Origin of the sequence: Desulfoluna sp. (assembly GCF_030145185.1) — a bacterium.
GTDB lineage: Bacteria > Desulfobacterota > Desulfobacteria > Desulfobacterales > Desulfolunaceae > Desulfoluna.
Genome location: NZ_JAQYWB010000001.1, coordinates 57,672 through 160,675, shown reverse-complemented (window position 1 = coordinate 160,675; position 103,004 = coordinate 57,672). Strand labels below are relative to the sequence as shown.

The 103,004-nt window shown below is 56.1% G+C and carries 55 protein-coding genes (1 of these 55 only partly in view); 29 read left to right on the top strand and 26 right to left on the bottom strand.

From position 1 onward, the window contains the following. Window positions 1–148: 148 nt before the first annotated feature. The 6 genes from Q1Q75_RS00470 to Q1Q75_RS00445 all read left to right on the top strand — a co-directional run bounded on the left by Q1Q75_RS00470 (window position 149) and on the right by Q1Q75_RS00445 (window position 44,613). Entirely contained in the window at window positions 149–36,391 is a 36,243-nt protein-coding gene (locus tag Q1Q75_RS00470; protein ID WP_300666920.1) for a hypothetical protein, read from the top strand. 78 nt (window positions 36,392–36,469) lie between these two features. Then, window positions 36,470–36,799 carry a DUF3467 domain-containing protein gene (locus tag Q1Q75_RS00465; RefSeq protein WP_300666917.1) on the top strand — a complete coding sequence of 110 codons (330 nt, stop codon included), beginning with the start codon at window positions 36,470–36,472 and terminating at the stop codon, window positions 36,797–36,799. 227 nt (window positions 36,800–37,026) lie between these two features. Continuing rightward, complete coding sequence (locus Q1Q75_RS00460; RefSeq protein ID WP_300666915.1) at window positions 37,027–38,877, top strand: HlyD family efflux transporter periplasmic adaptor subunit; 1,851 nt, start codon at window positions 37,027–37,029, stop codon at window positions 38,875–38,877. Between the two features lie 381 nt (window positions 38,878–39,258). Further along, a complete protein-coding gene (locus tag Q1Q75_RS00455; protein WP_300666912.1) occupies window positions 39,259–41,403 on the top strand; it encodes an HlyD family efflux transporter periplasmic adaptor subunit in 2,145 nt (714 codons plus the stop codon). A gap of 7 nt (window positions 41,404–41,410) precedes the next feature. After that, the gene (locus Q1Q75_RS00450; RefSeq protein WP_300666909.1) at window positions 41,411–43,438 is read left to right on the top strand and encodes a preprotein translocase subunit SecA; all 2,028 of its coding nucleotides are present in this window, start codon (window positions 41,411–41,413) and stop codon (window positions 43,436–43,438) included. 416 nt (window positions 43,439–43,854) lie between these two features. After that, window positions 43,855–44,613, top strand: a complete 759-nt coding sequence (locus Q1Q75_RS00445; RefSeq protein ID WP_300666905.1) for an efflux RND transporter periplasmic adaptor subunit — start codon at window positions 43,855–43,857, stop codon at window positions 44,611–44,613. A gap of 147 nt (window positions 44,614–44,760) precedes the next feature. On the opposite strand, the gene codB is transcribed toward Q1Q75_RS00445, so the two are convergent. Then, entirely contained in the window at window positions 44,761–46,026 is a 1,266-nt protein-coding gene (gene codB / locus Q1Q75_RS00440) for a cytosine permease (protein ID WP_300666903.1), read from the bottom strand. 132 nt (window positions 46,027–46,158) lie between these two features. Further along, on the bottom strand, window positions 46,159–47,145 hold the full coding sequence (locus Q1Q75_RS00435; protein WP_300666899.1) for a hypothetical protein: 987 nt from the start codon (window positions 47,143–47,145) through the stop codon (window positions 46,159–46,161). Window positions 47,146–47,626: 481 nt separating this feature from the next. Between Q1Q75_RS00435 and Q1Q75_RS00430 the strand changes: the two genes are divergently transcribed. The 7 genes from Q1Q75_RS00430 to Q1Q75_RS00400 all read left to right on the top strand — a co-directional run bounded on the left by Q1Q75_RS00430 (window position 47,627) and on the right by Q1Q75_RS00400 (window position 55,774). After that, window positions 47,627–48,433, top strand: coding sequence for a crotonase/enoyl-CoA hydratase family protein (locus Q1Q75_RS00430; protein WP_300666896.1), 807 nt, complete (start codon window positions 47,627–47,629; stop codon window positions 48,431–48,433). A 299-nt stretch (window positions 48,434–48,732) separates the two neighbouring features. Further along, complete coding sequence (locus tag Q1Q75_RS00425) at window positions 48,733–50,307, top strand: zinc finger protein (protein WP_300666893.1); 1,575 nt, start codon at window positions 48,733–48,735, stop codon at window positions 50,305–50,307. 112 nt (window positions 50,308–50,419) lie between these two features. Next, window positions 50,420–51,331, top strand: coding sequence for a lysophospholipid acyltransferase family protein (locus Q1Q75_RS00420; RefSeq protein WP_300666891.1), 912 nt, complete (start codon window positions 50,420–50,422; stop codon window positions 51,329–51,331). A 304-nt stretch (window positions 51,332–51,635) separates the two neighbouring features. Further along, window positions 51,636–53,237: a hypothetical protein gene (locus Q1Q75_RS00415; protein WP_300666888.1), complete on the top strand. Its 1,602-nt coding sequence runs from the start codon at window positions 51,636–51,638 to the stop codon at window positions 53,235–53,237. Between the two features lie 132 nt (window positions 53,238–53,369). Further along, window positions 53,370–53,936 (top strand): LPP20 family lipoprotein, encoded by a 567-nt coding sequence (locus Q1Q75_RS00410; RefSeq protein WP_300666885.1) that lies wholly within the window; start codon window positions 53,370–53,372, stop codon window positions 53,934–53,936. Between the two features lie 273 nt (window positions 53,937–54,209). Then, window positions 54,210–54,545 carry a hypothetical protein gene (locus Q1Q75_RS00405; protein WP_300666882.1) on the top strand — a complete coding sequence of 112 codons (336 nt, stop codon included), beginning with the start codon at window positions 54,210–54,212 and terminating at the stop codon, window positions 54,543–54,545. After that, window positions 54,527–55,774 carry a murein transglycosylase domain-containing protein gene (locus Q1Q75_RS00400; RefSeq protein ID WP_300666879.1) on the top strand — a complete coding sequence of 416 codons (1,248 nt, stop codon included), beginning with the start codon at window positions 54,527–54,529 and terminating at the stop codon, window positions 55,772–55,774. The genes Q1Q75_RS00405 and Q1Q75_RS00400 overlap by 19 nt, the downstream gene beginning before the upstream one ends. A gap of 130 nt (window positions 55,775–55,904) precedes the next feature. Here the strand turns inward: Q1Q75_RS00400 and Q1Q75_RS00395 are convergent, their stop codons facing one another. Further along, window positions 55,905–56,372, bottom strand: a complete 468-nt coding sequence (locus tag Q1Q75_RS00395) for a hypothetical protein (protein ID WP_300666876.1) — start codon at window positions 56,370–56,372, stop codon at window positions 55,905–55,907. A 417-nt stretch (window positions 56,373–56,789) separates the two neighbouring features. Between Q1Q75_RS00395 and Q1Q75_RS22545 the strand changes: the two genes are divergently transcribed. Together Q1Q75_RS22545 and Q1Q75_RS00390 are read left to right on the top strand one after the other, a co-directional pair. Next, window positions 56,790–57,434, top strand: a complete 645-nt coding sequence (locus tag Q1Q75_RS22545; protein WP_366945121.1) for a YkgJ family cysteine cluster protein — start codon at window positions 56,790–56,792, stop codon at window positions 57,432–57,434. A 318-nt stretch (window positions 57,435–57,752) separates the two neighbouring features. After that, window positions 57,753–59,465: a DEAD/DEAH box helicase gene (locus Q1Q75_RS00390; RefSeq protein WP_300666873.1), complete on the top strand. Its 1,713-nt coding sequence runs from the start codon at window positions 57,753–57,755 to the stop codon at window positions 59,463–59,465. Window positions 59,466–59,576: 111 nt separating this feature from the next. On the opposite strand, the gene Q1Q75_RS00385 is transcribed toward Q1Q75_RS00390, so the two are convergent. The 8 genes from Q1Q75_RS00385 to Q1Q75_RS00350 all read right to left on the bottom strand — a co-directional run bounded on the left by Q1Q75_RS00385 (window position 59,577) and on the right by Q1Q75_RS00350 (window position 66,281). Continuing rightward, window positions 59,577–59,990, bottom strand: coding sequence for a hypothetical protein (locus Q1Q75_RS00385; RefSeq protein ID WP_300666870.1), 414 nt, complete (start codon window positions 59,988–59,990; stop codon window positions 59,577–59,579). Between the two features lie 203 nt (window positions 59,991–60,193). Further along, on the bottom strand, window positions 60,194–60,583 hold the full coding sequence (locus tag Q1Q75_RS00380) for a hypothetical protein (RefSeq protein WP_300666868.1): 390 nt from the start codon (window positions 60,581–60,583) through the stop codon (window positions 60,194–60,196). Window positions 60,584–61,087: 504 nt separating this feature from the next. Next, window positions 61,088–62,281, bottom strand: coding sequence for a metallophosphoesterase (locus Q1Q75_RS00375; RefSeq protein WP_300666865.1), 1,194 nt, complete (start codon window positions 62,279–62,281; stop codon window positions 61,088–61,090). A 171-nt stretch (window positions 62,282–62,452) separates the two neighbouring features. Then, the gene (locus Q1Q75_RS00370) at window positions 62,453–63,184 is read right to left on the bottom strand and encodes an amino acid ABC transporter ATP-binding protein (protein WP_300666862.1); all 732 of its coding nucleotides are present in this window, start codon (window positions 63,182–63,184) and stop codon (window positions 62,453–62,455) included. 2 nt (window positions 63,185–63,186) lie between these two features. Continuing rightward, window positions 63,187–64,191 carry an ABC transporter permease subunit gene (locus Q1Q75_RS00365; protein WP_300666859.1) on the bottom strand — a complete coding sequence of 335 codons (1,005 nt, stop codon included), beginning with the start codon at window positions 64,189–64,191 and terminating at the stop codon, window positions 63,187–63,189. 241 nt (window positions 64,192–64,432) lie between these two features. Further along, window positions 64,433–65,248 (bottom strand): transporter substrate-binding domain-containing protein, encoded by an 816-nt coding sequence (locus tag Q1Q75_RS00360; RefSeq protein WP_300666857.1) that lies wholly within the window; start codon window positions 65,246–65,248, stop codon window positions 64,433–64,435. Window positions 65,249–65,327: 79 nt separating this feature from the next. Continuing rightward, the gene (locus Q1Q75_RS00355) at window positions 65,328–65,492 is read right to left on the bottom strand and encodes a hypothetical protein (protein ID WP_300666854.1); all 165 of its coding nucleotides are present in this window, start codon (window positions 65,490–65,492) and stop codon (window positions 65,328–65,330) included. Window positions 65,493–65,522: 30 nt separating this feature from the next. Further along, a complete protein-coding gene (locus tag Q1Q75_RS00350; protein WP_300666851.1) occupies window positions 65,523–66,281 on the bottom strand; it encodes a N(G),N(G)-dimethylarginine dimethylaminohydrolase in 759 nt (252 codons plus the stop codon). 490 nt (window positions 66,282–66,771) lie between these two features. Here Q1Q75_RS00350 and Q1Q75_RS00345 point away from each other — a divergent pair, with 490 nt between their 5' ends. Then, complete coding sequence (locus Q1Q75_RS00345; RefSeq protein WP_300666848.1) at window positions 66,772–67,383, top strand: MarC family protein; 612 nt, start codon at window positions 66,772–66,774, stop codon at window positions 67,381–67,383. Window positions 67,384–67,402: 19 nt separating this feature from the next. Here the strand turns inward: Q1Q75_RS00345 and Q1Q75_RS00340 are convergent, their stop codons facing one another. The 4 genes from Q1Q75_RS00340 to guaA all read right to left on the bottom strand — a co-directional run bounded on the left by Q1Q75_RS00340 (window position 67,403) and on the right by guaA (window position 71,832). Next, on the bottom strand, window positions 67,403–67,690 hold the full coding sequence (locus Q1Q75_RS00340; RefSeq protein ID WP_300666845.1) for a hypothetical protein: 288 nt from the start codon (window positions 67,688–67,690) through the stop codon (window positions 67,403–67,405). A 208-nt stretch (window positions 67,691–67,898) separates the two neighbouring features. Further along, on the bottom strand, window positions 67,899–69,434 hold the full coding sequence (locus tag Q1Q75_RS00335; protein ID WP_300666843.1) for a SidJ-related pseudokinase: 1,536 nt from the start codon (window positions 69,432–69,434) through the stop codon (window positions 67,899–67,901). Window positions 69,435–69,483: 49 nt separating this feature from the next. Then, window positions 69,484–70,293 carry a hypothetical protein gene (locus tag Q1Q75_RS00330; RefSeq protein ID WP_300666840.1) on the bottom strand — a complete coding sequence of 270 codons (810 nt, stop codon included), beginning with the start codon at window positions 70,291–70,293 and terminating at the stop codon, window positions 69,484–69,486. A 6-nt stretch (window positions 70,294–70,299) separates the two neighbouring features. Further along, window positions 70,300–71,832, bottom strand: coding sequence for a glutamine-hydrolyzing GMP synthase (gene guaA, locus Q1Q75_RS00325; RefSeq protein ID WP_300666838.1), 1,533 nt, complete (start codon window positions 71,830–71,832; stop codon window positions 70,300–70,302). An 83-nt stretch (window positions 71,833–71,915) separates the two neighbouring features. Here guaA and Q1Q75_RS00320 point away from each other — a divergent pair, with 83 nt between their 5' ends. Both Q1Q75_RS00320 and efp read left to right on the top strand, forming a co-directional pair. After that, the gene (locus Q1Q75_RS00320) at window positions 71,916–72,194 is read left to right on the top strand and encodes a hypothetical protein (protein ID WP_300666836.1); all 279 of its coding nucleotides are present in this window, start codon (window positions 71,916–71,918) and stop codon (window positions 72,192–72,194) included. Between the two features lie 122 nt (window positions 72,195–72,316). Next, window positions 72,317–72,880, top strand: a complete 564-nt coding sequence (gene efp / locus Q1Q75_RS00315) for an elongation factor P (protein ID WP_300666834.1) — start codon at window positions 72,317–72,319, stop codon at window positions 72,878–72,880. A 168-nt stretch (window positions 72,881–73,048) separates the two neighbouring features. On the opposite strand, the gene topA is transcribed toward efp, so the two are convergent. From topA to Q1Q75_RS00280, 7 genes are all read right to left on the bottom strand, one after another. After that, entirely contained in the window at window positions 73,049–75,349 is a 2,301-nt protein-coding gene (topA, locus tag Q1Q75_RS00310; RefSeq protein WP_300666831.1) for a type I DNA topoisomerase, read from the bottom strand. Beyond that, window positions 75,346–76,491: a DNA-processing protein DprA gene (dprA, locus tag Q1Q75_RS00305; RefSeq protein WP_300666828.1), complete on the bottom strand. Its 1,146-nt coding sequence runs from the start codon at window positions 76,489–76,491 to the stop codon at window positions 75,346–75,348. The genes topA and dprA overlap by 4 nt, the downstream gene beginning before the upstream one ends. 25 nt (window positions 76,492–76,516) lie before the next feature. Further along, window positions 76,517–77,287 carry a tol-pal system protein YbgF gene (ybgF, locus tag Q1Q75_RS00300; RefSeq protein ID WP_300666826.1) on the bottom strand — a complete coding sequence of 257 codons (771 nt, stop codon included), beginning with the start codon at window positions 77,285–77,287 and terminating at the stop codon, window positions 76,517–76,519. 249 nt (window positions 77,288–77,536) lie between these two features. After that, entirely contained in the window at window positions 77,537–78,586 is a 1,050-nt protein-coding gene (secF, locus tag Q1Q75_RS00295; protein WP_300666823.1) for a protein translocase subunit SecF, read from the bottom strand. Window positions 78,587–78,608: 22 nt separating this feature from the next. Beyond that, complete coding sequence (gene secD, locus Q1Q75_RS00290) at window positions 78,609–80,213, bottom strand: protein translocase subunit SecD (protein WP_300666820.1); 1,605 nt, start codon at window positions 80,211–80,213, stop codon at window positions 78,609–78,611. A 230-nt stretch (window positions 80,214–80,443) separates the two neighbouring features. After that, on the bottom strand, window positions 80,444–80,752 hold the full coding sequence (gene yajC / locus Q1Q75_RS00285) for a preprotein translocase subunit YajC (protein WP_300666817.1): 309 nt from the start codon (window positions 80,750–80,752) through the stop codon (window positions 80,444–80,446). Window positions 80,753–81,032: 280 nt separating this feature from the next. Further along, a complete protein-coding gene (locus Q1Q75_RS00280; protein WP_300666815.1) occupies window positions 81,033–82,493 on the bottom strand; it encodes an Rne/Rng family ribonuclease in 1,461 nt (486 codons plus the stop codon). 881 nt (window positions 82,494–83,374) lie between these two features. Between Q1Q75_RS00280 and leuS the strand changes: the two genes are divergently transcribed. Both leuS and lptE read left to right on the top strand, forming a co-directional pair. Next, window positions 83,375–85,963, top strand: a complete 2,589-nt coding sequence (gene leuS / locus Q1Q75_RS00275; protein ID WP_300666812.1) for a leucine--tRNA ligase — start codon at window positions 83,375–83,377, stop codon at window positions 85,961–85,963. 57 nt (window positions 85,964–86,020) lie between these two features. Next, a complete protein-coding gene (gene lptE, locus Q1Q75_RS00270; protein ID WP_300666809.1) occupies window positions 86,021–86,539 on the top strand; it encodes an LPS assembly lipoprotein LptE in 519 nt (172 codons plus the stop codon). A 191-nt stretch (window positions 86,540–86,730) separates the two neighbouring features. On the opposite strand, the gene rpsT is transcribed toward lptE, so the two are convergent. Further along, entirely contained in the window at window positions 86,731–86,994 is a 264-nt protein-coding gene (gene rpsT / locus Q1Q75_RS00265; protein WP_300666807.1) for a 30S ribosomal protein S20, read from the bottom strand. 562 nt (window positions 86,995–87,556) lie between these two features. On the opposite strand from rpsT, the gene murJ reads away from it, so the two are divergent. The 4 genes from murJ (at window position 87,557) to Q1Q75_RS00245 (ending at window position 90,634) form a co-directional block, all read left to right on the top strand. Next, the gene (murJ, locus tag Q1Q75_RS00260; RefSeq protein WP_300666804.1) at window positions 87,557–89,149 is read left to right on the top strand and encodes a murein biosynthesis integral membrane protein MurJ; all 1,593 of its coding nucleotides are present in this window, start codon (window positions 87,557–87,559) and stop codon (window positions 89,147–89,149) included. Next, on the top strand, window positions 89,133–89,429 hold the full coding sequence (locus Q1Q75_RS00255) for a septum formation initiator family protein (RefSeq protein ID WP_300666801.1): 297 nt from the start codon (window positions 89,133–89,135) through the stop codon (window positions 89,427–89,429). The genes murJ and Q1Q75_RS00255 overlap by 17 nt, the downstream gene beginning before the upstream one ends. A 232-nt stretch (window positions 89,430–89,661) precedes the next feature. Continuing rightward, window positions 89,662–90,168: a rhodanese-like domain-containing protein gene (locus tag Q1Q75_RS00250; RefSeq protein ID WP_300666798.1), complete on the top strand. Its 507-nt coding sequence runs from the start codon at window positions 89,662–89,664 to the stop codon at window positions 90,166–90,168. After that, window positions 90,158–90,634, top strand: coding sequence for a MauE/DoxX family redox-associated membrane protein (locus Q1Q75_RS00245; protein WP_300666795.1), 477 nt, complete (start codon window positions 90,158–90,160; stop codon window positions 90,632–90,634). Before Q1Q75_RS00250 ends, Q1Q75_RS00245 begins: the two co-directional genes overlap by 11 nt. Window positions 90,635–90,751: 117 nt before the next feature. On the opposite strand, the gene Q1Q75_RS00240 is transcribed toward Q1Q75_RS00245, so the two are convergent. Together Q1Q75_RS00240 and yjgA are read right to left on the bottom strand one after the other, a co-directional pair. Next, complete coding sequence (locus Q1Q75_RS00240; protein WP_300666793.1) at window positions 90,752–90,952, bottom strand: cold-shock protein; 201 nt, start codon at window positions 90,950–90,952, stop codon at window positions 90,752–90,754. A 318-nt stretch (window positions 90,953–91,270) separates the two neighbouring features. Further along, entirely contained in the window at window positions 91,271–91,780 is a 510-nt protein-coding gene (yjgA, locus tag Q1Q75_RS00235; protein WP_300666790.1) for a ribosome biogenesis factor YjgA, read from the bottom strand. Window positions 91,781–92,141: 361 nt separating this feature from the next. Here yjgA and Q1Q75_RS00230 point away from each other — a divergent pair, with 361 nt between their 5' ends. From Q1Q75_RS00230 to Q1Q75_RS00210, 5 genes are all read left to right on the top strand, one after another. Continuing rightward, window positions 92,142–92,924 carry a protein phosphatase 2C domain-containing protein gene (locus Q1Q75_RS00230; protein WP_300666788.1) on the top strand — a complete coding sequence of 261 codons (783 nt, stop codon included), beginning with the start codon at window positions 92,142–92,144 and terminating at the stop codon, window positions 92,922–92,924. A gap of 39 nt (window positions 92,925–92,963) precedes the next feature. Then, the gene (locus Q1Q75_RS00225) at window positions 92,964–94,565 is read left to right on the top strand and encodes an SUMF1/EgtB/PvdO family nonheme iron enzyme (protein WP_300666785.1); all 1,602 of its coding nucleotides are present in this window, start codon (window positions 92,964–92,966) and stop codon (window positions 94,563–94,565) included. Window positions 94,566–95,020: 455 nt separating this feature from the next. Then, window positions 95,021–97,879 (top strand): response regulator, encoded by a 2,859-nt coding sequence (locus tag Q1Q75_RS00220; RefSeq protein ID WP_300666782.1) that lies wholly within the window; start codon window positions 95,021–95,023, stop codon window positions 97,877–97,879. After that, the gene (locus Q1Q75_RS00215; protein WP_300666779.1) at window positions 97,879–98,964 is read left to right on the top strand and encodes an HD domain-containing phosphohydrolase; all 1,086 of its coding nucleotides are present in this window, start codon (window positions 97,879–97,881) and stop codon (window positions 98,962–98,964) included. The genes Q1Q75_RS00220 and Q1Q75_RS00215 overlap by 1 nt, the downstream gene beginning before the upstream one ends. A gap of 292 nt (window positions 98,965–99,256) precedes the next feature. Continuing rightward, window positions 99,257–100,675: an exodeoxyribonuclease I gene (locus Q1Q75_RS00210; RefSeq protein WP_300666776.1), complete on the top strand. Its 1,419-nt coding sequence runs from the start codon at window positions 99,257–99,259 to the stop codon at window positions 100,673–100,675. A 136-nt stretch (window positions 100,676–100,811) separates the two neighbouring features. Here Q1Q75_RS00210 and Q1Q75_RS00205 read toward each other — a convergent pair whose 3' ends face one another. Beyond that, window positions 100,812–103,004, bottom strand: partial view of an efflux RND transporter permease subunit gene (locus Q1Q75_RS00205; RefSeq protein ID WP_300666773.1) — the 3' portion only. 1,038 nt of this gene lie beyond the right edge of the window; only the last 2,193 of its 3,231 coding nucleotides appear in the window; its start codon lies off the right edge, out of view — the gene reads right to left on this strand; the stop codon is at window positions 100,812–100,814.

The following is a 103,004-nucleotide window of genomic DNA, read 5'->3' as shown; positions in this document are numbered from 1 at the left end:
GGGCGAGCATGGTCTTGACACCACAGCCGACGCGGGAGCGGCGGGTGATCTGGCCCTGACTCCGGCGGTGGCGCTCTCGGTGGGCATCCATGAGACGAAGGCGCTGCTGCCGGCGAGTGACAAGGCCTTGATATTGGCCGGTGGCATGATGTTGCGTTCCACTCACAGCAGCACCTCGACCACCCGCGCCAATGCCAATGCCGCCGGTAAGAATGCCGGCTTTGGTGTCGGCATCGCGCTTAACGTGGCCGTGGACGAGGCTCTGGCTGAAATGGATCGGGATGTCACCTCTGAAAGCGGGGATATCGTTATCGAAGCCCATAGCCTATCCAATGCCACCAGCAGTGCCGTTGCCAGTGCCTTGGGGGGACAGGCACCGACACCTGATGAAGGGGACGCTGCTCCCACCGCAGATGATCAAATTACCAGCAACATGGACCTTGCCACCAGCCGCAGTGAACTTGGCAATCCCGACTTGCCTGAGACTCCCAAGGCCGAGACGGACGACAGCGGCACGGGCGGCATCAGTTTTGGCGCTGCCCTGGGCGTTAATGTGGCGGTTTCGGACAGCACGGCCCGCATCCATGAGGGCAGGACGCTGAATGCCCGGGGTGGCTCGGTGACCGTCAGGAGCACCAACGACACTGATGCCGGTGCCGAGGCCAACGCCAGCGCCGTGGGGTCCGGCAGCCAGGTGCTGGGCCCGGTCATCTTGCCTCCCGGTACCCCCGCACCGCTGATCAAGGGCGGTCAGACGCTGACCTTTACCGATCACGGGACCCTTGGTTTGACCGAGGGCTTTACGGGCGACACCATCACGCGTTCCTCCGGCAGCTGGGTCAGTGATGGGTTCAAGGTGGGTGACCGGCTGAACGTCACCAACGCAGGGGGTAACGACACCTCGGGTGGAAACAAATACACCATCGCCGCCATTGCAGCAGACGGCCTGACCCTCACATTGGACACGGCCGATACCGTGGACACTCATGTTTATGGGTCCTCATCGCTTATTACCGTCACGAAGGATGTGGTCCCCGCCGTGATGACTGGGGCGGCCGGCGTCACCCTGACCTTTACGGACAACGCCGGGGCGGTGGGGGGCGACAAGCGCGATACCCTCACCCGTTCCACCGGCAGCTGGGTGGCCGATAAATTCGCGGTGGGTGACACCGTGACGGTTACCGGCACCGGTGCCGGACAAAATGATACCGCAGCGGGCATGAGGTATACCATCGGGGCGATCTCTGCCGATGGACTGACCCTGACCCTGGATGCAGCAGATGCTTTGGTTGCACAGGTTCTCACCGATTCGTCCGGGGTGGAGATCAAAAAGATCATCCCTCCGGTCACCCTGGTCAGCCCATCCTTTGTCTTTAAGGACAACGCGTTGGCCTCCGGTGACACGCGCGACACCATCACCTTGACCTCGGGCAGTTGGGTAACCAGCGGCTTTGCCGTGGGCGATACCCTTTGCGTCACTGGTACCGGCGGCGTGAACGATGGCCGCTTTAAGGTCGCCGCCATTTCCACCGACGGGTTGACCCTCACCCTTGCCACGGGCCAGACGCTGACGAACCAGACCCTGGGCGCTGGCGCCCAGGTCGAGTGCTTTGTGCCGGGTCGTCTGAACGGCAGCCCGACCCTGACTTTTGACGACAATGGCGTGAATGGGGACACCATCGAGCGTTCCACCGGCAACTGGGTAGACGACGGCTTCACCGTCGGTGATGCCATCACGGTGAGTGGGACCACCCGGAACAACAATATCTATACCATCGAATCGATCTCCTTTGACGGCGCCCGGCTGACACTGGCAGACGGTAATTTTCTCACCAGCGAGACCACCTCATCGGCCCAGGCCATTGAGGTCACCTTTACCTCGCGGCCCCAAAACGCCGAGATGTACGGCATGCCATCCCTTAACTTCCATGATAACGAAGCAGCCACAGGCGATACCCGGGACACCATCAGCCGCGGTGCCGGAAACTTTATCGATGAAGGCTTTGCCGTTGGGGATACCATTACGGTGACCGGAACCCGCAGCAACAATGGCAGCTACACCATTGCCGGGATACGGGCCGACGGCAAGGTGCTGACCCTTGCGCAGATCAACAAGCTCAAGACGGAGAGCGTGGACTGGCTTGGCGTCAGCCCCGATGCAGCGATCAAACGTGGAGAAGACACCAGGGGCCAGGGCAAACCGGGGGTTGGTATCGGTGTTGCCGTGGCCATCAATGTGGCGACGGTCAACAACATCGCAGCCGTCAGCGGTGATGTGATTGAAGGCGTTGCGATGAGTGGTCATACAGGCCTGACCGTCGAAGCGCTGATGGATGATCGTGATCCGGAAGATTCCGAGACGGAGTCACACAAACAGCACACCTTTGGCGCCACCGCCATCTCCGGTGCCGGGGCGGGTAGCTTCGGGCTGGCCGGTTCCTTTGCCCTGAATGTGGGTGTCACGAAAAGTGAGGCCTTCATTGACCGGGGCACCACCATCGATGTGGGACGCGATGATAACCGGGGCGATGTGTTGCTGAAGGCGGAAAATATCAGCGACAGCACTGTCCTTGCCACGGCCGATCAGGAGAGTGTGGCCAAGACCGCACCGGTTGCTGCGGGGACAACAGGAGGCAGCACAGGAGGAACGACCGGCAAAACCGGAGCCGGTTCAAGCGTTGGCATCGGTGGCTCTGTGGCCCTGAACGTGGGGGTCAACTCCGCCACGGCAGAGATCCGGGGTGATGACCTGACAACCGATGGAATCGACGAAAGCGCCAAACTGACCCATGCCGGGGCGCTGAACCTGACCGCCGTCGGCGAGCATGCCATGACCACGACGGCCGATGCGGGCGCCGGGGGCAGCGTGGCCATCAGCCCCGCCATTGCCCTGGCAGCCGGTGTCAATCAGACCAAGGCCCTGTTGCCGAAAGGGGAGGCCCTGAATATCGGCGGTGATTTGACCTTGAGCGCCACGCACAAAGGGTCCACCCTCACCCGCGCCAAGGGGGATGCCGCAGGTTCGAAGGCCGGGTTCGGGGTTGGTTTTGGTCTCACCGTCGCAGTCGATGAGGCCATCGCAAGACTCGATCGCGATGTCAGCTCGTCTTCTGGAAAGGCCGTTATCGAGGCTCACACCCTGTCTGATTCTGTCGCTTCGGCCTCGGCCAGTGCCCTGGGGGCCAAGCCACCGGAAGATGCTGCGGCTGAACCCACCCAGGACCAGAAAAACGAAGCACAGCACAGTTTTATCACCGGCATGCTTCCGGCGGACAGTCGATCCAATGCGCCCGGACTGCCTGAAAAGGGGACCCAGACCAGTGGGGGCAGCGGTGTCAGCATCGGTGCGGCCCTGGGGATCAACGTGGCGGTCTCCACCTCCGAGGCCATGATTACCCGTGGCACCACCTTGGATATGTCCGATATGTCTGCTGACAGCAGCACCGTTTTGGCGACCAACGATACCGACGCCGCCGCTGTCGCCAATGCCAGCGCCGTGGGCAAGGGCACACTGGCCCCGGTGGTCGGTTCGGTTGTGGCAACTACCGTGCCGCCTGTCATGGGCGGTGTGGCCCTCACCTTTACCCACAACGCGGCCACGGCCGATACCATCGCCCGCTCCCACGGGAGCTGGGCGGCCGACGGGTTTGCCGCAGGCGATACCATCACGGTTGCCGGGGCAGGGACGAACAGCACAACCGGGGCAGCGGTTTATACCATCGCGGGGATCTCGGCCGATGGTAAGACCCTGACTCTGAAACAGGACGCGGCCAATACCCTGACGGCCGGGACCGCTTCCGGCGCCAGCCTGGCGGTCAAAAAAGCAGCCGACCCCACTGTTATGCTCCTCGGCGGGCAGACCCTCTCCTTTGCCGACAACGCGAAAGGCACAGGGGACACCCGGGACACCATCACCCGCAAGAATGGAAGCTGGGTCACCGATGGCTATAAGGTGGGTGATACCGTCAAGGTGACCGGGGCTGCCGACGCAAGTAACAATGGCCGCTATCGCATCGCCGATATCTCCCAGGATGGCCGCGTCCTGATTCTTTCTGTCTCGGATACCCTCACGGGTGAGGCGCACAACACCGGTGCCGTCAAGGTGGAGCTTGTCCGGTTCGGGGTGATGAACGACAAGCCCTCCCTTAATTTTTTTGATGCCGGCGGCACCAACGCCGACACCCTCTCACGCGCCACGGGCAGTTGGATAGACGACGGCTTTACCGCAGGGGATGTCATCACGGTGGGTGGAACCGTCTCCAACAACAACACCTACACCATTGCCAAGGTGACCCGGGGTGTCCTCTTCCTTGCCGACGGGTACTACCTGACGCCCGAAAGCGGTGTGACCACGGCGACGGTCAGCGTCACCCATCGCGTCCCGGCGGCAACCGTTACGGGCAGCCCGACGATGACCCTGACGCATTCGGAAACACAGGCTGACAGCATTAACCGCTCCAGCGGCAGCTTTCTGGCCGATGGGTTTGCCGTTGGCGATACCCTCCATGTCAGCACCAGCCCGGAAAAAATCTTTACGATTGCCGGTATTTCAACGGATGGCCGCACCCTGACCCTTGATGATCGGGACGCTCTGGTCGCTGGATCCTCGCCCGTCGTCGAGCGCAAAGCGCCCGCAGCGGCTTCGACGGGGGGAGGAGAAGCCGGCGTTGGGGTGGGGGTTGCCGCAGCCATCAACACGGCCGTGGTGACCAACAAGGCCGCCATTGAAGGCTCAGTCACCTCCCACGGGTTGACCGTCGAGGCCTTGATGGACGATCGGGATCCGGAAGATTCTGAAACAGAGTCACACAAAAGGCACAGCTTGGGGGCTGAGGCTATTTCTGGTGCCAGTGGCGGTGATTTCGGCCTGGCAGGGGCCTTTGCCTTAAATGTCGGTGTCACAACCAGTGAGGCCTACATTGCCCGTGGTGCAGCGATTACCGCCGGTGATGAGACGCATCGTGGCGATGTCAGCCTCAGTGCCGAGAATATCAGCGCCAGCAGCGTGATTGCATCGGCTCTGGAGAGTGATGCCGTTAAGACGAGCTCGGCAGGGACGACGGAGACATCCGGCACCAGCGTAGGCATGGGCGGCGCCTTTGCCTTGAATGTCGGTGTCAATACCGCCCGTGCAGAGATCGAGGGGACAAAAGGTGCCGTTTCCGGTGCCACGCTTCTTAACGCCGGTGCCTTAAGCTTGAGTGCCTCCGGTGACCATGCCCTGGCGACCACCTCCAAGGCCGGTGCGGGCGGTGATTTTGCCATCAGCCCCACCATTGGCCTGACAGTGGGGGTCAACCAGGTCAAGGCCGAGCTGCCCTATGGCTCGGCTCTTGATATCGATGGGGGCCTGACCCTCAGCGCCAGGCAGAAGGTCTCCACCGGGACCTACGCCAAGGCCGATGCGGCGGGCGATAAAGCGGCCTTTGGAGCCGCGATCGGGATCAATGTCGCGGTGGACCGTGCCATCGCCACCCTGGATCGGGATGTGACCTCCCGTTCGGGGGATGTGGTGATCGAGGCCAATAATACCTCCGATTCCCAGGCGATCGTAAAGGCCAGCGCCAAGGGCGCACAACCAAAGACCGAACCAGCAGCAGAGGGCACCAGCACCGAGTCCACGGAGCCGGAGACCGCCGATGAGCAGGCAGAGCAGCAGATGGCCTTTGCCACAGACAGGGAAGAGGTCAAGGGGTCAGGCGTTACCCTTCCCACCTTGCCCTCGGCCTCGGATGCCGACAACGGGGGGGCTGATGTCGCCATCAGCGGGGCGCTGGGGGTCAATGTTGGTGTCTCAGAATCCCACGCCACCATCACCAAAAATACCCAACTCAAGGCCTTTGGCGGGTCGGTTAAGGTGGCCACCGCAAATGACACCGATGCCCACGCACTGGCCGATGCCGCTGCCGTTGGCAAGGCCTCCAGCGCCAAGCCCTGGGAGACCTCGACTGATGTTACCGGAGGCATCACCCTCACCTTTACAGATAACGGCACCCAAGGCCTGGATGAAGGGTTTACCGGAGACACCATCACCCGCTCCTCCGGCAGCTGGGCTGCCGACGGGTTTGTGGCGGGGGACGTCCTCACCGTTGCCGGGACATATGAGAACAACACATCGGCCGGAAATACCTACACGATCACGGCGATCTCCACCGATGGCCTGACAATCACCCTCAGCACAGCCGATACCCTGAGCGCTGAAGAGGCCTCGGGTACCCGGCTGGTGGTGGCAAAGAAGGTGTCGACAGCGCCCACCACCCCCGCGCCGGCTCCGGTGGTTACCCGGGGCGGACCGGATATTGTTTTTGCCGACAACGGCACCCGGTCTGGCACCATCACCCTGGGCAGCGGCAGCTGGCTTGCCAACGGCTACAAGAAGGGCGACACCATCACCGTGGTGGGAACCGGCAGCGCCAATGACGGCACCTATCAGGTGGCGGATATCACAAACGATGGACGGGTCCTGATTCTGGAAAGGGATGCGAGCCTCGCCTCCGGTGTCACGAGATTCAGCGGTGCCGCGGTCAAGGTGGAGCGCCATCACCTCGGGCTGCTTAACGGTCATCCCCAGCTGACCTTTGCCGACAGGGCGACCACCGAGGCTCCGGATACCCCCGATACCATCATCCGGGCTTCAGGCAGCTGGATCGTGGACGGTTTCACCGTGGGCCAGACCCTCAGCGTCACCGGCACAGAGCACAACAACAAGACCTTTACCATCGGGGCCATCTCTGCCGACGGCACCGAGTTGACCCTGGTCGCCGGCGACACCTTGACCGACGAGACCCCGGCTCCCAAGACCACCCAGGTGGAACGCAGCAGCAAGGCCAAGGACACCAAGCTGGTCTTGGCCTCGGGAGAGACTTTAACCTTTTCCCATAACCCCGATGCCGCAGGAGGGGACAAACTCACCCGCAGCCAGGGAAGCTGGCTGGACGATCATTTTGCCGTGGGCGACAAGATCATCGTCGCCGGCACAAAAAGCGGCACGACGTCCAACGACGGCACCTACACCATTGACCGCATCGAGGCCAACGGTTCCACCCTGGTGCTGGTGAAAACCGATACATTGTCTAATCAGACGGGCGTTAATGACGCCACCAATACGGATACATCCCTTTCGGTGAGGCGCTCGGATGTCAGCGATTCAAGCGAAACCCGTTTTGGTATCGGCGTCGGTGTCGCCATCAATGTCGCGGTTGCCGACAACAGGGCGGTCATCGAGGGCGACGTCATCGAGACTGCCATGCTTCAGCCCCAGGACAAAGTGGTCATGCACGGTACCCCGGAGCTGACCCTGACCCACCATGATGCAGCCGATGATACCCTCCAGCGTTCCAGCGGCAGCTGGAGCGAAGATGGGTTTAACGTCGGAGATGTCTTCACCTTTGGGGGGGACCTTGACAACACGGGGGTTTACCAGATCACCGCCATCAGCGCCGATGGCCTGACCCTTTCAACCAGCGGCGTGCTGACCCCCCATGCCTCCATGGGCGGCACCCCGGAGCTGACCCTGGCCGACAACAAGGGAAAGGCCGATGAGCGTGATACCCTCACCCGATCGGAAGGCGACTGGAGCGCCGATGGGTTCAAGGCTGGCGATACGATCCGTCTGGAGGGCGATGTCAGGAACGGGGAGGTCTACACCATCGATCATATCGACGGTGCCATCCTGTACCTGGATGCCGGCGATGTGCTGAACGGTGACGATAAGGCTCAAGCCGGGCTTCGCGTTGTTCGAGATCTTAATCTTTCGGTGCAGCGCAGGGATCACGTCATCCTGCATGATACGGACGGCCTCGTGTATGCGCACCATGATTCCGATCTGGACGCCAACACCCAGGCAGACCACGACACCATCACCCGAACCGATGGCGTGGATTGGGATACGGTGGGGTATGGCGGCCAGCGTCTTACGGTTGGTGACGTCATCCAACTCCATGGGGATGAAAACAACCAGGGATTCTATACCATCGACGCCATCAATGGCGCGACGCTGACGTTGTCTGAACACGATGCCCTAGTGGTTCGTGCCGACACCTCCCTTACCGTCAACCGCCGGGCACCGATTGTGATGGTGGGCAGCCCCGAGTTGACGCTGATTCACAGTGACAGTGAGCGCGACACCATCACGCGCAGCGGCGGCGACTGGGCGGCCGACGGCTTTCTGGTGGGCCAGAAGATTACCCTTGTTGGCGACGGCAGCAACACAGGGACCTACACCATTGATGAGAGCAGTGACGATGGGCTGACCCTGTTTCTGGCTGCGGGCGATGTCCTTGCCCCCCATGCTCCGGTTATGAGCGGGGCTCCTGGGCTGACCCTGACCGATAACGCCGGGAAAAATGATGCGCGTGACACCCTCACCCGCGCTTCCGGCAGCTGGGTCAGTGATGGCTTTGAGGTGGGGCATCGCTTCACCCTCAGTGGGGACAGCAGCAACACGGGCATCTATACGATTAATGATATCAGCAGCGATGGCCTGACCCTTTACCTGGAGGCTTCAGACAGTTTGACAGGGTACGCTGCGTCACAGAACGGGCTGGGAGTCAAAGGCCACGGCATTGCCCAGTCGGGCCTCGGCGTGGAGCACGAACGCTGGGTCGAAATGGAAAACCCCCTTGAGGTGACCCTGGTCGACAATGGCAATCAGCGGGACCTCATCAGCCGCAGCGATGTTGACGGAAGCTGGGTCGATGATGGCTTCTCCCAGGGGGACACCATCGAACTGTTCGATGGGGGCAGCAGCCTGGGCGAGTTCACCATCGATGAGATCAGCGAAGATGAGCAGACCCTGATCCTGAAAGCGGGCAATGAACTGGCGGTGGTCGGCGATGCCGTCAACGGGCTGATGGTCGAGCGCGTTCAGAATACCTCTGTTTCGCTGATAGAAAACGGGGCCAGCGACACCCTTGAACGATCCGCCGGCAGCTGGATCGAGGATGGTTTTCAGGCCGGCGATGTCATTACCATCACAGGCAGCAGCAACGACGGGGACTACACCATCGCCTCTGTCACTGACGCGGTGATCACACTGACCGGCGATAAAGGCTTCGCGACCGCCGAAGCCGGGCAGCGCAACCTGTCCATTTACAGGGCAGACACGGCTCCCAAGGGGCTCACCGTCGAGGCCCTCATGGGTGAGTCAAAAGCAGACTTCAACCCGGCCGAGGCCATGACCGATACCGGCATCTATCTTGGGCTCAACCATGGCTTTGCCACCGGTGATAAGGTGATCTACACCAAGGGCATGGCGCCGAACGTGGCGATTGGCGGGCTCACGGCGGGTGGGACCTATTTTGTCATCGCCGAAGAGGGTTCTGCCTCCATTCGCCTGGCGGCCTCGGCCGCGGATGCTACGGTCGGCAAGTCTATGGTGCTGGACCGCTCTGCAGCAACCGGCACCGGTCACAAGCTCACCAAGGTGGGCGGTGGGGTGGAGAAGGCCTTTGATGCAGCCACCGCCGTCAGTGTGCTTCCGGGCATTACCTTTGAAGACGGGCACGACTATAAAAATGGCGACGCCGTGGTCTACACGACAACGGGGACGGCCATCGGCGGCTTGACCTCCGGCACGACCTATTACGTGATCATCAACCATGGGGGCCTGGACACCATTGGCCTGGCGAAGACAGCGGCCGATGCCCAGGCGGGTAAGGCCATCGTTCTTGACAGGCACGCGGTGGCCTCCGGTGAGGCGCACAGCCTCACGGATGGCTCGCACTCCTTTGGTGCGACAGCGGTTTCAGGGGCCAGTGGCGGCAGTTTTGGCCTCTCCGGTTCCTTTGCCATCAATGTCAGCGTCACCCACAGTGAGGCGTCTGTGGCCAGTGGGTCCACCCTCAATGTGGGACATGCCGGAAACCATGGCGATGTTCTGCTCAACGCGGAAAACCGCAGCAGCAGCCTGGTCTCCGCAACGGCCCAGGCCGATGCCAGGACGGCGGCACCCGCGGCGACGGGCGGCACCACAGGCTCGACGGGTACAACGGGCTCTACGGGGACCACGGGGACGACCGGCACGGGCAGCGCCAAGAAGAGCACCAACGTCGGTATGGGGGGCTCCGTGGCCGTTAATGTCGGGGTCAACACAGCCAAGGCGGAGATTGCAGGCGATGCTTCTTTGACCGGCGCCAACAATCTGGGGCTGCTGGCCACCGGGCATCATGCCTTAACGACTCTGGCCAAGGCCGGTGCCGGGGGCAGCATTGCCATCACGCCTTCAGCGGCCATTACCGTGGGCGTCAATGTGACCGAGGCGAAGCTGCCCCATGGGGAGGCGCTGGATATACAGGGCGGCCTGACCCTTACAGCGGATCATGTGGGCTCTGCGTCCAGTACGGCAGACTCCGATGCCGTGGGCAAGGATGCCGGTGTCGGCCTGAGCCTTGCCGTCACCACCGGGGTGGACCTGGCAAGGGCCGAGCTGGCCCGCAGCCTCACCTCACGGTCGGGGGATTCGGTCATCGAGGCAAATACGGTCTCCGACACCCAGGCCTTTGCCAAGGCGGGGGCCCGCGGCTCCTCGGCACCGCCAGCCGGGGAAACACCACAGACCGCGGATCAGAAGGCCGACAAGACCTTAGGTTTCGGCCAGAAAAAAACCGGTTCCTCCGGCAGCAAGGTGCCGTCAGAAAAGAAACGGACGAAGGCCAAGGGCAGTGGTGACGGCACCTCGTTCAGCGTGGGCGGTGCCCTGGCGGTTAATGTTGCTGTCTCCGACTCCACGGCGATCATCACCAGTGGCACCACGCTGATATCAGAAGGTGGGTCTGTAACCTTACGCACCAGCAACGATACCGACTCAACCGTCAGCGCCGATGGCAGCGCGGCCTCCACCGATGTGGGGGTTGCCGCAGGCATCGCCGTGAATACGGTGATCGTCGGCAACAAGGCGGTGATCGACGGGAATGTCACGGCCGAGGGGGTTTCCCTCAAGGCCATGATGGCCGATGACGGTGAAACGGTGATGGCCCATCAATCGTCTGTGACGGCGACCTCCGGTGCCGGTGGTACGAGCGTCGGTGTTGCAGGGGCCGGTGCCGTCAATGTGGCCGTCATCGAGAGCCGTGCCTCCATCGGGAGTGCTTCCAGGGTGGATGCCGGTGATGGGGATGTGGAGATCTGGGCAGAAAACCGGACCCACAGCCGCGTTTTGGCCTCATCCAAGGCCATCGTTCCCAGCTCGGGGTCCGATTCCGACAGCACCAGCGTCGGGGTTGGGGCCTCCTTTGCCCTGAATGTGGGGGTTCATACCGCCAGGGCCGAGATTAACGACACAGCCATCCTGCTCAACCCTGCCAGCCTCTCGGTTAAGGCAACCGGTGACCATGACATGGCGGCCTCGGTGATTGCGGGTTCGGCGGGTGATGTGGCGGTGAGCCCTGCGGTGGCCATCAACACGGGCGTGAACATTACCCGCGCCCGGATCGGCACCGAAGAGATGGGCAACATGATGCTCCTCGACTCAGGCTCCGGCACGGTGGAGGTGATTGCCAGCCACACGAGTCAATCCCTGGCCAAGGGCAACGCCGCCGCAGCCGGTGACAAGGCGGCCGTGGGGGCCACCCTGGCCGCCGATGTGGCCATTGACCTGGTCGATGCCGGGATCTATCGGAGCCTTGATACCATCGGTGGGGTCACGGTCAGCGCCCACTCCAATATTGATAACCGAACGGAAACCGTTGCCAGCGCCCGGGGCGCAGCAAGCAACGGGAAGAGCTCCGATCAGGAATCCCAGTCACAGGTCAAGGGCAACGAAGCCGTTGGCGGTAAAACGCAAGGCTCGGGCAAAACCTTTGCGCTGCCTTCGGCTAAAGACAGTGTGGATAAGGCCGATTCCACGGCCAGCGATCAGACCTCCCAGGCGGGAGATGAGAACAAATCCGGCTCCAACAGCGCTGGCGTTGCCGCGGCCATCGGCCTGACGGTCAGTGTCGTCAGCACCGGGGCCACCCTTGGTAACGGCATCGTTATCTCGGCAGCCGGACCGGTGCGGGTCCGGTCACTGAACGAAACGGACGCCAGCGCCAAGGCCCTGGGCACCGCGATCTCGAAAAAGCACAAGACCGGTGTCGGGGCCGCTGTGGGCCTGAACGTCGGCGTGGTTGTTACCCATGCCGGAATTGGCGATGGGGCCACCGTTATCGGTGACGGCATTACCGTGGAGGCCCTGACCGCGGACTTGGATAAAGAGGGAAATGTCACGGATGCGTCCAGTGATTTCGTGGTCTGGGGCATGGCCGCAGGCGGGGGCAGTGACTACGGGATCGCCGGTTCCATCGGCGTCAATACGGTGGTCATGGATACGGCCGCCCGTGTGGGTGAAAAGGTGGACCTGCAGTCCACCGCAGGGATCACCGTTCAGGCTCGCAGCGATATCGGCCTGCAGAACCTGACCGGTGGATTTGCCAAAGGCGGCAAGGCCGGTGTGGGTGTGGCCGCCAATATCAATGTCGTGACCGGATTCACAACCGCTTCCATCGGCAAAGAGAGCCGGATTGATTCCAGTGAAGGCATTCTCGTCGATGCCACCTCGCTGGTTGCCCCCAGCACCGAGGTCTCCCTGTTCGGCAAAGACCTCGATGTCAGCATCATTGAAAAGATCCTGCCTGAGCAGGATGCCACGGACCCATACTTCAAGGCCTACATGCTGCTGCCCACCAGTATCGCTGCCGGTGGCGGTGTCAGTGGGAAAGATGGCAACGCGGCCGTGGGGGGCGGCGTCGTCGCCAACGTCTTCGTGCTGGGGACCCGGGCCTTTATGGATGACGGGGTTCAGGTCAACACCCGGCCCGGTTTGATTGCGGCTGGCACGGATCAGTCCGTGACCGTCAACGCCGGGAGCACGACCTGGATCTCAGGGGGCGCCATTGGATTGGCGGTGGCCACCGGTGAGCAGGCAAAGGCGGCCTTTGGTGTGGGGATTGGGGCCAATGTCGTGGTCAAGGAGACCCGTGCCTGGATCGGTTCCGGTTCCACCCTCCATGCCGCCGGTGATTTCACCGTGAACGCCGTGTCAGACGATACCCTGATCTTCCTGGGGGGCTCGCTGGCCGTGACCAAGGGCAAGGCCGGTATTGGTGGTACGGTGTCGGTGTATTCACTCACCGCGATCACCCGGGCCTCTATTAACGGGTCGACAATCACAGTCGGTGGTGACATGGGCGTCAAGGCCGTTGAGGAGATCTCGGTCTTTAACCTTGGCGGCAATGTCTCCTATGGCGGGAACGCCGGCATCGGTGCGTCGGTCAATTGCAATGTCATCGTCAACGACACCACCGCGACTATCTCTGGCTCCACGGTCACGGTGGGCGGTAACCTGGATATCTCAGCCCGTTCCGATCAGACGGTTCGGGCCATTGCCGCCGGTGCGGCCATTTCAAAAGACAAGGTCGGCGTTCAGGTCACCCTCACCTCCAACACCATCGTGAACCGGACCCTGGCATTTATCGATGAGGGATCCGATGTCACCGCAGGTGGTAATATCTCCCTCTCTGCTGATGTCGGATCCTGGGTTGAGTCCCTGGCCTTTACCGTGGCCGGTGGCGGGAAAACAGCCGTGGGCGCGGCTGGGGCGGTGAATGTTATCGTGAACAAAGCGGGAGCCTATATCAGTGGCTCAACCGTTGAATCAACCGGTTTGCTCCCGGGTGCAGACGGGGATGTCACCTTGTCCACAGCCGTTGGATCGAGCATCCGCTCGCTTTCCATCGGTGTCTCCGGTTCCGGAAAAGTTGGGGTTTCGGGAAATCTGTCGCCCAACGTCATCGTCCAGGGGGTGGAGTCCCTCACCCTCGGCTCAACGGTCACCGCGGCAGGCGATGTGACGCTGACCTCGGTGGAGAGAGCGCCCCTTCTCCCGCCGGGAGATCTGTTCGATCTTGTCCCCGAAAGTATCAGAAATGCGATCCAGGGGGCGGTGGATGATACGCCCCTTGACCTGAACTCCAATATTTTGACCGCTGCCATCACGGTCTCCGGTGCCGGGAATGTCGCTGCCGGTGCGACCTTTTCGATTAATGTCATCACCAAAACAGTCCGCTCTCAGATTGAAAATTCCACGGTGATCACAAGCGGCGATGTGATCCTGGATGCGGATTCAGAATCACGAATGACGGCATTTACAGCCGGTGTCGCAGCCTCCGGTAAATTTTCCCTTGATGCCGCAGGGATCGCCAACACCATCGTAAGCCGTGTCGAAGCCTTGATGACAGGAGATTCCCATGTCACCGCAGGCGGCCTGGTCTCCCTGGATGCGACAGATACCTCGGCGGCGGCCGCCCTGGTCTTTAATGTGGCGGCTTCCGGCAAAGTCGGGGTCGGCATCAATGGCGCGGTGAACACCCTCGTCAATACAGTCAGGGCCCAGATCTCCGGTTCAACGGTGGTTGCGGGAACCGGTGATTTTGATGTGCTCAACGATGCCGGGGGCGTGGATGAAACCCTTGCAGGCGTCGGCGTCCGCCTCAACGCCGAGTCGAAAAATAATATTTTCTCGTTTTCCGGTGGCGTCGCCGCAGGCGGCACGGGCTCTGCGCTGGTGTCTATCACGGCCAATACCATCGTCAACACCATCGATGCGTCCGTTGTCAATGAGGGGACCCGTAAATCAAATATCAAGGCCGTCGGGGATGTTTCGCTTATCGCCCGTGACAGCTCCATCATCGATGCCCTCTCTTTCGGGGTTTCGGCTTCCGGCAAGGCGGCTGGCGGCATGGCTGTGGCCTCCAATGTCGTCACGAACAGAACCCGGGCCGTGATTGCCGGCTCGACCGTTCAGACGAATAACGACCTTGCGCTTACGGCGCTGTCCTCCCCGGGGATCCACGCCCTGGCCGTCGGCGTCTCGGCGGCAGGGACGGCGGCCGTTCAGGCCACGGTCATGGGCAATGTGATCGCCAACACGATTGATGCAGAGATCAACAGTTCAAACGTCACAGCCGGGGACAGCATCACTCTGCATGCATCGGATACCGCCCCGGGGCCCGCCTGGCTGTTGCCTCCCAAGCTGCAGACAAAGATTGATGCCGTCTTTGACTCGGCACAGCTCGACTTAAGCGCCAATATTTTTGCCGTGATGGTGAGCGTTGCCGGATCTGGCAATACCGCGGTGAATGTGGCCGCCATGGGCAACGTGATTGCCAATACCGTTCAGGCACGCATCGTGGGTGAAAATGTGGCTGAATTCGATGCCGCGGCAGACGGTGTCATTGATGCCGACAGGGACACCATCACCTTAAATGACCACGGCTTTGTTAACGGTCAGATCATCAACTACAGTGCAGGCGATAATACACGCATCGGCGGCCTGGACGATCCTCAGTATCGGGTCGTCTGGATCGATGCCGATACCTTCGGGTTAAAGACACTCGGCGGTGGTGATGTGGACATCAAACTTTTGGCACCAGAAGGGACACACAGCTTTATCCGCCCCGAGGACCCCAAGACCTTTAATCCTACGGCACCGGGTCCCATCGACTACAGCCAGGAGATGGAGAGCATCACCCTCATTGATCATGGCTTTCGTGACGGGGATGTCATCACGTACGCTGCCCATGGCAACACCCCCATAGGGGGCCTGACCGATGGCGCGAGCTATCGGGTCGAGGTCCTGGATGCACACAATTTTAGATTAAAAGACCTTTCCGGTAATCCGGTGGACCTGACCCTTCAGACTCCCCGCGGTACACACGGCATCGTTTACAACGGCAGCACGCAGGCCTTTACGCCATCAGCCGGTGGCGCAGATCTTGTTCTTGATACCATCACCCTTGCCGGGCACGGGTATACGGGCGGGGAGGTGATTACCTACACGGCAAACGGGAACGATGCCGTTGGGGGCCTGGTGGATGGCGGTCAGTACGAGGTCGTGGTCTTAGACGACGACACCATCGGCTTGAAGTTCATCGTCACTTCAACAGTAAATATGGAAAAGAATGGTGAGGGACAGGCGCAAGCCGGCACCCATGGGCTGGATTGCGGCGGCGAGATAAAAACATTCGAGCCTTCCCGTGGCGACTTGGATTACGACACGGACATCATCACCCTTGCGGATCACCAATTGCTTGATGGCAGCCTTGTCATCTACCGCGCCAACGGCAATGACCCCATCGTCGGCCTTGACGAAGGCCGGCAGTATCAGGTGGTGCTCATTGACGGAAATTCATTCCGGCTGAAAAGCCTGGGTGAGGGGATCGATCTGCGTACCGCCCCTTCGGGAGGCAGGCACAGCTTTACGGCTCCGGGCGGAGAGGCTCAGTCCCTTACCCCGTCAGCCTGTGGGCCGCTCGATTACGTCAACGATGTGGTGACCATCGCCTCCCATGGTTTCAGCGATGGGGACCTCGTCACCTACTTAGCCGACAAATCCAGCACCATGGATGCGGATGAATTCCGCAATGTCGGTGGCTTGGTAGACGGACGGCAGTACACGGTTGTCCGAATCGATGCCGACTCCTTCCGCCTGACCGAACAGGACGGCAGCGTGGTTGATCTGAGCGATTCAGGTGCCTGGGGCAGCCACTCCTTTGTTGAGAAGCAGACCCCCGCGACCTTTACGCCCGCCGATGTCGGCGTGGTGGATTTTGAAAACCACATCTTCACCGTTACCAGTCACGGGTTCACAGACGGCGAGATCATTCTTTATGAAGCCAACGGTAACGATCTCATCGGGGGTCTTGGGGAAAACCGGGAGTACCGGGTCGAGCGCATTGATGCCGATCATTTCAAGCTGGCCAATCCGCTCACCGTGGCTGAACTCAGCTTGGATCCAGCAGGCTCTGAGTCCATGGATGCTTCTGCCGACACCCTCACCCTGATCGATCATGGCTTTTCCGGGGGTGAGATCGTTACCTACAGCGCCGACGGCCATCCTCCGGTCACGGGGCTGACAGAGGGCGGTGCGTATGAGGTGGTGGTGGTCGATGCCGATACCCTTCAGTTACGAAGTACCACGACCCATGAGATTGCAGACCTCGAGTTGTCCGCCACCGGCGGCGTCCATAAATTGACCTGGTCTGTTCCTTCTGTTATCGCGTCGGTGGATGCAACGGCCGATACCTTTTTCGTCTCCGGTCATGCCTTCGATGGAGGCGAGATCATTACCTACGATGCCCATGGAAAGGATGCCATCAGCGGGCTGGTGGATGGGCGTGATTATGAAGTTCTCATCGTTAAAGATGGCGCTGGCGAAAAGACGCCGGACATCTTTAAGCTCAGAGACATTGCCAGCGGCGAAGTCATTGATATTGGCGCTTCCGCTTCCGCAGGCACTCACAGCTTCCGTTATTGGACAAAGGAGGCGTCCTTTGTGCCTGCTCCGGTGGACTACGTCAACGACACCTTCTGCGTCAGCAGTCATGGTTTCCGTGACGGCCAGAAGATTACCTATCATGCGGATGGCAACGGCCCGCTCACCGGTCTGGTAGACGGAAACGAATACACCGTCGCGTTTGTGGACGCCGACAATTTTAGGCTTAAAGATAGCAGTGGCCATATCGTGGACCTTGTGGCATCGGAGACATCCGGCAGCCATCGTTTCGTCTACGAGGGCGATGGGGTGGAGGTGGCCCTGGCACCGGTCACCGGGACCCAGAGATTTTCGCCCCGTGCCGAAGATGTGGGGTCAACCAAGGTCATTGCCGGTTCCACGCTGGACCTGAAGGCAGAGTCCAAGGCCAGGATCAAGGCCCTGGTGGTTGGGGTGGCAGGTAGTGGAACTGTAGCTATCAACACGAACATCACCGGCAACGTCATCGCCAACACCACCCTTGCCTCCATCTCCGGCCTGGATAATGTGACGGTTTATGCAAAGGGCGATGTTAATCTATCGGCGGTGGACAGCTCCATCATCGATTCCATCTCGGTGGGTGTCTCCGCGGGCGGAACCGGTGGCGGTGGTGCGGCCCTGGCCGGCAATGTCATTACCAATCGGGTTTCAAGTGTCATCAGCGGCTCCACCGTGAAGGCGGGCGCGGACCGTGACGGCAACCTTCTCACCCCGTCGGTGGGTAATCTTTCACTTACGGCAAGCCAGGAAGCCGCGATCCGCACCGTGGCTGTGGGCGTTGCCGCAGGGGGGAGCGCGGCCGTTCAGTTCTCAGCCATGGGCAATGTCATTGCCAATACCGTGGCAGCAGAGATCCGGGACGGATCCACCGTCGTTGCCGGGGGCGATGTCACCGTCACCGCCACCGACCTGGCCCCGGACAACGATCCCATCAAGTTGCCCAATGACCCCGATAACGACCAGGAGCTGGTGGACTTTCTCGATTTCAAGGTCGAGGGCAACATTCTGGCCCTGATGGTCAGCGTCGCGGGTTCCGGTGCCGTTGCCGGTAACGCAGCCCTCATGGCCAACGTGATCGATAACCGCATCGGCGCACGCATCATCGGCTCCAACGTGAGCGCCGGTGGCGATCTCAACCTTGAGGCCCTGTCACAGGCCGGCATCATGGCGTTGATGGTGGGTGTGGCAGGCTCCGGTACGGCCGCGGGCAACGTCAATATCTCCGGCAACACCATCACCAATCACATCGAGGCCATGGTGGACGGCTCGATCGTCGATGCCAATAAGGACGGCCTTTCCGACGACAACACCTATGCCATCCACAGTGGCGGTTCCACCACCCTGACGGCGAAAGACACATCCAGTGTCGATTCCCTCTCCGTCGGCGTTGCGGCCTCCGGTGGCGGTGCTGCCGGGGCCATGGCCGCCGGCAATGTCATCGCCAACAGTGTAAAGGCTAATATCAAGGGCTCCACGGTGGATGTCGGTGCCAATTTAACCCAGCGTGCCGTCTCCTCGGCCATCATTCGAACCCTCTCCGTGGGGGTCGCCGCCTCAGGTGGGGGTGCCGGTCAGTTCTCCGGCATGGGCAATGTCGTGGCCAACACCGTGGCCTCTGAAATCAGTGGGGGCTCCACTGTTACGGCCGGCGGTGATGTCGCCCTCATTGCCTCGGATCTCGCCCCGTCTTCCATTCCTGCCTGGGCCATGCCACCGGGTATCGGTGATGCGGTAACCGAGGCCCTTGATTTTCTCTCGGTGGACCTGGACAGCAACATCCTCTCCCTGATGGTGAGTGTGGCTGGGACCGGAGGTGTGGCGGTGAACGCCGCCCTGGTGGGCAACGTGATCTCCAACACCATCGGTTCACGGATCATCGGCTCCGAGGTGACTTCGGGCACGACCGTTCACCCCACCATGGAACAGAGCTTTACCAACGCCGACATCCAGTACGGTGGGGCGCTTTCCGGTGATGAGAGCATCACCCTCACCGGGCACGGTTTCACCGATGGCCAGATCGTCACCTACAGGACCGACGGGGACCGAGCCTTTATGGGCCTGACCGATGGGGACCATTATGCCGTCGAGGTGGTGAATGCGAACACCATCAAGCTGGTCAGCCTTGCCACCGGCGAATATGCCAGGATCCTGGAGAATGCGGTTGCACCGCCTGCCGGCACCCACCGGCTGGTCGATAACGCCGATTTGATTCTTTCAGCCGATTCCAAGGCACGCATTATCTCCGCCATTGTCGGCGTGGCCGGCTCCGGTGGTGGTGCCGCCAATGCCATCATCGCCGGTAATGTGATCGCCAATACCGTCGAAACCCAGATCCTTGATTCCGGGGGAACTGAATCCAGGATAACAGCCGGTCAGGGGGTGTCACTCTCCTCTATTGACAGCTCCGTCATTGATTCGCTGGCCATCGGCGTGGCCGGCACCGGTGGTGTGGCCGGAGGCGCAGCCCTTGCGGGTAATGTGATTGCCAACACGGTCAGCGCGGATATCGCCGGTTCGACCCTGACGGCAACGGGCGATCTCTCACTGACAGCGACCCAGGCAGCGGCTATCCGCACCCTGGCTGTCGGCGTGGCCGCCTCGGGCGCCGGGGCAGGGCAGTTCTCCGCCATGGGGAACGTCATCAGCAACCGCGTCGCAGCAGAAATCAGAGAGGGCTCCACCATTTATACGGGAGGCGATGTCCGTCTGTTTGCCTCGGATGTTGCGCCCGGCAATATGCCCATCAAACTTTTTCCCGATGGGTTCTCCGATGCCACCGATTCCCTGAACAGTCTTGTTCCCGATATCGACAGCAACATCCTGGCCCTGATGGTGAGCGTGGCCGGGACCGGCGGCGTGGCGGCCAATGCCGCGGCCATGACCAATGTCATCAGCAACACGGTCGGCTCGCGTATCATAGATTCCACGGTCAAGGCGGGGGTGAATGCCCTTGGCGTTGACATCAACAGCGGCGGCAGTCTCTCTGCTGAGGCACTGTCCCGGTCCGGCATCATGGCCATGATGATCGGTGTGGCCGGTTCCGGTGCGGCGGCGTTTAACGTCAATATTTCGTCCAATACGATCAGCAACACAACAGAGTCGGTGATTGATAAAACCTCTGTCGGCTCGCATGTCTTTGCTGATGGATCCATTACCTTGAAAGCCAATGATTATTCCAGCGTCGATGCGCTGTCCGTGGGGGTGGCCGGTTCCGGTGGAGGCGCCGGGGGAGCCATGCTGGCGGGGAATGTGATTGCCAACAAGGTGAAGACGCTTATTAACGGGTCCACCGTCGATGCCGATGGCGATATCATCCTCGATTCAAAATCGTCTCCGGTCATTCGGACCCTGGCGGTGGGTGTCGCAGCGGCAGGGGGTGGCTCTGCCCAGCTCTCTGTCATGGGCAACGTGGTCAGCAACATCGTTGCAGCAGAGATCAGCGGGGGCTCAACCGTCACGGCCGCGGGTGATATCTCCCTGAAGGCGTCGGATACCGCGCCGGACAGCAACCCAATCCAACTTCCAAAGGGCCTTTCAGATATCCCCAACGATCCCAATGACGGTATTCTGACCACTGACGAGATGCTGGAGTACATCGACATCGATATCAAGGCCAACATCCTGGCCCTGATGGTTAGCGTGGCCGGCAGCGGCGGGGGTTCCGGCAACGCCGTGGCCATGTCCAATGTCATTTCAAACAATGTCGGTGCCCGCATCAGTGGCTCAACAGTCAAGGCCGGCGTGGATGCGTCAGGACATGTGACGCTGGCAGATGGCGATCTCTCACTTAAAGCCATGTCTGATGCGCGCATCATGGCGATGATGGTGGGGGTGGCCGGCTCCGGTGCCGTGGCGGTGAACCTGAATGTTGCCTCGAATACCATTGCCAATAGAGTCGAGTCGACCCTTGGTGATCAACATCGCGGAGAGGGAAGAACCGTTGAAGCAGGTGGCAGCATTCGTCTGTCAGCAGAAGATGCCTCTATTGTGGATGCGCTTTCTGTAGGCGTCGCAGGCAGTGGAGCCGCTGCTGGTGGTGCCATGGTCGCCGCCAACACCATCGGCAATACGGTGAAAACACACATCGCCGGGGCCACGGTGAAGGCCGGTACCCATGTCGAGCTGGACACGGACTCAGCGGCCATGATTCGCAGTCTGGCCGTGGGCGTGGCGGCCTCGGGCGTCGGTGCTGGACAATTCTCCGGCATGGGCAATGTCATCACCAATACCGTGGATGCGGAGATTCATGATTCTGAGGTGACCGCAGGCGGTTATGTTGCACTCTCTGCCTCTGAAGATGCGCCTTCTACCTTAACCGGATTGCCCCTGCCCAAAGGGTTGATGGGTGAGGTGAATGCCATCCTCAGTGATGCCGAGCTTGACTTGAGTCTGAATGTTCTGGCGCTGATGGTCAGCGTTGGGGGCTCCGGTGGCGTGGCGGCCAATGCCGCTATGATGGGCAACGTGGTGAGCAACAGGGTCCGTTCGCGGATCATCGGTTCAACGGTGGTTGCCGGTTCGGGTGCCTACACCCCCTTCGGGGATTCGCTTGCGATCCCACAGACCGGGGTGCGGCTTGAAACACAGACAGATTCAAAGATACTTGCCCTGCTGGTTGGCGTGGCAGGCTCCGGCGGCGCGGCCGTTAATCTGAACATAGCCGGCAACGTCATTGGCAACACGGTCGAAGCGCTGATCTCAGACCATGATGATGAGGGGTATGTGGGAGCCTCCCTGGTGGATGCCGCAGGTGATGTGAGCCTGATCGCCACGGACAGCTCAACCATTGACGGCTTGTCTTTTGGCGTCGCCGCCTCCGGGGGTGCCGCAGCCGGTGCGGCCATGTCCGCCAATGTCATCACCCATTCCATCCACTCCAAAATTGAAGGCTCGACGGTGGAGACGGATGGCAGCCTGACCCTTGATGCCCGTTCCTCCTCCGTGATTCGGTCCCTTGGGGTGGGTGTTTCAGGGTCCGGTGGAGCTGCCTTTCAGTTCACGGCCATGGGCAATACGATTCACAACACCGTCGAGGCGATCATTGATGGTTCCCTGGTCGCTGCAGGGGGCGAGATCAGCCTGTCCGCTTCAGATGTTGCCCCGAGTGGAGCCCTTCCGGCATATATGGTGCCCAAACCATGGGCCAAGGCCTTGGAAGATGCCCTGGCTGAGTCCCCCATGAGCCCGAACGGGAACATCTTTGCCCTGATGGTGAGTGTGGCCGGTTCAGGGGGTGTGGCGGTCAACGCCGCGGTGATGGGCAATGCCATTGCCAATACAGTCCGGTCGCAGGTCATCGGGTCGACCGTCTTGGCCGGGGCGTTGCATGATGCGGATTATGATCAGGCAGATGGCCTGACCCGTGATGACTATGTTCTGGCACCCTCCGTTGGAAAGGTCTCACTGACCTCTTTATCCGCGGCCCGTATTGTCTCCATGACCATAGGGGTTGCCGCCTCCGGTGGCCCGGCCCTGGATGCCACCACCTTCGGTGCCGTCATCAGCAACCGGGTGGATGCCTCCATTTCCGGTCTCTCCACGGTTGAATCCGGTGGGGCCGTGGCTCTGTCTGCAAAAGACGACTCTGACATCAACTCCTTTGGCCTGAGTGTTGCCGCATCAGGCGCCGGTGCCGGCTCTTTTGTTGTGGCAGTCAATGCCATCACCAATCTGATCACAGCCCAGATTGCCGGATCCACGGTCACGGCAGGTACCCATGTATCCCTTGACGCCATCTCAGAGGCCAGGGTCCTCTCCTTTGCCGGAGGCGTGGCCGTAACCGGCGTCAGTGGTGCCTCGACATCGATGGTCTCCAACACGATAACCAATACGGTGAAGGCATCCATCGGTGATCGTTCGAGCATGAACCTGGTGGATAAGGAGGGGTCTCTCGTCCCCGAGGCCGTGGTGCATACCGCCGATCCTGCCACTGTGAATGCGGGGGGCTCCGTCAGCCTGACCGCCAAAGATACCTCAGTCATTGATTCCCTCGGCTTCGGTGTCTCTGCGTCCGCGACTGGCGGTTCTGCGGGCATGGCCCTTGCCGCCAATGTGATCAGCAATGATATTCACGCGCTCATCGCTGGTTCCAGTGTGAATGCGGGGATGAATGATTCAGGCAAGGTCATCCATAACACCTCGCATGTGAGCCTGGATGCAATCTCTGCATCCACCATCCGCATGCTGGCCCTGGGGGTCTCTGCTTCCGGTGATGTTGCGGCCCAGTTCACGGTTATCGGCAACCGTGTCAAAAATAAGGTCACCTCCGTTATCAAAGGGTCCACCGTCACAGCCGGGGGCGATGTCACCCTGTCGGCGTCCGATAAGGCGCCGGAGGTCATCGATCTGGATTGGCTTGTGGGCGATAAACAAAGCGATATCGATGATGCCACTAAGGATTCTCCGCTTACGGACTTGAGGTCAAATATCCTTGCCCTGAGCATTAATATCGCCGGCTCCGGTACCGCAGCCGCTGGGATCACGGTGATGGGCAACAAGATCGAGAACACCGTCCGGTCTCAGATCAGCGGGTCCACGGTTCAGGCAGGCGTGGAGCAGTCCGGAACCTATGATGCGACGGATGGAATTACTGCGTCTGATTATGTGATTCAACCCGATTCCGACGTTTCTCTCACAGCCCTGTCAGATGCTCGGATTATCTCCGTATCTGCCGGTATGGCCGCTTCCGGTCTGGGTGCCGTCAATGCGCTGGTTTCCGGTAACCAGATTAAAAACACCGTGGAGGCCCGCGTTGAAAACGGTGCCACGATCCATGCCGGTCATGCCGTGGCCTTGAACGCTAAAGATCAATCAGAGATTACCGCCCTGGGCCTCAGCTTTGCCGCATCCGGTGGGCTTGCCGGCGCGGTCCTTTATACTGAAAACGTCATCCATAACACCCTCAACGCTAAAATTATCGGGTCAACCGTCCTAAGCGGTGGGGACGTTTCCCTGAACGCTCTGTCACAGGGGAGTATCCTCTCTTTTGTTGGGGGCGTGGCGGTCTCTGGGGGCGCGTCCGGGGTCTTGTCCACGACCACCAACACCATTGGCAACACGATAACCGCGGCCATTGAAAGCGATCATTCCGTGGCGGCATGGGTTCATGCCGGGGTGCTGGATGCCGATGGCGTCGGTAACGTCTCCCTGAAGGCAACAGATCGCTCAAGGGTGGATTCGATAGCCATCGGGCTTTCTGCTTCCGCTGGCTATGCGGCCGGAGCGGCTGTCTCCAAAAACCTGATCGGCAACACGACCTTAACGGCCATTTCCGGAATGGTGATTCCCGGAGCGGCCGGCACCGCAGCGACTGTTATTGGCGCGACGGTCCTTGCAGATGGGGGAATCTCTCTTGAGTCCGTCTCCTCAGCCCGTATTCGAACCCTGGCCGCAGGTATCTCTGGAGGAGGGTATGCCGCAGGCCAGGCTTCGGTCACCCTCAACGACCTTAAGAACACCACCAGCGCCCTGGTCTCCAATGCAACGGTGACGGCTGACGGGCGCGTCCTTGTTTCGGCCATAGAGAAGGCTCCCGACAGCATCTCCGAGGACCTTCTGAATGCCTTCCTGCCGAGTGATGAGGCGGATCGTTTGCGTGATTCTCTCGCTGATTCATCCATTGATCTGGCGGTCAACATCCTCTCCTTTGCCGGAAGTATCGGGGGGGCCGGACTTGCTGCCGGCAGCGCCGCGGGTTCGGGAAGTAAAATCAAGAATAAGGTCCTGGCGTCCCTGGTCGACGCGGATGTGACCTCGCGTCACGACGCTGTATCGGTTCAGGCCACGTCAGACGCCCGGATCGCGTCCCTGGCCTTGGGAATCGGGGCGGCCGGTGGCGTGGCCGTGAGCGCCTCGGAAACCGACAGCCGGATAGACAACGAGATCAGCGCCTTCATTCAGGGGGTGTCTACGGTTTCTGCAGCCGGAACGGTGGATCTCGATGCGCAGGATAACAGTCGAATCAACGCTCTTGCCTTGAGTCTGTCAGGTGCCATTGGCGCGGCCCTCGGTGGGGCTGAGGTTCACAGCGATGTCAGCAATGACACCTCGGCTTATATCACCGGCACCGCATCGGATCAGGTTGCCGCCATTGTAAAAGCAAGCCAGCTCAAGATCACGGCGCACTCAACGGCTGACATCAGCGCCATGAGCCTTGGCGCCAGTTTCGGCCTGGTTGCGGCGGGTGCCACATTGGCCGACTCCTCCGTGGGTGGGTCCACCACCGCCTATGTCGGCCCGTTTGCTGAAATTGGCCTGGGGCTTGATTCTGTCACTGGCCTTGCCATCACGGCGACCTATGATGGAGAGGTTGAATCCTCGGTTAAAGCGGTCTCCGCCGGGGTCGGTGCCGGTTCGAGCAACTGGGCCAAGGCTCAGATTGATCCGACCGTTCAGGCGTATACCGGAGATTCAACGATTATTGTCGACGGTGATGTGACGATCGCAGCAGAGTCAACCGTGCGGGCAGTGGCTGATGCGGCCGGGGTCAATGCCGGTCTGGCAGCGGTGGGCGTCTCGCAAGCGCAGACCCTCCTCGGATCGGATGTGGGGGCATTTGTTGGTGGACACCTGACGGCAGACAATCTGACGGTTCGGGCCAGGCATGGCCAGGGGGTGGGGACAACTGCCGCCAAGGCCACCGCGACCGGTTCAGCCGGGGGGCTGGTGGGTGTGGATGGGACGAGCAGTACGGTCGTTAATACGGGACATGTGAGCAGCACGGTGGCTGATCAGGCGACCCTTGTGATTTCGGGAACCACGGTGATTCGCGGAGAAAGTGAGATCACCCAGAGCGCTGAGGCGAAAAGCACGGCAGCCGGCTTGGTGGCCGCCGGATTGGCCGGGACCTTCGCGTCATCTGAAACAACCCTTGCGGCGGGTCTGGGGCGTGGCGTGTCGTTCAGCGGTGGTGAGTTGAAGATTGAAGCGAGCGGTGTGGATACGAATCTTGCGTCCACCATCGCAGGCAGCGGCGGGGTGGTCGCCGGCAGTGCCGCCGTGGCAGGTACGACCAGCAACAGCACCACCACGGCGTTTATAAACGACGGGGTGGAAAACCGTCGTATCCAGGTGGATTCACTCCATATGGATACGGACCATACCGCAAAATTCGATGCGGTGGTCAACGGCACCAACGCCTCCTTGGTGGGTGCCAGTGGGGCCGTGATTGCAAACAAGGTTGACAGCAAGGTCCTGACCGCCATGGGCAAAAACGTCGATGTTACGGCAAAGAAGATCGATTTAACGGCAAACAATCGCATTGTCAAAGACGGGATAGCCGGGGAATACAATATCGTGTCCGGCTCCGGCGGCGCCTTGAACCTTCCGGCGGCCGCCAGCGTGACGGATATCGCCAACACCAGTCTTATCTCCGTGGCTGACGGGTCCACCCTGTCGGTGATTGGAGACACCTTGGCGCCGGGGCATCTGCGTATGACGGCAGTCAACGATGTGTTCGCCAAAGATAAGGTCAAGCTGGACTCCGGGGGTGCCATTGCCGCTGCCCTGGCCAAATCCACCGTGACCAATAAGACCAACGAGGCGGCGGTAACGGTGGGGAATGCCCGGTTGGAGAGTGTGGGCGATATTGCCTTAAGCACCCGGACGAAAACAGACATTCAGGCGGTGGCCAACAGCAAGGTTTACGGCCTGGCCGGGTTTGCCCAAGGGGACTCGCTGGCTATCGTGAATGCTGTGAATCGGGTTGATATTGGTTCGGGCGCCGTCATTGAGGCCCAAGGCGATGTAATCCTCGAGGCCGGGGAAGACACGGCAGGCACCGGCACGGACATTAAGGTGAAGGCGCGAACGGACCTGTGGAACAAAACAGCCTTTGCCATCTCCTCCGATCCTTCCGCCCGGGCCGATGCCTCCCTGAATAGCAGTGTGAACATTGCCGAAGGCGCTTACGTGGGCAGTGCCCAGGATGTGGTGTTGAACGCCTGCGCCGGTGATATAACGGCGCAGGGCAATTGGGCCTACCAGGATATGTACGCAGGGCTTGCCGAGGATCTCATCAACGGGGTGGGCAATCTCTTCGGCGCGGGGGATGTGGTCTCTCTTAAAATCACGGGGGGTACGTCCAATGAAGTCCTGGAGACGCTTGTTACGGTGAACGGGACCGCAGAGGCTGGGTCCAACAACAAGCAATTTTTGATCATCGGCAAAGACCTGGAATCCACCTCGGATGTGACCATGGTCGGTAATCCGGATTTGTCCTTTGTTCATGTCGAGAGCCGCGATACCGTCACCCGTCCTTCTGGAAGTTGGCTTGATGAGGGTTTTGCCACGGGGCAATTGATTACGGTGACGGACGCCGATGGAAATGACGGCCGCTATCTGATTGATGAAATCTCCGCCGACGGCCAGACCCTCTATCTGGATTCCGGGTATCATCTCACCGACAGCGCCACAAACGATGATGCCACCTTCAGTTATGAGGTGAGCCTTAAAGGGCTGACCCCGCTCACGCTGGAGGATAATCTGGTGACGCGCGAGATCGGGAGTTGGGCCAATGACGGCTTTGCCATCGGTCAGATGATCGCCGTGAAAGGCTCGAAAGAAAATGATGGATTCTACGAAATAGCGGGTATTTCAGACGATGGCCTGGTCCTCACCCTGAAATCAGGCGGGCTCACGGAAGAGTCGATTCACAGCAGTGAACTGTCTATTACGAGGATGAACTCGTCGGTGATAACGCTGGATGAGCTGAGCGTGACATTCACCGCGGTTGAAGGCGGCCCCGATACCATTGATCGCTCCATGGGCAGCTGGACGGAGGATGGCTTTGCCGAGGGCCAGACCCTGACCGTGGTGGGCTCTGACACCAACAAGGGGCGTTTTGTCATTGAATCGATCTCAGGTGATGGCCAGACTCTTTTTCTGGTTGATGGCAGCGTGACCACCGAGGACGCCTGCACCACGGCCACAGTCATGGCTTCCAGTGCCACGATGAGTGTCCTGACCCTGGATTTTGTCCAGGTGGACGATGCGGACGATACCCTCACCCGCACCATGGGGAGTTGGGTGAAGGACAAGTTTAAAATCGGCGATACGATCACTGTGGAAGGGTCCGATTCGAATAATGACACTTTAACCATTGCATCCATTTCATCAGACGGCTTGACTCTCTATTTTGATGGCGACGTGTTGACCACCGAGATGGAAACCCTCAACGCCACCATAACGAATGCCGACGGGGATCAGTTGGCGGCCTTTTCCCTGGCGTTTGCCCCGGTGACCGGTGCGGCCGATACGATGACCCGGAATATGGGAAGCTGGGGAGATGATGGGTTCAAGGCAGGCGATACCATCACGGTGGCCGGTTCCGACCACAACGATAATACCTATATCATTGAGTCCATCACCGATGAAGGTCGCGTGCTTCACCTGGCCGATGGAAGCCTGGTCGACGAAGCGGGCAGCACCTCGGCCCGTCTGTCGGCGCCGGGCGCGGCCCTGACCTCACTCTCCTTTGAATGTGATCACCACATCATCGGTGCCGATACGATCACCCGGAATATGGGGAACTGGAGTGATGATGGGTTCGAGGTCGGTCAGTGCATTCAGTTGTCCGCCGGGACGAGCTTGAACCAGGGGCTCTATACCATCGCCGGGATTTCGGACAATGGCCGCGTCTTGACCTTGTCGGCGGATGACAGCCTGGTGGACGAATCCGATGTGACGGGTCTGGATGCTCGGGGCAGGGAATCCTGGGAGGTGACGGCCAACGTCACCGTCTCCTTTGAACACCTTGACAGCCGAGATTACATTGAGCGATCCGCGGGGAATTTCCACACCGACGGGTTCGTGGTTGGCCAGGTGATGGAGGTTACAGGGGCCTCTGAAAACGAGGGCCGTTATGAGATCGCCGAGATTTCAGCCGACGGGAGCATGATTTATCTGGATCCGGTGATTTCCCTGACGGCAGAAACCGACAGGTCCGGCCTTCAGCTCGGCGTCAAGGCCCCGCAAACCGTGTCGGTTCAGGATTCTGTGATGACAGGCTCCCCGGCTTTGACCTTTGCCCACCACGCCAACGCGTCCGATACCATCACGCGTGAGAGCGGGAGCTGGGTGGCTGATGGGTTCCGGGATGGCCAGACCATTACGGTGAGAGGAGCGGATGGCAATGACGGTACATACCGGGTCGCCTCCCTTTCAGCGGACGGTCGGGTGCTGATCCTGCACGCCGCGGAGTCGGTTCAGGACCGCGCGAGTCTGACTGGGGTGACCCTGACAGGCTCCGGGATCAGTGACGGGATCGGGCAGATCACCTACTCCGTGGAAGACCTCGCTTTAAGCCTCACCCGGGAAGTGACTCGGTTACAGGGCCTGAAGGTGGAACACCATGGCAACACGGCAGCTGTTCAGGGGTATGAAAACCAGATCCAGCAGATTCTCCGGCAGCTTGAAGATCTGAAGCTGGCGTATGTGGATGCGCAAGGGATCCTTGTCCCCATTGAGGGGCACAAGGTGACCTACATTGATGTGCCGGATATTAAGGCCGGTTCGGGGAACATCCGGGTCACCGGGGCCACCCTGGCCGGGACGGGGCGTTTGCTCAGCGCCGGGGATGCCCGGATCGATCTGATCAACCACAGTTCGTATTACCTTCGGACCGGGGACCTGGCCATCTCCGGGGCACGGGGGGGGCAGGTCCTCCACAATGGCGTCCAGGTGCACGATAACGACGAGATCGCGCAGCGTAATTCAGGATTGGGGACGGCAGGTTTCAGCACGGTGATCACCTCGGAGTCCAGCGCCGACCCGACCATTTACGTGGAGAATACCTTTAATCCCACTGAAAGTGGTATGGACGTGACGGCCCCTGATATTATCGTGGGCGGTGAGGTGCAAAATATCCTCGGGACGGTCAGCCTGCATAACGATAAGGGCAGCGTGCTGGTGAAAGACTCCATCACGGCGAAAACCATCGATATTGATGCGGGCCGGGATTTTGTCCTGACCAGTGATCATTTTCAGCACATCGGCGGGTTCCCCCATGGGATCCCCTCTGTTGCCTCAGCCGACATCAACCCGGCGTCTGCCGTTGGCAGCCGGTTGGTTGCCATCGCAGGGAACTGGGCATACCATGAGGTCTCCATGGGGGCTTTCTCCTTCACCTTTAAAGTCCCGGCGCTTGTGGAGCGGACCGACACGATCTCCCTGACTGTGGATCATGGCTACCATTCAGGGGATTCCGTGGTCTATCAAAGTAACGGGGGCAACGCCATCGGGGGCTTGGAGGATGGGAAAACCTATTATGTGATTACCGTTGATGCACGGTCGTTCCGGCTGGCCGCCAGCCGGGAGGATGCCCTGGCTGTTTCCGGGGGCATCGGCCATGACCCCGGGGGACTCTATCCATCTGAGGTACTGAAGAAGATCATCTCCCTGGATTCCAGCTTAGCCAGTGGGGCGATCCATACCTTCAAGACCGGGTCGATCCTTGCTGGTAACAATGTCTTTATCAGTGCTCGCTTCCTGAATATCAACGGCACCATTCAAAGCGGCAAGCCGGTACGCTCCGTGACCCTGAATAAGAGCCTGAACCAAACCATTGCCGATGCCATAGCGGCCCATAAAGAAGGGGACCCGGACACCCTCACCCTTTCCAGCAACGCGGGGGAAGGGATCCGGACCTGGTACAATTTCAAGACGAAGCGCATTGAGGTGGATGCGGTGGTGGTGGAAGGCGGGTATATGCGCCTGGCAGGCCACATCATGAGCACGGGCAATGGGGTGCTCAAGGTGATGGATGGGTTTGGGGAGATTACCATCAAGAACAACACCGACTTTGATCTTGAGATCAACCGGCTGGACACCGGCGGGGAGGGCGTGCACGGCAAAATTGACATCTTCGATACGGCCAACCGAAATCCCAATATTGATGAAGGCGTCAGCACCACCATCACCCGTGAGTCCCTGGGCGGAGCACGCCTCGGTGCGTATCAGCCTGAGCTTGGGCAGCGGTATGTCTATGTGACGGGGACCGACAGCTCCGTGACCACCACCAAGGAGTGGATCAGCGAAGACTTCTGGGGAATAGACTGGCTGGTGGCTGATCCGGGTCAGCAAGCGGATAAGGAGTCTTCCGTGACAGGCGTCGCCACGCCCATGGCCGGTGGGGATTATGTGGCCTGGGAGGGGGACGGGACGTCATCGTCAGGAAGCGCAGACGTCATCACCAATTTCAAAACCGACCCTGGAAAAAAGACCCTGATCTCAACGCGAAAATGGGACACCCACCATGGGTGGTCGATTTTTTCCACCACCAAGCACCATGTCGAGAAGGTCTACCAGTCGACGGACAAGGTCTTTCATAATGTCAGCGTCAAGGCCGATTATCCCATCGTCATTGAATTTGTGGGGCGGGACTCCGGGACCATCGACGTGTCGACCTCGGGAGATCTGTTGGTCGACGGCTCCATTGTCAACACGAAGGGGGAGACAAGCCTTACGGCCAGTGGGGCCATTGTGCAGACCGATGCCTCGGCCATTTTGCAAGGGGACACCGTGACCCTTGCCGCACAAAATGGGATCGGCGGCGAGGATGGAACCGCTCTGCTCCTGGATCTGTCCGAGGCGGGCCATCTCGTGGCCCGGGGGGGCGTTGGTGATGTCATCATCACGGAGCTTGCAGGCGACCTGGTGCTGGGAGAGGCAAGCACCGCCGGGAAGCTTTCCCTTAAGGCGGACGGTGCCATTCGAAATCTGGATGCAGGCGGGGTGGTGACGGCAAAGCGCATAGAGCTCCAGGCCGGGACAACCATCGGTACTGCGGCGGAGGCCTTTGGCCTTGCGTGCGGAGCCGACGGGTTGAAGGCCACGGCGTACGGAGATATCCATATCAGCCAGAGACATGGGGATCTTTCCCTTGAGTCCTTGACCTCGGTCAGTGGGGATGTCTCTCTGGACGTCGCCGAGGGCGATCTTCTTGACGGCAACGCCAATGATACCCGGGATGAGCGGGCCATCACCGAACTGCGGGGCCTGTGGAGTGATATGATGCTCACCGGCACGGCTGCCGATGGGGCCAGAAATGAGATGGTTCATGCCTATGAAGGCATGAGGAACCGGGAGTATCAGAGTTACTGGAGTTTCCGTAACGGTCAGGCAGACCCCGGCCACTACGACGCGGGCTTTCAGGTGTCCCTGTCTGAGGGCGAGCGGTCTTATTACCACGATGATTACCAGCAGCAGGGGATGAGTGAAGCTGAGATTGACAAGGCCATCATCGCCCTGGAGCTGAAGAGAACCGATGAATATCACAGCCTGCATCTCGTCTGGGGCGGTTATGGGGACAGTTATGACCGCGACTTCGAGTTCCTCCTGGATGTGAACGGTGAGGTGTATGCCGAGCTGACGGCGGGGTATGCCTGGACCGACGCTGAGCTCACCACCGCCTTTAACCCAGGGGTCCTGCGGGATAAAAGTGATACAGAGACGCGCCTGGAAGAGGCCAATATCACCGGGGTCAATGTGAGCGTGACGACCCTTCATGGCGGCGTGGGTGCCATCACGGATCGACTGGATATCGATCTGAGCAAAGGGTATCACAACCTGACGCCGGAGGAGCAGGTGGCCCTGGCCGCGGCTGAACGGGATGACATGACAGGTTTGGACAGTGCCGGACATATCGTCGACATGTATGATCCGGAGCAGACCGTCGCCACCCTGCGGGTGACCCTGCATGATGATATTGATATCAGCGCCAGCGGTGCTATCAGCATTACGGCCCGGGATCACCTCTACCTGGGTGCGGAGCAGGATATCAATATCGACAGGGTCGAGGCCGGTGGCGATCTTCGCATCAAGGGGTCGGATAATATTTTCAGCTCTGACGATGACGGGCAACTTAATGTCAGCGGCAACGGGACCCTGATCATTGAGGCCGCCCACGGGGCCATCGGCTCTGCCGACAACGCCCTGCAGATTCAAGCAGGACCGGCGGCCGTTTTTACCGCCCGTGCCCATGGGGATATCTTCCTTCGGGCTGTGGGGAATCTGGCCCTCGATACCCTCTACTCCGGTCAGGGGCGGGTAGCCCTTGAAGTGACGGGGAACCTGACGGACGCCATCCACCGAGACGAGTGGAATATAAAAGCCAATTCTTTAGACCTGACGGTTGGGGGCTCTGTGGGGGTCGCTGGGAATTTGCTGGATGTGGACCTTGTGGAGGGCGGCCTGATTCATGTCACCGCCGGAGGGGATATTTTCTTTGCCGAGACCTTAGGGAACATGAATATCTCCCAGGTCATGTCCACGGCTGGCGACGTAACGCTTCGGGCCGAGGGGTCCATTTTAGACGCAGCCGATGATGGGACAGGGCTTGCCAGTCGGCCTGTGGTGGACATCACCGGAAATTCCATCACGCTGATTTCAGAGCACGGGTCCCTTGGCGCTGCCTTGAACGATCTTGACATCAACACCTCTTCTTCCGCTCCAGGGGTGTTGACCGCTCAAAGCGCCGGTAACGCTCACCTGATCGAGACCACGGGAGATCTAAGGATAGATCAGGTGGCCACGGGGATTGGGAATACGGCCTTTATTGCGAGCTCTGCCCGTATTTTAAATGGTCGGTCTGATGAAGAGGATAATGTTATTTCAGGCGCCACCCGGCTTTATGCTCGGACGGATATCGGCGAAGAGGACCACCCCCTGCGGACGGCCATTGGTTTTCTGGAAGGAAACTCCGTGGCCGGAGGGGTATGGATACATAACACCGGTCATCTGACCGTGGGTGGCCTGGGCGGGGATGAGGGGATTAAGGCGGCCGGGGCTATTTTTCTGAAGGCAGAGAGTCCGGTGACCGTTGCGAAATCCATTGAGGCAGCGGCGATTACCATTTTATCCACGGATGATGCGACGGATGGTACGCCTGCTGAGGTGGATGATCTCATCGTCAAAGCCGGGGTCACTCTCCATGCGACGGCAGGGGATCTTGTCTTGCAGGCTGGCGATGATTTAATCTTAGAAGAAGGCTCCACCCTCAAGGCGGCCGGCGCGGTGCAGCTCTTCGGAGATTTTGGCAACGCCGATGACGGCATCGGCAGCATCATGGACCTTCAGGGCATCATCGAGGGCGACTCTTTAACCGTGACCGGTGGGGCTGATAATGACACGGTTGTGCTTCCCCGTCTTACCGGGGGCATGCCAACCACCGTGTGGCTGGGGGCTGGTGACGACTCTTTGTCAGTGGGAAGCCAGGTCACCCTGATCTCTAACAGCGGCGGTGTCATGGATGGCTTTGCCAGCCTGCTGACCGTCCATGGCGGCGAAGGAATCGACACCCTCAGTGTTGACAACTCGGGTAACACCGATGACAACACAGGGACCCTGACCGACTGCCGTCTCACCGGCCTGGGGATGTCTGAAGGCATCCGGTATGATTTTATCGAGGAGATGGACATCTCTCTGGGCAGCGGCAGCGATGCCTTTAATATCCAGAGCATATCGGCAGGCTCTGTCAGCCGGATTTTGGGGGGGGGCGGGGATGATGCCTTTGTTGTCTCCTCAGACGCACCGGACATCGAAGGCACCCTCGACGGCATTCGCGGTGATCTGCACATCGACGCCGGTGATGGGAATAACAGCCTCACCCTTAGTGACAGGGGGAACCGCTCCGGTCGCTCCGGTCTGGTGATCAGCCAATCCGGTATCTCCGGCACAGGAGATGCCAGCGGTCGCGGCGCCGTCAGTTATGAAACCAGCGGGACCTTTGGAGGTGGGGTGAATCTCTGGCTCGGCAGCGGGGCAGATGATGTGACGGTTGACGGGGCCATGGCGGGTGCCGTCACCACGCTGCGCACGGGCGACGGCGACGATCGGGTCCGGTTTATAGACGAGAGCCCCGGTGCCGATGGGCTGGTGGTGTGTCTGGGCGAAGGGGGCGCGGACACGATGGATGCCTCGGGTTGGCACTCTGACCTCGTGCTTTTGGGGGATGACGGTCTGGTCTCCTATGACGGAGCGAAGCGTCCTGATACGCTGAGCTCTGTGCAAACCTTCCAGAGCCCGGGGGACTCCGCAGACAGGCTCCAGGGGGGCACTGGTAACGATCTCCTGTTCGGCGGCCAGGGCGCGGATCAATTGAGTGGCGGTACCGGCAATGACATTTTGATGGGCGATGGCGGCAGGGTCACGTTCAGGGAAGGGCAATCCCGCTCCATTGAAACCATCGACCCTTTTACGGGTGGCAACGATGTCCTCTCCGGAGGCGCTGGCAACGATATCATGATGGGCGGAGCGGGCGGTGATACCTTTCACGGCACTCTGTCAGAAGACATCATCATAGGCGAATACGCCCGCATTACGATGGATCCAGACGGGACGGTTCAGTCGATGGTGCGCCTGGCCCAGGGTGATCACGATCTTTTGGCGAGTACCCAGTTTAACCTCTATCAACATGAAAAGAGAGAGCGCCAGCAAACAGAATTTTTGCCTTCCTCCCGCTTGCGGGAAGAGCTGCCACCGCAGTCTCACGCTTCCGCTGTGGTGCCTGTCCGCCTGTCTGCGACTCATTCAGAGCGCAGGACCCATGTCGGACCCACGGCCCCTCAAGAGGCCGTTTCTTTAAGTCCAGACGCGGTGAAAAACGATGTCAACGAGTCTTCCAGGATGACCTTTCAAGAGGCCTTTTCAGCGGCCCGGGCCGAAGGCCTGAAGGCGGGAGATCAGTTCGTCTGGAATGGCCGCGCCTATGATGCAGGCCTGGCGGTCGAAACGGCCGAAACGGTTCTGGAACCCGGATCCTTTGCCGAGGCGTTTGCTCGCGCCCGAGAAAACTGTGACGGCGAGCAGTGCACCTTCATCTGGAAGGGAAAGGAGTATCGCACGATCCTTGAGGTGGAACCCGAACATCTTGAAGGGGATATGGATACGCAGAAATCAGGTGAGGGCGATCTGAAGGAGCCGGAGATCAATCTGGAGGATCTTGATGCCATGCGCCTGGACGAAAAAGCCGGGATCATCGCTGCCGGCAGCATGGGATGGGGGTTTCTCTCCTCCGTTGCCACACGAAAAGATCGGGTCGTGCAGGATGAGGCGCTCCAGTCGCTGGATCGCAAGATGAAGTCGCGTCGCTACAATAAATGGTAGTGATTTTATCATAAGCAGACGGTTTTTTGTTGAGAGCCGTTTGATCTCATGAAACATAGGATTAAAGAGGAGTTGAAGATGACAAAACAGAAAGAAACAGCCGTGGAACATGATGCTGAAGTGACCGAAGAAAAGAGCGCAGGCACCAAGGTCCTCTGGGACACCTCGAAGCTTTCGAGTGCCTACGCCAATGTCTGCAATGTGAGCAGCACACGGGAAGAGATGACCCTTCTCTTTGGCACCAACAAGTCATGGAACCCGGCGGAAAAAGAGCTCACCGTGGAGCTCACCAACCGGATGATCATGAACCCTTATGCGGCCAAACGGTTTTCCGTTTTGTTAGATAAAATCGTCAAGGAGTATGAGGAGCGGTTCGGGGAGTTGAAGCTGGACGCTCAAGCAGAGTAGCGAAGATTTTTTTAAAGGCCGGAGAAAATGTGATATTTTTTCTCCGGTTTTTTTATTTTGAAGCCGGATGGGGTGTGCGTGTTTGTGAAAAATATTGTACAACGGGTTCTGATCTTTATGCTTTGTGTGAATGCGGACACAAGCTCCCTTAAAGGATGACAACCCAAGCGCATTCACAAATCAGTTTTTTTGGTTTTTTTTGATGATTTATTTTACAGGGACGGTGAATGCAGCTGGCGATTGACGATAAGAAGGAACAAGAGGGTCTGGATGAGCGGTCCGCGTTGTGGGAGGCGCTGCGTCACGCCCCGGACGATGAATCGTGCTACCATGTCTGGTTGAGGCTTCAATGCCTGATGGTTCCCCATTGCGTGTCCGGGCTGCTCGTGGTCGCCGATGCCGCCGGGGCGTATGCGCCGGTCTCCAGATGGCCGGAGACGGGAGGGAATATCCCCGGTCTTGCCGAGATCCTTGAGCAGGTGATGGAAGATAAATGCCCGCTTTTGACCCGACTCGCGGGGGAGGGGCCTGCAGGAACCTATGCCCTGGCGTACCCGGTGCTGATTGATGGGGCGCTCCATGGGGCGGTGGCTGTTGAGGTCTCCCCGGAAACTGAGGAGGAGCTCAAGCAGGTGATGGAGCAGCTCCAGTGGGGTATCTCCTGGATTGAGCTTCGATTCTACAAAGGGGCCGTCGTCACCCACGAAGCCGAGAGTCTTCGCATGAAGGCCGCCGTCACCCTGCTCTCTGAGGTTCTTTCGGTGGAGCGGTTTGAAGGGGCGGCTATGGCCTTTGTCACCCGGCTTGCCACACGCCTTCACTGCGATCGGGTGAGCATCGGGTTTAAAAAGAAGAAAAAAATTCGTGTCCAGGCCGTCTCCCACAGCGCAAAATTTGCAGATCGCATGAACCTGATCCGCTCCATCGAAAAAGCGATGGAAGAAGCCGTGGTCCAGAGACGGGAGATTCGCTACCCGGAGGATCAGCATGAGGTGGTCATTCTACGGGACCATCGGGAGCTTTCTTCACGCTTCGGCGACGGGCATATTCTCACGGTGCCGCTTTACGATGGGGGCCGGTATCTGGGGGCTGTCATGCTGGAGCGCCCGGTGGAAATGGGATTTTCTGAGGAAGAGGTGGAATACTGTCGGAGTGTGGCGGCCTTGTCTGCCCCTGTGCTGGAGCAGAAACGGGCACTGGATCGGCCCCTTTTTTTCAAACTGACGGACGCCTTTCGTTTGCAACTTGAAAGGGTGGTGGGGCCGGGCTTTCTGGGACGGAAAGCCTTCCTTTTTCTGGCTGTTCTTTTGTGCTTGTTTTTTGCCAATAAACAGGGGGATTACCGCATCTCCTCTCATGTGGTTCTTGAAGGGGAGATCATGCGGGCCGTGTCTGCGCCCTTTAACGGTTACGTGAAGGCCTCAACGCTGCGGGCCGGTGATGTGGTGGCGAAAGGCGATGTGCTCTGCCTCCTCGATGATCGGGACCTGCGCCTCGAACGGTTCAATTGGCTGAACCGGCGAACCCAGCTGAAAAGAGAGCGCCAGGAAGCCATGGCAGAACACAACCGTTCTGAAGTGAACGTCATAAACGCCCGGATCAAACAGGCCGATGCCCAGCTTGAACTGGCCGAACACAAGTTGGAACGCTCCGCCATCAAAGCCCCCTTCGACGGCCTGCTGGTAAGCGGGGACCTGGCTCGCTCCCTGGGCAGCATGGTCCAGCAGGGGGAGGTGCTTTTTGAGGTGACCCCCCTTGATGCCTACCGGGTCATCATTAACGTGGATGAGAGCCGTATCGCCGATGTCTCCATGGGGCAACAGGGGACCCTCGTCCTCTCCTCCCTGCCGGATTCCCCCTTTGATTTCACCGTGACCAAGATCACCCCCATCGCCATCGCAGAAGAGGGCAAAAATGCCTTTCGGGTGGAGGCCACCCTCTCTCACGTTACCGGTCAGCTGCGCCCGGGGATGGAAGGGGTGGGCAAAATTTTCGTGGACCGGCGCAACCTCTTCTCCATTTGGACCCGATCCCTGAGGGAAAAAGTCACCCTCTGGCTTTGGGCCTGGTGGCCGTGATTTGAAAATGCCTCCGGCGGCCCTGCCGGGGGCTAAACTTTTGAAAAGTTAAATAAACAGGTCTTTAAAATTGTTCTTGGTTAAATTTCATCTTTAAGTCGGATGTGATTTGGCCCGACAAGTCCGCCTACGCAAAAGCCTCCGGCGTGACAAGCGATCCGTCTTTGCCTCCGGCTATGCCGAGACATGGGGGCAAAACGCATCCGCCGGAGGCTTTTTTTGGAGCTGAATAGTTACAACAGGCTTTGGAGAGTGGAAGTGGGCTCAGCCCGTCAGCGAATGTGACAACCCGAGGTACGAGGGCTGGAGCATTCGCAACCCGCTTTCGAGGTGGCACACCTCGCCGCCGGAGGCATCTTTTTTTGATGAGATAAACGGTTTATGGAAACAGCTTTTTTCAGTCAGTCCTGGTATCGGGTGGCGGCCATGCGGCCGCAGCTGCGGAGCCACGTCCGGATTCACCGCCATTATTATCGGGGGCAGGAGTGGTATGTGATGCAGGACGACTCCACCGGGAAATTTCACCGGTTTTCATCGGAGGCGTATTATCTCATTGGGTTGATGGATGGTCGGCACAGCCTGGAGAGCCTTTGGGAAAATGCCTGTGAGGCGTTGGGTGATGAGATGCCGACCCAGGACGAGGTGCTCTCGCTGTTGTCCCAGCTTTACCGGGCGGACGCTCTGCAATCGGATCTGGCCACGGATGTCGGGGATTTGTTTAAGCGGTTTGCCGACGAAAAAAAACAGCGCCGTCTGAATATCTTACGTTCTCCCACCAGCATTAAGATCCCTGTTTTTGATCCCGATAAATTGTTGAATGCCCTGTCTCCTGTCGTTCTTCCTTTGCTGGGCAGATGGGGGGCCGTTCTTTGGCTTGGGGTTGTGCTTCCGGCGTTGTGTCTTGTCTTTGTCCATTGGCAGGAGTTGACCTCGGGCATGGCGGACCGCCTCTTTGCCATGGAAAATTTAGTGCTTATCGGACTCGCCTATCCCGTTTTAAAGCTGTTCCATGAGTTTGGTCATGCCTTTGCCGTGAAGAAATGGGGGGCACAGGTGCATGAAATGGGCGTGATGTTTCTTGTGTTTGTCCCCATGCCCTATGTGGACGCCTCGGCCTCCACGGCTTTTTCTGACAAGAAAAAACGGATGCTTGTCGGTGGGGCCGGGATTCTCGTTGAGATCTTCGCAGCGGCCCTGGCGGTGCTGATCTGGGTGAATGTGGAGCCGGGCGGGGTGAGGGCGGTGGCCTACAACGTGATGGTGATCGCCGGGGTCTCCACCCTGTTTTTCAATGGCAACCCACTTTTAAAGTTTGACGCGTATTATGTGCTCTCGGACTGGCTTGAGATTCCGAATCTGGCGATGCGGGGTAACCAGCATCTCGGGTATTTGACGAGGCGCTGGCTGCTTGGGATCAGGGATGCCGTCTCTCCTGCTGCGGCACCCGGGGAGAGCGGGTGGCTGGGAACGTATGCGGTCCTGGCCTTTATCTATCGAATTTTTATTTCCATACGGATTGTGCTGCTGGTGGCGGGAAAGTTTTTTTTTATGGGTGTCTTGCTTGCTGTCTGGTCGGGGTTCAGCATGCTTGTGATGCCACTGGTTGGGAGCGTGAAACGGATGGTCTCGGATCGGGCAATATCTGAAAAAAAAGGACGTATCGGGATCCTTGCCCTCGGGATCTCCGGGGCGATTATACTCGGTCTGTTCCTGATTCCGGCACCCCGCATGACGGTGGCGCAAGGGGTGGTCTGGCCCCCGGAACAGTCTGACATTCATGCGAGGTCTGATGGATTTATCAGGGCAATCAAAGGGGCCGAGGGACAGGTTGTTGAGGCGGGGGAGACGCTTTTTATCTGCGAAGACCTTGAGCTGGATGCAGAAATGGCAGTTCTGAGAGCGCAGATTGAGGAGCTTGACGCCCGGTACCGGCTGAGTGCGACCAAAGACAGAACCGAGACCCGAATTTTGAAAGATGAGCTTGCGCATTTGAACGTCGAGCTGGGTCGGTATCGGGAACGTAAAAAAGAGCTCACCATTGTCAGTCCCCAGGGGGGGACCCTGTTTTTGCCCCAGGTCCGGGATCGGATCGGTCGCTTTGTGCGGCGTGGAGAAAATCTGGGTTATGTGGTCGATTTTTCGGTTTCTACGGTGCGGGTTGTGGTCTCCCAGGAGGATGTCGATCGGGTTCGAAACGATGTGTCGAAGATCACGGCACGGTTTTCAGGCGGGTTGGATCGGGTGGTGTCGGCACGGGTTCTGCGTATTGTGCCGGCGGCTTCCCGGGCTCTTCCCAGTATGGCGCTAAGCCTTGAGGGGGGAGGGGAGATCGTGATGGATCCCCGGGGCGGTCAGGAACCCCAAGCTTTTCAAAAATGGTTCCACGTGGAGATTGCGCTTTCAGAGGTGTTGGCTGAGCGTATCGGGGAACGGGTGTATGTCCGCTTTGAGCATGCCCCGGAACCTCTTTTCTTTAGATTGTACAGAAAAGGGCGGCGCTTGCTGCTCAATCGGTTTGGGGTGTGATCTGCCTATGATGGAAAAACTGAACATTCCGACTTTTTTCCGTGGGGAGCTTCTGGTGGATTTTCCCCCGGCCAGGGGCGAGTATCGGCCCGAACGCGAGGTGACGCCCCCGGGACTCCTTGACCGATGGAGCGATTTTCTTTTGGGCGGGATCATCGCCACGGCAAAGGCGGCTCGAAACAGACGATCAAACATGGCTTCAGAGGTAGGACGCCACGGCCCTGAGATGGCCGCATTGGATGAGGACGGCGTGCGGCAACGGGTCATGGAGTTGCGCATGGCGTTGTGCCGACAGGGCTTTGATGGCGAGATTGTGGCCCGAGCCTTTGCTTTGATTCGTGAAGTGTCCGAGAGAACCCTTGGCATGCGCCCCTTTGATGTTCAGATCATGGGCGCATGGGCCATGATTTCCGGTATGATTGCCGAGATGGAGACCGGAGAGGGCAAGACCCTCACCGCGACCCTGGCGGCTGGAACGGCGGCTATGGCGGGATTGCCTGTGCATGTCATCAGCGTCAATGATTATTTGACCGAACGGGACGCCGAGTTGATGCGGCCCCTCTATGAAGCTTTGGGGCTCTCCGTGGGATTTGTGACCCAGGATGTAAAACCCGGTGAACGCCAACTCGCCTATGCCTGTGATATCACCTATTGCACCAACAAAGATGTGGTGTTCGATTACCTGCGGGATACCATGCGTCTGAAGGGCAGGGATCATCCCCTCCTGCGCCAGGCAGACCGCCTCTGCGATCCGGGTTCGGAAGGGGCCTCTCTGCATCAGAGGGGGCTCTGTTTTGCCATCATCGATGAAGCCGACAGCGTGCTGATTGATGAGGCCAGAACCCCTTTGATTATCTCGGGAGAATCCGGTGGGGAGGCCGAGGAACGGTTTTTAAGGCAGGGGCTGGCGCTGGCCCGTACCCTTGTGGTGGATCAGAATTATCTGTTGGATGTGGCCCGTCGTACCGTGAGCCTGACGGATTCGGGTAAGGAGGCCGTTAAGCTCGCATCGCGGACCCTTGGGCCTTTATGGCAAGGCCAGGTGCGTCGGGAAGAGGTGGTCAGCAAAGCGCTCTCCGCCGAGCTTTTGTTCCATCGGGATCTGCATTATCTGGTGGATGAAGGAAAGGTCCAGATTATTGATGAATTCTCCGGCCGGGTGATGCCCGATCGTTCCTGGGAAAAGGGGTTGCACCAGCTGATTGAAATCAAAGAGGAGTGCGAACTCACCCGCCAGAGGGAGACCCTGGCGAGGATCAGCTATCAGCGTTTTTTCAGGCGGTACTTAAGGCTCTCCGGCATGACCGGGACCGCCCGCGAGGTGACCCGGGAGCTCTGGTCTGTTTACCGTCTCCCGGTGGTCAAGATCCCGCCCAACAGACCGGTCCGGCGGGAGATTGCCAAAGACCGTCTGGTTCGGACCCAGGAGCAGAAGTGGGATGGGGTGGTGGATCGTATCCTTTCGCTGCATGAACAGGGTCATCCGGTTCTGGTCGGCACCGGATCCGTGGGCGCCTCCGAGCAGGTGAGCGCTTTGTTGACCCAAAGAAGCCGAGTCAGCCAGTGTGTGCTCAATGCACGGCAGAACAGGGACGAGGCGGAGATTGTGGCCCGGGCGGGCGAGGTCGGTGCTGTTACCATCGCGACGAACATGGCGGGTCGGGGAACCGATATTAAATTGTCAGAGGAGGCCAGAGAAGGTGGCGGCCTTCATGTCCTCTTAACGGAACGCTATGAAGCGGGCCGTATCGACCGGCAGCTGGCAGGGCGATGCGCCCGGCAGGGAGACCCCGGACGCTGTGAAGCGATTCTCTCCATGGAGGATCCGTTGATGGCTGAGGGGAGAGGCGTGGGGAAAACCATGGCTTTTTGGATGATGACGCTCGGAATTCCAGGCTGGCAGGCCCTGGGAGCCCGGGTCATTTTACGGGCCCAGCGGAAAATAGAACGCCGCCATGCGCGCACGCGCCGGGCGATGTTAAAATATGATGAAAAAACAGGCACCCAGCTCTCTTTTTCGGGTCGGTCAGAGTGAAAATAACCACAGATTCGCGAATGCTTCCAGGCTTCGCCTAATACAAATGCTGCCGGTTAAGTTGGCACCCTGTAGGATGGGCAAAGGTAGTGCCGTGCCCATCTGGCGGGGGTGCAACCGATCACTCCGGGGAGAGATGAGGCGTCGTCAAATTTATATAATTTTCAGCGTTGTGGGTTTCCCGACTGCCAGATGGGCACGCTTCGCCCTTTGAAATTAAATGGGTGCCCATCCTACGACGCCGCCGTAATCTCACCGGTGTGGGTAACATTGGAGCCTGAAATGGACAGAGAACCCATGGCTGTGAATAAGAGGTAATCAAAAATAATTTTTGAAATCTGTTTGTTAAACTTTTCAAAAGTTTAGCCCCCGGCAGGGCCGCCGGAGGCGCGTTTTAATTTTATTGGAGGGGTGTGATGTTGAAAGGGTGGCTGTTCCCGGTTTCAAGGGGGATGATTGTTGTTGCGATGGTGCTGGTGGCAGGGGGCCTGGGGCATGCCGAAGGCATCCTTGAGCTGGAGGGGATCCTGGAGCCGAGTGAGGTGGTGGAGCTGAGCAGCCAGGTGCCGGGGATCATCGATGAGATTACCGTGGATCGGGGGGATCGTGTCAAAAAAGGGGAGGTCCTGGCCCGGTTGAAAGCGGGGGTGGAGCAGGCCTCCGTGAATTTAGCCCGGGCCAAGGTCGACTTTGTAAAGCGCAAGCTGGTGCGCAATGAGGAGCTTTTTCGGAAGAAGCTGATCTCCCTGCATGAAAAGGATGAGCTTGAGACCGAAATCATGCTCTCAGAGCTTGCCGAGAAGGAGGCTATAGAGCGCCTTGGGCTTCGGACCATCCAGAGTCCGGTGGACGGAATCGTGGTGAAACGGACCGGTGCCCCGGGGGAATACATTGGGGAGGGCTCGATCATGACCCTTGCCCGCATCCACCCCATTTATGTCGAGGTGATCGCCCCGGTGGAGTATTTGGGGCTTATTCGAAAGGGGATGAAGGCCGAGGTGATCTCTGAATCTCCCGCTGGAGGGCGTTACCAGGTGACGGTGAGCATCGCAGACCATGTGGTGGATGCGGGCAGCGGGACCTTTGGTGTCCGCCTTGATTTGCCCAATCCGACCTATAAGATCCCGGCTGGGTTGAAATGCCGGGTGCGATTCGCTGAGGTTCCGGCGCTGTAACTATTCAGCTTATGCCTCCGGAGGCTAAACTTTTGCCTGATTTTATAAAGACGGGTTTAACAAACAGAGAGCTTTTTCTTTTGGCTGTAAAGCCCTGTGCCTGATGCACAGGGCTTTTTTTGTCTGTCCCAAGGGGGCTTTGATGTTTTAAACCGTTTCGCGCTCAGGGGGCTTGCCAGCTTTTATGCTGGCTAATACCTGCTCTGCCACGAGGTAGACGCCGATGGCCGCCAGGACGCTGTTGACCGGGGCGATGCCGGGGATCACCTTGGCGGCGACGACCCCCGCGGCCCAGGCGAGGATGGCCGTGGGGCGGATGGTTTCGAACCGGGTCTCATCGAGGTGACCGTAGAGACGTTTTCTGACCATGAAGTAGTCGGCGATGAGGATGCCGCCGATGGAGGGGAGCATGGTGTTGAGGAGGCTGAGCCAGCCCACGAAGTTATTGTAAAGATAGAGGGCGGCCAGGGTTCCGATGATGCCGTTGACGATCACGATGAGTTTCTTGGGCAACCCGGTGATGTTGGAGAAGCCAAGGCCTGAGGCGTAGAGGGCGTTGTCATTGGTGGTCCAGATGTTAAGCCCCAGGATCACCATGGCCCAGACGATCATCCCCTGGTTCATGAGTACGTCGGAGATGTCGGCCTGCTTGTAGAAGGCCGCGCCCACGGCACCGAAGAGAAACATCAGGCTGTTGCCAAGGAAGAAGGCGATGACGGTGGTGGAGACGGCCGTTTTTTCATTTTTGGCGAAGCGGGTGAAGTCCGGGGTGAGGGTTCCGCCGCTGATAAAGGAGGCGACGCAGATGCCAATGGCGGTAAAAAGGCTCATGGGCTCGGAAGGGACCATGGCAAACCAGGCGTCAACGCCTCCGAACTCGGTGAAGGCTTTGCCCACGGAGAGGCTCCCCAGGACGGCGATGGAGGGGACGGCGACAAAGCTTAAAAGGGTGAGGGCGCGGAAACCGAACCAGGCGGTGCCGGTCATTAAAAGACCGGATCCGATGATCAGGGCGTGGATGTTCCAGCCGGTGACCTTCTGAACGGGCAGGGCGAACATGGCAACCCCGACGCCAAACCAGCCGACCTGGGTGATGGAGAGAAGAAAAGAGGGGAGATAGGACCCCTTCTCGCCGAAGGAAAAACGCGCCAGCAGGTGGGTGGAGAGACCTGTCCTGGCGGCGATGGATGCCAGAAGGCCGGTGTAGCAGCCCAAAAGCAGGTTGCCGGTCATGACGGTGGCGATGAGCTGCCAGGCGGTGAGGCCCGTGCCGAGTTTGCCGCCGGACCACATGCTGGCAGAGAAAAAGGTAAACCCGAGCATCACCACCAGCATGGGCCAGAACCCCTTGCGGTGGCCGTCAGCAACATGGGTGAGGGCAAAATCGGTATCCGTGGGTTGGTCGTTCTTCATCGGTGTCTCCTGTAAAGGCTGAAAGAGAGCCCGGATAACGTGGGTGGCGAGGGAGCCACCTCGAAAGCGGGGTGCTGTGTGTCAAACCTGTGAAACGAAGGGCCACGGCTGGGTTGCCGAAGGCCCCACTTTTTACTTTGGCTCCAGCTGGGCGATTTGCTTACGACAGATCGCGGTCAGGTCTACCTTGCCGAAACGGGTCGCATCGAGTTGGGGGAAGCGTTCTGAGAGCAGAGTCTCATAGCTCATTCCGTTTTCAGCCAGGGTGAGGGTCTCGCTCCAGTATTCGGTGAGATCCGCGATGTATTCGGGCGTCCAGAAGGCTCGGGATCCGGCATCATAGATGGTGCAGCGCTGGATGGGGTACGAGGGGTCTTCGTAGCTGGACTCAATGAATTCAGGGGCCATGAGGGCATCCCTTCGCAACAGATCGGTGCCGGTGATTTTGATGGTGAGGGGGGTCTCTTCCGTGGGGATGACAAATCGGCCCTCCAGATAGATGAGGGTGGTGCCCTCATAAGCGGGGAAAAGCTTTCGGCACATGGCGTCGGCGGCTTCGAGGATCTCTTCGGCCCGGGAACCACCGAAGGTGAAGAAGACGATGGAACGAAGGGCCGTCCCCTGCTTTTTCGCTTCGGCCACCAGGGCTTTCATGGCGTGTTCCAGGCTGGTACCGGTGGCCACCACGTCGCCGATGACGATGCTGGCAGTTTTCGGCATATAGACCTTGCTGTATTCGCTCTCCATAATGTGCCACTGCTCGGGATCGTCGTCAACGCGTGCACGCTGGGCGCTGATAAAAGAGCCTCCGTGGCGGTTCCAGGAGAAGGCATCGGCCAGGGCTTCCCGGAGTCCGAAGTTCAGGCCGCCGCGCAGGATATCAAAGACGATGGTCTCGTGTTCGGTCAGGCAGTTCATCTCTTCGGCTTTCAGCAGGGAGAGGATGCGGGCGCAGGTATTTTTAAGACGGCGCGTGTAGTCGACGCCCATGACCCGTGGGTCGTTGGCAATGGCACGGGTTTCGGGGGTGGAAATAACGAGGCGGTCGATGTGGGCCGGGGTATGATCGGAAATGCGGTGAATGGCGCATTGGGGTGTTTGGACGACAGGGTGCAGCATGAACAGTTCTCCTTGGGGCTTGGTTCGGTCCGGCATGGTTTGCCATGCCGGCGCCCGCCGCAGGGATCTCTTTTGTGGTGTACCTGACCATGATGAGGGGCCTTCCTGCGGGGTGCGGGACGGGTTTGATCCTAAGGGTACAGGCGGCACCTCCAGGCACAAAAAAACCCGCACGATGTCGGGTTCTCGTGGCCAGTGAGAAAAGAGCACCAAGCTGCGAGCTTACGTTTTTTAATCGTAGTTTTTGGTGGTGTCAAGCTCTCTTTGATGAAAGAGGACAGAAAAAGTGGGAGGGGGACCTTGCATGGGTGGGACGACAGGCGCGTCATTTTATTGTGAATGATGTCCCGGCAGGCGAAAGTTGTTTTTCATTTTCGGTGAAATATAAAGGTTGTTTTGCTACAGTGTCTGACATCGGGTTATTTCCGAGAAAATTATTTCCGAGAAAAATGAAGGATGTGTATTCTCGAAAGGAGAGACCATGGATGGATTCACGGAAATTCGGGTGGAACGGGACGGACGGGTTGTGACCGCAATTTTGAATCGTCCTGACATTCGCAACGCCATCACCGGTGGGGCGATGATTGATGAGCTTTGTGGCCTGGTCGAGGAGATTAACGGCGATTCAGGCATCAGCGTGCTGGTCCTGACGGGATGCGACCCCGCCTTTTCTTCCGGAGGCAATATCAAGGAGATGGCACAAAAGAAAGGGATGTTTGCAGGCAATGCAGCAGAGCTGGTCACCCACTACAAAACCCATGTCCAGAGAATTCCCCTTGCCATGGAATCCATCGAAATCCCGGTGATTGCAGCCATCAACGGCCCGGCGGTGGGCGCAGGGTTCGATCTGACCCTAATGTGCGATATCCGTATTGCGTCGGAAAAGGCGACCTTCGGGGAGACCTTCCTCAACGTGGGGTTGATTCCCGGTGACGGCGGTGCCTGGTTGCTTCCGCGGGCCGTGGGGATGGCAAAAGCCTGTGAATTGACGTTTACCGCCGATGTGATTAACGCTGAACACGCCCTTGAGATGGGGTTGGTTTCCCGTGTGGTTGCACATGAGGTGCTGCTGACGGAGGCTGCGGGCATGGCTCAAAAAATTGCCGCCAAGCCGCCCCAGGCCCTTCGCATGGCCAAGAAGCTTTTGAAGATGGGGCAACGGATGGAGTTGCCGGATTTTTTGGAACCCTGTGCCTTGATGCAGGCTCAGTGCCACGGGTCGGAAGATCATCAAGAGGCCCTGTCCGCCATCTTTGAGAAACGCCGTCCGATATTTACAGGTCGTTGATTTGTAGGGCTTAACCTGATTAAAAAGTAGGCCTGTTCGGTGAGATTGCTTTTATTTGAGTGAGCAAATGCCTGATAACATTTGACAATATCAGGGGATCTGTATTACTTCAGATGAGTGTGTTGTAGCGAATGAAAAATCATTGATAATGAATGATGTCCAACGCTCGTGAGTTGCTTGCCAAGGTGTTTTACCAACAGGCATCGCTGCCTGGGCAGGTCGAACGACACGGTGGCAAGCCGTGATACTGCCCGGTTCGGCCTTTTGCGTGGTCATCATGGATAAATTAAGGGAAACGTATGAAGTGTCCAGTATGCGGATATGAAAACGATCAGGAAGATGTGGAGTGCATTGCCTGTGGATCGGATATGGCCCTTTCTGCGGAGTCCATTGTCATTGAGGAACGTCGCAGTGAAGAGGCGATGGAACGCTACCATGAGCAACAGAAGGAGTTGCGTCGGGAGCTGGGAATAGACGAACCGGAAGAAGAACGTCTTGTGATGGATGAGGAAAGTCTGGTCATGGAAAAGGACCTCCCTGGGGGCGAGGGGGAATCTTCTCTTGAATTGGAGGATATCCCTTCCGATTTCCATTCCAATGATGTCCTTTGTCCCCAGTGTGGATTCAGAAATGATGAAGGGTCCCTGGAATGCGTTCGGTGCGGCGTGATTTTCAGTAAACTCAAGCGCACGATCGGCAATGGCAACGGCTTGCCCTCGTCTTCAGGGGCTTCCGAGCAGAATGGGAAGGTGCCCATGCTGGATGATCTCGGGGAGTGTTTGGTGGACGCCGGGCCGGGGTACAGTCCCTATGTTCATGAGACCAAAACCAAGCCCTGGGCGGGGACCAAAGCCACCGGTCGTCGGATCCAGGCCGCGTGGGACGATGCCGATTTCGCCAGCCAGGGGCAGAGAGCGCTGCATGGGGTGCAGAGGCTATGGCGTTGGTTGAAGCGGGGCAAGCCCCAGTGGTATGGCATCGCGTTGGCAGTGGTCCTGGTGCTTTCCGCCCTGCCTTTTGCCTGGAAGGGGGGTGTTCACCTCAAGTCCAGGTGGGATCAGAGTGTCCGAGTCAAGCAGGAGGCCAAGCTGGTTGAGGAGTTTAACCGGGACAATACGGCCATTCGAGCAGAGATTCGTTCCCTGGCCAATGAGCATAAATTTAAAGAGGCGCGAGCGGCTCTGGGGCGGTTTGATATTTTGCCCTTGGAAACGAAGATTAAGCCCCTGAAGGTCTTTCTTGAAGAGAAAGAGACTTATGCCAGGGTATTGGCGGTACCTTCCTGGAAATTTGAAACCAACTTCACCCTTTTTTCCCGCCTTGTGGCGTTGAACCCATCCAGTGAGTTTTATCGATCCAAGCAGGATTTCTATAAAAAACGCTTTGCAGATCAATGTTATGACAAAGCCTTGCGGCATTACAAAAGTCAGAAAAATGATGCAGCTGAAAGCCAAAAAGCAGTTGATTTTATTGAGAAATCACTTGGTTTTTATCCTAAAAATCGTGAATTTAAAGAGTTGCGCAGCAAATTGGTGAGGGCTGACCTTCTTTTTTACAAGGGCAACACGAGTCTGCAGATGGCGCTCCGTGATGAGGGGCGTGGCACAGCCGCCTATACGAAGCAGCGTAAAATCACCATCTGGCTTCGTAATTCCAGCGATGACATTCTCTATATCAATCCAGATTTTTTTACTTTAGAGACCAGCAATGGGAAGAGTCTGAAATACAACAACATGATGGAAACAGGGCTTAAAGGAAAACTCGTCCCAGGAGAAAAAACAGCCGGGGTGCTTTACTTTCGAACCCTGGCCATGCCCAGGCAGATTGTTTTTGAGCATCTTATCGCAGGCACAATACAAAGGGAGTTTCCTTGATTTTCTGCCTGTGATATGCCTGTCATCAAAATGTTCACAACATTTTTCAGTGGGCAGGCGGAATCGTTGCAATGTTTATATTTTATGATTTTATCATGGTTGGATTGGTTTGATGAGCAAATGTCTTGGGAAAAAAATTAAAAACGATATTATTTATTATGCCATTGTGGCCCTGATCTCTCTGCTTCGAACCCTGAACCGTCGTGCTGCGATCCTCTTGATGCGGGGTGTCGGTCGTCTGGCCTGGTTTCTCGCTCTCCATGAACGCAAGAAGAGTCTTCGCCATTTAACGGATGCTTTTGGGGATGAGCTTTCAAAAAAAGAGATAAAAACCCTCTCAAAAGGCGTGTTTAACAACCTGGCTGTGTGTGTGGCCGATGCAGTGAGGCTTCCTGTGTTGGTTCGCCAGGGGCTGGATCGTCTTGTGACGGTGGAAAATTTTCATCATCTCACCGATGCCGTGGCCCAGGGGCACGGAGTGCTTCTGCAAACCGGCCACTTCAGCAACTGGGAGCTTATGGGCACCTGGCTGGTGCAAAAAGGGATCCCCTTACGCGTGATCGCCAAGCGATCCTACGACCCGCGACTTGATGCCATTATTGTGGGCTACCGCAACGAGGCCGGGTATTCCAATACCGCGCGCGGGCATGCTCTGAAAAGCATGGTAAACGGCTTGAAAGAGGGGTGTGTTTACGGTATGCTATTTGATCTGGATACCAAGGTGAAAGGGGTCTTTGTCGATTTTTTTGGCAAGCAGGCTCACACGGCTGTGATTCCTGCTATTCTGGCGGTGCAGCATGATATCCCGATTGTTCCTGTTTTTATCCGCCTCAATGACGATTACAGCTATACCATTGAATGTCAGGCGCCTCTCACTCTTCAAATAAGCGATGACCCCCAGGCAGACGCGCTGGTGAATACCCAACGCTGTTCTGATGTGTACGAATCCATGATTCGCCGTTATCCGAAGCATTGGATCTGGATGCACTCGCGATGGAAAAAACAGCCTCCCCAAACGGTGTGAACGCTTTTGGCAGGCTGCCACCCCACTCGTGGGGTGGCAGTGACCCAGAGACCTCGAAAAAATGGGGGGCGGCGGCGCTTCCTGTGATCCTTCTCACAATCCCTGATCAACGTCTGTGTTAAACATATAGATACATGCCATTGATGTGACTGCAAAGAGATATCGTGTGTCAAAGATGCCCGATTATTGATTGATGAGTTGCTTTGCAGTGCTTTAGAGCATTGAAAACTATGGACGGTTTCATGCAGCCCATGATTGAAGCTGATTATGGCGCATGCCACGGTCCACACGGAGAATTTAAACCATGCCTTTACAGTCTGTACGTACCGGTTGTCTTGCCGTCGCGGTGTTGTTTCTGGCGATGCCCGTCTTTGCCGATGAATATGAAGATTTTGCCCGAAGTGAAATGGGGGCTTTTGCCCAGTATCGGGATGAAAGAGATGCGGAGTTTGTCGATTATCTCAAGGCGCAGTGGGTAGAGTTTGAGGCCTCCAAGGGGCTTGTCAGGGACCGTGTCTCCAAACCGACCTCCCTTCCCGTCGCGAAGCCGCCGGTGCCTGAAAAGGAAGAGGCAGAGGCCGTGGCAAAGAAGCCCGATCCCAGCTCTGTCGTGGGTGAGATCATTCTCCCGGTTTTGCCGCCTTCCTTGCCTCCAGTGCCAGACAGCACCTCAGGTGATGACAGCGTCCCGGAAAGCGCACCGGCTCTCCCCGAGCCTTCCGTTGCGGTTGTTCCGATGCCATTGCCGGAAAAAATCATTCCCTTGGATGAAACGCCGCGTATGGAGGTGGAGTCGCTTCCTGTGGGGCTCACCCTCGCGTTCTTTGGCAGCAACCATCTCTTTGCCGGTGAGTTCTCTTTTCCCCAGGTTTCACTGACGCCTCCGCTGAAACCAGCCTTGGCCTCTTATTGGGACGCCATGAGCCAGTCGCCACGATACGAGGCCTTTTTGTCCCAGGCACGGGAAAAAAGGGAGCGGCTTGGGTTAAACGACTGGGGGTATCATAATCTTCTTTTTACCTGTGGGATGACGATTTATGAGGGCGATCGAAACCTGGCCAATCTCTTTACCTGGTTTATGTCGGCCAAGAGCGGATATGACGCCAGGGTAGGGTATTCCGACGATCGGGTTTATCTTCTGTTGCCTTCGCGCAACCGTTTGTATGGCGTCTCCTATCTGACTCTTCAGGGCATGCGATACTATGCCATGACCTTTGATGGCAGCAGGGAAAAACTGGGACGTCTTTATACGTATAAGGGGAAGTATCCTCTCTCAGAACGGTTAATGGATTACCGCATCCTTAAGGCCCCGGACCTTGGCTCCGATATTATAAATAGAGAGCTGACGTTTAACTATGGTGGAGAGGCTCAACACCTGGACGTCTCCTACAACAAGCGTCTGGTTGAGTATTATCGGTTTTACCCCCAGACCAATATCAAGATTTATTTTGATGCCCTGGCTTCCGATGAATTGAATTATACCATGGTCAAGGGGTTGAAAAAGGTTCTTGAAGGCAAGGGCGAGAAAGAGGCCGTGGACTACCTTCTGGGGCTCTCTCAAAAGGCCTTTGCTTACAAAACCGATGATGCTCAGATGGGCCATGAGAAATACATGCTTCCCGAAGAGACGCTCTGGTATCCCTATTCAGACTGTGAGGATCGATCGTTTCTCTTCGCTTATCTGGTGCGTCGGATTTTAAAGCTGGATGTGGTGGGACTCAATTATCCCGGTCATGTCGCCACGGCGGTTCGCTTCAGCGAGAATGTCCCCGGCGATTATGTGGTGATAAACAATCGAAAGTATATTGTTTGTGACCCAACCTATATTAATGCGTCGGCCGGCATGGCTATGCCGAAATATAAACGAAGAAAGCCCAACGTGGTTAAAATCAGAAATTGGCAATAGTCATTATGATGCAATGACGATTGCCCACAGGGGCATTTGGTTGCCGTTATTTCGAGATGGACTCGAATAAATAAAGACTGGGCGCCATCTATAACCTGATGTACATCAATGACACATAAGGAGAATGAGACGATGAAACGAGTATGGATAGCGGTAGTGATGGTAATGTGTTGTGCCTTTGTTCTGGCCGGTTGCAAAAGCGGTCCGACTGTTGCGCCCAGTGACCTTCCTGCTTGGGTTCTCATGCCCCCTGAGGGCGGTATCAGTGCTGTGGGTTCTGCCAAGATCGGCCCTGCCGGTGTGAGCTTTGCCAAGCTTGAGGCCACCTCCAACGCCCGGGATGAAATTGCACGCACCATTAACGTCAAAGTGAAGAACATGATCAAGAACTTCACAGAGACCACTGGGGTGGGCGATGACACAACCGTGGACAAGGTGTTTACCAATGTCTCCAAGCAGGTCGCCAAGGTTGATCTTACCGGGAGCCAGATTAAGAATGTTCATAAAGATGACGCCAATCAGGAGATCTATGTGCTGGTAGCTCTTCAGCCTGAGGCTGTTTCAGGTGTTGCCGATGCCATGAAGCAGGCTGCGGTGACCAGCTATAAAAATGACAAGGCGCTCTGGCAGAAATTCCAGGCTAAAAAGGGCCAGGAAGAGTTGGACAAAGAAATTGAAAAAGAGTTTGGCGGAATGTGATTTATTGTTTCGTCCGACCGTCGTTTTATGAAAGGGGGGGGACGCTTTTCGCCCCCCTTTCTGCTTATTAAAAAACGGTGATGGTTGTTTATCTATAGCGTGTTCTGTTTCGTCATGCGGTTCCTGGGTAGTTTTTGGGGGCGCCCCGAGGTTTTCAAGGGGTTTCTTACCGTCGGTAAGGGGGGGACGGCATGACCATTGGGAGGAAGCGGTGTGAAATTTTTTTATGTCATTGTGGCGGTCTGTGTTCTTGCTTTGGGAGGGTGCGCTACCGTGGAGACGGTAAAAACTCCCCCTTGGATTCTGAATCCTTCAAGATCAGGGGATGTGGTGGGAAGTGTGGGCAGCTGCCGTCCTCATATTAACGGGTTTAATGCGCAGCGGATGGTTGCCATTCGGCGTGGGCTCGATGAGATTGCTGTGTTGAAGAAAGTGACCATCAGCAATGTGGCGCTGATGGGAACGGTTGGCTCACGGGCCGGAACGAAAACCAGTCTTGAAAGCTGGAGTTTTCAGACGGTTGACAAGCAGACGGTGACGGCTTTTGTCAAGGCATCTTGGAAAGATCCAGTAACAGAGGAGCTTTTTGTATGGGTGGTTTCAAAATAAATAGTGGGTATAAAAACGGGCTGAAGATTGCGGTTGGCTGGCTCTGTTTTATGGGGTTTCTTGTGTCTGCCGTTCCGGCGTGGTCCGATGACTATGCGGATATGCAGAATGAGTTTGATGCATTTAAAAAAAATGATGTCAATTTTGAAAGCTACAAGTCCCAGGTTGATAAAGAATTTAATGCGTACAAGACGATTATCAATGAGGAGTTTCAGAAGTACCGGGGTGACATCCTGAAGGTCTGGAATCGGCCGGAGGTCTCCACGATGAAGAAGTATGTGGCGTATTCCTCTGATTATAAGGTGAAGAAGGTTGTGGATTACGCCAAGGGGACCATCACGGTCAGTGCTGTGGTTCCCAAGACAGGAGACGATCCGGCTGTTGTCCTGAAAGACCATTTGAAGGACTTGGTCCTGCAGAGTACCCAAGGGGCTTATAAGGCCGATCAGTTTACCACAGGGGTAGAAAAGCAGCTGGCAGAGAAGGTGGAACCCTCGCATTTGCAGACCGCAGAGGTGGGGAAGAAGCCCCTTGTGGCTGATATGGTTACGGGAAAACCGCTCCCATCCCTTAAAGAGATTGACGCAGCCCTCGTTGTCCTGTTGGAGAAGGCGACCACGGGAAAGCAGGATGCACCTAAAGAAGCCAACGCAGACGTGGTGTCCCTTGAGGTGAAAATCCCGAAAACAGGGGCTGCCGTCAAGGCAAAAGCCTATCTTCCTGCGGTGAAGAAAGAGGCTGGCAGGCGTGGGGTGGATCCGGCTTTGGTTTTCGCTGTTATGGAGACGGAGAGTGCTTTCAATCCCATGGCACGTTCTTATGTCCCGGCGTACGGCCTGATGCAGATTGTCCCCAAGAGTGCGGGGCGGGATGCCTCCAAGGTGGTTCTGGGAAAGGATGTGGTTCTTTCTCCGTCGTATCTCTACAACGGAAAGAACAACATTGCCATGGGGGTGGCCTACCTTTATATTCTGAACGATCGGTACCTGTCGTCTATCAAGAACCCGGAAAGTCGTCTCTACTGTGTCATTGCAGCGTATAATACCGGCGCTGGGAATGTGGCGAGGGCTTTTAACGGGACCACGAACATTAGAAAAGCGGCACGGACAATCAATGCCATGCCGCCCGAAAAGGTTTATAAGGTCCTGCGTCTCAAGCTTCCCCACAAGGAGACCCGGGATTACCTGTATCGGGTGTTAAAGCGGATGCAGAAGTATGAGGCGGCCTGAATCGGATGACCGATAAAAGGGTGGATTGATGCGTTCTCAAAAAAGAAGGCCGTCATGGCGGTTGCCGTGACGGCCTGTGATGGGTATCGCAGAAGGAGAGTGACAGAAGGGGGCTTCACGGCTGAGCGTTTCAGCCGATTCCATATTCAATGGGTTGACGCGTTTCGTTTTTGTCACTGGACTCGGAGGGGGGGAGATTGAAAAAACCCGATTTCCCGGTAAGGGTCCATCCGGTGGTGTCCCAGAGGTGGGCTCTCTCCATTTCAGAGCCGTGGTAGTAGACCTCGCCAAGGGGGGTCGTCAGCATTTGGCCCCTTTTACCGGTCACCTTTTGGGTGTTGTGGTAAAGGTCTCCGTGGATTCCCTGACTTCGGGTTCCTTTATTGGTGATGTAAACCACCAGTTTCCAACCCTCTTTTTCGTAAATTCGTTCGGGCATCTGTTCCCGAACACCCGCTGTGTCCATCTGTGAAAGGTGACTCGGTTCGTTATTGCTTGGGGTGGGGACGAGGCCAGATTTCATGGCGGCTCCGCCACAGGACGTGAGAAAAATCGTTAAAGCGGTCACCATACAGAGCGACACCTTATTTAAGTTCATGCAATCCTACTCCTTCAAAAAAAAACGGGACAAGCACAGGACGTCATAAATAATTTTGTTGTGCCCGTCGATCACAGCCGGGGTTGCCGGATGCTTTTTGCCAAACGACCCAATAAATATCATAAATAACATCCTGAATCTACCTGAAAATGCATCAGTCTCTTTGGCCCACCCCTCATCATGGGAGGACCGCCTCTCTCGGCCGTACCTTTTTTAAATGATCAGAATTAAGTTGACATTCAGGCGTGAATGAACGATGCTCCACGCCGTACCTGACTCCTTTTGGAGATGTCTTATATCGAGGCGATCTTAATTTCAAAACGTCCCCGCCGTTTTATAAAGCCCTTCTCAAGATGGAACCAACATGGCGTTGTTTGCCCCTTTAGCCAGGTTTACCTTTTTTCATAAGGTTTGGCCATGGCAGAGAGTGCGTGGGACGATCTGGTCCGCGTTACGTTGGCGCGTGTTCTTGAGTGGTGTCCGCCAGAGGAAATAGGTTGTCAGCTTGCCTTGACGGCTTGCGATATGGGCGAATACATGGTCCGGAAAGTGGAATCGAGCCAGGGTCTTGAGGGACTGGCTGCCTGTCAGAAAGGGTGCGGTTGGTGTTGCCATGCCCAGGTTCCGGTTTCAAAGCCCGAGTCCGAGTTTCTTATCGCGTGGATGGAAGAGAACCTTCCGGCCGGTGATTTCGCGGAGATCAGGATCCGAATGGATCATAACCTTGCCCTTACGTGTGGATCCTCTCTGGATGAACGCGTTGCGGTTTGGGATCAGACACCCTGTATTTTTCTGCACGAGAATGTCTGCCGGGTATATCCGGCAAGGCCCTTGGTGTGCAGGGCTTGGCATGCGATTGATCGTGAACAGTGTCGTACGGCTTTCGTGGCACGAGAGTCCGGTGCTGAGATTGACAACACGCCATACAGAAATTATGTTCTTGGAGTGGTTCGTGATGAATTGGTAAAGATACGACCCTGGCCTGCTGGGGGCGTTTTGTCGCTTCCTGAGGCAATGAATCTTCTTTTCATTCAACCGCCTTTAAAAGAAAAAGCGGTGTAATCTTACCCCGACATACCCGTATTCGACGAAGCCCTGACGGGCTTGAGATATAATAAAGGTACCGGGCGACTAACCTGGCTCAACCGAGCCTGTGTACCGCCCTTTTTGTATGCCCCATGTGCCGGGATTTTCTCTCGGCACCCACTGCCTTTACGGAGGCTTTTAAAAACGTTCGCGACACGTCCTGGGTTTGATATCTCTTATGCCTTGCGTTGCACTGCGGTGCCGGCATGAGAAGGGAGGATATCAGTGGATTCGGTGACGGTTTGCGACAACCACCACCACGCCCTGCGTGATGAAAGAGAGTGAACGAATATAATGAGTCTTTGTTTTGAAGAGTTTGGATTACGTCAAGAGTTGGTTGAGGCTGTCGCAGCCTTGGGATTTACCGAGCCTACCCCAGTTCAGGAGAAAGCCCTTGCCGCACTTCGCGGTACCACGGGTGACCTCGTGGCCCTGGCTCAGACCGGAACGGGAAAAACGGCCGCTTTTGGTCTTCCTTTGATCAACCGAATTGAAACCGCCCAACGAAGCATTCAGGCCGTGGTTCTTTGTCCCACCCGAGAGCTTTGCATTCAGATTTCTCGAGATTTCGTTTCCTACGGATCTAAAATTTCTGCACTTCAGATTGCTTCAATTTATGGAGGGTCGTCCATTGCCCTTCAAATCCGACAGGTTAAACGGGGCTCGCAGATTATTGTAGCGACTCCGGGCCGTCTTTTGGATCTTATGGGGCGTGGGGTTGTGGATCTTTCCGGTGTCACCAACGTGGTGCTTGATGAGGCGGATGAGATGTTGAACATGGGCTTTAAAGAGGCCATCGACGACATTCTTAAAGATACCCCTGATTCCTCTTCCACATGGCTGTTTTCAGCGACCATGCCCAAGGGTGTGGCGGCCATTGCACGAGGTTTCATGTCCAGCCCGGTGGAAATTACGGTCGGAAAGAAAAACAGCACATCAGCGCGCATTGACCATGAGAATTACGTGGTGCGTCCCGGGTCTCAGCTTGTGGCCCTGAAGCGAATCATTGATGCCTCTCCAGACCTTTATGGGTTGGTGTTCTGCCGCACCCGTCATGAAACCCGGCAGGTGGCTGACTCGCTTCTTGAAGCGGGATATGACGCGGATGCCCTCCATGGCGAGTTGTCTCAGCAACAGCGCGATGTGGTGATGCAACGGTTTAGAAACCGTCGCCTGAAACTATTGGTTGCAACGGATGTCGCCGCACGCGGGATTGACGTGGAAGGCATTTCTCATGTGATTCATTATGGCCTCCCCGATGAGGTCGCTGCCTACACCCACCGCAGTGGCCGAACGGCTCGTGCCGGACGTTCCGGGAAGTCTCTTGTTATCATGAACTGGCGGGACAATCGTAAGCTGGGTCTTGTGGCAGCAAAATGCGGGATTCGTTTTACGGCGTGCAGAGTGCCGGAAGGCAGCGTGATCTGCAAACTGAAGTTGGACAACATGGTTGAAAAACTTAAGGCTGTGGACGTGGATCACGATGCCATTGGGGAGTATCTCCCTTCGGTGTATGAAGCCTTCGAAGCGTTGTCAAAAGAGGAGCTCATCAACCAGATTGTGGCTGAGCGATTCAATAGCGTGGCTGCCTCTTATAAAGGGGCGGAAGACATCAACGATCGCGGTGCACAGCCCCGACGTCAGCCGCGACCCGAACGAGACAGAGGCTCGAAGCCCTTTGCTGATCATCGTACGTCCGGGATGCAGCGTATCACCTTTAATAAGGGCATTAATAACCGAATCAATCAGGGGGCGGTCATTCGTCTTGTGTGCGATCGGGCCGGTATCTCTTCCCGTCAGATCGGGCGTATCGATATCGGAAAAGACGCCTCTTATTTTGAGGTGGATGGTGGCCTGGCCAGGCACGTGTTTCACGCCATGAAAGGGGCGACCCTTGATGGACAACGTCTGTTTGTGGAGATGCAGGGTGGGGGAGACTCATCCATGCGGGATGGACGAAAGGTGAATCGCGGCGGACGACGATTTACAGGACGCAAAGCGTCCTGATTTCGCCCCTTGCGTGATGGCAGGGATCTTAAATGATTATAAAACGGCCGGCGTGTTTTTCACGTCGGCCGTTTTGCGTTTTATGCCAGTTTGTTTTGTGTGGCAGGCGGGTTAGAAGAAGAACCCTCCCCCTCCGCCCAGGCCGACGGAAGGCAAGCTGATGATGGTGGTGACGGCCATGGGGACCGCAAGGATCCCTTGCTGTATGGTGCCGAATTCTCGGACGATGCGGGTGCTGTCGTTGATCGTGATCTGCAGGGCCTGGATATCCCTTCTCAACTCATGCGGAACATGTTTGTTCAGCGCGATGAGGGCTTGAATCTCGCGGTTGTTTTTCTCTTCATCCTGTTTCTGATCTTCCGTTAAGTGGTCCATCACCAGGGTTTGAATTCCGCTTTGGCCGGTGACCCCTTTTAACTCCTGGGGGGTAAGTTTCGTCAGCCCTGCATAACCGGGAGTGGCAAGAAGGATCAGAAGGCTTGTCATCATCAGCCCTTGTGTCATTTTTGTGGCAATGTTTTTCATTTTTTTATTCTCCAGTGTTTATTAACCAGGGCGTTGATCGGTCCGCCGCCCCCTTTTCAGGGGGGGGGGCGGATGTAACCCGCACCGGTAGTGTTCCAGGGTGTTGGGAGAGTTGCCGTCGCAGTGGGTGGTGGCGGCAAGAGGCCCATGGAAACCCGGCAGGCGGGATAGCTTGATCCTTTAATTACCTTGGCATATCAGTGTTATGGGTTGACGACACGCTGTGCTTCATCGATAAAAAATTGGGGCAGGCGACCTGGGATCGCCTCATTCATGAGGTCATGAGCGGTTTGTCCTGAAGCCTGTCCGGCCTGGAGGGTTTGGTCGTATGCCAGGACCCTATCTGTCGATTCCACCGGGAAGTCTGTTGCGCTGTTGCGTCTCAGGATTTCTCGATTCATTTCGGTGTTGGAATCAGCTTGAAGCTCAAGGGATTCGGTTTCCCCGCGTTCTATCAGGGCCAAGCCGGGTTCGCCTGAGATCGTTTCCATGGTGGATTCCGACAGATTCAAGGGGGCGGCAAAGGCAGTGCCGGCTGCAAAAAAAGATCCGGCGGCAATCAGGGTCATGAGGGTTGAGCGGCGCTTTTTCATGGGGCTTCTCCAATGCCTTGTTCAGGCGAATACGTTGTTTTCAGGCCGTTTCTGCAGTTGGAGAAGAGGGGTGTCGTCGTGACCATGATCTTTCATCCGATAGAGGGGGTGGGTGACCTGAGTTGTTGTCTATTTGGTAATTCAAGTTCTGTTCCAACGGCAGTAAAAAAGTTGATCTTTTTATGCCGAGGGGAAAATATCGAGAAGAATCAAGCGAAAAACGTGGACTGAGGGGGATCGGAAAGGTGAGGCGGGTGGGGACAGGACAGACTTGTGGAGTGAACGATGCGAAAGGGGAAAAGACTTTTTCGTTCACTATACCATATGGAATGGCCAGATTCCGTTATTGTGAATTCTGGAAATGTTCCATTAAATGAACGGATGGCAATGGCTTGAGGGGTAAGCCTTCCGGCAGGGGCGGTAAAAGTGAGTGGCCGTGTGAGGCCTCTTCGGAGGGGCTATGAGGGGATGGAACAAAGATTCGATGGTGAAAGGTTCCTTTTGTTATGAAAAAAGGTGGAGGGTAATTTCAGACGGGGAGCCGAGGCGCAGGGGAGGTCCCCAGAAGGCCGTGCCTCGGTTGACGTAAAGCCGGTGCCCCTCCTCTTCGTATAGTCCTGCCACCCAGGGCTGGACCAGGTGAATCATCCAGGTGAAGGGGAAGTACTGGCCGCCGTGGGTGTGGCCGGAGAGCGTGAGGTGGCAGTTTTCAGCCTTTGCTTCAGGAAAGGAGAGGGGTTGGTGAGCCAGAAGAATGCGGTAGGCGTCTTCCGGGGCGCCGGCAAGGGCCTGCTTCGGGCTGGACGCGTGTTCGGGGACGATGCGTCCGGCATGAAAATCTGTGACGCCCGCCAGTACCAGGGGGGTGCCCTTGTAATCAAGGGTTTGGTGACTGTTGAGGAGAACCGTAAACCCCAGGCGTTTGATCTCCTCCAGCCAGGGATAGACCCCGGAGTAGTACTCATGGTTGCCGGTGATAAAATAGTTGCCCATGGGGGCGTGAAGGCCGGCCAGGGGGGCGACGCCATGTCTTAACATGGAGACCGAGCCATCCACCAGGTCGCCGGTAAGGACAACGATGTCCGGGGCAAGCGACGATACCATGGTGACAATGCGTTCCACCATGCCACGGCGGATGGTGTGGCTGACGTGGATGTCGCTGATCTGAACGATGCGAAGGCCCCTGAGTCCGCCGTGGGGGGTGGGGTGGGTGAGGGTGATGACCTGCGGGGGGGTGAGGGCTCCTTTGAGGGCAAAACCGGTCAAAAGGCCCGTGGCTCCGGCAAGACCCCAATTGATTCCGTGGATGAGAAGGCCCCGTCGCGAGGGGTTCACAGGCAGGTCCATGGCGGCATGGCCCTTTGATGTCCCCTTGGACAGAAGGGCGGCAAAGCCGAGCAGAAGATCGCGGCCTATCACGCCACAGATAAGGATGGAGTAGAGCCCCATGAGGAGATAGCCTGCCCAGGCCATGGCATCAAGTAACGGCCCTTTCTGCCCCAGTGTCTGTAGATAAAAAAGAAGGGGGGAGAAGAAGAGGGCAAAAAGAAGGCTGGCCCAGAGGACAATCCGAAGGGGCAGAGGCAGGGCCAGTTGATTGATGAACCGAACGCCTCCGAACCAAAGGAAGACGGTTATGGAGACAAAGAGAAAGAGAATAAAGAGGCTCATGATGCGTATCTTTTGATGGGATGTCATGGTGGCTTTGTCATGCATTGAGGCTGTACCGGTTGCAATGATTCTAAATCAACAGGGGGCGAAGGCACAACCTCAAAAGTGACGATGCTGGACAGGGTTTCTTGATGACATCAGGGTGGGGTCTCGTGAGAACAAAAAAAGCGAGCCCGCCGTGGGCTCGCTTTTTTTATGTTAGAGAATCTGGTCCAGAAAGGTCCGGGTGCGGTCATTTTTCGGGTTTTTGAAAAATTCTATCGGGGTGCCCTCTTCGATGACGCATCCGTCGTCCATGAAGATGACGCGGTCGGCCACTTCCCGGGCAAAACCCATCTCATGGGTGACCACCACCATGGTCATCCCCTCCTTGGCCAGCGCCTTCATGACATCCAGAACTTCACCCACCATTTCAGGATCCAGGGCGCTGGTGGGTTCATCAAAAAGAATGACTTTCGGGTCCATGGCCAGGGAGCGTGCAATGGCCACACGCTGCTGCTGTCCTCCCGATAACTGGTTGGGATAGACATTGGATTTGTCTTCAATCCCGACCTTTTTAAGCAGCATCATCCCTTTGTCTTCCGCTTCGGCTTTGGATCTTTTTCTCACGCTCATCTGCGCCATGGTGAGGTTCTCCAAGACGGTTTTGTGAGGGAAGAGGTTGAAGGATTGAAAGACCATACCCGCCTCGGCTCGAATGGTGTTGATGTCGGCCTTTGGGTCGAGCACATCGTCTCCGTCGATTTGGATAGAACCGCTGTCGGCGTATTCCAGGCGGTTCAGGCAGCGAAGAAAGGTACTCTTTCCAGAGCCAGAGGGACCGATAATGACCACCACTTCGCCAGGTGCCACTTCAAGGGAGGCATCTTTGAGGGCGTGAATCTTGTGGGGAGCGTAAAAAAATTTGTTAACCTGTTTTGCATGTATCATGATTACACCGCTCTCGTTTCAAGTCTTTGGACAAGCAGGGAGAAACCGAAGGTGAGGACCAGGTAAAGGGCCGCACAGACGATCCAGAGCTCAAAGGGTTGCAGGGATGAGGTGACGACCTCACGGGTTATTTTGGTCAGCTCTCGTATGGAGATAACCCCCAACAGGGAGGAATCCTTGATGAGACTGATGAACTGCCCGGCCAGGGCCGGAAGAATTCGGTTGATGGCCTGGGGCATGATGACCTTGCGCATGGCCTCGAAGTAACTCATGCCAAGGGAACGGGCCGCTTCCATCTGGCCCACGTGGACGGATTGAACCCCTGCACGGACGATTTCTGCCGTATACGCACCGGTAAAGATGGCCAGGGAAAGGATCCCGAACCAGAGAGTGGGGACCTTTGCGACCCCTAAGTCCATGAGGAGTCGGTTCACCAGGGTGCCAATGACAAAATACCAGATCATCAGTTGGACCAGCAAGGGAGATCCGCGAATCAGTTCGATATAGGTAATGGCCGCCCACTTGAAGGCCGGATTGTCCGAGATACGCATGAGGCCGGTGACGATCCCGATAAAAAGGGCCAGAATAATCGCGAGAAAACTGACTTTTAAGGTGATCCAGAGGCCGTAAATGAGAAGACCGGTCTGCCATTTTTTTTGAGAACCGATGGGGTCGCCATAATAAATATAGTCCCCTTCAGCCGCCAGGAGGCTCTCGGTGGGAAGCGTGTAAATCTCGGTTTCGCCTTCCCCTTTAACCGTAACAAGGGTGGTCTCCCCCTGGGTGTCAATGTGGTCGATAAAGCCGTCAATTTCGCTTAAAGTCTCCACATCTTCCTGGTAAAAAAAATAATCCGGCACCTGGTACCATCGCCAGACATAATCCACCGACTTTGTGGCCACGTAAAGGCCTGTCATGCCGAGAATGAGGGTGACAAAAAAAATGCCTGTCCAGATGGTTGTGTACGCCTTGCTTCGGGGTGCATCCAGACCCGGGTAAAGTGACATGTCCTGCTCCTTTGCCCGCTGCCGGCGTTCTGCTTGGTTGCTTACGGGGCGGCGGGGTGGATCACATCTGAACAAATCGGGTTTCTTTGATTTGTTAGATTAATAAAGGGAATTCTTTGCTTCTTAGTGACGGCAGTAAAAAAGTTTCAATATCAGCGTAATGGACTTTAATCGCAATCAATAAATCACCCCGGCAGCAGGGCTCCCGGGGTGAAAATAGATTCAGCGTGTCACAGTCCCTTTAGATATTATTAAACCACTTGGTGCTCTTGATCCACTTGTCGTAGATGCGGTCGTAGGTACCGTCGGCCTTGATCTGGCGGAGGAAGTTGTTCAAAAAGTTCAGGAAGTCTGGATCTCCTTTGCGGATACCCATCCCAAGGGGCTCATAGGTAAAGGGCTTGTCCAGGAGGATCGCTTTGCCTTCCCCGTGCTGTGCCATGAAAACGACACCGAAGGGGAGATCGTAGACAAAGGCGTCGGCCTGGCCGTTGATCACGTCCATGGCGCCGTCGGCTTCTTTGTCGAAGGACTTGTATTTGGCTTTGGGGATCAACCGTTTGGTGGCCATCTCACCGGTGGTACCGATGCGTGAGGCGACAGTGTATTTGGGGTCGTTCAGATCTTTGTAGGAGTGGACTTTATCCTTGAGGCGTTTGTTGAGAATAATGGCCTGACCCACAACGATGTAGGGGTCGGGGAAGTTGATCTGGGTGTTTCGGCTCTGGGTGATGGTGATGCCGCTCAAAATAATATCAAACTTATCCGTCAGCAATGCGGGGATGATCCCGTCAAAGTCCGTGTTGACGATGGTGAGTTTGACGTCCAGGGATTTGGCCAGTGCCTTGGCAATGTCCACATCAAAACCCACTACTTTCCCTTTTTTGTTCGTCATTTCAAAGGGCTGATACCCTGGATCAAGGCCAATACGGAGCTCTTTTCGTTCCAGGATTTTGTTTAAGGTGGACTTTTTGGCAAGTTCAATGTCGTCAGCGAAACCCTGGGCGGCAAAGGCCAGAAGGCACAGGGATGCAATGAGCATCTGTTTCAGCTTCATCGGTGATTAATCCTCCAGTTCATTATTTCCGTTAACACATATTCATTACGGTGTGGCTTTTTTAAAGGCACGGCCTTTATCAATACTTGCCTTCCGTAAGGACCTCTTTGATGATCATTTTTTTTCGACACACGGGACAATCCGGCATTTTTTCGTCGGGAATATAGATAATCTGGCTGCGCTTGCACTTTGGGCAGTGCACCTCCACAGCTTCCCTTTTGTATCTGTTTTTAATGACGTTCATGGGTCCTCCACGTCGAAAAGTCAGGTGATTTTAGAAACGCAGTGAAAGGCAGGTTAATCCACCGTCCATTTTACGGGTTTCGCTGGTCTCAAGTTCGACAATGGGCAATTCCAGGGCCTCCAGCTTGGCCCGAGTTTTGGGATACCCCTGGGGCATGATCAGCGTGTTGTTGATCAAGAGCGTGTTGCCGGCATACTCTTCCTCGGGGTCTAAGACGATGAGGGTGTAATCTTGGAGCTCGCTGCGATCCTTAAAGGTCTCGGTGACGAGCAAGGTGTTTTTGCCCACGTAGTTGACACTGGATTTGAAATGGAGCCCGGCGGCAACGGGGACGGGAATCCATGTGTACCCATATTTTTTTACAATGGCGCCGAGCTGGGCGGCCCCCTCTTCGTTGGTTCGGTCGGAGACACCGATGAAAAAATGTCGGTTCACCATGAGAATGTCACCCCCGTCCACGGTTCCGGGAGCGGTGATTTTTTCGATGGGGCGATGGGCGGCGAGGGCTTTTTCAATGGTGACCTCTTCGCCTTTGCGGGCCTCTGCGCCGGGATTGGTAATCACGGCAGCTTCGGGGAAGACCACGGCGGTGTCCTCCACAAAATGCGCGTCCGGGTAGGCTTCTTCCGCTTCCAGAATCTCCACCACCAGCCCAAGGTCCTTCAGGGCCTCGGTGTAAGCGGTATGCTGCGCTGTCATAACGTCATAGTTCGCGGCACCCAAGGATTGCGTGGTGATGCCTTGGGTGAAATTTTTACAGGGTTTTCTAACGATAGCTTTTTCAAACATAGTGAAACGACTAACTCCTTGCAACGATAACGTAAAAATATCCCTTGCGCAGCAGAAAAAACGGCAATCATGAAAACATGATGCCGTCGGCAGGCAACCAACGGGTGAAGAGGGCCCGGATCGTCATGCCGGCTACCCGTGGGTACGGACGCATAAGTAAACAACTTACCTCTCCGTTTTTAGTCGTCCCGTGGAGTCCTGTCAACCCTATTCCATGGGCTTCAGCGCTCAGTATTCACAAAACGTTCACGTGACCGGATTCTTTGCGGCAGAGCCCTGTGAACAGGAGGCCTTCTCCAGAATCAGAAGCCGTGGAAAATCGTATATCCCGGAGATACCATTCGTGGCCGGGAATCTTCTTTCTTTTGGCTGGCATCTACGTTAGAAAAAGTCGACACGTCTGATTCTCCTGTTTTTTGGGTGGTGACACTTTTACACCGTCCATTCATCATGAGCCCTGAACCAAAATCTTTCTCTGGAAAAAATGATCATGCCCGTTGAAACCTTTCTTCATGCCCTGACGTCTTACTTTGTCATTATCGATCCCCTGGGAGCGGCCATTATTTTTTTTGCTCTCACCAATGGAAAGGGGCAGAGTTATCGCAGGAACATGGCGGTGAAGTCGGTTGCTGTATCCACCTGCATTATTCTCGCTTTTGGTTTTTTCGGGGAGGCCATTCTCTCTCGGCTCGGTATCAGCATTGAGGCGCTTCGTGTGGCGGGCGGGTTTCTGCTTTTTTATACAGCCTTTCACATGATCACAGGTGCTGAATCCCAACCGGGCGGCGGGGCGGTCCAGGGGCTGACGGACATCAGCGTCTATCCCATGTCCATCCCCCTTTTATCCGGTCCCGGCTGCCTGACCCTGACCATCCTGCTATTCTCCGGGGCCTCAGGTACCCTTGAGGTGGTTTCGGTGATGGGCGCTGTGGTCATCATCAACACGGTCACCTTCATCGCCTTTCTTTATGCCGGCGCCATCATGAAGTGCTTAGGCGGTACCGGTGACGATATCATCAAGCGCCTTTTCGGCGTGATCCTCGCTGCTCTGGCTATTCAGTTCATCGCCGATGGCATTCGACAACTCGCCGGGATGCAATAAGAGGCGTCCCTCCGGTGGGCTATGTTGATTTATAAAAGGTCTGGAGGTGGGGTCTCATGGCTGTCTTTTCTGCGGTGAAAAGGGGGCGCCAGTCGATGGTGTAAATGATCTCTTGACCGTCGTGATAGGCGGGGGTGAAGTGAGCCGCATGGAAGGTCTCTTTCAGAAAAGGGTCGCATTCGATCCAGAGGGTTCGCTTGATATTAAGGTTGAACTCACTAAAAATATGGCGTCCCAGGCTTTCAGCGCAGATGCGTCGTCGGGGGCCTTCGGAGATATCTTCGGCCATGACCACATGTCGTTTCATGGGCATTGCCCCAGGGGTTGCAGGGGCCAGGTCGACAATACGCAGTCGGCATGTGATGAGCCACAGCGTATTGGGGGGCGTATTCCTTGAACATTCTTTGCAACCGCCTGCAGGCCCTTTCCAGTGATAGATATCATCGTAGATGACCAACGTTGGCACTCCTTTGTCATAATGCGTGCAACCCGGGCGATGCCGTGGCAGCGACCGGTTATGGAGGGGTGGATAAAAACCCGTTGGCCATTGTAATGGATGCAAGGGTGGCCGTAAACTCAATTAATTCAGGGCAGGATATTTTGCCGTTGAAGTGGCCGAGGTGGGGGCCTGTGAAGAGCACGATATCGGCGGTTCCCCGGGGCATCTTTTGGGCCTCTTCCTGAGTGTACTCCCGATCGATCAGAAATTGCCGAAAGGCCTTCTCTCCCATCTCCTGCTGGTCCCTTGTTCTTAAGACTTCTTCCATATGGGTATCTTGTCCCATCTCTTCGACCATGCGCACGGCAAGATTTGTTCGTCCCGCTTCATGGGGGAAGTCTTTTCCGTTGCCGGTGTATCCCCTGTAGTAGTTATTCATGATGGCCGTCAGCATGGCATTTAACTTTGCGATATCAAAGAGGTGACGGTGATCGTCTTTTGAGGCAGGAGAGGGGCCTCCAAGGCTGCGGAAATGGCTCCCTGCCACGAGAAGCAGGCTTAGAATTTGATTGCCCATGGTGCGGTAAAATTCGTGGGTGCTCATCTCGGGGGCCGTTTTTATGTGTTCAAAGTCTCGCAGGCCGGAGAGTCCGAAATTGGGGTATCGGCAGGAGGCGAGCCAGCGGTCGAGACGCCCCCCTTTTTGCCAGAGGTAGACCCCGTCATCTTCTCGCCTGTCTGTTTGGACCCGGTTGTGGAAAAGGGGGACAGGCGCGGTGTGAAGAATGCCGTGTGCCGCCAAGTGGCCGAAGAGATAGGCGGCGTTGCCAATGACATGGACCGCCTGATCGGTGTTTATGGGCGCAAGGGGTTCGTTGGGGTAGGTGAAGTAAGCGGCTGTGGTGAGAAAAGCGATGCCTGTCTCGGATGCCGCTCCTTCGGGGAGCCCTGTCATGCGCAGCAGGGGGTGAGCCACGGGCGTGGGGATGTGTCTTTCCCGGGCGAGGCGGTTGCCGAGAATTTTCATCCAGTGCCACTCGGAGGCGAGGCCTTTCGGGTCCTCTCCGGGCCGGGCGCATTTGATCACCAGAATTTTTTCCTGATGTGCGTAAAGAAGGCTGCGTCCAGCGAAGGTGGGGAGTGTCTGGGGCGGGAACTCGACGAGGTTTAGAAGCTCGGCACAGCTGCACGGGACGGTGGTCTTGGCCGGAAGGGGCGGTGGTGGGGCCGTTTGTGGCGCAAGAAGACCCGTGGCATGGCAGAGGGCCAGATGACGATTTCCGGTGGCGTGGGCGACCAGGGAGCTTAGCCCCTGAAGGGCTGTGCGGGAAATGGGGTGATGCGGTCCAAGCTGTTTGGCTGTGCTGGTGAGGATTTGGGCGAAGCGACTGTAAAAGAAAAAAGAGGTCCGCTGGGTCTCAAATTGAGGGTCTGCCAGGGTGGCGAGAAGCAGTTGGACCCCTTGTCTTGTAAGGCTTTCAGGCGTTTCTTCGCAGGCATTCTCCAGGGCTCCGGCAGCCAGAAAGAGGGCGTTGTAGCCCTTTGATACGGAAAAAAGCCGTTCGATATCTTCGGCGCAGGCGGTCATGGGCTCCTGACAGCAAGGGGCCATGCAGTGCATGGCCCCTTGGATGTGCATAGGGATGAAGAGACGGTTTCGGTCAGTCTCCGATGTTTTGCTCGCTGATGGCTCCCGGCTGTGGCGCCAGGGAAGGGGGCGGCACAGGAACGGTGGTGCTGTCCCGGTCCTCGGCGATTTTGTCGATGCGCATGCCAAGAGTGGCACGGACTTCGTCAATGCGGACCTGCATCAGGATACGCTCCTTCTTCATGCGCTTGTCAATCTCCGATAGAGAGGGCATGGATCGGGACAGAGAACTCACCTCTTTTTTGGCCGTGGCGAGATCTCTCTTGAGCCTGTTCAGGGCCTCTGCATCGGCGGTGCTTTTTGTCTCCAGAGCCCGGGTGCGGTCGATGGCATCCGCGGTATCGGCTTGGATCAGGACCAGGGCCTTGTTGTTCTTGTTCTGTTGGCTCTGAAACTTTCCGAGGTGGGCTTCGGTCTGTTTTTTCGTGAGTCGCGTCGCGACAATGAAGTTGATGTCCTTCTGGGCCTTGCCGACCTTTTTCTCCAGGGTATTTAAACGCGTCTTGATCTCCCCGAACTCCTGGGTCAGGAGTTTTTCCATCCGGGCATTTTTCACCTGAAGGGAGGAGACCATGCGTTCCATCTCTTTGGAGGCAGTTCGAACCTCTTCTGAACCGGTGTTTTTGAAGGTCGCGACCCGTCGGTTCATGTCAATATAGCCGAAGATCATCACGATGCCGATGAGGCAGGGCATGATAACGGCAATGAGCGTCACCTTAAGGTTGAGGTTATCCAACCTTGAGCGGGACTGTTCGCCCAAGGCTTCCGGTTCATTTTTATCGTCGGCTCCGAATACAAAGCGACCGTCGTCTTTCCTGTCCATACCGGTCTACTCCCACTCGATGGTTCCCGGAGGTTTGGAGGTGATGTCGTACACCATGCGGTTGACTCCGTTGACTTCGTTAATCACGCGGTTGGAGATGCGAGCGAGGAGATCATGGGGGAGACGCGCCCAGTCTGCGGTCATGGCGTCTTTGCTGGTAACGGCGCGCATGGCGATGGTGTAGGCGTAGGTGCGCTGGTCACCCATGACGCCCACGCTTTTGATGGGGAGCAACACCGCAAAGGACTGCCATACTTTTTTGTAGAAACCGGCTTTTTTGATCTCTTCCACGATAATAGAGTCGGCTTCCCGCAGAATGTCGAGGCGGCTTTTGGTGATTTCGCCCAGAACACGAATGCCGAGGCCGGGGCCGGGGAAGGGCTGACGCCAGACGAGGTCATCGGGAATGCCCATCTCTTCACCCAGAGCGCGGACTTCGTCCTTAAAGAGGTACTTGAGGGGCTCAACGAGCTTTAACTTCATGTTTTCAGGAAGACCGCCCACGTTGTGGTGGGATTTGATGACTTCCGAAGCGCCTCCGAAAACAGACTGGGACTCGATGACGTCCGGATAGAGGGTTCCCTGTCCAAGGAAGTCCGCACCGTCCACCTTGGTGGCTTCGTCTTCAAAGACGTCGATGAAAATGTTGCCGATAAGTTTACGCTTTTTCTCGGGATCAGAGACCCCCTCAAGGGCAGAGAGAAATCGGTCAGAGGCATCGATGAATTTGATGTTGAGATCGAGTTTCTCGGTGAGCGATTCTTCCAGTTTTTCCCGCTCGTTCATTCGCATCAGGCCGTTGTCTACGAAGATGCAGGTGAGATTGCGACCGATGGCCTTGTGGATCAGTACGGCCGCTACGGTGGAGTCCACGCCGCCACTTAATCCCAGAATCACCTTTTTATCACCGACAATGGCTTTTATCTCTTCAATGGAGGAGTGGACAAAGCTTTTCATGGTCCAATTCTTCTCGCACCCGCAGATGTCAAACAGGAAGTTTGAAATCATCTCGCGCCCTTTGAGGGAGTGTTCCACCTCGGGGTGAAACTGCAGGCCGTAGAACTTTTTGCTGGTGTCAGCGGCTGCGGCAAAAGGGGTGTTGTCGGTGGAGGCGGTGGGCGTGAACCCTTCGGGCAGTGACGAGATGGAATCGCCGTGGCTCATCCAGCACTGGGTGGGGGAATCTACCCCTTCGAAGATCTGGCAGGGTGTGTTGATCTGGAGCTCTGCAAAGCCGTACTCTCGTTTGTCGGAACGTTTGACTTCACCGCCCAGGGTGTTGACCATGAACTGCATTCCGTAGCAGATCCCGAGGACGGGGATGCCCAGATCAAAGATGCCGCTGTCGACCTTGGGACTGTTTTCATCATAAATACTGCAGGGACCGCCGGAAAGAATGATGCCCTCGGGCTTCAACTCCCGGATGTAGTCCAGAGTGGCCACGCTGGGGGCGTCAACCTGGCAGTACACGTTGAACTCTCGAACGCGGCGAGCGATCAGCTGGTTGAATTGTGAGCCGAAATCGATGATTAATATCATGATATTCCTTCTGTGGTTGATAGCGGTGCGGATAAAGGGCTACGCCGCCTTTGGGGTGGATCTCAAAACTCGGGTGCGGCCACATGTCTCGTGGTGGCATCGGGCTTGGTATGGTTTTAGATCGGACAGGGGATGAACCGTTGAGGAAACCTTCCGTTCAACGCGTCCCCTCACAACATATTGCGGTGGTGTCGTGGGGGGGACTCATCATTTGGTATATCCGAATCATCTTGACAGTATTTGACGAAATCATTTTTAATCACTTTAATCCGTGCATTTACCATATCGGGCAAAAAATGGAAACGGATAAACGTCTTTGCGGGGTTGAGGGTGCCGTCGTTGCCAAGGCCGCCATCTTGTGATAAAAAATTAAGAAATATACTGCGTTTCAAATTTGGGGCGTTGAGTGGCATCATTCATGATAAAAATTAGGTCCCGTTCTATTTAATTGGGCCATGAAAAAACAGACAAGGACAGGCAGACGATGATTGAATGTGGTGAACTGCGGAAAGGCATTAAAATCGAGATTGACGGTGACCCTTATGTAATTGTTCAGTTTTCTTTTGTAAAGCCTGGCAAGGGGCAGGCCCTTTACAAGTGCAAGCTGAAGAACATGATTAACGGGACACAGTTTGATAGAACCTACCGCTCCGGCGAGAAATTTATCAAAGCCAGCCTGGAAGAACGTGAAATGGAGTATCTCTATTTTGATGGGGATGCTTACAGCTTTATGGACACCCAAAATTACGAGCAGGAGTTTCTCACCGCAGGTCAGGTTTCAGAGGTTATCCCGCTCCTGAAAGAGAACACCAAATGCTTGGTGTTGATGTACGATGGGCGAGCCATCGGTGTAACCCTTCCCAACTTTGTGGAGCTTTTGATCACCCGGTGTGATCCCTGGGTTAAAGGCGACACCGCCACCAACAATTACAAGCCCGCCACCGTCGAAACCGGATATGAAATTCAGGTGCCCCCCTTTGTCAACGAGGGAGAAACCATCCGCATTGATACCCGCACGGGTGAATATTCGGAGCGTGTAAAAAAATAAGGCTTTGGCGGTCGATCCCACCCGGAAGCGTTTGCTGACGCGATCACCGGGGTGGACGGTGCCATTAAATAAAAGAGGGGCTCATCCGATAAGCGGATGAGCCCCTTTTTGTTTGATGTCATGAATGTGACGCGAGGCCGTGACGGGGTGGCCTTAAAAAGAAGCCGGTCAGTCGTCCTCACTTTTTTCTACTGGCTCTTTGAAGTTGCATCCATCGGTGAGGCATTTCAGGAAGGTGCCATCTCTCTTGGTGGTTTTTTCCACCACAAAGGATGCGCCGCAGAGATCGCAGGCACGTGGGACGGGCTTTTCCCAGATAGCAAAGCTGCAGTCTGGATATTGGTTGCACCCGTAAAAAACTTTGCCCCGTTTGGAGCGTTTCTCCACGATGATGCCTTTACACCCTTTCTCCGGGCAGGAGACGCCCGTCTCTGCCCCGGTTCCACCGTTTGCCTCGTTGTTGATCCCCATGGTGTGTTTGCACTCCGGGTAGCCGCTGCAGGCAAGGAACTCACCGTAACGGCCCTGCTTGAGGAGCATGGGTTTGCCACATTTTTCGCAGACCTTTCCCTCAGCCAGCTCAAATGAGGGCTCAATGGGGTGAATTGAGCCCTTGTCGTCACGTTCGTAGTTACGGGAGTAGTCACACTCTGGATACCCGTTGCAAGCGATAAACGTGCCGTTTTTGCCGATTTTGACATGGAGTTTTTCTTTGGAACATTGGGGACAGGTGAGCCCTGTCTCGATACCCACGCCCTTGATGCTGATCATATTGGCGGTCGCCGCTTCCAATTCTTTGTCAAAGGAGGCGTAAAACTCGCTGAGCAGGGTGAGGTAGTTGATCTCCGAGGCTTCCACTTTGTCCAAATTGTTTTCAAAGCTGGCCGTGAACTCCACGTTGAAGACGTCGGGGAAGTTGGCCACCAGGAGGTCATTGACGATGAAGCCAAGTTCGCTGGGTCGGAAGTAGCGGTTTAACAGTTCCACATATCCTTTGTTTCGGATGGTGGAGAGAATGGTGGCATAGGTGCTGGGGCGTCCGATGCCGTTCTCCTCCAGCTCTTTGACCAGGGACGCCTCTGAAAAGCGAGGCGGGGGTGAGGTGAAGTGCTGCTTCGGGTCGAGGACGAGGAGAGAAAGGGCCTCTCCTTCCGAAAGCTCCGGCAGTTGCTGCTGTTTTTTGTCGTCCTCTTTTTTTGTTTCATCATAGGTGTACAGGGCCGTGAAACCGGGGAATCTGACCGTGGAGCCCGAGACGGAGAGGGTGTATCGACCCGAGGCGATGGCCACGCTGACCTGATCAATCAGTGCCTGCTGCATTTGCGAGGCGATGAAACGTTTCCAGATCAGGGTGTAGAGAAGTCGCTGGTCCTCGTCAAGGTAGGGGGCTAACTTTTCAGGGGTGTTGAAGACGCTGGTGGGACGAACGGCTTCATGGGCATCCTGGGCTTTGTTCTTGTTTGTGAAGAAACGGGGGGCCTCAATGGCGTAAGTGTCCCCGAATTTTTTGCGGATGAACTCTCCGGCTTCAACGGCCGCTTCATTGGCAATACGCGTGGAGTCGGTGCGCATATAGGTAATTAGACCCACGGGTTCACCCGGTCCCAGGTCGACCCCTTCATAGAGTTGCTGGGCCACGCTCATGGTTTTGCGTGCGGAAAAGCGCAGGCGGTTGATCGCCTCCTGCTGAAGTTTACTGGTGGTGAAGGGGGGCAAGGGGTTGCGTTTTTTGGTGCGGCGCGTGATTTTCTCGACCTTGTACGGGGCCTCTCTCAGCTCATCTACCATGGCGTGGGCGGCTTCGCCGTTTTTGATTTCAGCCTTTTTGCCGTCCACTTTGGTCACTTTGGCAATAAAGGCAGTATCGGCCTCCCCTTTCAGCTCCGCTGCGATGCTCCAGTACTCTTCGGGCTCAAATTTTTGGATGGCGTGTTCACGCTCGCAGATAATACGGACCGCTACAGATTGCACACGACCGGCGCTCAGGCCGCCCTGCACTTTTTTCCAGAGGAGAGGAGACACCTGGTATCCCACCAGTCGATCCAGAATACGCCGTGCCTGCTGGGCATCGTATCGGTTGTAGTTGAGCTCGGTGGGGTTGTTCAGAGCCTCTTCGATGCCTCGTTGGGTGAGCTCGTGGAAGAGAATCCTTTTAAAGGTACGGTCTTTGCCTTTGAGGATGTCCGCAGTGTGGAAGGCGATGGCCTCTCCTTCGCGGTCGGGGTCAGGCGCAAGGTAAATCTCGGTGGTGTTTGCGGCCGCCGCCTTCAGATCTTTGATGATCTTGGCTTTGCCCTTGATTTGAAGATACTTGGGTTTGAACCCTTTTTCAATGTCTATGCCCATCTCTCTGGGGGGCAAGTCTTTGATGTGACCTGAGGTGGCCGCCACATTGTAGTCTTTTCCAATATATTTTTTGAGGGTCCGCACCTTGGTGGGGGACTCCACAATAACAAGGGGTTTGCTCACAATTTCTCCTCTTTCAACGAAAAGAGTTTTCCGGGGGATCGTACCACCATGCCTTTTAATTCAAGATTCAGCAAGACAGCGGAGAGACGACCCGCCCCCATGGGAACGGTTGGTAAAATATCGTCAATATGTGACGGATACAAGTCAAGGACCTTTAATACAGAGATCTCCTCATGATCAAGAGGAATTTTTGATGCTTCGGGTGAAACGGTGCGTTTGCTATGGTGAAAAGGGCTTAAATCGCAAGGGTTTGGCAGTGATTTTGCCGGGCTGTAGATATGGGCGGTGAATTCTTCCATGATATCTGTGGCCGTCGCCACCAGTTTGGCCCCCTCCCGAATGAGACGATGGGTACCGGCACTTTGGGAGGCTTCAATATGGCCGGGTACGGCAAAGACTTCTCGATTCTGATCAGCGGCACAGCGTGCCGTGATCAGGGATCCGCTTTTGAGAGAGGCTTCCACGACAACGGTTCCGAGGCTGAGGCCGCTGATGATGCGGTTTCTCATAGGAAAATGGTGGGCCTCCGGGGGGGTGTCGTAATAAAACTCGGAGATCAGGGCGCCGGTACGAGCGATGGCGGCGGCCAGGCCTCTGTTTTCCGGAGGATAGACGGTGCCAAGCCCACATCCCAGAACAGCGACGGTGTGCCCCTGGCCCGTTAGGGCGCCCTTGTGAGCTGCGGTATCGATACCGCGTGCCAGGCCGCTGATGATGGTCAATCCGGAATGGGCCAGCTCGGTTGCCAGTCTGGCAGCGTTTTTGAGTCCATAGGAGGTTGCTTTTCGTGAGCCGACAATGGCGACCGTTGCCGAGCCCGGGTCCATCGTGCCAATGACCTGGAGAAGGGGAGGCGGGTCGTGAATCTCGGCCAAAAGGCGTGGGTAGTCCGTATGGGTCAAGGGCAGGATCGTAACGCCTGCCCGGCAGGCCCGGTCAAGGTGTCGTCGGGCCTGGTCAGAGGCCGCGTGGGTGCAGATAACACCGGCAAGGCGTCGGGAGATCCCGTCCACTCGGGACAGGCTCTCCATGTCAGCCTCAAAGACCTTTTGGGGCGTATGAAATGCTTTAATCAGTCGTTTAAATAAAAGGTTCCCGACGCCGGGTATTTCTTTGAGGGCGAACCAGGGCAGAAGATCCATCGGTTCAGGTCCGAATTGAGCTGTCTTAATTATCGTCCAGGGAGTTGAGTACTTTCTCCGCCTTGGCACCCGAGGTGGTGAACGGATGCTCCATGACCACCCGTTTCAGATACGTACGGGCGGATTCCTTATCATTCAGGGAAAGGAATGAATAACCTGTTTTAAGCAGGGCATCAGGGGCTTTGCTGCCTTTGGGGTATTTATTCAGGAGTGTTCGGAAGGCACTGATTGCGTCCGAATAATTTTTTTCAGTATAGTGGATTTCTCCCGACCAGTAAATGGCATTATCGGCCAAATTGTCATTGGGCCATTTTTCCGCGACCTCACGAAAGAGGACGAGGGCTTTTGCATAGTTTTTCTTTTTCATGGCGGCAAAGGCCTGGGTATACGTCTGGTGGGCAAGCGTGGGTTTTCCTGATTTTTTTTTCTTAACGACGAGGGGCTTTTTGACTTGTGCTGGCGTCTTTTTTAGCGGCTCCTCGGCGATTCGCTGTGCTTTCGTCGTCGGGGCGGGGGGCATGGTTGGGGCGGACGGCGACGCGGTTGTCTGTCGTTCCAGATCCGAAATGGCACGCTCGTGACTGTCCACCATAAATTGCATCACGGAGAGTCGATGATGCATTTCATTTATTTTCCGACGGGTCTCTTCCAATTCGCGAGAGAGCGTGGCGGTGCCCGGACCCCGTCTTTGTTGAACCGTCTTGCACGCGGGTGTGAAGAGAAGAATCATCATGAGAGCTATTGCTGCTGTTGCTCGGGGGATTCTATTTCTTCTCTTGGCCGTTGCCTTCGTCATGGTGGTCAAACTCCTGTCGGAATAAATGGGGGGTGGTGAATAGAGGCTGTCATAAAGCGCTTTTGGTCGCGACCCCTTTCATCGATTTTGGACGGCGATGCCTGAGGGAAAACGGCGCTTGAAAAAGTTAACAGAACGGCTTGGGGAATGTAAAGCAAAAAGAAAAGGGGGAGAGAGGTGGAGAACAGAAGAGATGCCCGTCGACCGGAAAGGTCCAGCCGACGGGCAACGGGCAATTCAACGTGATGCTTATTCTTCGGTTTTTTGCCATGCCAGAAGAACGGGGCTGGCAACGTAAATGGAGGAATAGGTTCCTGTGACGACGCCGATAATCATGGCAAAGGCAAAGTCATGGATGACCCCGCCCCCCAGTACAAAGAGTGCCACCACCACCACGAGGGTGGTCAGGGAGGTCAGGATGGTACGGCTCAGGGTTTCGTTGACACTTCGGTTGATGATAAAGTCCAACGATTTCTTGGGATGCCTTTTGTGGTTCTCTCGGATTCGATCAAAGACGATGATGGTGTCGTTGAGGGAGTAGCCGATAATGGTCAGGAGCGCCGCGATGATAGGCAGGGTAAACTCAATATTGAGTAGAGAGAAAATCCCCACCGTGATGGTGATATCGTGGACGAGGGCGATAATCGCTCCCATGGCGAATTTGAGCTCCAGATACCAGCAGAAAAAAATGCTGATTAGCAGCGCGAAGACGATGAGAAAGGGCATGCCTGTACTGAAAAAGGCGATGGATTGAAGCTGGGTCATCCCGTAAACAGCACCGCCCAGAATAGCGGCCAGAAGTCCGGAGATACCCCATTTCAGTTCAAAGCGCCCTGAGATGTAGATGATAATGAACAGCAGGGCGTAGAACATGGCTAAAAGAGCCTTCTGCCGTAGATCCTGACTTACCTGGGGCCCTACCATGTCAAGGCTCAGGTCTTTGACGTTGACTCCGGTGCTGTCTGTCAGGGCACGTTTGACCTTCGGGGCAAAGTTGCTGTCTGACATGAACGCCTGTTTGGTGCGAATCTGAAATTCGTTGTCGTTTTTGCTTCCGAATTGCTGGACTGAGGCGCCGTCAAGGCCGGCGGGCTTCAGCCCTTTTTTTACGGATGCAATGTCAACGGTCCCTTCAAATTTCACCTGTACCGAACTGCCGCCTGAGAAGTCAACGCCGTAGCGAGGCCCCTTGTGGATAGCCAGGGAAAGAATGCTGATAGCGATCAGGGTCAGAGAGATGCAAAACGCGATCTTCTTGACGCCGGTGAAGTTAATCTTGGTCTCTTTGATAAACTGCATATGAAATTGTCCTCACTAAGGGCTAAATGCTCAGGGTTTTCACGTTCGCCTTACGCAAGATGGTATCAAACAGCAGTCTTGACACCATAAGGGCCGTAAAGAGGCTGGAGAGGATACCGATGCCGAGGGTTACGGCAAAGCCTTTCACGGGGCCGGAGCCGAATTGGAATAGAACCATGGCTGCAATAAGCGTGGTGACGTTGGCGTCCAGGATGGTGATGGTCGCTTTGTCAAAACCCGCCTCTACGGCGGCCATCGGACTTTGTCCGAGGTTGAGCTCTTCGCGTATTCTTTCAAAGATGAGCACGTTGGCATCCACCGCCATCCCGATGGTCAGGATGATGCCGGCGATCCCCGGCAGGGTCAAGGTGGCCTGGAAGGCGGCGAGACCGGCGGCAATGAGCAGCACGTTGAGAGTCAGGGCTAAATCAGCAATGAGGCCTGAACCATTGTAATAGATCACCATGAAGAAAATGACGGCCAGGCCGCCGATGATCATGGACCAGACACCCTTGCGGATGGAGTCGGCCCCCAGTGTGGGACCTACGGTACGTTCTTCCAGGATCTTAACGGGAGCAGGCAGGGCGCCGGCGCGTAAGGCGATGGCCAGGACTCTGGCTTCCTCCATGGCAAAGCCACCGGTGATCTGGGCGTGTCCACCGGAGATCTGATCGCGGATGACCGGAGCCGAGTAGACGGTGTCATCCAGGACAATAGCGAGGCGCCGGTTAACGTTGGCTCCGGTGACCTTGCTGAAGATATGGCCGCCTTTGCGATCGAATTCAATGGAGACGTAGGGCTCATTGGCCATGTTGTCAAAAAGAACCCGTGCATCGGTCAGGGAGTCGCCGGTAAGAAGCACGCGCTTTTTAATCAGCATGGGCGTGGTGGACTCCGCGCCGGTGGCGGGGTCTTTGCGTACCAGGTTCAGCAGTTCACTTCCAGCCGGAGCGTGGGATGCAAGGGCCGCGCGGACGTCGCCGTCTTCATCCACGAGGCGAAACTGAAGGGTCGCCGTTTTGCCGATAAGGTCTTTGGCGCTTTTGGTATCTGTAATCCCGGGAAGCTGAATGAGAATACGATTCTCTCCCTGCTTGCGGATGTCGGGTTCACTGACACCGAATTCGTCAATTCGGTTGCGGATGGTTTCAAGGGCCTGGTCCGCAGCAAACTTTTTAACACGCTCTGCCTCGGCGGTTTTCATCACGAGGGTGACCACAGTTATTCCTGCAGATTCAACGGAGGAGGCCACGTCCAGGTCGGAGAAGTCGTCGGCTATAATGCCTTTAAACGTCGGGAGATCATCCGGTGAGAGGAGTTTGACATTGAGCTTTGAGCTCTGGTCTATCGGCGCAACGCCCCTGTTTTTTATCGTGTTTTTGCGCAGGGCCTGGCGAATGTCAGATATTTTCAAGGCCATGGCATTTTCAACGGCTTTTTCGGTCTGGACTTCCAGGACCAGGTGCATGCCTCCCTGCAGGTCCAGTCCCAAATTGATCTTTTTGTGGGGCCACATCTCGGGCTCATTTGTGCCTTTAAGATACATGCTAGCCGTGGGAAGAATAAACACGACAGCCATGATGATAACCACAAGAACCGCTATCAGTCTCCAGGATAGATTCTTCAATGGTGCTTCCTCTCAGCCCGGTGGGTGTTGGTGAGTGCGTGGGAACATGCTCAAGGCCAGAATAGGGTCTTGAAGCGGTTAGTGACGCAGAACTCACTGTTCCCCGGGTGCTCACTCTGGTAAAAGCTGTTCGTACGAAAGAAGAATATAAAAGCACACAAGACGCACGTGGCACCTTATGTGCTTTTTATTCGCTATGGGGAAAAATCAGATCCACGCCGAAGACTGGATTAGATTTTGACGGTGATGTTGGCTCTGATCACCTTGATGTTCACCTTTTCGGCAATTTCAAGGGTAACCGTGGCATCATCTACTTTGACGATGACGCCATGGATCCCACCGGAGGTGACCACTTTGTCGCCCTTTTTTATGGCGCTGATCATCGCCTGGTGCGCCTTCGCTTTTTTTTGCTGGGGACGGATCAGGAGAAAATAAAAAATGACAAACATCAAAATGAGAGGAACAAAGGCGGTGAAACCACCCTGCTGGCCTGCTGCGCCACCTTGGGTTCCCATGGCGTATGCGGTGCTGATCAACATGATACTCCTTTTATATGGATCAAAGGGGTTGGGTATGAGGGCTTTTTTGTAAAGCCCCTGCATGCCTGTGCGTTGCACAGGCAGTGCACGTGATTACATGTGTCTGTTTTTCTTTGTATCCATCCCTTTCGTGACAAGGAAAGGGATGGGTGTTTTATTCGTCTGAATGTACTGCCTGATTCATTGTTTGCCCAGAGTGACGCAAACTGCTCAACAGATACAGTAAAAGAGCCTTGGGTGTCAACATAAATGGGCCTTCTAACCTCGCTTCCGCAAGGCCTTACTCACAGACAATTCGGCTCTCTCCGTGGACCAGTGAGGAGTCACCCTCAATGGTGATGGAAATGCTGCGCTTGATCTCAATGTCGAGTATTTCTGCACGTTTTTTATTGAGCAGGTAGACCGCCACATCAAGGGGGACGTGGCCATTGGCTGTTGTAATACCGTCTTTCAGGGTTTCAAGGCTGAGTTTTCGCAAAAAGGCAAGGGCGACGTTTTCTGTGGAGAGAATCATCCCTTTGCCCTTGCAGTGGCGACAGGGCACCATGCTTCCAAATTCAATGGAAGGCCGAATCCTCTGGCGGGACATCTCCAGAAGTCCGAAACGTGAGATGCGGCCGACTTTGGTGCGCGCTTTATCGGATTTCAAGTTATCTTTGAGGGTTGTCTCTACGGCGCTTCTGTTTTTCGGCTCCTTCATATCGATGAAGTCGATGACGATAAGGCCGCCCAGGTCGCGCAGTCGAAGCTGGCGGGCAGCCTCTTCGGCGGCTTCCAGGTTGGTCATGAGCGCGGTTTGCTCAATGTTCTTTTTCTGGGTGCCTTTGCCGGAGTTGACGTCAATGGCCACGAGGGCTTCGGTCTGATCAATGACGATAGATCCGCCGGAGTTCAGGGTGACGCGGCTTTCAAAGATGGAGGAGATCTGGTTTTCCAGCTGATGCTTGGTGAAGATGGGCTTGTCGCCGGTGTAGAGTTTGGTCAGCTTCACGTGCTTGGGCGCGATGAGACGGATAAACTCCTTGATCTCCTGAAACGCGTCCGGGTTGTCCACCAGAATTTCAGAGACGTCGTCGGTGAGGTAATCCCGGATGGCTCGGACCGCCAGATTTTTCTCTTTAAAAAGGAGGGCAGGGCCCGGGGTGTTTACGGCCTGCTTGTTCAGGTCTTTCCACACCTTGGTGAGGTAGGTAACGTCCTTGGAGATCATGGTTTTGTTGCAGTTTTCTCCGGCGGTGCGGACAATCAGGCCGTAGCCGTCGGCCAGTTTTAATTTCGCGATGATATCTTTGAGACGGGTGCGCTCTTTTTCGTCTTCAATCTGACGAGAAACCCCTCGGTTGCTGCTGCCGGGCATGAGAACCGCATGGCGGCCCGGCATGGAGATAAAGGTGGTGAGCATGGCCCCTTTGTTCATGATGGGGTTCTTGGAGACCTGTACAATGAGTTCCTGGCCACGTTTGATAAGGCGTGTGAGGTTTTTTTCGTGCTCTCCGGTTTGCTGGAAATAGGAGTTGTGAATTTCCTGTTTTTGGAGAAATCCGTTTTTTTCACTTCCGAAATCAACGAAAACGGCCTGAAGGCTGGGTTCAACACGTGTAACGACCGCTTTGTAGATGTTACCCTGGATGCTCTCGCGGGAGGTGGTCTCCAGGTGAAATTCTTCAAGGCGTGAATTGGTGACTTTGGCGATCCGGCATTCTTCCGGATCCACCGAGTTAATGAGAATTTTACTTGTCATAGTGGTGTGTTGTCCTTGGCGAACGTGTGGGTGGATCGTAAGATGGAGCGATACCCGGCAGGGCTCTGCGATGGGAATATGGGTTGCGCAGCAAATATGCCAAGCATAGGGGGCCCTTGAAGCAGCTGACAGCCTCCATCCTGTGTTTCCTCCATTGCGTCTGGTGGTGGAACGGGCGGGGATGGGTCTGTCGCGGGTAGCAACATCATGCCGGAGCTGCAACACCGATGACTTGGGTGGGTTCCATGGTCGGAAAAAACCGAAAACGAAACGGTGGGCAGTTGATTCTCCGGTGGATGTATCTGATCCGGTTGTTGTGATTTGTATGATGGCCAGCGCAGCAGTCCCCGATCCCCCCTGCTTTGTCGCGGGTAGTATGGGAGCGTTGTCGCTTAACGAACCCATGGGCCGGGTATTTACTCAAGACGGTGGCATCATGATTTTGTGAAAAGACGCGAAATTGATGGAGACGATTTTTTTCAATGAAAACCGTCTTGCAAAAGGGACTTCGACCGTTTCGAAATCCAGTGTTCTTTTCACAGCCGTCGTTTACTGCATAAGGTTGGGGCAACGTATGAAAATAAATATTTCAGTGTGTCCCGATAAACTCAATCCCATATGCAGCGTTTACATTTGTTCTCATTAAATAGGGGATTGTCAGAGGCAAGTCAATATTAATCCTCGCCTCCTGCGGGGGCGTCAATCTTTGGCTTTTCGGGTTTCAAGATCTTTGAGTCGGCTGTGTGGCGGGCCTTTTGCTTGCCATTTATCTATGATTATGGCATTTAAATTTGTTTGACGTATTCGCGTTTGTCAGGGTCTTTGTGTCTACGATTCTGAATCCATATGCAATATCATACGCACTGGAGGTTTAAAATATAATGGAAGATAAGTATCTCCCGGACTCGATAGAGTCCAAGTGGCAGCAGAGATGGGCCGATGAGGGCTCGTTTCGGGTGGTCGAAGACCCCGAAAAAGAGAAATATTACCTGCTGGAGATGTTTCCATACCCGTCGGGCAATATTCATATGGGCCATGTTCGCAACTATACCATCGGCGATGTGGTCGCCCGGTATAAAAAAATGCGAGGCTTCAATGTGCTGCACCCCATGGGATGGGATGCCTTTGGCATGCCCGCTGAGAACGCCGCCATTGAAAACAATACCCACCCCGCGGCGTGGACCTATGCCAACATCGACACCATGCGAAGCCAGCTCAAGCGGATCGGGTTGAGTTACGACTGGGATCGAGAGATCGCCACCTGCACCCCTGAATATTACCGATGGGAGCAGTGGCTCTTTTTAAAAATGGTAGAAAAGGGGATGGCCTACCGCAAGGAATCGTATGTCAACTGGTGTGAGTCCTGCCACACGGTTCTGGCCAACGAGCAGGTTGAAAACGATTGCTGCTGGCGATGCGGAGAGGCTGTTCAGCAGAAGAAGCTCTGGCAGTGGTTCTTCCGGATCACCGATTACGCCGAAGATCTTCTCGTGCATTGCGACCAGCTGGGCGGGTGGCCCGACAGTGTCACCACCATGCAGAAGAACTGGATCGGCAAGAGCGTAGGCTCCGAGGTGACCTTTGAGGTGGAGGGGTGCGATGAGCCCCTTTCTGTCTTTACCACGCGTCCCGACACTCTGTTCGGCGCCACCTTTATGTGTCTGGCTCCGGAACATCCCATGGTTGCCTCCTTGTCAAAGGGGACCGAGCAGGAGGGGGCTGTTTCTGAATTCCTGGAGCGGATTTTGAAGCAGGAACGCTCCAGCAAGGCGATCGAGAACTATGAAAAGGAAGGGGCTTTTATCGGGGCGTATTGCCTGAACCCCCTGACGGGCTGCCGTATGCCCATCTATGCCGCCAACTTTGCCTTGATGGAATACGGCACCGGTGCCGTAATGTCTGTGCCTCCCCATGATCAGCGGGACTTTGATTTTGCCCGTAAGTATGGGCTGGACGTGAAGGTCGTGGTCTGCCCCGAGGGGGAGACCCTGGATGGCGCCACCATGGCAGAGGCGTACACAGGCGCCGGCGTGATGGTAAGCTCTGGCAGCTTTGACGGGATGGAAAACGTGGCCGCCAAAGAGGCGATCACCGACTTTCTGGAGGATCGGAGCATTGGGAAAAAGACGATCTCCTTCCGGTTGAGAGACTGGGGGGTTTCCCGTCAGCGCTATTGGGGGACACCCATCCCCATGATTCACTGTGATACATGTGGGGCTGTTCCGGTTCCTGAAGAGGATCTTCCGATTGTACTGCCGGAAGATGCCCAGCTTCTTGAGTCCGGCGGGTCTCCCCTGGGCACCCTTGATTATTTTAAAAGGACCACCTGTCCCAAGTGCGGAAACACCGAGGCGCGTCGTGATACCGACACCATGGACACCTTTGTGGAGTCGTCCTGGTACTATGCACGCTACTGCTGCCCCGATTACACCGAAGGGATGGTGGACAAGGAGAGGGTGGCTTATTGGATGCCCGTTGATCAGTACATCGGCGGGGTGGAACATGCCATCCTGCACCTCCTTTATTCCCGTTACTTCACCCGCGTGATGCGTGATATGGGTCTTGTTGACTTTTCAGAGCCCTTTTCCCGGCTTCTTACCCAGGGGATGGTGACCAAAGAGACGCTTTCGTGCCCCAATCACAAATGGGTCTTGCCTGCCGACACGGAAAAATCGAATGACGGCGCGGTGACCTGCAAGCTGTGCGGCTCCTCGGTGGACGTCGGGCGGGTGATCAAGATGTCCAAATCCAAGAAAAACGTCATTGATCCGAATATTCTGCTGGGCCGGTACGGTGCGGATACCACCCGCCTGTTCTGTCTTTTTGCGGCGCCTCCGGAAAAAGATCTGGAGTGGAACGATGAGGGCGTGGAAGGGTGCTTTAAGTTTATCGGTCGGGTCTGGCGGATTATCTCAAACAACCGCGATCGCTTTGCCGGTGTTGACGCCTACGCGGGACCGTCCGGAGATCTCAAAGGGAAGAGTCGCGAACTCTACACCAAAATTAACGCCACCATTAAAAAGGTGACGGATGATGTCGAGGGGAAATTTCATTTCAACACGGCCATCAGTGCTGTGATGGAGTTGGTTAACAGCATGTATGCCATAGACGGTGAGGCCTCTTTGGAGGACTCAGTGATGAAGCGGGCCGCTGAAACGGTGCTTCTCCTTCTTAATCCTGTGGCGCCGCATTTCACCGAAGAGTTGTGGGAAAAACTGTCGGGCAGGGGACTCCTGATGGATCAGCCCTGGCCTGAGTATCGTGAGGATGCCCTTGTCTCAGATGAGGTGCTCATTGTGGTTCAGGTGAACGGTAAGCTTCGGAGTAAGTTTCAGGTATCGGTCGGTCTCTCGAAAGATGAGGTGCAGGCGATGGCCCTGGCTGATGAGGCTGTTCAGAAGTTTATCGAGGGTAAAGAGATCCGTAAGGTGATCGTGGTGCCCGGAAAACTGGTTAATATTGTGGTTTAATTCATGGGTGGCTGCCCTTCGTGTCAGGGGGGCGGCCCGACCCAACGAGGTGTGTCCATGAGAAGGCTGTTTGCATGGAGAGCATTTGTCTCTGCGGTGCTGGTGACGGCGACTGTTTCGGGTTGCGGATACCATTTTGCAGGGAGCGGTTCCCTGCCGGACGGGGTGAGTCGCCTTTGTGTGGCGGTTCCAGGGAACCGGTCCTCGGATGTGCGCCTTGCGCCCAGGGTAGCGAGTTCGGTCGTGTCCGAGGCCATTGCCGCGGGGTCGGATGCTGCGGTGGGGTGTACGGGCGATGCGGGTGTGCTTGACGGTGAAATTTTGTCGGTCTCTGCATCGACCATCACCAGAAACAGTGACGGTGATGGGATTGAGGAGCGGGTGACCATTACGGCGTCGTTCCGATTGGCTGGTGATGAGGGGGCGGTAATCTGGAGGGGGACGTCGGTGACGGGAACCGAGACCTACAGCGTGACGCCGGGTATGGATTCCACGGCGGCTCGCAGCGCGGCTCTGGAGCTGGCGGCTGATGATCTTGCGGAGAACATCTGGGCGGGATTAACCCAGAGGTTTTAGGCGGCCTTCAGGTGCCCTGTGACATAGGGAAGAAAAGCAGAACGCAAAAAAGGCCTTCCGGTATCTCGCGAGTGCTACCGGAGGGCCTTTTTATTGTAAGACAAAACTGAATCGCAAGGAACTGCGATGGGCCGGGATCGGGTGGAATCGCTTACGGTGCGACACGTGCCGATACGGCCACAATCAGTTAATTAAGCTTGGACTGCGTTGACGAGTTTTGTCAGACGAGAAATTTTGCGTGCGGCTGTGTTGCTGTGAATGACGCCTTTCTTGGCGGCGATATCGATCACAGATGTTGCTGTAGTAAGAACATCCACCATATTTTCAGCCTTTTCGGCTTCAGCGGAACGCACAGCTTTAACGGCGTTCTTCATGCGGGTTTTTACAGCCGTGTTGCTGATACGTTTTTTTTCGTTCTGGATTGCTCTTTTTTTTGCCGATTTGTGATTAGCCAAGGACTTAACTCCTTTTAACATCGAAATTTTTTTTAACGGGGAAATATCTTTTTTGTTCCGGCAAGCCGCGTGCTTACCCCCTGATTGGACAACCCTCAGATTAAGAGCCGTGTTTCCGGCGGTAAACGTGCCGGTGGAAAAAAGAGTCCACCCGTAAATGAATTGTATATTCTAACGGTTTTAACGACAATTCAGGCATTTTTTTGGAGAGCGCGTCGCAAAAACGACTCCAAAGACCTGATCATCTCCATCGTTCTCATGGGGGAAAGGGAGGAATGTCCTTTCCTGTCCATGGGTTATGGAACCAACAATAATTTAACTTGGTAAAATTATAGTGTTTGATGGTTGGTGTCAAGGGAAAAAGTCGATGATGCGTGATGTAAAGGGGGTGCCGCCGGCCGGAATCTCCCTGCGTCTTCGAAAGGGGGTGTGGCGCGGCCTGCGCAGGGCTTCAAAGGGGTTGCCATTGGAAGGGCGTTAGACTAAAGGATAAGCAAGGCCATGGAGGCATAGCGACTCTGTATGGAACTGTCCTTAATTATTTAAAGCCGGATCGGAATTTATGTCGGAAAAAGGAAATGTTACCCGTGCTGCGGGTATTGTGGGCAGCGCCACGCTGCTCAGCCGGATCTTCGGTTACGTGAGAGACATGGTGACGGCTTATTATTTTGGTGCCGGGCCCCTTGCGGATGCGTTTATCGCCGCATTTCGCATTCCCAATATGTTGAGGCGCCTCTTCGCCGAGGGCTCCTTAAGTATCTCTTTTGTCCCCGTGTTTACGGAAACCTTGGGCCGTGATGGCCAGGCAGAGGCCTTTCGGATGGCGGGGGCTGCCTTGCGCCTTCTCTCTTTAATTTTGGCGCTGGTGGCCGTGGCAGGGGTTTTGGCGTCCCCTGGGATTGTCTCAGCCATTGCCACAGGGTTCAAGGGGGATCCCTGGCAGTATGAGCTGACCGTGCATCTGACGCGGATCATGTTTCCCTATGTGTTTTTTATTTGTCTTGTGGCTCTCTGCATGGGGATCTTGAATGTGCTCGGCCATTTTGCTGCACCTGCGCTGGCGCCGGTGGCCCTGAATATTGCGATGATCGCTTCGTTGGTGGTGGGGGGGATGATTACCTCCGATGGGACGATACGGGTGACCATCCTCGCTTGGGGGGTGCTCCTGGGAGGGGTGCTGCAGCTGGGCATGCAGATTCCAGCCTTGTGGCGTCGGGGCTTTTATTTTTTTAAACCCGGTCCTCTCTGGCATCCGGCCCTTGCGACCGTTGGACGTCTGATGCTCCCGGCGGTTTTCGGCGCGGCGGTGTACCAGGTGAATATGTTCATCGGCACCATGCTCGCCTCGCTTCTCGATACGGGGAGCATTACCGGGCTCTATTATGCGGATCGCCTGGTGCAGTTTCCCCTGGGTATTTTTGCCATCTCCATCGGAACGGCTGTTCTCCCGTCGCTCTCACGGCAGATGGCCGCAGGGGACCTGGACGGTGTGGCGGAAACCTTCAGCTTTGGATTGCGATTTACTCTGTTTATCACCCTTCCCGCCATGGTGGGGCTGGTGGTGCTGAGGGAGCCTTTAGTGGCCCTCCTGTTCGGGCGTGGGGCCTTTGATTCCGCGGCGGTTTCTCTGACGGCCGATGCCCTTTTATTTTATGCGGTGGGGCTGTGGGCGATCTCCTGCGTGCGGGTGACCGTCCCTCTTTATTATGCCTTTAAAGATACCCGAACGCCGGTTCAGGTTGCCGTGGTGGCTATTTTGCTTAATGTTGTTTTAAGCTTTTTGCTCATGGGACCCATGGCGCATCGGGGCTTGGCCCTGGCAGTCTCCCTTTCCTCTATCGCCAATTTCCTTCTTCTATTGTTTCTGCTGGTCAAACGGGGAATGGTTCATTTAAACTATAAACTCATTTTTGTTTCTGTGGGAAAGAGTGGTGCTGCCTCGCTTGTGATGGGAGGGATCGTGTGGCAGGGCCTTGTTTTTTTGATGCCTGATGGGGGGTATACCTTCATGACGGCGGCAATTTCCACGGCCTTTGGTGTGATGGCGGGGGTGGTGAGTTACGGGGGGGTCGCCTGGATGGTGAAGAGCCCTGAACTTTCAGCTGTTCAACGGATCGTCAATCGGAGAAGGGGGCACGGTGGAAGGGAGAGTTAAGATCGTCTGTGGGGGCTTTGCCCTGGTGCTGATTTTGTTGCTGGTGCCATTGGTGTTTATGCGATGGGGGTTTCTGGACCTCAAAGAGAGGCAAAAAGAGCTTGTGGATCGGCAGGCAATGAATGTGACCATTGCCCAGGAAAATCGTCAGCTGGGGGAAGAGATTCGGCGATTGAAAAACGATCCGGCGTATTTGGAATATATTGCACGCAAGGAGCTGGGTATGGTGGCCAAAGATGAAATTGTCGTGAAATTTCATGGAAAGGATGTTGCACAGTGAGAGTACCTGTTACGACTCGATCCCTTGCCGATCTTTATTTGGTGCAGGGGTATGGGACGGAGGCCCGTGATGCCTATGCATTGCTCCTTCGTCATTCCCCGGATGACCCGGGGCTTTTACGTGGGCTGGAAAAGGCTCAATGTCTTGCAACCGAAAAGAAAAGAGGCGCTCTCGATGTCTTGATAAAGGAGTGGGCTGTGGTGTGCAGGCACGCCCGTCGTGGGGGCGTCCAATGAAATCGGGCGTTCGATATCTGATGAGAATGGCCCTGCTGGTGGGGGTTTCGGCTGGCGTGGCGCTGGTGTGGAATGCTCTCGCTCCTTGGGGGCTCCCCCTTTTTGGGCAGTGGGACACAGAGGTGGGCGTGGTGACACCGGCACCGGAAGATGACGAAGCAGACCTCACCGTTCAGACCGTTGAAGAGGCACAGGTTCTCTGGGCGAAGGGGGCGGTGTTTCTCGATGCCCGGGCTGCTCAGAGTTATTCGGAAGGCCATATCAAAGGGGCGGTCTCTTTTTCTGTCTATGATTTTGACGCGCTTTTTTTCGATTTTATCGACGCCTATCCTCCTGAGACTCCTTTTGTGACATACTGCTCTGGGCGTTTCTGCGATGAGAGCCATCGCCTTGCCGCAATGCTTAAAGAGGAGGGGTATGTCCATGTACGCATTTTTGCCGATGGATTGCCAGCCTGGATGGCGGCCGGTTTGCCGGTGGATGGGGGGACGGATGAAAGATGATGTGATGACAGGGTTCAGGACCGAAGTGTGGGGGGCTCTGGAGTTGATTTCGCGCTGGGTCCTCGGCGCTATTTTTCTTTACGCCGGTGTGCAGAAGATCATCGACCCTTCGGGTTTCGCTAAGACCATCTTCGGCTATGGGATTCTTCCTGGTGAGATGGTCAATTTGATGGCCATTGTTTTGCCCTGGGTGGAGTCGTTTGCCGGGGGGGCTCTTCTGCTGGGTGTGTGGCCTGCGTCATCGGCCAGAGTCATTGCGGGGCTGCTTTTTCTCTTTATAACGGCTCTTGTTTTCAATATTTCCCGGGGGTACACCTTTGATTGCGGGTGCTATGGAGCCGGGGAGGGCGTCACAGGGTGGGGAACGGTATGGCGCGATTTGGCCATGCTGGTGCCTGCCTTGGGGGTGATCTTTTTTAAAGGGAGGGGACGACGACGATTTTGTCTTTCTGCTGGAGGGGAGTGACGGTCGGATCGGCGGCGGGGTTCCCCGGTGCCGCCGATCATTTGTAGATGGCCAGATCTATATAGACGGCCTGTGGGCCTTTTTTAAAGGGACGCCGTCATGGAACGGTGACGTGAATCAGGCCTTGATCACATTGCGGGCGCTGGGGCCTCTGTCTGTTTCAATAATTTCAAAATCAACGAGGTCGCCTTCTGCCAAGGTTTTAAAGCCTTCCATGGTAATTTCAGAGAAGTGAACAAAGACGTCTGAACCGCCATCTAATTCAATAAATCCGAATCCCTTCTTGTCGCTGAACCACTTTACTTTTCCAGTAGCCAAAACCAAATCTCCTTTTTAAGTATACATCATGCAAGGGCCATGCTTTGGGGGTGCGCCTGGTGGTTGTGTGCTGCGAAGATTACCTATGACTCGTTTGGTGTAGGTAATAAATTAATTACTTCTAAATAACCATGAAGAGGAGGTCTTGACAATAGATTTTTTTGATGAAGGCTCATTTTTGGGGGATTGACAAGGCGGGATGAAAATTTGACAAGTAGTCTAATATTTGGAAATATGTCCATATGCTGAAGGGTTAGGGTCAGCGGCTGCGGAGCATGGTTTACTCCGCAGGGATGCTTTGGGTTGATGGGGCCCTCTCTATGATTGGGCAATAACTTCCTGGACGCAGGCGGTCAGGGCTTTGATTTCCTTCCCTGTGGGCGCGCTGCTCCTTTTTTTGAGGGCATTTCGCTTCAGCATGCGGACTCGTTGGCGGTCACCGGAAGGGTACTCGGCGAGGAATGACTCGACGCCGTCATCGCTTTCAAGGATCGCTTCGACCCAGGTTGCGACGGCGGGGGATATTTTTTGGGGTTTTGTGGTCAGGGACAGCCCTGCATCCAGGCGGTTAAGAGCCTCCCGTATGGGGTCGGGGTCACAGTGACGCATCAACGCTCCGATGAATTGACGGTTTCGCAGTGCGGCTTTGCGGGCGGAGATCTGCCGGGCATCCGTGATGGCCGTGCGCAGTTCGTCCGAAAGGTCGATGTTTTTCAGCTGGCCAGGGGAGAGTTTGGTCAGGCGTTCACCGAGTTTCTGAAGTTCTTCGGACTCTTTCTTAATTTGAGTCCTGCTTTTGTAGATATCGGAACTGTTTTCTGTATTCATAATAGTTCTTGCCACATTTCCCATGATGATCTTATATATAAGGCCAACCGTGCGTTGCACGGGGTGAGCGTTGTAAACTCAGTCCGTCTTGAGTCCTGGCCTGTCACTGTCCATTTGGCGTCATAGTGGCATATCTCCGGTTAAAATTCCATCAAAAACGATGGGCTTGCCATCACCGATGTTTTTCCTTGGGTGTGGCGTGGCGGTGCATTGACGTGTGATGCACATTGCGAAAAGAATCACAGCATAAGATGATTCATGTTGCCGTCGTTTGTCTGCTGTTAAGGGGTGACCTCCTTTGTCTGAACAGCAGAACATCGGTCGATGCGGACGACCTTATTATTTATGAAAGGGGCTTTCAATGAGCCGGGATAGCCGATTAAAAAACAGGGTAAAGGTGGAGGCCCGAACCATCATGGATATCGGCCCCAGGGGTGGCCAGGAAGATGCGGTCCTGGTGGGAACACGAATATATCAGCAGGCCAGCCTGGCCTTGGACGCGGAAGATGAGGGCGAGTATCTGACCTTTTGTGTCTGCGATGGGATGGGCGGTCACGCTGCTGGAGATATCTGCAGCCGGTTTGTTTTGGATGAATTCAATCGGTCTTTCAGTGCCCAGACCTTGTCGCGCGAAGGGATCGATATCCTGCTTAATATGATTCAGACGGCCGCCGAAGGTGAGCTTCCCTTGAACAGCGGCACCACGATCGCCGGTGTGGTGTTGACGAAACACCAGGCCATTGTGTTCAATGCGGGTGACAGCAGGGTGTATCGGATGCGGGCCGGGGAGCTCGAGAGATGCTCTCACGATCATTCCTATGTTCAGGGATTGGTAGACAAAGGGGCACTCTCAGAATCAGAGGCCTTCACGCATCCCTACCGCAATGTGGTCAGTTTTGGCGTCGGTTCGGCTTTCAGTGAACTATGGGGGCATACGGCCGTTCATTATAAAGTTTTTCAGGTCCAACCGGAGGACACCTTTATTCTGTGCAGTGACGGGGTGACCGATTTGATTGAAGATCAGGTGATGGAGACCGTCCTGGGTCCACGTCCCATCACTGGCGTGGCCCGATTGCGAACGGAATTGAAGCGTAAAACGTTGAAGGACAATACGACCTTCATTATTGCGCGTGTGGTGGGATGATGAGATCGTTGATTGCTGTTGAAGGGGTGTGGGTAGGGTATGCTTGATAAAATGAAGGGGATCATAGAGAAGTGCCTCCCCACCTATGAGATTGTGGGCGAACTTGGGCAGGGCATCCATGGGTCTGTCTATCATGCAAAGGACAGGTTGAAAGAGCGGGCGGTGAAGGTGGTTCCCATTCATGTGGAGCGCTCCACCCTTTTTCGGAACGATGTCGACCTTGATTCCAAGGTTTCTCGGGATTTTCATGCGGTCTGCAGTTACTACGAAAAGGTCAAGGGCCCTGATGTGGTGACGGTTCATGATTTTCATCTTGTGGACAAACGGATCTCCAGTGGGTACGCCCAGGCCTTTCTGGTCATCCTTATGGAGCTGTGCCGGGAGAACCTTCAGGAACTTGTTTTGCGAGAACATCCCCTGGCCGCAGACACCCTTTTATCCTATGCCCTGGACCTGGCTTCCATGATGGATCGGCTGAGCCAGGCCAGCGGTGAAGCCTTTCTTTTGACCGATTTTAAACCCTCAAACATTCTGGTGGGTGAGCAAGGCCAGTTGTTGATGGGCGATCTTGGGGGGCTTAAACGGGTGAGCTCTGTCTCCTCGGTTATGGCCGGTGCGCAGTTTACCCCCAACTGGTCAGCCCCCGAGCTTATCCTGCGCGGGGAAAAACCGGATGTTATCTCAGGTGTTTATTCTCTGGGCCTTGTGGTCTATTACCTTTGTGAAGGCCACCTTCCCTTCGAGGAGGTGGATTTCATCGACCGGGTTCGAAAAGTTCAGGAGACAGGCGTGGTCTTTTCACGGGATGACCTTCCTGTGTCAATCATTCAAGCGGTGGTGAGCTGTCTCTCTTATGACCGAGAGGATCGGCCCGGGACCTTCGCTGAGGTGAAAGAGCTCCTGAACGGTGGTGCTGTAGAACGCACCCAACCCGCGTCTTCGCCTGTTTCTGCGCCTGAAATTAAGCCAGCGCCCTCTCGGACGAAGGCCACGATGCCTTCGGTCTGGGTGGATCAGGCCACGGGGCTGACCATGAACTGGGTCGATGGGGGGACCTTGACCCTTCGGAGATCGGAGCACCTGTGGTCCGATGAGATCTCTGGTTGTTATATGGGCATTCATCCGGTCACACAGGCCCAGTGGCGAAAGCTCATGGGCACAAACCCCTCTCATTTTCCTAAAATTCCGGATCAGCCCGTAGAGATGGTCTCCTGGAAGGATGCGGATGCCTTTTGCAGGCGCCTCACAGAGATTTACAAGGGCACACGGCGTTTTTTTATTCCAAGTGAAGGGGAGTGGCTCTATGCAGCGCTCGGGGGCGATGAAGAGGCCCTTTATGCGGGAGGGGATAATCTGGACACCCTGGGTTGGCATCTAGGCAACAGCGATTTTTCCACACACCCTGTGGCGGAAAAGAATCCCAACGCCCATGGGCTCTATGACATGTGTGGCAATGTCCAGGAGTGGTGCTGTGAACTCATGACCTGTTTTGACGGGCGGGGGATGGAGACGCGGGAAAAAGTGATCCGTGGGGGCAGCTGGAATCAGTCCCCTGAAAAATGCACACTGGAGAGCCGGCGAATCGTTCAAGAGGGGCTTCGATACAGCAATCTTGGCTTTCGCATTGCCATGCGGGCCTAGGACCGTCACCTTCGGTGAGCTCCTTTTTTTGTGGCGGTTGCAAGGGGTCTGCGTGGCCCTTAACATCTCAGGAATACGTGATAAAAAGGAAAGGAGCCATGAGAGTGGTTGACTTACCTGCGTTTGTTCATTAAGTATAAATATGTTCAAAGATTATCGCCTCTGTATTGCCACTGTTCGAGTGGAGGTGTATGAATACAGGGGTTTTTTTGACCCTGCCTTATTTATTGTGTTAGCGTGGGTAAACTATGTTAACGGGCTCTTCAGCCCATATCCGAGATCCGATTGACGGTATGCAAATAAAACACAATAACCACGACCCTTCTGTTTCCGAATGGGGGCACCGAAGACCGGTACCCGCACTCCAGTATTTTATTCGTGCATCACTCCTGCTGTTTTGGGCCGTTTACTGGTCTGCTGTCCCTGCCTCTGCAATCATTTCTGACTCCGTGGCGTTGGCGCTTGTCTTATTTTATATTGTCATCCAGGGCCTGCTGGCTTTCCTGCTTCGCGACCAGGGGCCGAGCTGGGCGGTTGTCCGGGTGACCCTTTTTGCCGATCTTAGTCTCGCCTGGATCGTCTGGCTTTACGACCCCAGCATGCCACCGCCTCTGATGCTTTATACGGTCATCGTGATTGTGGGCAATGCCATTCAATATGGGATGCGGGCGTTTCGGCTTCTGGTTTCGGCCACCTTTGTTATGGCGCCCCTATCCATAGGGATCCGTTATGCCTGTGGCCAGTTTCGCCCCACGGAGTATTTCCTTCTTTTTTTCTGTGTTGTGATCATCTGGTATGTCTATAAATTTATCGATCGTATCGAAGCGTTCAGACAAGATACCATCCGTCGTACCGAGGCGCTGACTCAAAGTGAACGTAAGTACCGCAGTATATTTGAAAACACCGGAGGCGGGGCCATTATTGTTGAAGACAATCTGGTCATCTCCCAGGCCAATGCCCGCTTTGAAAAGATAACGGGGTTTAACCGGGATGAAATTGAAGGAAAGGTGCGATGGATTGAGTTTGTGGTGGCCGAGGATCTTCAGCGGATGCGACGCGACCATATCGACCGGGTGAAAAAGGGTGAGGATTCGCCTCGAAAATATGAGTTTCGACTGGTCCGCAAGGACGGCGAGGTGATCGATGTTTTTTCCGAGGTGAATTATGACCCCGTGGCCAGGATTAGTGTGGCCTCGGTCATCGATATATCTCTACGCAAGCAGGCCGAGCGGGATTTGAAGGATGCCCATGATCTGTTGGAACAGCGGGTGGATGAGCGGACTTCCGAGCTCATGGAGGCCAACAGGCAGCTGAAAATTGCCAAGGAGGCCGCCGATGAGTCTGGCCGTGCCAAAAGTCAGTTTCTTGCCAATATGAGCCATGAGATTCGCACCCCCATGAATGCGATCATCGGCATGTGTGATCTTGTTCTCGGCACCGACCTTTCTTCAAAACAGAAGGAGTATATCAACATTGTCCGCTCCTCTTCCCGTTCTCTTCTCGTGCTCATCAACGATATTCTCGATTTTTCCAAAATTGATGCCGGCAAACTCGATCTGGAGACTATACCGGTGTCGCTCCGGGATGTGGTTGAAGAAGTGGCCGATATGTTTCTTGAAAAGACCATAGACAAAGATTTGGAGTTGATTATTGATATCGCGGACGATGTCCCGCGGAAAGTGATCTCCGATCCTTTGCGACTTCGTCAGGTCCTGGCCAATCTGACCTCCAACGCGTTCAAATTTACCAACCATGGAGAGATTTGTCTGTCTGTTCGAACGGACTCTGTGGGGGAGAAGGTGGCCAAGCTGCATTTTTCCGTTCGCGATACAGGGATCGGCATTGACTCAGATAAACGGGGGACTCTTTTTGATGCCTTTGCCCAGGCGGACGGATCCACCACACGGAAGTATGGGGGGACCGGCCTTGGCCTGGCCATTTGCAGAAAAATTGTCCCCATGCTCGGTGGCAGGATATGGGTGGAGAGTCAGCCCGGCAAGGGCAGTAACTTTCAGTTCACCATGGAGGCCCAGCTCATGCCCTTTGAGACCCAGGGCAAAGAGATCGCCCTTCCCCCGAAACTTCAAGGCCGCAAAGTTCTCGTGGTGGATGACAACCCATCGACCTTGATGGTCCTTAAAAGGTACATGGAAAACTTCGGGTTTCGGACGGAGATGGCCCATACGGCAGAGCAGGCACTTCACCATTATCAGCGAAGTTTACTGAAGGACCCTTTTGCCCTTGTTATCATGGATATTCGTCTGCCGGGAATGGACGGGGTCGAGGCGGTGGCTCACATGAAAAGCCAGACCGAGGGGCCATCCCCTTCTGTGATCTGCATCAGTGCCTATGGCAGGGATCTGGAGGTGGAACGGGCCAAAAAAATGGGCGCCGATAGTTTTTTGATGAAACCCATCAAGCAGTCGGTTCTTTTTGATACGCTGATGGAGTTGTTCGGGTTCAAGGCGGTGAGGCGTTTTCACGACTCACAGGGCTTGGTTTCCGACAACGAATTTGCAGGGTTGAATCTTCTGCTGGTGGAAGACAACACCATTAATCAAATGGTGGCCGTGGAAATTTTGAAATCCGTCGGAATGACGGTCACAACGGCGGAAAATGGACGGGAGGCCCTCGAAAAAATTCGGGGGATCGGTGGGGTGTACGATGCCGTTTTAATGGACGTTCAGATGCCCGAAATGGATGGTCTTGAGGCATCTCGGCAGATTCGAAAGACCTTGTGCAAAGAAGACCTGCCCATTATTGCCATGACGGCCCACGCCATGTATGGCGACAGGGAACGGTGTCTCGCTTCCGGGATGAACGACTACGTCCCCAAGCCCATTGATCGAAATGAACTTTTTGCAGCCATCCGGCGGAATGTTTTCCGATACAAAGGGCCGTCGATGGGGATTCAGCCGCATCACACGGTCTCTGAGTCGATAGGCACGCAGTACATGCTTCCGGGGATTAATATTTCCCAGGGGCTGGCGTTGACACAAGGGGAGTGGGGGCTTTATGGTGATTCCCTCTTCCGATTTTTGGCGACGTACGACGATGTCGGCCTTGTGATGCGTCAACACATGGATCGTGAGAGCTTTGGAGAGATGGCAGAGGCCCTGCACCTTCTGGGTAAGGAGGCGACGAAGCTCAGCGTTATCCATGTGGCGACGGGGGCGGAGGCCATGAAAGAGGCAGCGATCGCCTGCGACAGGGGGCGATGCAGGGATCTCCTGTCTCCTTTGGAAGCCTCCCTTCTTGAGGCGTCGGCCTCGGCTCGTGATCTTCTTCTTACACATTGCAACAGGTGCCTGTAATGACTGACACGTTAACGCAGCGTAGAGTGTTGCTGGTTGATGATACCAAGGCCAATATTGATATCTTGATCCATGCTCTTAAAGATTCATTTAAACTTGGGGTGGCCATGAGCGGGCTGGGCGCTCTTGAGTATGTCCGGCGCAATGAGGTGGACTTGATTCTGCTGGATGTGATGATGCCCGACGTCGATGGATTTGAGGTCTGTCAGCGCTTGAAACAGGCACCGGATACAGCCGGTATTCCTGTTATTTTTATTACGGCCCTGGACCGGCCGGAAGACAAAACCCGTGGTTTTGAGTTCGGTGCGGTGGATTACATTACCAAACCCTTTGATATCTCGGAAGTCAAAGCGCGGGTGATGACGCACCTGACTCTGGTTTCAGCTCAAGAGGCCTTGAGGCAGCAGAATATCGTGCTGGAAGATATGGTCCGGGATCGGACCCGGGAGCTGGAGGAAACGCAGCTGGAGATTATTAATCGCCTGGGGCTTGCGTCGGAGTATCGGGACGAGGGCACGGGACAGCATGTGCAGCGCATCTCTGCTTATTGTCGCCTTCTTGGGCGTGCCGCGGGTTTGCCCCACGAAGAGGTGGATCTTCTTTCACTGGCCAGCACCATGCATGACGCTGGGAAAATAGGTATTTCTGACTGCATCCTTTTGAAACCGGGTCCCCTGACCGACGAGGAGTGGCGGGAGATGAAGCGGCATTCTGAAATTGGCGGGATGCTTCTTTCAGGCAGCAAGTCGCGGCTGCTTCGCATCGCCGAGGCGATTGCCCTGACCCATCATGAGAGGTGGGATGGAACAGGGTATTGCAAAGGGTTGAAGGGGGAGGAGATTCCTCTTTACGGGCGAATTGTCTGTGTTTGTGATGTCTTTGACGCCCTGGTCTCTGAACGACCCTATAAGAAGGCGTGGTCTGTGGAGGACGCTTTGGCTGAGATCTCTGAAGGGTCGGGTCGGCAGTTTGATCCCTGGCTGGCGGATCTGTTCGTGGGGCTTGAGGTGGATCTCAAACAGATTGTCGCCACCGTCCGGGAGGAAGCAAACCATGACATGGTTTGCAGGCGGGAAGCAGGTTGAGGGGCATGGATGCCGTGTTGGGAGCCGTCAATACCGGTTTACATCGGCGACTGCCCGGTGTATGAAAACAGGTGTCACAGGTTATGAAAAGGGGAACAGGCCGCCAGAGAGTCTGGTCCCCTTTTGTTCCTCGCCGAAACATGAAATGATGCGTCTGTAAAAGTCACAGCCCACCGCGCTTTGTGCCTGTCGCCGTCTTGGTGCGTCATGAGGCCATGCAGGGTGGGTATTTGAGGGGCGTTTTTTGTGATGCCCATAGAAAAAGGTGTCGTATCCATCCAAAGGGGAGTTGATGAAGAGCTATCTATTCTACGATCTTGAAACAACCGGCTTGAATAAATCCTTTGACCAGATCCTTCAGTTTGCGGCTATTCGGACGGATATGCAGCTCAATGAGCTGGAACGGTATAATATTACTGTGTCTCTCAGGCCCGATGTGGTTCCGTCTCCCATGGCCTCCATCACCCATCGCATCGGGATTGAGACATCCATGGAGGGCATTTGTGAATATGAGGCGGTCAGGCATATCCACGCGTTGATGAACCGGGAGGGGACGATTTCCCTCGGGTACAACACCCTTGGCTTTGATGACGAGTTCCTTCGGTTTTCTTTTCATCGCAACCTGCTTTCTCCCTATACGCACCAGTGGGCCAATGGCTGTTCCCGTATGGATCTTCTGCCCATTGCGGTTCTGTACCATCTGTACATGCCCGATACGTTGATCTGGCCAAGGCGGGAAGACGGACAAACCACCTTGAAGCTTGAAAAACTCAGTGAGGCCAATGCCCTGGCTGAAGGGCAGGCCCATGATGCCATGGTCGATGTGGAGGCCACCCTGGCCCTGGCCAAGCGGTTTGCCGCTGAGGGAAAGATGTGGGCGTATGTCACGGGCTATTTTAACAAGAAAGAGGATGGGCTTCGCCTGGGTAAGCTGCCGCCGAAACATGTCTCATCGGCGGGACAGCACACCTGGGGGATCATGACGGGCAGCCGGTTCGGTGCCGAGTCGTTTTATCAGGCACCGGTTCTTTCGCTGGGAGAGTCTGTCTCCTACAAGAATCAGACCCTTTGGCTGCGGTTGGATGCCGAGAATCTGATCCAGGGGGACGAAGAGATCGAAAAACGGGCCTGGGTCCTTCGTAAGCGCCTGGGGGAACCCCAAGTGATCCTGCCGCCCCTGGAGCGCTTTGTCGGGCGCCTTTCTGCCGAGCGCCTGGCCCGGGTGGAGGCAAACCTTGCCTGGCTGGAGGCCCACCCGGATGAGTTTGCGCGCATTGTCCGGTATCATCGAGAGTTTCGTTATCCGGAGGTTCCGAATCTGGATGTGGACACCTCCCTTTACCAGAACGGCTTTCTCTCCAAGGCCGAAGAAGCGTTTTGCGCCAAGTTTCACCGGGCCGGCCCCGAGGCGATGGCTGAAGCCATGCAGGCCATGGCTCCCGGTCAGGTTCGGCAGCTCGCGGCCCGCGTGCTTTTCCGTAACTACCCCGAATTCTCAGACGAAGAGGTGTTCGAAGCCTTTGAAGCCTATATGGCAAGGGTGCATCCCCAGGACGAGGAATCCCCCATGATGGATTTCCGGGGCGATGCCCGCCTGACCCCTGACGCGGCCAGGGAAGAAATCGCCCGGGTCCGCAGCGATGTCCCCTTAGATGACGAGCAGGGGCGTCTGCTCGATGAATTGGAAGGGTATCTGTCCAGTAATTTTTAACGCAGGGGAGCGTGCTTAGATCTGACACCTCCTGCGAGGGTGTTTGTTTCAGAGACGCAAATCTGGTGGTTGATTTTTTTTAAAAGAAGGGCCGTGACGTTATGTCGCGGCCTTTTTTGTTTTAACTTTTCAGGTTTCAGGGCACGTCGTTTCGAGAGGAGGCCAGGAGGCTGTAGAGGGTGGGGACGACAAGGAGGGTGAGGCCTGTGGCGATGATCAGGCCGAAGATCACGACGATGGACATGGATTTCCAGTACTGGGAGGTCTCGCTGAGGGTGGAGATGGAGAGTTCCCGGAAGTTGATGGAGATCCCGGTGACCATGGGGAGAAGTCCGAGGACGGTGGTCACAGCGGTGAGCATGACGGGCCGGAGGCGCGTGGCGCCGGCGGCGATGATCGCGTCCCCTGTCTCCATGCCCGCTTCCCGGAGTTTGTTGGTGTAATCGATGAGGACAATGGCGTTATTGACCACCACCCCGGCAAGGGAGATGACCCCGACCCCGGACATGATGATGCCAAAGGGGTAGTTCATGAGGGCAAGGCCGAGAAAGACTCCCCCGAGGGAGAGGATTACCGAGGTTAAGATGATGATGGGTTGCGCCACTGAATTGAAGAGGGTGACGAGAACGAGAAAAATCAGGAGAATGGCCACCAGAAAAGCTCTGGAGAGAAATAACTTGGCATTTTGCTCCTCTTCGTTCTCCCCGGTAAAGGCCAGGGTGTACCCCTCAGGCAAGGGAAAGACCTGGAGAAGGGCCTCGGCTTCCATGCGCAGCACGGTGCCCGGTTTGATCTGATCATCGACGTTGGCTTTGACCGTGACGACCCGGTTGTGGTTGATACGGGTGATGTCCCCTAAGCTTCCGGCGTAGTCAATCCGGGAGATGGCCGATAAAGGGATAAGGACATCGTTTTCTGCAGGGATCAGGAGGGCGTCCAGGGTTTCCGGGGCATTGCGGAATTTTTTAGACATGCGAACGGTGATGTCGTAGTCATCGCCTGCTTCGCGGTAGGTGGAGATTTTGGTGCCGTTGTAAGCTGTTTTTAAAGCCGCTCCGAGGGTGCCCGTGGAGAGGCCAACCAGGGCGGCCTGTTTTCGATCGATACGAATGCGAACGGTGGGGATGTTGGTGCTGTAATCGTCCCGGACATCCTCGATGCCGGGGATGGTGGCAATGATTTTTTGGACTTCGGTGCCCAGGCGTCCCAGGGTGGGGAAATCATCGCCTGCAATTTCGATATTGATGGGCGCCCCGGTGGGGGGGCCGCCTTCCTCTTTTTGTACGGTGATGCGTGCCCCGGCGATGCGTTTGACGCGCTGCCGAAAGCGTTGAATGGCTTCTCCGGAGGGGCTCGTCCGCATGTCATAGTCCACAAACTGCACCCCCAGATGGTTGGGGGAGTTCTGGGCAAACAGGTTGCTTCCGAATCGATGCACACTGTTGGCGTAGATGTGCTCCACGTTGTTGAAATCGCTTGGGGCCATGAAGGGGCGTCCTTTTCGGTCCCTGTGCTGCTGCAGGGCCAGGGCGGCACGGTAGGGCTCTTCCAGGGGCGGGGCGTTTGTGCCCGTAGCGAGGCTCATCTCGACTTGCCGGACCATGCGATCACAGTAATCCAGGTTGGCCCCTTCGGGAGGGTCGATGTTCACGTAGACATTTTGCGGATCCACTGACGGGAAAAATTCTACGGGCGTTTCAATACCCACGACAAGGAGCCAGAAAAAATAGAGGATAAACAGGGACAAAAAGGCGCCCGCGACCACTTTGAATCGATGCCTCAGGGCGACCTGAAGTATCGACGCATACGTCGCGAGGACCCTGCCTTTGATTTCAACCGGGGTTTCAAGGGCTGGGGGGGCTGGGGCGTCTTTGGGACGGGGTGAGGGGCCAGGTGTTTTAACACGCATGATGGAGGCGGCCAGCGCTGGGTTGATGACGAGGGCCACGAAAAGGCTGGATGAGAGGGTAATGATCAGGGTCAAGGGGAGGTAGCGCATGAATTCGCCCATGATACCCGGCCAGAAGAGCAGGGGAAAGAACGCGGCCACGGTGGTGAGGGTGGAGCCAATGACGGGATAGGCCACCTCCGAGGAGGCCTTCATGGCCGCGTGGGGGCGTGAGGCTCCCTGCTCCATGAATCGATAGATATTTTCCATAACGACGATGGCGTTGTCCACCAGCATACCCAGGGCCAGGGTCAGGGAGAAGAGGACCACCATGTTCAAGGTGATGCCCAGGGCGTGAAGGATGATGAAGCTGATGAGCATGGAGAAGGGGATGGCCATGCCCACGAGGAGGGCGTTGCGGAATCCAAGGGCAAAAAAAAG

Coding starts and splice junctions, on each gene's coding strand:
- Q1Q75_RS00470 (WP_300666920.1), top strand. CDS start 149: ATGTTGCGTTCCACTCACAGCAGCACCTCGACCACCCGCGCCAATGCC.
- Q1Q75_RS00465 (WP_300666917.1), top strand. CDS start 36,470: ATGACAAAACAGAAAGAAACAGCCGTGGAACATGATGCTGAAGTGACC.
- Q1Q75_RS00460 (WP_300666915.1), top strand. CDS start 37,027: ATGCAGCTGGCGATTGACGATAAGAAGGAACAAGAGGGTCTGGATGAG.
- Q1Q75_RS00455 (WP_300666912.1), top strand. CDS start 39,259: ATGGAAACAGCTTTTTTCAGTCAGTCCTGGTATCGGGTGGCGGCCATG.
- Q1Q75_RS00450 (WP_300666909.1), top strand. CDS start 41,411: ATGATGGAAAAACTGAACATTCCGACTTTTTTCCGTGGGGAGCTTCTG.
- Q1Q75_RS00445 (WP_300666905.1), top strand. CDS start 43,855: ATGTTGAAAGGGTGGCTGTTCCCGGTTTCAAGGGGGATGATTGTTGTT.
- codB (WP_300666903.1), bottom strand. CDS start 46,026: ATGAAGAACGACCAACCCACGGATACCGATTTTGCCCTCACCCATGTT.
- Q1Q75_RS00435 (WP_300666899.1), bottom strand. CDS start 47,145: ATGCTGCACCCTGTCGTCCAAACACCCCAATGCGCCATTCACCGCATT.
- Q1Q75_RS00430 (WP_300666896.1), top strand. CDS start 47,627: ATGGATGGATTCACGGAAATTCGGGTGGAACGGGACGGACGGGTTGTG.
- Q1Q75_RS00425 (WP_300666893.1), top strand. CDS start 48,733: ATGAAGTGTCCAGTATGCGGATATGAAAACGATCAGGAAGATGTGGAG.
- Q1Q75_RS00420 (WP_300666891.1), top strand. CDS start 50,420: ATGAGCAAATGTCTTGGGAAAAAAATTAAAAACGATATTATTTATTAT.
- Q1Q75_RS00415 (WP_300666888.1), top strand. CDS start 51,636: ATGCCTTTACAGTCTGTACGTACCGGTTGTCTTGCCGTCGCGGTGTTG.
- Q1Q75_RS00410 (WP_300666885.1), top strand. CDS start 53,370: ATGAAACGAGTATGGATAGCGGTAGTGATGGTAATGTGTTGTGCCTTT.
- Q1Q75_RS00400 (WP_300666879.1), top strand. CDS start 54,527: ATGGGTGGTTTCAAAATAAATAGTGGGTATAAAAACGGGCTGAAGATT.
- Q1Q75_RS00395 (WP_300666876.1), bottom strand. CDS start 56,372: ATGAACTTAAATAAGGTGTCGCTCTGTATGGTGACCGCTTTAACGATT.
- Q1Q75_RS22545 (WP_366945121.1), top strand. CDS start 56,790: ATGGCAGAGAGTGCGTGGGACGATCTGGTCCGCGTTACGTTGGCGCGT.
- Q1Q75_RS00390 (WP_300666873.1), top strand. CDS start 57,753: ATGAGTCTTTGTTTTGAAGAGTTTGGATTACGTCAAGAGTTGGTTGAG.
- Q1Q75_RS00385 (WP_300666870.1), bottom strand. CDS start 59,990: ATGAAAAACATTGCCACAAAAATGACACAAGGGCTGATGATGACAAGC.
- Q1Q75_RS00380 (WP_300666868.1), bottom strand. CDS start 60,583: ATGAAAAAGCGCCGCTCAACCCTCATGACCCTGATTGCCGCCGGATCT.
- Q1Q75_RS00375 (WP_300666865.1), bottom strand. CDS start 62,281: ATGACATCCCATCAAAAGATACGCATCATGAGCCTCTTTATTCTCTTT.
- Q1Q75_RS00370 (WP_300666862.1), bottom strand. CDS start 63,184: ATGATACATGCAAAACAGGTTAACAAATTTTTTTACGCTCCCCACAAG.
- Q1Q75_RS00365 (WP_300666859.1), bottom strand. CDS start 64,191: ATGTCACTTTACCCGGGTCTGGATGCACCCCGAAGCAAGGCGTACACA.
- Q1Q75_RS00360 (WP_300666857.1), bottom strand. CDS start 65,248: ATGAAGCTGAAACAGATGCTCATTGCATCCCTGTGCCTTCTGGCCTTT.
- Q1Q75_RS00355 (WP_300666854.1), bottom strand. CDS start 65,492: ATGAACGTCATTAAAAACAGATACAAAAGGGAAGCTGTGGAGGTGCAC.
- Q1Q75_RS00350 (WP_300666851.1), bottom strand. CDS start 66,281: ATGTTTGAAAAAGCTATCGTTAGAAAACCCTGTAAAAATTTCACCCAA.
- Q1Q75_RS00345 (WP_300666848.1), top strand. CDS start 66,772: ATGCCCGTTGAAACCTTTCTTCATGCCCTGACGTCTTACTTTGTCATT.
- Q1Q75_RS00340 (WP_300666845.1), bottom strand. CDS start 67,690: ATGAAACGACATGTGGTCATGGCCGAAGATATCTCCGAAGGCCCCCGA.
- Q1Q75_RS00335 (WP_300666843.1), bottom strand. CDS start 69,434: ATGGCCCCTTGCTGTCAGGAGCCCATGACCGCCTGCGCCGAAGATATC.
- Q1Q75_RS00330 (WP_300666840.1), bottom strand. CDS start 70,293: ATGGACAGGAAAGACGACGGTCGCTTTGTATTCGGAGCCGACGATAAA.
- guaA (WP_300666838.1), bottom strand. CDS start 71,832: ATGATATTAATCATCGATTTCGGCTCACAATTCAACCAGCTGATCGCT.
- Q1Q75_RS00320 (WP_300666836.1), top strand. CDS start 71,916: ATGTCTCGTGGTGGCATCGGGCTTGGTATGGTTTTAGATCGGACAGGG.
- efp (WP_300666834.1), top strand. CDS start 72,317: ATGATTGAATGTGGTGAACTGCGGAAAGGCATTAAAATCGAGATTGAC.
- dprA (WP_300666828.1), bottom strand. CDS start 76,491: ATGGATCTTCTGCCCTGGTTCGCCCTCAAAGAAATACCCGGCGTCGGG.
- ybgF (WP_300666826.1), bottom strand. CDS start 77,287: ATGACGAAGGCAACGGCCAAGAGAAGAAATAGAATCCCCCGAGCAACA.
- secF (WP_300666823.1), bottom strand. CDS start 78,586: ATGCAGTTTATCAAAGAGACCAAGATTAACTTCACCGGCGTCAAGAAG.
- yajC (WP_300666817.1), bottom strand. CDS start 80,752: ATGTTGATCAGCACCGCATACGCCATGGGAACCCAAGGTGGCGCAGCA.
- Q1Q75_RS00280 (WP_300666815.1), bottom strand. CDS start 82,493: ATGACAAGTAAAATTCTCATTAACTCGGTGGATCCGGAAGAATGCCGG.
- leuS (WP_300666812.1), top strand. CDS start 83,375: ATGGAAGATAAGTATCTCCCGGACTCGATAGAGTCCAAGTGGCAGCAG.
- lptE (WP_300666809.1), top strand. CDS start 86,021: ATGAGAAGGCTGTTTGCATGGAGAGCATTTGTCTCTGCGGTGCTGGTG.
- murJ (WP_300666804.1), top strand. CDS start 87,557: ATGTCGGAAAAAGGAAATGTTACCCGTGCTGCGGGTATTGTGGGCAGC.
- Q1Q75_RS00250 (WP_300666798.1), top strand. CDS start 89,662: ATGAAATCGGGCGTTCGATATCTGATGAGAATGGCCCTGCTGGTGGGG.
- Q1Q75_RS00245 (WP_300666795.1), top strand. CDS start 90,158: ATGAAAGATGATGTGATGACAGGGTTCAGGACCGAAGTGTGGGGGGCT.
- yjgA (WP_300666790.1), bottom strand. CDS start 91,780: ATGAATACAGAAAACAGTTCCGATATCTACAAAAGCAGGACTCAAATT.
- Q1Q75_RS00230 (WP_300666788.1), top strand. CDS start 92,142: ATGAGCCGGGATAGCCGATTAAAAAACAGGGTAAAGGTGGAGGCCCGA.
- Q1Q75_RS00225 (WP_300666785.1), top strand. CDS start 92,964: ATGCTTGATAAAATGAAGGGGATCATAGAGAAGTGCCTCCCCACCTAT.
- Q1Q75_RS00215 (WP_300666779.1), top strand. CDS start 97,879: ATGACTGACACGTTAACGCAGCGTAGAGTGTTGCTGGTTGATGATACC.
- Q1Q75_RS00210 (WP_300666776.1), top strand. CDS start 99,257: ATGAAGAGCTATCTATTCTACGATCTTGAAACAACCGGCTTGAATAAA.